The sequence below is a fragment of the Peptoniphilus sp. BV3AC2 genome, assembly GCF_000478945.1.
GTDB lineage: Bacteria > Bacillota > Clostridia > Tissierellales > Peptoniphilaceae > Peptoniphilus_B > Peptoniphilus_B duerdenii.
This window is the reverse complement of the sequence record NZ_AWXD01000026.1, coordinates 1-115,343: the sequence shown is the minus strand read 5'-3', so window position 1 is coordinate 115,343 and position 115,343 is coordinate 1. Positions and strand designations below refer to the sequence as shown.

Below are 115,343 nucleotides of genomic sequence, written 5' to 3'. Positions count from 1 at the left end.
AATTTAGTTGTACATCCGGGAGCTGGAGTTTTTAGTGAAACTCTAGTAAATGGTTTACTAGATTATAATATTAACATCAAAGATATTGGTGAGGAAGATAGACCTGGAATAGTTCATAGGTTAGATAAAGACACTTCCGGACTTATGATAATTGCTAAAGACGCACTAGCATATAAAAAACTGGTGAATATGTTTAAATACGGCGAAATTCATAAAGAGTATTTAGCAATTTTAACAGGGCATTTAGAAAATGAAATTCGTGTAGATGAACCTATAGGTAGAAATCCAAAAGATAGAAAGTCTTTTACCGTTATATATAGTAATTCAAAAAATGCCATAAGTACTTTTGTTCCAATAAAATATATGAATGGTTTTACCTTATGTCGTGTTATAATAGAAACGGGTAGAACCCATCAAATAAGAGTTCATGCTAGGTATTTAAATCATCCTGTGTTAGGAGATTCAATTTATGGATATAAGAATTCTCTGGGCATTAAAACTCAATTGCTACATGCTTATAAGTTGACATTTAATCATCCAATTACAGGTGAGAAACTTAGCTTTGAAGATGATTTCCCTGATAGGTTTACTAAAGCCTTGGAAAAAATAGATAGATTATAAAATTATTTATTAATTTGGAGGATATATGAAGATATTATTTGATACTACTGGTTTAGATCTTGGCGTAAAAGAGGCTATAGAAGGAGCTGTTTTATCTAAAGAAGAATTAAATATAGAACCTACACTTGTTGGTGATGAAGATATTATTAGACCTATTTTAAATGAAATAGGAATGGATATGAACATACTAGATGCAAAAGAAATAATTACCAATGAAGAGGAACCTGCTTTTGCTATTAGAAGAAAGAAAGATTCATCTATTGTTGTTGCATTTAACAATTTAAATGAATACGATGCATTTATTTCATGTGGATCTACCGGTGCACTCCTAGCAGGTGGAATGTTTATGGCAGGAAGAATCAACAATGTAAAAAGAGCTGTACTTCCTACACCAATTCCTACTATAAATGGAAATACACTTCTTATAGATTCTGGAGCAAATATGGATGTTGATGCAGATCTTTTAGTTCAATTTGCAAAATTAGGTACAGTACTTAAACAAGTAACAGAAGGAATAGAAAAACCAAAAGTTGGTTTATTAAATGTTGGTGTTGAAGAAAATAAAGGCAATGCTCTTACAAAAGAAGCTTTCTTAAAATTAAAGGAAGCGGATATAAACTTTATAGGCAACATAGAAGGCAGGGATATCAATAAGCATCTATGTGATGTTCTTGTTTGTGATGGATTTGTTGGAAATATTATTTTGAAGAATACTGAAGGATTAGCAGGATTTATAATGACTCTTTTAAAATCAAAAGTTATATCAAATCTATCAGATAATGCTAAGTTAGAAGTTATGCAATCTTTGTCACCAGTCGTAAAGACTTTAGACTATAGGGAAGTAGGAGGAGTGCTTCTTCTTGGTCTTAAAAAACTTGTAATCAAAGCTCATGGAGCTAGCGATAGAAATGCGATTAAAAATGCGGCTAAATCAGCTTTACTAATGCATGAAAATAAACTTATAGATAAAATAGAAAATTCATTTAGAGGTGAAATATGAAAGAAAGAATTTTAGAAATAATAGCAGCACAATTTACTATGGATGTAGCATCTTTAAATCCTAAGATGGACTTTAGAGATGATTTAAATGCTGATTCAATAGATTTAGTTGAACTAATAATGACAATGGAAGATGAATTTGGAATACAAGTTTCAGATGATGACATAAAGAAGCTAAATACTATTGAAGATGTAATCGATTATGTGGAGGAACTAGAAATAGAAAATTGAAAAATTTAAAATATTTGAATATAAGCTATGAGTTTAAGAATGAGGAACTATTTAGAACTGCTCTTACTCATAGCTCTTATTCAAATGAAAATAAAGAAAAATGTAAATATTCCAACGAAAGATTAGAGTTTTTAGGAGATGCAGTACTTGATTTAGTAGTAGGGGAATATTTTTTTAAACAGTTTAAAGTTAGAGAAGGACAACTCTCTATGATGAGGGCTAAAGTTGTCAAAGAATCTTCTTTAGCAAAAATAGCAAAGAAAATAAACTTAGGAGAGATGATTCTTTTAGGTAAAGGCGAAGAAAAGAATAACGGGAGAGAAAAACTATCTATTTTGGCAGATTCCTTAGAAGCTTTAATTGGTGCTATATACTTAGATAGTTCTTTTGATGTTGTAAAAGAATTTATTCTAGATATTATGTCCGAAGAACTTGAAAAAGCTCATGAATCATCATATCTAGTAGACTATAAATCAAGACTTCAGGAAGTATGCCAAATGGCTCACTTAAACATTGAGTATGTTCTTGAAAAAACCAATGGTCCTTTAAATTCACGAGTTTTTTATTCAAAAGTAATCGTGGATGGAAAAGTATTTGGTAGAGGTGAAGGTAACTCAATAAAAAAATCTGAACAAATGGCAGCTAAAGATGCTTTATCAAAAGGTAATTTTAAATGAAAAGAAATATAATCCCAATATTTATACCGCATTTAGGATGTCCGCACGACTGTGTTTTTTGTAATCAAAATAAAATAGCTTCTACTAGTATTGCTACTAAAGAAACTGTGAAAAATACTATTGATGAGTATTTGGATTATTTTAGAAAAGATTCTATAGTTGAAGTTGCTTTCTATGGAGGTAGTTTCACAGCCATACCAATAGAAGATCAAATAAATTTCTTAAGTGTTGCTAATGAATATAAAAAGAAAAATTTAGTATCTTTCATTAGACTATCAACAAGACCTGACTATATAGATGAAAATATACTTGAAATTTTAAAATCTAATGGTGTTGATACTGTTGAGCTAGGAGTACAATCTAGCAATCAAAATGTACTTAATAAATCTGGAAGAGGGCATGATTTCAACTGTGTGAAGAAATCAGTAAATTTATTAAAAGAATATGGATTTGATGTTGGACTGCAACAAATGGTTGGACTTCCAGAGTCAAATGATGATCTAGAAGTGAAGACTGCTTTGGACTTTATAAATTTAAAGCCAGATTTTGTTAGAATTTATCCAACTTTAGTTGTAAAAGATACAGAGTTGGAAAATAAATATAATAAAAGTGAATATAACGCCTTAAGCTTGACAGAAGCTGTAAACATTTGTGCAGAACTCTTATCATTGTACAACAAAAATAATATTCCTGTTATTAGAATTGGACTACAACCAACAGATGAAATTAACTATGATGGGTCAGTAGTAGCTGGACCTTTTCATCCAGCTTTTAGACAGTTAGTGGAAACTAAAATTTTAATTGATAGTATTATAGATTATTTAAAAAACATAGAAATTAAACATTTATTAATAGAAGCTTCTGGCAGAAATATTTCTATGATTAGCGGACAGAATAAATCTGGATCTAATATGCTGATAGAATCTCTAAATTTAGATTCTTTAAAATTTAAACAAATAAAAGATATAGATGAAATTATTTTAAATGACGAGGATAATGCTTTTAAAATTGTAATTTGAGGAAGAAATATGTATTTAAAATCTCTTACAATGCAAGGATTTAAATCTTTTGCTGACAAAACTAAAATTGAATTTGACAATGAAATCACCGGAGTGGTAGGCCCTAATGGAAGCGGTAAAAGTAATATTTCCGATGCTATAATGTGGGTGCTTGGAGAGACATCTATAAAATCTTTAAGAGGTAAAAAGATGGAAGATGTAATATTTTCAGGTACAAATAAAAGAAAACCTCTAGGCTTTGCAGAAGTAACTATTTTATTTAACAATATAGATAGAGCACTAAATATAGATTTCGATGAAGTTGCAGTATCAAGGAAGATGTATAGATCTCTTGAATCTGAATATAGAATAAATGGTGAAAAGGTTCGTTTAAAAGACGTAAAAGAACTATTTATGGATACTGGTATAGGAAAAGACGGATATTCATTGATAGGCCAAGGTAGAATAGATGAAGTTTTATCAAATAGTCCAGATAAAAGAAGAGCAATCTTTGAAGAGGCATCTGGAATTTCAAAATTTAAATCAAAAAAACAGGAAGCTCTAAATAAACTAAATAGAACAGACCAAAATATAACTAGAATTTCTGATATAATTTCTGAAATAGCTACAAGGGTAGATGAACTTGAAGAAGAGTCTAAAAAAGCTATTAAGTATTTAGAATACGCAGGAGAATTAAAAGAATTAGACCTAACAATATCTAAACGTGACTATTCAAATATTATTAATTATTTAAAAGATAGATCCACTATTTTAAAAGAAAAAACCTCTGAATTTGATAAAACAAATTTGAATTTAGAAGACTTTAGAAATAAGGAAAAAATTTTCAAAGAAGATATTGAGAAGCTACAAATGGATCTTGAAAATTTAAATTTAAAAAATTTTGAAAATTCCAACTCATTAAATGAAATTAATTCTGGTATAAATCTACTTAATCAAAGCATTAAAAACAAAAGAGAACAAATCGAAAATGCTAATAATTCAATAAACGATAGTATTGATAAAAAAGAAAAGACTTCTTTAGAGTTTAATCAAATACAATCTGAAATAGATAAACTAAATGAAGAAAAATCTAACATTGATACTCTGCTTTATGAAAAAAAGAAGAATTTAGAAGATTTTATATTACAAAATGAAGAAAACTTATTACAAAGAGATATACTTCAAAAACAACATTTAGAATATTTAGATAAAAAATCTAACTTATCTTCTCAAATTGAAGTTAAAACTAGACTCATTGAAGATAGGAAGAATCGTAAATTAGAATTGTCTAAAGTAGTAGAAAAGCTTGAATCAGATATAAAAGATTTAGAAAAATCAAATTCAGAAATAAATTACAAAATAGGAATTCAAACTAGAGAAATAGACAAATTAAAAACCGATGAAGCAAAATCTTTAAACAAATTAAATAAGGATAGAGAAGAACTATCTAGGCTTAATAGCGAATATGCTTTAATAGATAACAAAATAATTAATAATGCTACTAAGATAAAGTCACTTGAATCAGTTATTGAAAATTTTGAGGGATATTCTAAATCTACTAAATCTTTTATGTCCTATGCTAAAAATAGAAATATTTTTGTTGGTGAGCTTATTGGACCAGTAGGAGACAATTTAAAAGTTAGAAAAGAATATGAAACAGCTATAAATATTGCTTTAGGGGCTGCAGTTCAAAACATAATAGTGAAAAGACAAAGTGCAGTCTATGATATGATTTCAGTCTTGAAAAAAAATAACTACGGAAGGGTTACTTTTATTCCTATTGATACAGTACTACCAAGCAAATTAAATTTCAATTTAGAGCCTTATAAATCAAAAGGGATTTTGAATTATGCTGATTCACTAATTGAAGTTGATGATGAGCTTAAAAATATATTTTCTTATTTACTTGGAAAAATAGTAATAGCTAAAGATTATGAGAGTGCACTTAATTTTTCTAATAAGACGAACAATAGATTTAGAGTTGTAACACTCGATGGTGAAAGTCTAAATGTTGGCGGTACTATAACAGGAGGGTCAAATAAGAATTTCTATTCAGTGTTATCTAGAAATGTAGAGCTAGATAATCTTAAAAAACTTACAAATGATTTACATCAAGATCTTTCAAAAATTAAAGAATTCATTGAGAAAAATACAAAACAATTTGATATAAAATCCAATGAATTGAAAGAATTAAATACAAAAATAGATGAAAATAATAAAAATCTTGCTCTATTAAATGAACAGTCAGTAAAAATTAAATTATCTCTTGATAATTTAAATCTAACAAAAGACAATTATACTAAAGAATCACAAAGCTTAGAAACTGGAATTAATTCAGGTCTAAAGGATTTAGAAGAATTACAAGATAGATTCGATAAGCTTAATCTAGACTTCAATAATCTTAGTGTTAACAAGGAAGAGAATGAACTTAAATTAAAAGCTGATTCAGAAAAATTGAATGAACTTAAAGATAAACTTTATGAAGTTGAAACTAAAAATAAAATAATCGATGAAAAATTATCTTCAAAGTCAAGAGAAAAAAGTTTGGCATCTATAAAAATGGAAGAAGAAAATAAATTACTTGAAGAAAATAGGCTGTTACTAGATAGACTTAATGCATCTATAATTGAGGATGAGTCTAAAATATCAATTTATAAATCAGATTTATTAAATAAACAAGATTTAAAAACTGATATCTCAAGTAAGTTAGAGGAGTTTAAAAATTCCATTTTTAATAAAAAACAATCTTATGAAAAATTATTATCTGACAATGAAAATCTAAGAAATGATTTATTCTTATTAGAAAAAGAGATTATAAATCTTAAAAATAATATTGAATTTAAAAATAAAGAAAAATCAGATTTATTAACTAAAGTTTTCGAAGAATATGGTGTGGAAGACTTAGATTCAATTAATGAACTTGAAAATTTATCAGTTACAGAAGCAAGAGATAGAATAAAAAAATTAAAAGATTTAATTTCTGGACTAGGTACAGTAAATGTAGCATCCATTGAAGACTACAAAAATACGAAGGAAAGATTAGATTTCAATTTGAATCAAAGGACAGATCTTTTAAACTCTAAGCATGAGCTTAAGAAAGTAATAGAAAAATTAGATTATTCTATGAAGAAAAACTTTAAAGAATCAATTGAAAAAATCGGATTATATTTTAATGAGATATTTAAAATACTTTTTAATGGTGGTCAAGCTTCTATTGAGATTGAAGGCGAAGAAGATTATTTAAACGCTGGTATAGAGATAAAAGCTCAACCACCTGGAAAGAGGTTTCAATCACTTTCTCTTTTATCTGGAGGAGAGAAGGCAATGACAGCGGTAGCGTTACTATTTGCGTTACTTAAGGTTAGACCTGCTCCATTTTGCATACTTGATGAAATAGATGCTGCACTAGATGATGCAAATATCACAAGATATTGCGATTATTTGAAGACGTTAGAAGATATACAATTTATATTAATCACACACAGAAAACTTTCTATGGAAATTGCAGATGTCTTATATGGAGTTACAATGGAAGAGCTTGGAGTTAGTAAAGTCATTTCAACACTTTTAAAGGAGTAATTATTTATGTTAAATTGGTTTAAAGATAAGTTTAAAAAAGAAAAAGAAAAAGAAAATATAGAAGAAGAAAATCATGAAAATATTATTGTTAACGAAGAATTCAAAGATGAAATAGATGATAGTTTATTAAATGAAGACTTACAAGAAATAAGTCAAAATAATAATTGCAATGATAATAGCAACAATGATGGTAATTATTATGACAATGATAATTCTGGTTTAGAAAATTTAGATGAAGAATACAATGAAACTTCTATTGAAATTAATATTGGTGAAGATTTGGTAAATGAAGAACCAGAAAAAGAATTTCAAATTGAAAAAGATTTTATAGAAGAATCATTAGAAAATAGTGAACCAGAGAAAATAGGCTTCTTTGCAAAACTAAAAAAAGGTTTGGATAAAACTAGAAAAGACATGAGCGTAAAATTTAATACCATCATAGGCGCTTATGTTAAAATTGACGATGAAATGCTAGAAGATTTGGAAGATATTCTTATTTCAGCTGATGTTGGAATGGAAACTACAATGAAGCTAGTGGATAATTTGAGAGAAAGCATAATAGAAAATAAGGTTAATGATCCTAATATGGTTGTACCTCTTTTAAAAGAGGAAACATTAAAGCTTTTGGATATAGATAAATCTTCTGAATTAAATCTAGGTGATAAATCCATAATTCTTGTTGTAGGAGTAAATGGTGTAGGCAAGACTACCACAATAGGTAAACTTGCAAATAGATTTAGAAAAGAAGGTAAATCTGTACTTGTTGCTGCTGGAGATACATTTAGAGCGGCAGCTATCGAACAACTAAAAGAGTGGGGAAATAGAGCTAATATAGATGTAATACACCAAAACGAAGGTTCAGATCCTGCTGCAGTTATATTTGATGCAATAGAAGCAGCTAAATCAAGAAATATTGATGTTCTTATTTGCGATACTGCAGGCAGACTTCATAATAAGCAAAACTTGATGAAGGAATTGGAAAAGATATCTAATGTTATTGAAACAAAGTATCCAGAAGCTACTAGAGAAACTCTTCTTGTGCTAGATGCAACTACAGGTCAAAATGCCATCAATCAGGCTAAGACTTTTAAAGAAGCAGCAAATATAACTGGAATGGTTTTAACTAAATTAGATGGAACAGCTAAGGGAGGAGTAGTTTTAGCGCTTCAATCAGAACTAGGAGTACCAATTAAATTGGTTGGAGTTGGCGAAGGAATTGATGATTTACAAAATTTCAATTCTAAAGATTTTGTGGAGGCACTTTTTGAAGAATAAAGAACTTACTCGATCTTGTTTCTTAGAAGTTGATCTAGATAAATTAATCGATAATATTAGAACTATTAAAAGAAATATAAGTCTTAACTCTTCTATTATTGCAGTAGTAAAAGCAAATGCATATGGATTTGGGATTAAAAAGATAGTTGATACTTTGATTTTAGAAGGAATTGATTATTTTGCTGTAGCTACATTACAAGAAGCTCTAGAGATTAGAAAGTATCATTCTGATATTAAAATTATGATTCTTGGTTATACTGATAGAAGCCTATTTAAAAAAGCTATAGAGAATAGAGTTGAGCTTTCTATATATACAAAAGATGATGTCTTAAATTTAGAAAAGATTGCATCAGAAATAAATTCAACTGCTCAAATTAATATTCCTTTAGAAACAGGAATGAATCGTATAGGGTTTGTAGAAGATGATAAATTCATCGAAAATATGGAAACTATTAAGAATGGTAAAAATATTGAAGTATCAGGGACTTTCTCACATTTTGCCGCAGCAGATACTGACCCTTGTTATACGAGAAAACAATTTGATAAATTTATTAGAATGACAAGAATTATAGAAAATATAGGAATTGAAATTCCTTACAAACATATTTCTAACTCTATGGCTATAATGAATTTTAAAGAATTCAATCTAGATGCTGTAAGACCAGGAATCATAATGTATGGATCATCTGAAGGATTGAAAAAAGAAGGTTTTGATTTAAAATATATAGGTTCACTAAAAGCAAAAATTTCTAATATAAAAACAATAAAAAAAGATGAAAAAGTAAGCTATGGGCTTACATATACCTGCGATAGAGATACAAAAGTAGCAACTCTACCTATAGGCTATGCCGATGGAGTTGTTAGAATTCTTTCAAATAAGATAGATGTCATAGTAAATGGTAAAAGGTGTCCTGTTATTGGTAGAATTTGTATGGATCAAATGATGGTTGATGTTACAAATGTCGATTGTGATATGAATACAATATGTACAATAATAGGAAAAGATGGAGATGAAGAGATAACTATTGAAGAAGTCGCAGGACTAGCAGGAGAGATTGCAACTTCTTATTCAACTCACTTTAGTTCTAGAATACCAAGGGTCTATATAAAAAATGGACAAGTTGATGAAATATATGATGAAATAGGTTTGCTATAAAATAAATTTCATTAAAAGTGTTGACAAATTCATAAAATATAAATATAATTAATAGGGTCAAGGAAATAACTTGACCCTATTAATTTGATTACTCCTAAGGTGATAACATGGAAGATATATTCAAAATAAATATGTTGCTTATTTATTATAAGAATCTACTTACAGAAAGACAAAAAAAATGTCTTGAAATGTACTACGAGTATGATTATTCATTAAATGAAATTGCAGACATACTAAAAATATCCAAACAAGGAGTTTCAGATAATATTAAACGAGGTATTGAAAATCTCAGTGAGTATGAAGACAAACTAAAGATGATTAACAATCGCTTCAAAAATGAAAAAAAACTAGAAATCTTAAAAGAATTATTTGATGAATTTGAAAATAATTCAAAGGATTATGACTCAGAAAATTTAAGCAAAATTAAAAATGTACTTTTTAACATGGAGGTTGAAGATGATATTTGAATCACTTTCAGATAAATTACAAAATACTTTGTCTAAACTAAGAGGCAAAGGAAAATTAACTGAAAAAGATATTGATTTGGCCATGAGAGAAGTAAGACTTGCATTACTTGAAGCAGATGTTAACTTTAAAGTAGTTAAAGATTTTACAAAGAAAGTAAAAGAACGCGCACTTGGATCTGAAGTTCTTGAAAGCTTGACTCCAGGACAACAAGTAATAAAGATCGTAAATGAAGAGCTAAAAACGCTAATGGGTGAAGGAGAATCTAAGTTAGATCTTTCTAAAAATCCATCAGTATTTGTCATGGCAGGTCTTCAAGGTGCCGGTAAGACTACTACCTCTGGTAAGCTTGCATTACAAATGAAAAAAAGAGGAAAAAGACCTCTTTTAGTTGCATGTGACGTATACAGACCAGCTGCTATAAAACAGCTTCAAGTTGTTGGAGAAGGTATTGATGTTCCAGTATTTACTATGGGAGATAAGATTAACCCAGTAGATATTGCAAAAGCCTCAGTAGAACATGCAAAAAGAAATGGTAATGATGTAGTAATTATAGATACTGCTGGTCGACTTCATGTAGATGAAAATCTCATGGATGAGCTTTTAAATATAGTAAAATCTGTAGATCCTCAAGAAAAACTTTTAGTTTTAGATGCTATGACTGGACAAGATGCAGTAAATGTTACTGAATCTTTTGCAGAAAAATTGGATCTAACAGGAGTTATTCTTACTAAACTTGATGGAGATGCAAGAGGTGGAGCTGCCTTGTCATTAAGAGCTGTAACCGACGTACCTATTAAGTTCATATCTCTTGGAGAAAAGATGGATTCATTGGAAGTCTTTTATCCAGATCGTATGAGTAATAGAATTCTAGGAATGGGAGATGTTCTTTCCCTAATAGAAAAAGCTCAAGAAGCAGTAGATGAAAAGAAAGCTAAAGAATTTGAAGAAAAGTTAAAGAATCAATCTTTTACTTTTGAAGATTTTTTAGATCAAATGCAACAAGTTAAAAATTTGGGTCCATTAGAAGATATACTTGCGATGATTCCAGGAGTTAACAATAAAATGTTAAAGAACTTAAATGTCGATGAAAAAGAATTCGACAGGGTTGAAGCAATTATAAGATCTATGACTCCAAAAGAAAGAATTAAACCAGAAATTATTGATGTTTCTAGAAAGAAACGTATTTCAAATGGTGCTGGCGTACCAGTAACAGAAGTTAATAAGCTTCTAAAACAATTCAAAGAACTGAAAAAAATGATGAAACAATTTTCGGGAATGGGCAATAAAATGAAAAAAGGAAAGTTTAAACTACCTTTTCCATTTTAATGTATAAATAACAGGAGGTGAATAATTTGGCAGTAAAAATTAGACTTAGAAGAATGGGTTCAAAGAAAAATCCATTTTATAGAATAATAGTAGCTGATTCTAGAGCTCCTAGAAATGGTAGATTTATTGAAGAACTAGGATACTACAATCCACTAACTGAACCAAAAAAAGTGGTGGTTAATCTAGAGTCTGTAAACAAATGGATTGAAAATGGTGCTAAACCAACTGATACAGTTGATAGACTTTTCAAAGAAAATAATGTTTACCAACCAAAATCAAAAGAAGTAACAACTGAAGCTAACCAAGAGGAAGAATAATCCGAATAGGAGGTCTCAAATGGTTGAGTTAGTAGAATTTATTGCAAAATCTCTTTGCGAAGATAAGGACTCTGTAAAGGTTGAATTTAATAATACAGATTCTTCTATCGATATTACTCTTCATGTTGCTGAGGCTGATATGGGGAAGGTAATAGGTAGACAAGGAAGAATTGCAAAATCAATTAGGACCATTTTAAAAGCGATGTCTCTTAAAGAGAATATAAAGGTTAACTTGCAAATTGAAAACTGATCAATTAATAATAGGAAAAATTTTAAATACACATGGTATAAAAGGAACTATAAAAGTACAGCCAATAACTTCTGATATCAATAGATTTAAGAGTCTTAACTATATAATACTAGATGATTTAAAAATTGAAATTTCTAATAGAAGAATTAGTAATAATCTAGTATATTTAGATCTTAAAGGCTATGATGACATTAATAAAGTACTTCCTTTTAAAGGTAAGTATATCTATATTTTAGAAGATGATCGTATAAATCTAAAAGAAGGCGAATATTTTCAATATCAAGTAATTGGACTAAAATGTTACGATACAAAAAATAATTTTTTAGGTACTGTAATATCTATTTTAGAAAATCCAGTTCACGATATTTTAGAAATAGAAGATGAAACTAAAGCTGTTCATTATGTGCCATTTATAGATAATTTTATAGTTAGTGTGGATTTAGAAAATGGAATTATATTAAATCCTATTGAGGGTATGTTTTGATGAAATTTACAACGCTTACTCTTTTTCCTGAATTTATTGAATCAATAAAAGGCTACAGCATTATAAGAAGAGCTATAGAAAATGGCCTTATTTCTGTAGAGAGCATAAATATAAGAGACTTTGCAATTAATAAACATGGTCAAGTTGACGATTACCCTTATGGTGGTGGCCAGGGCATGGTCATGATGGTAGAGCCTGTTTATAAGGCAATAGAAAGTGTCAAAACCGAAAATTCTCATGTGGTGTTTTTATCTCCACAGGGAAAAGTTTTAAATCAGAAACTAATAAAAGACCTTTCTAAAAAAGAACATATAGTCTTACTTTGTGGTCATTATGAAGGGATAGATGAGAGAATAATTGAAAACTATATAGATGAAGAGATATCTATTGGTGATTATGTACTAACGGGTGGAGAGATTCCAGCTATGGTGCTTATAGATTCTGTATCTCGTATGATTGATGGAGTTCTAGCTTCATCTGAAGCTTATGAAGACGAATCTCATATGGATGGTCTTCTAGAATATCCTCAATACACTAGACCTCAAGAATTTGTGGGACTTAAAGTTCCAGATGTACTGCTCAGCGGGAACCATCAAGAAATTGAAAAATATAGACGAGAGATGTCTATTTTACAAACAAAGAAAAAAAGACCAGATCTTTTTAAATTTATTAAGGATAAAAAGGAAGGAGGATCTTAAATGGATTTAATCAGACAAATTGAAAATGAACAAATTACTAAAGAAGTTCCTAGTTTCTCAACTGGAGATACAGTTCAAGTTCATTATAGAATTATCGAAGGTTCTAGAGAAAGAGTTCAAGTTTTCGAAGGAACCGTTATAAAAGTTCAAGGAGAAGGCGTTAGACAAACATTTACTGTAAGAAGACTTTCTTACGGAGTAGGAGTTGAAAGAACTTTCTTAGTACATTCTCCAAGAATAGCTAAACTTGTTGTTACAAGAAAAGGTAAAACTAGACGTGCTAAATTATTCTACATCAGAAATAGACAAGGAAAATCTGCTAAAGTTAAAGAAAAAACTAACTATTAATAAAAAAGATCCTTTAAGCAAAAGGATCTTTTTTTGAATTAATTTTAATTCTGTATTATAATTATCTTATAATTATTAAAGGAGAAATTTATGAAAAAAATACTGTTAGGGCTGTTAGTTTTAATAATTTTAGCAAGTGGGGCTTTTATATATTTATTAAAAGGCAGATCTTCTAAAGTCATATCTACAAAATATAATGAATTCTCATTTATTTGTGAAGCTGATGATGTTGATAAATCTCTTTTTGATAGGATAGACGGTCAATACTATCTAGCATTGGATTTTATTAAAGATAAAATAGATAAAGATGTAGATTATAATGAAAATGAAAAAATCATTACTTTTGCCAACGATAAAGGTACAAAAAGAATTAAAGTTGGTGAAATGAAAATGTTACAAAATGGAAATGAAGTCGCGCTTAGAGACCCAGTCATTGAAAAAGATAATAAAATATTTGTACCTATCGAAGCTTTTATATATGATTATCCTGTAGAGTTAAGATATATAGATGATTTGAAGTTACTTATCATGGATTATACAAATATAAACTATGCAAAAGGAACTCTAAAGGGTCAAGGAACCAATTTAAGAGAAGAAGCTAGCCTTCAATCTCCAATTGTAAAGAACCTACAAGGAAATGAAGAAATATTAGTTTTCGGAGAAGAAGGAGATTTCTATAAAGTTCGTATAAAAGATGGATATAAAGGATATATAAAGAAAGATCTTTTAGAAGTTGATTTCGGATCCGGAAAATTCTCAACAATTAAAGACACAGTAACCACAGAGGCCAAAAGGCCTCTTAATTTAACATGGGACTATACTTATTCAACTCAGTCAGATGCTTCCATAGCTGCTATTTCTCCAATAGAAGGTTTAAAAGTTATATGTCCTACCTGGTTCTCTATCGGCAATGAAAATGGTGATTTAATTGATAGAGGGAAAATGGAGTATGTAACAAAATATAAATCATTAGGAATTGATGTATGGGGTTACTTAGACAATTCATTTGATCCAAATATAACTGAAGCAACTCTTAAATCTCCAACGAAGAGGGAATACATTATAAATCAGGTAATAAGAGCTCTTAATTACTATGGAATGAAAGGTTTAAATATTGACTTTGAACATACTAAAATTGATTCAAGAGATGATATAACTCAGTTCACTAAAGAGATTGCTGCTAGATTAAAACAACATGGTATAAAGGTGTCAATAGATGTAACACCACAGATTTCCAAAGATGTAACTAAGGAGCCATATGATAGGGTTAATCTATCTAAACATGTAGACTATGTAATGTTAATGGCGTATGATCAACACTGGGGAAGTTCTACCAAAGCAGGATCAGTTGCTGAATACAAATGGGTAGAAGGCAATATAAATAATTTAATTAGACAAATACCTAGAGATAAATTCATACTATGTATTCCAACATATACAAGAATTTGGACAGAAAAACCTGATGGATCAGTTAGTTCAACAACGGCATCTATGGCAGCTGTACAAGATATTATAGCTAAGAGAGGTCTTACTCCTAAATTTGATGAAGTTGCTAAACAAAACTATGTTCAGTACCAAGATAATGATGGGCTTAAGAAAATTTGGATTGAAGATAACTCTAGTATAGAACACAAACTTACACTTATTAATAAGTATAATTTAGGTGGCGTGGCAAGTTGGAGAAAGGGATTTGAAACCAGCTCTGTATGGACACTGATAAAAAATACCGTTATTAATTGACAGTAAAGTTCATTACAGATATAATGAATGTAGAAAAGAAGGTGTTTAGAATATTAGCAGAAACTCATACTTTAATCGCAGATAAACTTTTCAATAGAGTTTATTCTGAATATGGAATTAGATTAAATAAAAAGAAATTAAGATGGGGCTCAGTTGCTCCAGACTATCTTCCGTACTATAAATTTAAAAGACATTATCTTGAAGAATCTATAGGATATATTTCTTCGGAAATAGTTAATTTAATATATATATCTAGATATGTAGATTTCTATAATATGAAACCTTTCTTTAAAAGGTTTTTCAGCAAGAGATTAGGTATAATTTCTCATTATCTATGTGATTTTACAACCAAACCTCATGCTATTAGAGAAACTTGCACTAATATTGAAGATCTTAAAAGTCATATTAAATATGAAAAAGACTTAGCAAAGTATTCATTGAAACACGAGTTTAAAGTTTTGGATATAGATAATTCCTTGCTTTATTCAAATCATTTCATAACAATGAGACAAAGTGTTGAACAATTTGTTAGATTTGTTGTAGATAAATACTTAGAAAATGAATCTTCTTTTGAAAATGATTTAGATTATGCTATGAGCTTATCTTTTTCAATATGTGATTTTATATTTGAAACCATATTTATTTACAGTGAAGAAATGGAATTGCAATTTATTTAGTCTTTCACAAATTGTGAGAGACTAATTTTTTAATTTAGGAGGTATTATGAGATATAATTCTGATGCAACAGAACTCAATTTAAAAGAAACTCAGATTGCTATTAAAACGCTTAAAGACTATTTTCAAAGGGATCTTGCTAATACACTTAACTTAGCAAGAGTATCAGCACCACTTATGGTTAGACCTGAAACAGGGCTTAATGACAATTTGTCAGGAGTAGAAAAACCTGTAAATTTTAAAGTTCAAAAAGGATCCATAAATGTTGAAATAGTACAGTCACTTGCTAAATGGAAGAGGAATGCTTTGAAAGAGTATGGATTTAATACTTATGAAGGTTTATACACTGATATGAATGCCATAAGACCTGATGAAACTCTTGATGAGATACATTCAATATATGTTGACCAATGGGACTGGGAAAAAATAATTAAACTTGAAGATAGAAATAAGAATTACCTTAGACAAACTGTGAGTGAGATTTATGAAGTCTTTAAAAATACAGAGGATTATATTAATCACATTTATCCATATATATTAAGTAAAAAACTTCCAGAAGAAATTACTTTTATAACCACTCAAGAACTTGAAGACCTATATCCTAAATATAGTCCAAAAGAAAGAGAAAAAAGAATTGCTAAAGATAAAAAGGCTGTGTTTATTGAAGAAATTGGATATAGATTAAATTCCGGAAATAAGCATGATGATAGAAGTCCTGATTATGATGATTGGAATTTAAATGGAGATATATTGTTCTGGAATGAACCTTTAGAAAATGCTCTAGAGCTATCATCTATGGGTATTAGAGTAAATGCTGATTCATTAGAAAAACAAATTAGAATAGATGAAAAGGAAGAAAGATTATCCCTTCCATACCATCAAAATATTTTAAATAATGTACTTCCATACACCATAGGTGGAGGTATTGGTCAATCTAGACTATGTATGTTCTTTTTAGAAAAGAAACATATTGGAGAGGTACAGGCTGCAATCTGGGATGACGAAATAATTAAACATTCTAAAGAAAATGGAATAATTTTATTATAAAAATTATCGAATTTTAATTTTAAATATAAATTTGACTTATTTAACATTTCAATACATTTTTGTTGTATAATATTAATTACGAGAAAGAGGTGTGAAATGTTACCGGCAAAAAGCAATAATATAATCGGAAAAAGAAAATTAAAAGTATATAAAAATTATTGTTTTGAAGATGTAAAAGACTTTTTGTTAGATAAGTTCTTATTAGATGGAGATGTTGACTCTATGAATATATTGCTTAATTCATACAATATCGAAGATTCCATCAATACAATTACTCCGTCATACATTTCGTTAAAGCACCTAAAGAAAGACTTAGTATCTTTTCTTAAGCATAAAGAAGGAAAAGAATTACTGGCATACAATATTAGTTCAGTTATTCACGATGATATCAATAAATTTGAGCTTGCTATGTACCTAGAAGGTTATAGAGCTGGTTTCAATTCCAAGGTTCATGTAGATATGGTTGAATCTTTAGCTTTTTCTATCTATGATTTAAATAAAATATATACTTGTAAAAAACTTTTTAAAAGTAGTGTCCTTCCTGAGGAAGTGCAAAAGATAAAAGATAGAGTTTTTTTAGATGTAGAAAAGCTACCTTATCCAAAAAAGAAGATAAAGGACATAGTAAAGAAGCTAGACTTCAAACTTTTAAGAAAAAAAATATATATGATGAATTCATTCCTGGATAAACAACTTATGTTTTCAGAAAATCCAGAGGAAGGTTTTATTGAACTTGGAAATGCTTTGACAAGAAATGAACTACTAGGTTTAAATAAAAAAATAATTAAGTTTATGTTGAGAGACGGTCTTAGAGTTTATAAAAATTCATTCTGGGACGGAGTCAATGACAGAGTTTTAAAAAGATATAAATGACTAGGTTTTATAAAACTTAGTCTTTTTCTTTTATATTGGCAAAAATATTTTAAAAAAGAGTGATAATATGATAATATTAGGTATAGACCCCGGTCTAGCTTTGGTAGGCTATGGTGTAATAGAAGTAATAGGAAATAAATATAAATATTTAATGCATGGAGTTATTAAGACTGAGGCTGGTGTACCATTTCAAAATAGATTAAAAAAAATCTACAAGGAAATGACTGATATAGTTATTAAATACAAACCGGAAGACATAGCCTTTGAAGAGTTGTTTTTTAATAAAAACATAAAAACAGCTATAAGCGTGGCTCAGGCTAGGGGAGTAGAGGTTTTAGTTGCTTCGACTTTTACAGATAATGTATACGAGTACACACCTTTACAAGTAAAACAAGCTATAGTTGGATATGGAAGAGCCGATAAGAGACAAGTTCAAGAGATGACAAAGATGATTCTAAATCTTAAAGAAATTCCAAAACCGGATGACGCTGCAGATGCACTAGCGATTGCTATAACTCATGCAAATTCTATAAATTTTAAAGAAAGCTTTTTAATGAAATGATAGATATAGTAAAAGGTATTGCTATTTTAAAAGAAGAAAATTCTGTAACTATAATGGTTGGTGGAATAGGTCTTTTAATTAATGTAAGCAGTAGAGAAAATAAAGAAATAAGATTAAATGAAGAAATAACTTTATTTACAAAAATGGTGGTTAGAGAAGATGATATTTCCATCTACGGATTTATATCTAAAAGGGAAAGATCTATTTTTTCTCTTTTAACAATGGTTTCTGGTATTGGACCTAAGGTTGCTATGGGAATAATGGGAATGTATGGTGAGGAGGAACTTAGAAAATATATACTTTCATCAGATGTTAAATCTCTTACCAAAGCACCAGGTGTAGGTAAAAAAACTGCAGAAAGAATAATTCTCGAACTTAAAGACAGAATTGTTAAAATATTTGGAGATTTTATACCAGATGTTAAAGGAAGTGTACCTTTAGAAAATGACGATGCTATAGAAGCCTTAGTTGGATTGGGCTTTTCTGCTATTGAAGTTAAGAATGCGCTTATGAATGTAGATCCTTCATTAAGTGTAGATGATAAAATAAAGATAGCACTTAAAAATATTGGGAGGTAAGAATGGAAGATAGACTAGTAGAGCCAAATTTTTCACCTTCTGAAGATATATTAGAGTCTGGTATTAGACCTAAGTGGATAAGTGAATACATTGGACAAGATAAGGCAAAAGAAAAGCTAAAGATATTTATTGAAGCTGCTAAAAATAGGAATGAATCATTGGATCATGTTCTTTTAAATGGGCCTCCTGGACTCGGTAAGACTACATTAGCAGGAATTATAGCCAATGAGATGGGAGTAAATATAAAGGTTACTTCAGGACCAGCTATAGAACGTCCTGGCGACTTAGCAAGCATTCTAACTAATCTTCAAGAAGATGATGTATTGTTTATAGACGAAATACATAGAATAAATAAATCTGTGGAAGAAATTCTCTACTCTGCAATGGAAGATTTTGCTCTAGATATAATAGTAGGGAAGGGACCGTCTGCAAGATCAATTAGACTGGATCTTTCTAAGTTCACATTAATAGGAGCTACAACAAGAGCTGGTTCACTTACAAATCCTTTGAGAGACAGATTTGGTGTCATACTAAATTTAGAGCTCTATGATAATGAAGCTCTTGAAAATATAATTCTAAGATCATCTAAAATATTAAATATTCCGATTGAAGAAAATGGGGCTAAAATGATTGCTAAAAGATCTAGAGGTACTCCAAGAATTGCTAATAGACTTCTAAAAAGAGTTCGTGATTATGCAGAAGTTAAAGAAAATGGTATAATTACAGAAGACGTAGCTAATAGAGGACTTGATCTTTTAGAAATTGATGAATATGGATTAGATTCATTAGATAGAAGAATCATAGAAGTAATGATTATAAATTATGGCGGAAGACCGGTAGGAATCGATGCAATAGCGGCTTCAGTTGGAGAAGAAAGAGTAACTATAGAAGATGCATATGAGCCATATTTATTACAAATAGGATTTATAAATAGAACTCCAAGAGGAAGAATGCCTACAAAGCTTGCATATGACCATTTAAATATTCCTTATGGAAATAGTGAGGAGAGTTTTTTATGAAAAATTTTAGATTAATTTTTAGTGTGCTTATAGTTTGTGTTTTACTTACAGTTAGCGCTTATGCACAAAATTTGGATATAAAAATTGGAAAATCTTATTCAAATGGTGAAGCTATCGAATTAAAAAGTAAAAAAATTTTAATATAGTAATAGATAATACTATTTCTATAAAAACAAATACTAAGACTTTAAAAATTAATTTTGATGGAAAAGACATAAAAGTTTTAAATAAAAATAAAGTTGTCGTAGATTCGTTTCAAACCAATGGAGTTATGCTTATTTCTTCAGATGAACCAATATCTGTGAATGGCAAGAGATACAGAGGATCAATTTCTTTTAGGATAAATAATTCTAAACTAGACATTATTAATAATGTTGAGATAGAAGATTACCTAAAGGGCGTAGTCCCTAAAGAGTTATCAGCGTCTTATCCACTTGAAGCTTTAAAGGCTCAAGCTATTGTATCTAGATCTTTTGCTATGGCAAATATAAACAAATATAAAAAGCTTGGATATAATTTAAATGATACTACATCGTCACAAGTTTACTATGGTCTAGATGCTGAGAAGAAGAGATCTAATGAGGCGGTAGATTCAACTAAAGGCTTAATGGTTTATTATGGCGATGATATAGCAAATACCATATTTGGAGCATCTTCTGGTGGAATTGTGGCAGATGCATCTGAAGTTTGGGGAGGAAAATCAATTCCTTATCTTGCTTCTTTTGAAGACAAATATTCTACTTATAATTGGGATATCTCTCTCAAAAATAGCGATCTAAAAAGAATATTTGGAAAAGATATATACTCTTTGGATCTAATCGAAAAAGATAGTTCAGGTAGGGTTAAAAAGATTCTTATAAATGGGATTGAAGAATTAAAAACTTCTACATTTAGATCTAAAATAGGAAATGCAAAATTTAAATCTACACTTTTCGATATAGAAAGGACATCTGATGGATTTAAATTTACAGGAAGAGGATACGGTCACGGTGTTGGTTTTAGTCAATACGGGGCTGTTGAAATGGCGAAACAAGGTTTTAAAACCGAAGATATATTAAAATATTATTTTAAAGGTACAGACATAAGATGAGTTTAAAGACTAGTGATTTTTACTATGACTTACCACATGAATTAATAGCACAGCATCCTCTAAAGGATAGAGCTTCTTCTAGACTTTTAATAGTAAATAGAAACTCTAAAGATTTAGAAGAATGTCATTTTTATAATATTATTGAGTATTTAAATGAAGGGGATGTTCTTGTAGTAAACAATAGCAGGGTTATCCCTGCTCGTTTATTTGGTCATAGAAAAGACAAAGAAGAAAAAATAGAAATTTTACTTTTAAAAAGGGAAGAGGACACCTGGCAATGTTTAGTAAAACCAGGAAAAAAAGCTAAAGTTGGAAGCGAAATTATATTTTCAGACAAATTAAAATGTGAAGTTAAAAGAGTAGATGAAGAAGGTAATAGATATATCAAATTTCATTGCGACGGAATATTTGAAGAGATATTAGACGAACTTGGCAATATGCCACTTCCTCCATATATAACAGAAAAATTAGAAGACAAGGAAAGATATCAAACTGTATATTCCAAAATTGATGGCTCTGCCGCAGCACCAACAGCAGGACTTCACTTTACCGAAGATCTACTTGATAGAATAAAAGAGAAAGGAATTAAAGTAGCGCCAATAACACTTCATGTTGGGCTTGGTACTTTTCGCCCTGTAAAGGTAGATGATGTTGAAAAACATCATATGCATTCAGAGTTTTATATGATGGATAAAGAGACTGCTAAAATTATAAATGATGCTAAGGAAAACGGTAAAAGAATTATAGCAGTGGGCACAACTTCTATGAGAACTCTAGAAACCATAGGTAGAAATGGAAATGTGAAAGAAACTTCAGGATGGACTGATATTTTTATCTATCCTGGTTTCGAATTTAAAATAGTTGATGCTTTAATTACAAATTTCCATTTACCTGAATCGACACTTATGATGTTAGTATCTGCATTTGCAAGCAAAGATATAATATTTAATGCCTATGAATATGCAATAAAAAATAAATTTAGATTCTTTAGCTTTGGAGATGCTATGTTTATAAAGGGGAATTAATGCTAGAATACAAACTAATAAAAAAATCAAAAGATACAAAAGCAAGAGTTGGAGAAATAAAAACAAATCATGGAATAATTAAAACTCCTGTTTTTATGCCGGTTGGTACTCGAGCAACAGTTAAGACTATGACTCCAGAAGAAGTTAAAGACTTGGGTGCACAAATCATACTTTCAAATACCTATCATTTATTTTTAAGACCTGGTCCAGAAATTATAGAAAAAGCTGGAGGTCTTCACAAATTTATGAATTGGCATGGCCCTATTCTTACAGATAGTGGTGGATTTCAGGTTTTTAGTCTTAGTGCGAATAGAAAAATTACTGAAGAAGGAGTTACTTTTAGATCTCATATAGATGGATCTAAACAATTTTTATCTCCAGAAGTTTCAATAGATGTTCAAAATTCATTGGGCTCTGATATAATTATGGCTTTTGATGAATGTGCACCATATCCAGCTACCTATGAATATATTGAGCATTCTATGAACAGAACCACAAGATGGGCTAAGAGATGCAAAGATCATCATAAAAATACTGATAACCAAGCATTATTTGGAATAGTTCAAGGTGGAATGTATAAAGATTTAAGAAAAAAATCTGCAGAAAATTTGGTAGCAATGGATTTTCCTGGATATGCTGTAGGTGGTCTATCTGTAGGTGAACCTAAAGATATAATGGTTGACATACTTGATTATACAACAGATTTTTTACCTGAAGATAAGCCAAGATATTTAATGGGAGTTGGTACTCCTGATTATTTATTTGAGGCAGTAGAGCATGGTATAGATATGGCAGATTGTGTTCTTCCTACTAGAATTGCAAGAAATGGAACTGCTATGACCTCAGTTGGTAGAGTAATTGCTAAGAACGGAAAATATAAAGAAGATTTTACAAGTCTAGATGAAAACTGTGATTGCTACACTTGTAAAAATTATACGAAGGCATATATCAGACATCTTTTCAATGTCAATGAAATATTAGCCTACAGACTTCTATCTATCCACAATATATATTTTCTAACTAAATTAATGGAAAATATTAGAAATGCTATTTTAGAAGATAGATTTTTAGAATATAAAAAAGAATTTTACGAATCCTATGGATATGAAGATTAAATAAAAAGAGAAATCCTTTGACTACTATGTAGCAAAGGATTTTTTATATCTTATTTTCTAATTTATTTAATCTATACTGTACTTGATAAAATTTTAAATTAGAGCCAATCTTATTAAGCTGTTTTGCAATTTGTCTAGCACCAAGACCCATGTTTCTAAATTTTATAATTTGTTTAATTAATTCTTCTTCAGAAAGTTCTTTGTCAGCTAATTGATCATACTTTGTTTCGTGTATTTCTATGAGTCTACCTCGTAATTTGTCTAATATTACTCTTTCATCTTCATTTATATTTTCCAAAAATACTTCAAACAAGGCTGTACACTCATCCTTTGGTCCAGGTAAAGAAAGAATTGTTGTATTATTTTCTATAGCGATAGTAAGAGTGGAGAATAGATGACCATTTCTTCCATAAATATTTCTGGATAATATATTTTCATAATTATTTTTTAAAACCTCGTGAACAATATCTTTGGAAAGAGATTCAGAAAAATTCCTCCCTCCACCAGTTCCTCCAATAATGATTATATAATCCGGATTTTTACTTAAATTTTGATTCAAAATTTCTAAGAAACCTTCACTATTATCTGGAGAAGGTTTAGATCTAATAATTGAAGAACCAGGGAGTTTTCTAATAATCATTCCTGCAATAATAGGGCTGTTTTGATCTTCAACTATCCCTTCTAATATTTCATCTCCAGTAGGAATAATTATAAATTTTTTATATGTAGATGAATTATCTTTATTATTTCTATTCAAAATTTTTATAATATTATTTCTAAGACTTTGTGCGAACTCATCATTTAAAATATTTTTTCTAAAAAATCTTATAGTTATTGAATTTTTAGTAATTCCTAGGATATTGAATTTATAATTTATAATTAGACTTAGTTCTTTTTCAAAATCGGAAATAGAGATTCCTCTTAAATCTATATTTTTTATATTAACAATATCATCTTTTATAAAAAAATCCATACTTACCACCTCAAATATAGTATATCATTTATTTTTTAATTAAAGAACAAAATTGAGAAAAAATATAACAAATGTTATAATTATTTAAGGAGTGAAATATGGATATAAAAGAATTTTTAAATAAATATAAAGAAGGAAAAATTTCTCTTGAAGAAACAGAAAAGTATTTAAAAAATCTACCTTATGAGGATTTAGACTATGCTAAGCTAGATTATCACAGATCAATTAGATCTGGATTTGGCGAAGTTATCTTCTGTGAAGGAAAAGCAGATGAACATCTTCTAGGAATCTATAAGAGTTTTTCGCAAAGGGAAGGCAATGTTTTAGGAACTAGAGCAAATAAAAGACAATATGAACTTATAAAAAAAGAAATTCCTGATGTTTTATTTGACGAAATATCAGGTGTTTTAAAGATAGATAGAAATAAAAAGAACAGAATAGGTAAAATTGTCGTTGCTACAGGAGGTACAGCAGATATTAGATTTGCAGAAGAAGCAGCTCAAACAGCAGAATTCTTCGGAGCCAATGTAGATAGACTATATGATGTAGGCATCTCTGGCCTACATAGGCTTTTAAATAATTTAAATCATTTTAAAGATGCAAATGCCATCATAGCCGTAGCAGGAATGGAAGGAGCGCTACCTGGAGTTATAGCTGGTCTTGTAGATGTTCCTGTGATAGCTCTTCCAACTTCAGTGGGTTATGGAGCTAATTTCAAAGGAGTTTCAGCTCTTTTAACCATGCTCAATTCCTGTGCAGAAGGCATAAATGTTGTAAATATCGACAATGGTTTCGGAGCAGGGTACAATGCTGCTCAAATAAATAGATTGGTAGAAAGACATAATGGATAGAAATATTGAAAAAAAATACAAAAAACTAGAGGATTTATTAAAATCCTACGGTAAGATTGCTGTAGCATTTTCTGGAGGAGTTGACTCTAGTTTTTTAGTAGTAGCAGCAAAAAAGATTTTAGGAAAAGAAAATACACTTGCAATAAACTTAATATCATCAATGCAACCAGAATCCGAAGAAAATTATGCTAAGGAATTTGCAGATAAATACGATATTGATTTAATTAGAATACCTGCAGATGAATATAGCATAGAAGGTTTCGTTGAAAATTCAAAGGACAGATGTTACTATTGCAAACATTCAATCTTTTCAAAAGTTATAGAAATATCTAAAGAAAATGGTTTTAAAGTAGTTGCTGATGGCACCAATGCAGACGATGAGGGCGATTATAGACCAGGGATGAAGGCTCTTAAAGAGCTAAATGTAAAGAGTCCTCTCAAAGAAGTAGGTCTTACTAAAAGTGAAATAAGGACTCTTCTAAAAGAAATGAATGTAGAAACTTATAATAAACCTTCTGCAGCATGTTTAGCATCAAGAGTTCCATATGGAACCGAAATTACTAAAGAAATTTTAAAACAGGTCGAGCTTTCTGAAGAGTATTTAAAGTCTTTAGGATTTGTAAATCATAGAGTTAGATACCACGGAAATTTAGCCAGGATAGAAGTTACAGAGAATCAATTTGAACTTTTAATAGAACACAGATTAGAAATTGTAAAAAATCTAAAATCATTTGGTTTTATTTTTGTAACTTGCGACCTTTTGGGATACACAGTTGGTTCACATAATTTAGTATTAAAGGAGAAATAATTTATGGATTTATTATTAGAATGTTATTCAGGAATTTCTGGAAATATGTTTATAGGAGCTCTTTTAGATTTAGGGGTTCCATTTGAATATTTAAAAAATGAAATTGACAAATTAAATATACATGGATATGAGTTGGTGTATAAGAAGGTTGACAAACTTGGAATAGATTCAACTTATTTTAATGTAAAATTACTAGAAGATGAACATCATACCCATGAACATTGTCACAATCACGAACATAATGATGATTTGAATGAAGATAAACATGATCATGGAGATGAGCATGAGCATAGTCACCATCATGAACATGACCAGGATAATCATGAGCATCACCATAGCCATGTCCACAGAAATTTAAATGATATAAATACAATAATTAATGGTTCTGACCTATCAGATTATGTAAAAGAAAATTCTTTAAAAATATTTGAATACATCGCAAGGGCCGAATCAAAAATTCATGGAAAATCTATTGATGAAGTTCATTTTCATGAAGTTGGTGCAATCGACTCAATAATTGACGCTGTAGGAGCCTCTGTATGCCTCGAATATTTAAAAGTGAACACAATGTATGCCTCAAATATATACAAAGGCCACGGCTTTGTAAACTGCGCACACGGATTATTTCCAGTTCCAGCACCAGCAACCCTTGAAATTTTAAACGAAACATCTTTTGAACTTAAACAATCAGTGGTGGAAAGCGAACTTATAACACCTACAGGAGCTGCACTCTTAGCTACTTTTGCCAAACCATTAATGAGTCCATACAAGAGCATCAAAACTTCTTATGGAGCTGGTACAAAAGATTTTGAAATACCAAATGTACTTAGAATTTCAGAAATTGAGCTTAAAGAGAATAAAAATAAAAAGACCAATGAAATTTTTCTATTAGAAACAAATTTAGATGACATAACTGGCGAAGATCTCGGTTTCTTTATGGAGCTATGCATGAATGAAGGAGCACTAGATGTTTTCTATACGCCTATCTATATGAAGAAGAATAGACCTGCGTACAAACTTTCAGTAATAACAAAGAGAACAAATGTCAAATCAATGGCTAAGCTAATATTCAAACATACCACATCCATAGGCGTAAGATTTACCAAGTACAGAAGATTTGAAATGGATAGAACATTTGAGAACGTAGAAACTAAGTATGGAAAAGTAACGAAAAAGATATTGAAATATGAAGATATAAAAAAAGAAAGCTATGAATACGAAGATTTAAAAAAAATAGCGACTGAAAATAATATATCTATAGAAGAGGTTAGATCAAATTTAAAATAGTAAATATAAACATAAAAAAATCCTGTATAACACAGGATTTTATTTTTTACATTTTTCTATACAGACCAACTATATGACCAAGGATTATAAGTTCTTTGGTGTAAATTGGATCCATAAATTCATTTTCAGGTTGTAATCTAAATCTATCTTCTTCTTTATAATAGGTCTTTATTGTAGCTTCATCACCTATAAGCGCTAGAACTTTATCGCCATTTCTAGCAGAGCTTCTCTTTTCTATAATTACAAAATCTCCATCTAGGATACCAGCATTAATCATTGATTCACCCTTAACTTTTAAAATGAATAAATCTTTATCCTTAGCAAAGTCAAGAGGTAAGGGGAAGGTGTCCTCTATATTGTCAAAAGCCAAAATAGGCATACCCGCTGTTACAGTACCAACTATTGGTATATCTACAGTTTTCTTCTTTGCAAGAAGTAAGTCATCAGAAGGATCTAATATTTCTATAGCTCTAGGTTTAGAAGGATCTTTTCTAATATAATCTAACAATTCGAGTTTTTCCATAGCCGCATGAACAGTAGAGGTACTTTTAATGGAGCAACCATTACATATTTCTCTAACTGATGGCGGATAACCGTTATTTTCAATATATTTCTTTATAAATAAAAGTATGTCAACATCCCTTTGGGATAAATCTTCGTACATAATATCCTCCTAGCTATAATAATCTAATTTAATTATATCAAAACAAAATATTTAAAACAATAAAAAAGAACAAAAATTCGAACAAATATTCTTTTTTCTGTTGACACGAACATATGATCGTGATATTATATGAATATAAAAGAACACTAGTTCAAACATATATTCAAACATGTATTCAGATATATTTTAATTTTAGATTATATAGAGGTGTAAAATGAAAAAGAAATCAATTTATTTAAAGAAAAAAAGAATACTTACATTATTAATATTAATGCTTTTATTCACAACAGGAATTACAACTTACAGCACTGAAAATAAAGACTACATTAAGCCAAGATATCAGGAATACATAGTAAAAGAAAATGATACTATGTGGAAAATATCTGCAGATTTTATAAATAGTAGTACAGATATAAGAAATTTTATTTCAAAAGTTGAAGAAATAAATAATATAGATTCACAAAAGTTAAAGCCAGGAATGGTAATATACATGCCAATAGAGCCTTAAATAGGTCCTTAATAAATTTCACTATGAAAGAAGCAAGTTTAACTTGCTTTTTTTATTTGTCGATATACTTATATTTTTTAAGACTTAGTTTCGCAAAATTATTATTTAGCGAAGTTATATTTAAAGATAAACCATATTCTCTTCTAATAGATTTAAATAAAATATCAAAAAGACCTTCTATTTATGGAAGGTCTAAATTTATTTTTGATGTATTTATAAATTCTTTATTCGTTTTATATTTTTCTAAACTAGATAACATAAACTCTGTTACTTTTAATTTGTCATCATCTGAGGTAGCTCTTCTAATATAATTAGAAAATTCATACTCTTCTTTAGTTAGTAGCAATTCTTCTTTTCTAGTTCCTGATTTAAAGATATCTATAGCTGGGAATATTCTTTTTTCTGAAAGCTTTCTATTTAGATGCACTTCCATATTGCCAGTACCTTTAAACTCTTCAAATATAATGTCATCCATTCTAGAACCTGTATCTACTAAAGCAGTTGCAAGTATCGTAAGAGATCCACCTTCTTCGATATTTCTAGCTGCTCCAAAGAATTTTTTAGGAGCATGTAGAGATAGTGGATCAAGTCCCCCTGTTAAAGTTTTGCCGCTTGGAGGTGTGACTAAATTGTATGCCCTTGCAAGTCTTGTAAGTGAATCTAATAATATTACTACATCCCTTTTATTTTCAACGAGTCTCTTTGCTCTCTCAATGACCATTTCTGCAACCTTTGTATGATTCTTTGCCATCTCATCAAATGTCGAGAATACCACTTCTCCATTAACTGATCTCTTCATATCAGTTACTTCCTCTGGTCTTTCATCAATTAATAAAACTATAAGATGTGTATCTGGATAGTTCTTTTCTATTGATTTAGCTATTTTCTTTAAAAGTGTTGTCTTACCACTCTTAGGTGGAGAAACTATAAGCCCCCTCTGCCCTTTTCCAAGTGGAGATACGATATCTATAAGTCTCATAGCTGTTTCTGTTGTGGTAGTTTCTAGTTTTAATCTTTCATTTGGATATATTGGTGTCAAATTATCAAAGTTAGGTCTTCTTGTGGCTGTTTGAGGAGGTAGGTCATTTACTTCATTTATATATATGAGAGCATTGAAATTTTCACCCTCTTTTGACGGCTTTACAACTCCTTGTACCTTGTCTCCTGTTCTTAATCTAAATCTTCTTATCTGTGAATGGCCTACATATACATCTCCATCTCCGGAAAGATAGTTTTTCATTCTTAAAAAGCCATAACCATCTGGAAGTATTTCTAAAAATCCTGTCACATAGTTAATTTCATCCATTTTTTCAATTATTTTTTCTGCATTATTGGATAGATTTGTAGTATCAATTTTTGAAATATTTGAAGAGTTTTCTGATTTTATTTCTTCTTCGTTTGAAAAATCATCTTCACTTTCGTATTTATAGATATATTCCACAAGCTGATCTTTAGTAAGACTGTTTGGATTATCTAATCCGTATTCAATTGCCAAGGTTTTTAGATTGTCTATTGAAAGATTTTTTATGTCTAGATTATCATTGTTTTCATTATTTAAATTGAAGTTGTCTTGGGTAGATAAGATTTTTAAAATAAGGTCGCTTTTATTATATTTATAAGGGCTTTCAATATTGAAGAATTTTGCAATTTCTTTAATTGAAGTTAGATTTAAACTTTCTAAGTCTTCTTTTGAATAAGTCTTTGTTTTTACATTTCCGGTTTCTATATACTCTATGTAGTCATCTTTATTAAATAAAAAATCATTAGCAAGGCCCATAGACCTTGCTATATTTTTTAAATCATCTAGTGATTTACTATATAGTAAACCATTATTTTTGTTTACCATTATTTCGCATACTCCGGCTTCTTATTTAAATCATGGATACTTTTAATGAATCTAACTGTACCGCTTGGAAGTCTTAATACTAGTGTTTCGGTGGTAGCCTTGTTTCCTTTTAAATACTTAACGCCTTCTAAAAGTTCTCCAAAACTTACACCTGTTGCAGAAAATATTACATCATTTCCTTTAACTAGATCATCAATTTTGTAAATTTTATTTAAATCTGAATGAAGTTCTTTGCATCTTTTCATTTGATGTTCATCTGTTGGAAGTAATCTTCCTTGGAAATCTCCATCTAAACACTTTAATGCTGCTGCTGCTATAACTCCTTCTGGAGCTCCGCCTATACCCATTACCATATCTACGCCTGAGCTTTCAAAACATGTTTCTATAGCAGTAAGTATATCTCCATCAGTAACCATCTTTATTCTGGCTCCTGTAGCTCTTATTTCTTCTACAAGTTTGTCATGTCTTTCTCTTTTTAAGACTGAAACTGTTATATCTTCAACTTTTTTTCCAAGAGCTTTAGCTACTCTATTTATATTGTTTTCTACTGAGTCTGTTAAATCTATACATCCCTTTGCTCCAGGACCGCAAGCAATCTTGTCCATATAAACGTCGGGTGCATTAAGTAAACATCCTTTAGGTGCAGCTGCTAGTACTGAAATTGCATTATTCATACCATTTGCAATTGAGGTTGTACCATCTAGTGGATCAACTGCAATATCAACTTCATCTGCATTAGGTTTTTTTGTACCGATCTTTTCTCCAATATATAGCATTGGAGCTTCGTCAATTTCTCCTTCACCTATTACTACTTCTCCATTGATATCTACTGTATCAAATAATCTTCTCATTGCATCAACGGCAGCACCGTCAGCTTCGTTCTTTTTTCCTTGTCCTAAAAATGATCCAGCAGATAAAGCAGCAGCTTCTGTTGCCCTTGCAAGATTTAGTGCTAAATTTCTGTTCATTATATCTCCTTTGTTTTTACATCTTTAAAGTCTTCTAAAAATTTTATAAGACCACTATCTGTTAGTGGGTGCTTAACCATTTGTTTCATAACTTTTGTTGGAACAGTAGCAATATCTGCTCCAGCAAGCATAGAATCTACTATATGAGTAGTATTTCGAATACTAGCTGCAATTATTTTAGTTTCTATATTATAATTTCTAAAAATTGTTGAAATTTCTTCTATTAAAGCCTTTGATGACACTCCTATATCATCAAGTCTTCCTAAAAAAGGACTTACATATGTTGCTCCAGCTCTTGCTGCTAAAATAGCTTGTGATGCTGAAAAAACAAGTGTTACATTTGTCTTTATGTTCTCTTTTGAAAGTATGCTTGTAGCTTTTAAACCTTCTTCAGTCATAGGGATTTTTATTATAACATTTTCTTTTATTTTAGAAAGTATTCTCCCCTCTTTGACCATGCCATCTGCATCAGTAGATACTACCTCTGCAGAAACTGGACCGTCTATAATCTTAGAAATTTCGTCTATAACTTCTTCAAAGACTCTTCCCTCTTTAGCAATTAGCGAAGGATTTGTAGTAACTCCTTCAATAACTCCCCAGGAATTAATCTCTTTAATTTCTTCGATATTTGCTGTATCTAAAAAGAATTTCACGCTTGATCCACCACCTTTTCTCCTAGTAATACTACCGCTTTAGCCGCTATTCCCTCTCCAGTTCCTGTGAATCCTAAGCCTTCAGTAGTAGTGGCTTTTATAGAAATATTGCCTAGTGAAGTCTCTAAAGTATCTGCTATCTTTTTTCTCATTTCATCTCTATATGGGCTGAACTTAGGCTCATCTGCGATAATTACAGAATCAATATTTACAATATAAAAACCCTTGGTATTTATTATATCACTTACTTCTTTAAGTAAAACCAATGAACTAATATTTTTATATTTTGGGTCAGTATCAGGAAATATATATCCAATGTCGTTATAGCAAATTGCTCCAAGCATAGCATCCATAATAGCATGTACTAATACATCCGCATCAGAATGACCAAGAAGTCCCTTTTTATGCGGAATTTCTACTCCTCCCATTATGAGTTTTCTGCCTTCTACCAATCTGTGGACATCGTATCCTATGCCTATTCTCATAAATCCTCCTTTATTAAATATCTGTACTATTTATTAAAACTTCAGCTATTAGTAAATCTTCTGGTGTAGTTATCTTTATATTTTTATAGCTTCCCATCAAAATTTTAACCTTGCCACCATTTTTTTCAACAAAACTTGCATCGTCAGTGCCTGTGAAGTCTTCTTCCATAAGCCTATTATAAGCTGATACTATAATATCTTTTAAAAATACTTGAGGCGTTTGAATTTGAAATAATTCACTTCTAACAGGTGTAAAATCTACATTCATATTTGATTTTGAAACTTTGATTGTATCTTTTACAGGTACACCTACAACAAGTGATCCTGTTTCATTTACCTTTTCAATTGAAAGATCTATCAGCTCTGTATCTATAAATGGTCTAGCCCCATCATGTGTTAATACAATTTCAGTTTCTTCTGGTAAGTTTTTAAGTGCATTGAAGATTGAATCTGGCCTTGTTGGACCACCATAAACTATTTTGAACTTCTTATTTAGCTTTAATTTCGACAAAACTTCTCCAAGATAGCTGATGTCAGTTTCTTTAATAATTACGATTATATAATCTACGTATTTTGATTTATCAAATTTTCTTAAAGTGTGTTCCAGAACAGGAGTGTTATCTATGGTTAAAAACTGCTTATTCAGTTTCCTTTTCATTCTTGTTCCCATTCCAGCCGCTGCTATAATGGCAGTCACATAATTATCTAAATACATTTTAAATTCCTAAGTCTATGGAGTATTTCATAATATCTCCTGCTATTGGTGCTGCGATACTACTGCCGTAGTCATTTACATCTTCTAATACTACTGCTATAGCTATCTTAGGATCCTTAGCTGGAGCAAATCCAACAAACCACGCGAAGTTTTCTTGACCTTCTTGAGATTTTTGAGCTGTACCAGTCTTACCTGCAATACCATAGCCCCTTCTATAAGCATTTCTACCTGAACCTGATCCTACTACTGCTAGCATATAGTCTTTGATTTCAGCTGCTACTTCGGGAGTAAGAGCTTCGCTTAATACCTCAGGTTCCTTTTTTAAAACTATTTCTCCCTTAGGACTTATAACGGATCCCACTAAATTCGGTTGCATTAACTTGCCATCATTAGCTATAGCCGAAGCAACCATGCACATCTCAAGTGGAGTAGCAGAAACTGTTCCATGTCCTATACCTGAAGAAGCTAGCTCTGTTTTAGAGATATCATTATACTTAAATAATGAACCATGATATGGTAGGTCAAATTTAAAATTCTGGTTAAACATAAATCTATCTGCAGTCTTGCCTAAAGCTTCTGCTCCTAGATCAGTAGTCTTTTTAACAAAATAGGTATTTACAGAATTAACTAACGCTGATTTCAAATCAAGTTTTCCATAAGTTTTTTTTAGAGCATTCTTGAATACTCTACCATCTATTTCCTGGCTACCTTCATCAATATAGTTTTGGTCTATATGATTTTCTAATATAGAAGCCGCTGTTATTATTTTAAATGTAGATCCAGGTGGATACTTAGTCCAAATAGCTCTATTATAAAGAGCACCCTTATTTTGCTCTGATAGCGCCTTATTATCTTTTGCAATTGATTCAGAGTTAAAGTCAGGTAGAGAAACCATAGCAAGTATATCTCCTGTTTTAGGATCCATAGCTACGATTGCTCCTGCGGCTCCAGTTTTGCTTAGAATTTCTCTAGAATAGTTTTGTATATTTGTATTGGTAGTTAAGTAGACATTATTTCCTTTATCTAGCTCAACTTTTTTATTATAAACTGACTTCAAAACCTTAATTGATCTAGGTACTTCTAATCCAAGCAAATAATTATCATAGCTTTTTTCTATTCCAGCTTTACCCATAACTTTGTCTGAATAGCCAATAATATGAGAATATGAAATTGGAAAGTTGTACTTTCTTACAGCTTTTGCTTTATCCCCTTCTGAATAAGCAAGGATATTGCCTTCTCTATCTAAGATAGATCCTCTCTCAATATTTTGCTCTATAATTGTTTCTCTTCTGTTCGCTGGATTGTCAATTATATTTTGTCCAACAAAAACAGTAAAGTAACTTAGGTACAGAATAAGTGAAAGATATAAAACTATTACAGAAACTAGTACAACGAGTATTCTTTTATTATCTTTAAACATACTACCTCACTCATATTTATACGACATATCTTCGCTTGCAACCTGAAGTATTGCCAGACAAATAAAACTACTAAGCATCGAAGAACCTCCGTATGATATAAACGGAAGTGTTATACCAGTCATAGGAATGAATTTTACAACTCCTCCTATGTTTAAAAATGCCTGAATAGCAAATAAAGTGCTGACACATATTGCTAGTATTCTATAAAATAGATATTCTTGACTAAGTGCAATTTTATAACCTCTATATGCAAGAAGCATGAACATCATAATAATTCCTATTCCAATAAATATTCCCATCTCTTCACAAATAAATGGAAATATTGAATCCGATTCTCTAACTGGAACAAGACTTGGAAATCCTCTTCCTATTCCCTTTCCAAAGAATCCACCTTCAGCAATTGCAAAAAGTGACTGTACAATCTGTGCACCATATCTATATGGATCATTCCATGGATTGACCCAAATTGATACTCTAACCTTTACGTGGTCAAATTGTGTGTATCCAAGTACAGATCCAAGTACAATTAAAATGAAATTTATTAGCAAAATTTTTCTATCATTTTCATAAATATATACTGTTACTAAATATAGTGAAAGAAAAATTACAGACATACCTAAATCTCTTTCGATAAATAATATGCCTATAAAGAAATAAGTTATAAAAAGTAGATTATAAGCAGGCTTGTTTTTGTTTACAATGTCCATTTTATATCTATATTTTGTAAAATAAGAAGCTAATAAAAACATCATCAAAATCTTTGCAAACTCTGATGGTTGTACAGAAAATGAACCAATTCTAATCCAATTGTAAGACCCATATTGTCTTCCCGTTTTAAAAACTACTGCAAAAATCAAAGTAGAAACTAAAAGAATAAAAATTCCTAAAGCATAAAGCCTTGAATAATCCTCTAGTTTTCTAAATGCTCTTAACGCAAAATAGCAAACATAAAAAGAAAGAAGACCTAATAGAATCCAAACTAATTGCAAGAATCCTAAATGAGGACTTATTCTATAGATAGTTATAAGCCCAAGCGATAAAAGCATAGAAACTATCATAAATATATAGTTATCCCCTTTTGAAATTCTTCCAAGTAGAAAATTAGATATATATATAATTAAGATTAATCCTACAAATAAAATAGTGATATATATATCTATATGATTATTGTTGTAAAAGAACAATAAAACGAATGCTAAAAGTTCAAATAATAATAGAAGATCTCTAGGTCGTCTAAGTCTAGTAAAAAAGCTTAACATCTATTACCCCCTATTATCAACGAATATAAATTGAATTAAACCTACACCTATGGTGTCACCATTTCTAAGTTCAATAATATCTTCTATTTTATTTCCATTTAAAAATGTACCATTTGCTGAGTTTAAATCCTCGATAAAATAAGAACCCTCATCTTCAAAAATTTGTAGATGAACCTTGCTTACGAAATTATCTTTAATGGGAATTGTACATCTGTTAGATCTTCCCATAGTAATTTTTTTGTCTAGAACATAGTATTCTTGCATTTTAAAACTAAGAGAATCGAGCCTATTTACAACCTTTAAATAACAGGAGTCTATACTCGCTCCTACCTCGCTCATAGATTTAATATCTAAATACATAAGCCTAATAATACTTATTATAAAAATATAAATAATCACAATAAAAACATACTTAAGTACTTGTGAGACTATTTCAAACATATTTCACCTCATTATTACTTACTTTATAATAACATAAAATCATTATTTTTTACATAGAAAGATATAGAATTACTGTTAAAATCAACTTTTCCTCTTGGAATATCAATTGAGAATTAAATAACCATGTGATACAATCGAAATGAGGTAAATATGAATATTTTAAAAATTAGCTTTGATAAAAATACCAGGAAATACATGGTAGAGACTGATAAAGAAACTTTCTATGTATATGAATCAACATTCGTAAAATTTAATCTATATGTTGGTAAAGAAATAGACGAAGAAACTTGCGAAAAGTTTAGCTATTATGATAAATTTCACGAAGCCAAAACAATATCTTTTAAGTTTCTAAAAAATTTAAAGACTGAATTTGAACTTCGAATGAAGTTAAAAAATTCATATATAGATGATGAAATAATAGATGAAACTATTAAATATATATATAGTTTAGACTTACTAGATGATAAAGACTATGCTTATAGTTATGCTCAGGATAAGAGTAAATTTAACAGATGGGGCAAAAATAAAATAAAATTTAAATTAAAAGAAAAAGGAGTTCCTGATAAATATATAGATTTAGCATTAGAAACAATATCCGATGACAATGAACTAAAAAATATTAGAAAAGATAAAGAAGCTAAAGAAAGATCTCTTAAGCCTGATGCTAAGAATAGAAAGGCTAAAATAATGAACTTTTTATACAGACGTGGGTACAGCATAAGTTTAATCAATAAGGTTATCGATGAATAAGTATTATGTTTATATAGTAAAATGTAGGGATAATACCCTTTATACAGGTATAACTACAGACTTAGAGAAGAGGCTTACTAAACACAATCAATGCACAGGCGCAAAATATACTAGAGGTAGGACTCCTGTAGAGTTAGTTTATTATGAGAATGGATATACAAAATCAGAAGCTTTAAAAAGGGAGATATCAATAAAAAAATTAACTAGAATAAAGAAGGAAAAATTAATAAATAGTTTTAATAACACAAAAAAATAAAAGAAGGTAGGTTTATAAAACTTACCTTCTTAATTTTTAATTGCTTACTATTCCAATAATTAGAGCAAATAATATGCTGACTAAACCTGCAGCAACACATGTTATAAATATAAAAATGTTGTTCAAGCTAACAGGATCAAACAGATTGTCTATTACTGAAAAGATCGAGAATAAGCCTACAAATATGAGTACAATACCTGGTAGATACTTAACAAATTTAAGTTTTCTAGCTACAAAATTAAGCACTAGAGTCACAAAAACCGCAACTCCTATCATGACCAATGCAACACCCATGTACTCAGTATTGCCCGGAAAAATTTCTGTTATTTTACTTAATAATTTCCCCATTTGTTCCTCCCAATGTACTAATAAACTTCTGCCATGTATTAGTATAATCTCCTGTACTCCATTCAGTCATAATGGCTACTGGGTTCTTTATATCATCTTTATAAATCTCTTTCTTATCTATCTTTCCTCTATCTAAATTATAAACCATTATCCTATTATTTTCCAAGGTTATAATAAATTTATTATTAGGCGTTGTGAAAGCATCTGTTACAGCAGGAAGTGTCTTTCTAATATTGATTATAGGTATGGACAAACTTTCATATTTAACAATCTTTTTAGGGACAAGTACATTTATATCGAAGTCAGTATACTTATCGTAGTCAACGTATTGCGCCCTGCCAAAGAATTTCCAAAAACCTCTATTTCTTCTAAGCCCAAAATTAAAATCATCTATTATAACATTCTTGTCAGTAGAAATTTTGGATTTGGCACTTTCAGAAAATATTTTATCTCCATCTTCAAATAAGTCTTCAAGAGAAAGGCTTTTATCGGCGTCTTCTCTACCTAATGACCTAAAATTTAAACTAATAAGCTCACCTTTTTGTGATTTTATATCCATTCCATAATAATCTGAACTTAGATAGTTGATTTCTTTCTTAGTTCCAGTGGCTTCATCTTTTGTAAGAGTCTTTTCAGAAACCATAGTTTTGCCTACTACATAATCACCATGATCTGTAGAATGCACTCCTACTTCTACAAATTCATTGTCTTTTGGACAGATAAGTTTATCCAACTTTTGAACTTCTTGAAGATTGTTGCCTTCAAACTTGAAAAAATATGTTGCGTAGGAAACCTTGTTATTTTCATTAAATTTTAGTCCTAAAAGAAAACCATTTAACGAATCCTTTTTAGAACCATCCATATAAACAAGACCACTATCTACATTTCTAAGAACCATTTCTTCAAAATCTTTTTCATCAATATCATCTTTGACTTTAGATAATTTAATAAATGAAGAACCCATTCCATTCATAACAACATATGTGTTTTCAGGGCTTTCTTTAATTATCTCGCAAAAGAAATCACCACTACTATACACATCTATTACTTCCAACATATCACTTTTAATTTCTAATTTTTCTTTGTTAGTGTTATATTTGTTAAGTAAATAATTGAGTGCATTTACATTCTTAACTTTAAAGTTAGGATTTTGAATATAGTACTCCCCGATCAATGCGCCGTTTGTGCTAAATCCAACTTCTTTTCCTATGAAATCTTTTAAACCAAATGAATCTACGATATCTTTATTATCCACGATTATTTTGGAAATAGTATATTGTCCACTAAGTGGTGTGTTTGAAATTGTAGGTTTTTCTATTTCTGTAAACTCTTCTTTAATTATTGTGCAACCTGTGAGCATGAAGATACATGTTATTATTAATAATATTTTTTTCAATTATGCTATTCCTTCTGTAACTATCGGTATCTTAACCTTAACCACAGTCCCAATATTTTCTTCTGAAAAAATATCTAAAGAACCGCCGTGAAGTTTTGCTATTTCCTCTGATATAGATAGGCCCAAGCCAGAATGACTTTTCGAATGTCTACCTTTATAAAACTTTTCTTTTACTAAATTAATTTCTTCTTTACTTATTCCAACGCCATTATCAGATACAATTATGACGAAATTTTCATTCTCAACTTCTGTTTTTATCTTGACCCATCCTTTTTCAGATGTGAATTTAATTGCGTTGTCGAGGAGATTAATTAGTATTTGCTTAATTCTATTTTCATCTCCTACAGTTATAACTATGTCAGGATAAATTTCAGTTATAAACTCCAGTCCATTTAGATTAGCGCGAAGTTTCATCTGTTTTGCAACAGAAATAACTGTGGAGGTAATATTAAATGTATCCTTATCAAGAGTAATCCTTCCAGAAATGAAACGAGAAAAATCTAGTAAATCTTCTACCATTTTAGAAAGTCTATCAGATTCTTTTTCTATAATAGAAAGACCATCCTCCATAAGTTCTTCATTCTCCAATGAATCTTTTAAAACTACTGCCCACCCTTTAATGGATGTAAGTGGAGTTCTAAGTTCATGAGAAATAGATGATATAAAATCATTTTTAATTTTATCTTTATTCACTATTTCGTCAGCAAGCGCGTTCAAAGCATCAGCGAGTGACTCTATTTCATCTCCAGTGTTAATATTTGCCCGTGATTTATATTGACCATCGATGTACAGAGAAGCTATTGTAGTTAACTCTCTAATTGGTTTTACAATAGTGTCTGCTATATAAGTAGCTGCAGTAATTGCAATAATCATAACAACTGCAGAAAATGCAAATATTGCTATTGCAGTATTAATAATTACGCTATTTTGAGATTTCAAACTTGATAAGAATCTCATATACCCAATAGTTTCGTTATTCGAATTTTCTATTTTACTAGTTACAGCAATGACAAACTCATTTCTTATATTATTTTTTCCTATCCAAGTTCCATAATTTTTTGTGTTTGCATCCCTAATATCAGAAGTATTTATTGGATTTTTATCTGTAACTCCTATGTTATCCATCAGAATTACTCCATCTTTATTTAAGATTTGAATTTCTGATGGTACATCTAGAAATAATAAATCAATTTCATCTGAAACAAGGGATTCTAATGATCTATCAGCATAGTTTTTATAATAATAGTCCATTGATATTTCAAGTCTATTTACTAGCTGACTTTCAACTGCCTTGTAGTAGAATTCCTTTATACCAAGTATTAAAAATATATCAGTTAAAAGAACAACTAGAAGCGTAAGAATAGTAAAATTATTTCTTAACCTATTACTTATACTATTTTTCATCATTCCATCTGTATCCTAATCCCCATACGGTTTCAATGTATTTTGGGTCTGCTGAATCTCCTTCAATTTTAGATCTAAGCCTTCTTATATTTACATCAACGATTTTAGAATCACCAATAAACTCTTCTCCCCAAACTTTATTTAAAAGCTCTTCCCTAGTTATAGCTCTTCCTTTATTTTCCAAAAATGTTTTCATAATTAAAAATTCTGTTGGAGTTAAATCTAATTCTTTCCCAGCTTTGTAAAACTTTCTAGAATATGTATCCATCTTGAAAATATCAGATTCAATAATATTTTTCTTGTCATCTTCATCTTCTGGAATAACTCTTCTTTCTAAAGATTTAATCCTAAGAGTAAGTTCTGTTGGATTAAAAGGTTTAGTCATATAGTCGTCTGTTCCATATTGTAGACCCATTATTTTATCATAATCTTCTGCTTTAGCTGTAAGCATTATAATTCCTAAGTCCTTATATTTCTTTCGTAATGTTTCACAAACTTTAAATCCGTCAATTCCAGGTAACATTACATCCAAGACAACTATTTTTATATCTTCTGAATCAGCAATTTCTATGCCTTCTTCTCCTGTTCCAGCTTCGTAAACATCGTATCCTTCTCTTTCTAGATTTATTTTAATAAATTTTCTTATAGCATCTTCGTCTTCAACAAGAAGTATTTTTGTTTTCATTTAATCCTCCAAGTAATCTCATAAGTTTAAAATTTAAGAGATACAGTATCTATTTTATTGGCTAAACTTCAGTATTTAACAAATATATATTACTTTAATATTATCACAAAATAAAGATGTTGTACACTTTGTACACTATGGCAATTTTATAAGTTTTTGCTTATTAGTAAATAATAATTTTTAAAATTCTATTAAAATATATCGTATATTTGTTAGTCACATTATATTATGTTAAAATATTACTTATCGAATAAAGGAAGGTTTTATGAGCAATAATATAAATTTAACAACAAGAGCCGATATAAGAAATAGAATTTGGCAACTTTCTTACCCTGCAATGGTTTCTATGTTACTTCAAACGGTTTATGATTTAGTTGATATGGCTTGGGTTGGACAGATATCAAAACAGGCAATTGCAGCCGTTACTATATTTTCAACAATATTTTGGCTTTTTTTATTTTTTAATGAACTTATCGGTGCTAGTTCAGTATCTATGATTTCTCAAAATTATGGAAAAGGCGACAAAGAAATGACAAGACTTGTTTCAGAGCAAACTATGTCTTTCAAAGTTTTTATGGGATTTATTTCAGGTGTTTTACTGTACTTCACCATTAATCCACTATTAAATTTCTATTTAAAAAATCCATCCACAGTTAAATTAGCTATGGATTATGGATATATAAGAATATTTTTTCTTCCCGCAATGTATGCATCTTATTCTGTAAACACAATATTTAGATGCCAGGGAGATCCAAAAACTCCGATGAAAATTATGATTTTTTCAACAATTTTAAATATTATATTAGATCCAATTCTTATGTTTGAAACCATTCCATTTACAAACATCCCTGGATTTAATATGGGAGTTAAAGGTGCAGGAATGGCTACAGTCATTTCTGTAATGTTTTCATTAATATATGGATTATCTATTTTATTATCAGGAAAAAATGAAATATACGTATCATTAAAAGGATTGTTTAAATTAAACTGGAACATAGACTTAGACTTACTTAAGATTGGTCTTCCAAACGCGCTTAAACAGTTTGCAGGCGGTCTATTTATGGCAATAATGGTAAAATTTGTTTCCCATTACGGCGACTCTGTAATTACTGCTGTTGGAATAATTGCAAAGCTACAAACATTTATATACATGCCAGTAAATGGACTGATGATGGGAGGAAGCATTGTCGTTGGTCATTTCTTAGGTAGAAGAGAAATAGAAAATGCTGAAACTTCAGCATCAATAGCTTCTAGGATAAATTTTTTAATTATGGCATTTTTCTCAATACTATTTGCAATTTTCCCTCAATATCTTTTTAGTATTTTTAATAAAGACCCTGAAATAATTCAAATGGGAAAAGAATTAGTACCTATCGTAACCCTTACCATACCTCTAACAGGATATGCATTCGGACAATCCATAGTGTTTATGGGTTCAGGCTATACAAAACCTTACTTGGTAGGTTCGCTGGTCTCTCAATGGCTACTACAGCTTCCATTCGTTGCCATATGTGTATATGTACTAAAACTATCATATAGATCCATTGCATTTTCATTTCCTCTTGCAGATATAGTATATTTTGTAATTATACTAATATTCTTTAAGTCTGGAAAATGGAAAACTATGGATGTTACTAAAAAAATAAATAGTAATATGTAGTTATAAAATAAATAATTTTCATATAAAACAAAAGATATTTAAACTAAAAAAGAAACCTTCTAAAAGGCTTCTTTTTTTTGTTTTATTATTTACTTATATAGTTTGGTGATTCTCTAGTTATTGTTATATTGTGTGGATGGTTTTCAATAAGGGTTGCAGGAGTTATCTTCATAAATTTAGAATTATTCATTAATTCTTCTATATTTCTTGAACCTGTATAGCCCATTCCTGATCTCAAGCCACCCATAAGTTGGTAAACAACATCTCCAACAGAACCTTTGAATGGTACTCTACCTTCTACTCCTTCAGGTACTAATTTCTTTGTATCATTTTGGAAATATCTGTCTGAAGATCCAGCTTTCATAGCGCCTATTGAACCCATACCTCTGTAAGTTTTATATCTTCTACCTTCAACAAATATTTCTTCTCCCGGTGATTCATCAGTACCAGCAAATAGTGATCCTATCATTATTACGTTTGCTCCAGCAGCTATAGCTTTAGCAACATCTCCTGAATACTTAATACCACCATCTCCTATAATTGGTTTTCCGAATTCTCTTGCAGCTTTTGCAGCTTCAAGAATTGCTGTTATTTGTGGAACACCAACACCAGATACCACTCTAGTTGTACATATTGATCCAGGTCCAATACCAACTTTGACACAGTCTGCTCCAGCTTTGAAAAGATTTTTTGTTCCGACATAAGTTGCAACATTTCCAGCTATAAGTTGTACATTTGGATAATGATGTTTTATATTTCTTATAGCATCTAGTACTCCTTTGGATTCTCCATGAGCAGTATCAACTGTAATAACATCTACCTTTGATTTAACAAGAGCATCTACCCTGTCTAGTATATCTTTAGTTATACCTACAGCAGCTCCAACTAATAATCTTCCTGATGCGTCTCTTGCAGAATCAGGATAATCTTTCATTTTTTCAATATCTTTTATGGTAATAAGTCCCTTTAGATAGTAATTATCGTCTACTAATGGAAGTTTTTCTATTTTATGACTCTTTAATATTTTAAGTGCATCGTCTAAGTTTATATTTTCTGGTGCAGTTATTAGATTTTCAGATGTCATAACTTCACAAATTGGTCTTTCATAATTAGTTTCAAATCTGATATCCCTATTAGTGATTATTCCTTCTAAATGTCCTTTTTCATTTACAATAGGAACACCAGAAATTTTGTAATTAGACATTATATCAAGGGCATCTTTGATTTTATGATCTTTAGTCAAAAAGAAAGGATCAGTAATAACTCCATGTTCAGATCTCTTTACTCTGTCTACTTCTTTTGCTTGTTCTGCTATAGGCATATTTTTGTGAATTATACCTATACCTCCAACTCTTGCCATTGCTATAGCCATCGCTGATTCTGTTACTGTGTCCATACCAGCACTCATTAGTGGTATGTTTAGCTTAATATCATTTGTTAAGTAAGTTGTAAGATCAGCCTCATGTGGCAAAATTTCTGAATATGATGGCATCAAAAGAATATCATCAAATGTTAGTCCGTCTCCTATAAATTCCATATTACCTCCTTAATTATTTGTATTTTCATCAGATGTCAATTTAATTATAAAATTATTTGAAGCATCTACTAAGCTAACGCCTTCTGGAAGATCTAACTGCACATGAATTGGTCCCTTTTCCAAATCTTTTATATTAAATGGAACTGTAGGTATCTCTTTAACTTTGTTGATAACTGCACTATTCCCTTTAATTAAAACAGCATTAGGATCAACAGCCACGTGACTTTGATTTACTATATTTGAATATCCAAAAGGTCTCATTTTAATTGGAACAGTTTCTGTTTTTAAAACAGGAACTCCCACTTCAATTTTTTCAGGATTTAGTGTAACTCCAGATAATTCATCATGATTCTTATCTAAAACTTTAACTTTTTCAGTAAGAATAGTAGTTTCTGAAATTCCTGAAATATTAACTGTACATACTAATTTATCAATGGTATCTACTAATGATTTGGCGCCTGTTACTTCTATTTCAGTTTCAGGTGACATCTTACCAAGGACATAATCTTTAGCAAGACTACCAACCGTATTAATAGATACCTTCATATTTTTACTTATTTTTTCATCAATTTTAAAAATAGCTGAATCAGGTTCAAATCTTTCTGCTCTAATTCCTTTATCTAGTACATTTATAAATATCGGTATTTTCTGTTCACCGGATGTAGCATTTTTAAAATCAACATAGGCTACAATTGCCTCTTTTCTGATATTTCTCATATCAGATGTTTTTCCTTTTAAAGTAACATTAACTGTAAGCTCACTTGGAGACATAAGTACGAGATTATTATCCTTTAGAGAAAGAACATTATCATACCTAACAGGTATCCCCTTTATAGTTTCTATTGTCTCTGGATCCACTTCATTTCTTACATATGAAAAAAGTAAAAGCGCAAATATTATTGAAAATAATTTCATAGTAGTATTTTGACCCAATATATTCTTAAACATATCTTTATTCATTTTCAATATCTTCACCTTTTCCCTTTGATCTAGCAAAAAATTTAGTAAACACTGTATCATCCATTGAATTAGAATACAGAGATGTAAGGATATTTTCAAGAGTTTCTATATCTAAGTATCTGCTTATTTCACCATTTTCAGCTATAGAGATACTTCCATTTTCTTCAGAAACTATAAGAGATAAAGCGTCGGATCTTTCCGTAACACCAATACCCGCTCTATGTCTTGTTCCAAGTTCTTTCGCGATACTATTTGAATCAGATAGTGGTAAAAAACATGCTGCCGCCTTAATTCTATCACCTTTAATTATAACCGCTCCATCGTGAAGAGGTGTATTTGGAATAAATATATTTATTAATAGAGAACTACTTATATAGCTATCTAATCTAGTACCTGTATCAGCTATATCATCTAATCCTGTTTTTCGTTCAAATATTATTAAAGCTCCAATTTTTTGTCTAGAAAGAGAAGCCACTGCATCTACTACTTCTGTTACCTGAGAAGGAACTTTATTATCTTTATTTAATAAAGCATTTTTAATTGAGCTAGTTCTACCTAAAAACTCTAACCCCCTTCTAAGTTCTGGTTGAAATACAATTAAAATTGCAATAAAACCAAAATTCATTATATTAGAAAAGATCCATTTTATAGTATAAAGTCTTAATAAGTCTGAAATTTTTGTAAGTATTAAAATTACCAAAATTCCTTTAAAAAGCTGTTCTGCTCTTGTTCCTTTAATAATCTTTATAACATAATAAAACATGATTGCTACTAAGGCGACATCCACAATGTCTTTAAACCTTATTAGCTCGAAAAATTTTAGTATAAAGTCCACTTTTAATTCTCCTTAGACGACAAAATATATATAAATATTCCTATTGAAATCAATATATCTCCTATACTTATTAATCTTGGATAGATGTAAGGCATTGGAATAGGAATAATATCAGATAAAAATTTAAGTTTAGCATTATCAATAAAACCATGACTTAAAATTTTTCCGCTTTTTATCATTTCATATTTGTCATAATTCATTACTAAATGTGCAAATTTTTCTGAAACAGGCATTTTTTTATTTAAAAAAATAACCAATGAATTAAGTAGTGTTCCTAGTCCACAAATATAGAGCCTCTTCCCATTTAAAAAGAAAAATATTGATAACAAAAATAAAAATATTGAATCAATCAAGTAATAATTATTAGATAAAAATTCAATACTAAAAAAATTTTTAACTAATAATTTCGAGATAACAATTATAAATAAAAAATATACATTTTTTAAATTGAAATTATTAATAAATTTAAAATTTTTATCTTTAAAATATCTAATAATTAAACCCACAAGAGTTAATTCTATTATCATAATTACCTCTTATAATAAATAATATCACAGACTTCTTTTAAACTACAAGTAGTAGCTAAGTATTTCTTTTATAAGTAAACTCTTAGTAATCCTGCCTACACCGCCAGGTACCGGACTAATTGCAGCGACTTTTTCAACAACATCATCGAATAAGACATCCCCTGTTACTTTGCCAGATTTATAATTTGTAGAAATGTCTACTACGATATTTTGAGAATTAAAATAACTAGAATCAAAAAAATCTGCTTTCCCTATTGCAGTAAAAATATACTTATTATTCTTTATTAAAGATTTTAAATCTTTAGATTTAGAATGTGCAATAGTCACTGTAGCATTTTCTTTAAGTAGCATTAGGCTAAGAGGTATTCCAACCACTTGAGACCTATTGACAACAAGACATTTTTCACCAGTTAAATCGTATCCATAGAATTTTAATAGTTCTAATGAAGCTAGAGCTGTTATAGGAACATGTCCAGAAAAATCTAAATCATAAATTTTAGCTTTACTTCTAAAATTAACAGCATCTAGATCCCTTTTATAATCTATTATGTCATCAAGTTTTGATTCTAATTCTTTATTTTTAAATGGTTTTAATAAGAGTATGCCTCCTATGGAATCATCATCTAAATATTTTTTAACTTGACCTATGATTTCATTTTCATTATCATCTTCATTAAAAATTAACTTAATATGTTCCCCACCATAGCTATTTATAGTTTTTTCAAGAGATTTTTCATAAAGAATAGAACCGTAGTCATCACCAACTCGTATGCTTAATAGTTTGACCTTAATATTCTTTTCTTTTAGCTCTTGTAAAATTTCTAAATTTTCTTCGTTTATTTTATTTTCTAAATCTATCGCTTTTAATAACATTTAACACCTTATAAAAAAGCTTCCCTTAACGGGAAGCTAAATTTCTAATTATTCACCTAAATTATCAAGGTCAATGTCGATTAGATCTCCAATTGTTGTATTAAATTCATCTTGTTTTGGTTCGATAATTTCTGGTTTAAATTCTTTCTTTGGTCTTTCTTTTTTAACTCTAGGTTTTTCTTCTTTCTTTTCTGGTTCTGGAAGAAGAGCCTTGATTGAAAGAGATATCTTTTTATTTTCTTCATCTATATCTGTAACTTTAACAGTTACTTCATCGCCGATATTTAGTATATCAGCAGGTTTTTCGATATGATCTCTTGAAATTTGAGATACGTGAAGAAGTCCATCAACACCTGATTCTAATCTTACAAAAGCTCCAAAATCAAGTAGATTTACAACATGTCCTATAACTGTATCTCCAACTTCAACTGATGAAACAAATTCATCCCAAGGTCTTTTAGTAGTTTGTTTTAATCCTAGTGCAATTCTATTTTTTTCTTCATCAAGGTTTAAAATTTGTACTTCAACATTTTCTCCTGGAGCTACTACTTCTGAAGGATGTTTAATTCTATTCCAAGACATTTCTGAAATATGAATTAGTCCATCAACTCCTCCAACATCTACGAATGCTCCAAAGTCAGTAAGTCTTTGTACTGTACCTTCAATTACATCACCTTCGTGAAGTTTTGAAAATACTTCTTTTCTTGTATCTTCAAATTGTTTTTCTTCTATATTTTTTCTAGAAAGAACAATTCTTCTCTTAGCCTTATCGAAATCTATAATTTCACATTCAAGGTCTTGACCAACGAATTTATTTAAATCTCTTTGGAATCTCATAGCTACATGTGAAGCAGGTATAAAAGCTTTTAGACCATCTACATCTGCAGTAAGTCCACCTTTAACTACATTCTTAACATGAGCAACTACATTTTCCTTATTTTCGAATTTTTGTTCAAACTCGTCCCAAACTTTCATAGCTTCAACTCTTTTATGAGATAAAACTACATTACCATCACCATCATCAATTTTAACTACATAAACTTGAATGGTATCTCCTGGTTTAAACAAATCAGATGGTTTTACATCAGGGTTTGAAGATAATTCTTCTCTTGAAACTATTCCATCAGATCTGTATCCGATGTTAACCATAATTTCATTGTCGGTTACATAAAGGACTTCCCCTTCTACTATTTCGCCACGTCTAACTCTTTTAAATGAGTTTTCAATGGCTTCCATCATTTCATTGTTGTCAAAATTTTCCATACTACTAACAGCCTCCTTGATTACTGAATCCGGAGTGGATGCTCCGGCAGTAATACCAATTTTATTAAATTTTTTTAACTCGTCAAGATCTACCTGATGAATATTTTCTACTAAATATACATTATCTAAATATTCTTTGGCAACGATAGCGAGTTTTTTCGTATTTGAAGAATTTACTCCTCCAAGAACGATCATTGCGTCAACTTCTTTTGCAAGATTTTTGACTTCATCTTGCCTAACTTTAGTTGCACTACAAATAGTATTATAAACTAAAACGTCATCTTTTAAAATAGCTTTTATGATATTTGTTACATTTTTAAAGAAATTTTGTTCATTTGTAGTCTGAGAAACAATAATTGATGGTTTTATTTCTATATTTTTAATGTCATCTAAATTTTCAATTATTATACCTTTATCATCACAATAAGAATTAATTCCTATTACTTCTGGATGATCTTTTTTACCTACAATAATTATCTGTCTATCTTCTTTATATTTTTCGACAATTGTATAGACATATTTAACTTTTGGGCAAACACAGTCAATTATTTCATTTTCATCATTTATTAAATCCTTAAGTATATTTTTATGAACTCCATGGGATCTTATAATTATCTTCTTATTTCTTATATTTTTATTATATTGTTTTACACCTTTAGCTGCTAATTCTTGTACAACATCTTTGTTGTGTACCAATTCCCCATAAGCGTAAGTATTATCTGAAGCATTCTCATTGGCCAATTTAACAGCTCTCTTCACTCCGAAACAAAACCCTGCAGAATTTGCTAATAAAATCTCCATTTAATCACCATAATAAACTTTTTCCATTATATTCACTGATAAATCTAAGTAGTCTTCATTAGTAAGTTTAGGGACATCTGCAAAATCTATCGGATCTCTAACTAAAAGTCTCATCTTTCGAAATATTTTATAATCTCCCTCTATATATATTGGTACAACCTTAGATTTTGTCCTTTGAGCTATCATTGATATTCCAGGTTTAACTTTTGATTCATCAAATTTTCTAACTCTTGTGCCTTCTGGAAATATGCCTAGTACAGAGTTATTTCTTAAAATAACCATAGATTTTTTTACTGCGGCAATATCCGCAATGTCTCTATCTACAGGAAATGCTCCAAGTTTATATAAAATCCTTGCCAATAACTTATTTTCAAAGAGTTCTATCTTTGCCATCCAACTAATTTTCCTCTTTATAAGGGAACTTATGAGGAGTGGATCCTGAGCATTTTTATGATTTGCAATAATTATTACAGGTCCATCTAAGGGAATTTTTTCAGATCCAATTATTTCTATATTAAATACAAGCTTATAAATTATAAATGTTATAGTCTTTAAAATTGTATAAAACATTTAATCACCTACATAAGACAAAATTTTATTTACTACATCTTCAACAGTCATTTCACTGGTATCTATATAGTTTGAATCTTTGGTTATTTGGAGCGGCGAATTTTCTCTAGTTTTATCTCTCTTATCTCTTTCTTCAATTTCTGCAATAAGTTCATCTAAAGTTATTTTGCTGTCTTTACCCTTTAAATCATTTAATCTTCTTTTTGCTCTGACCATTGGATTTGCATCTAAATAAAATTTATATTCAGCATCTTTTAATACAACTGAAGTGATATCTCTTCCCTCCATTACACAAGAAACTTTATCAGCAAGTTTTCTCTGTAAATCTACTAACTTTTCCCTAATTTCTTTATCTTTTGAAACTTTTGAAGCCAGACTAGAAATCTCATTTGTTCGAATAAAATCAGAAATATCTTTTCCATTAATAAATGTTCTCTCTTTTTTAAATTCTATATTAATCAAATCCATCCCATTCTTTAATTCTTGAAGAGATAAATTATTTTCATTCATATAGAATGCAAGAGCTCTATACATAGCCCCTGTATCAATATATTCTATACCTAATTTCTTCGCTACTTTTTTTGCAATTGTACTCTTACCTGATCCTGCTGGACCATCTATTGCTATCTTCATATGTCCTCCGAAATGCTCTTGCCGCATAGCGCTCCTGTTGACCACGCTATTTGTAAATTAAATCCACCAGTTACTGCATCTAAATCAAGTACTTCTCCTACAAAATATAATCCCTCTACTAATTTGGATTCCAAAGTAGATGGATTGATCTGTCTTAAGTCAATGCCTCCTTGAGTTATAATTCCAGTTGAAATATCCATAAGAGATTTAAAATCTAATGGATAATTTTTAATGATCTTTACTAGTTCTTGTCTCTTAGATTTTGTCATTTGATTGACAACTGTATTTTGATTTCCACTTTTATTAACAATTATTGGAATTATAGCTTTTGGCAACAATTGGTAAAGAGCATTGACTACTAATTTATTTTTATTTTCCTCAAAGTCTCTAAGTATCCTTGCATCTAATTTTTCTTCATCTAGCCCAGGTTTAAAATCAATAGATAACTTAACTTTATCTTCATCGTCTATAAAGCATGATGCAGAAAGAACTAGTGGTCCAGTTATACCAAAGTGAGAAAACATCATTTCTCCTATATCTTCAAATATAATTTTCTTATTTTTCTTAACTCTAAACTTTACATTTTTTAAACTAAGTCCAGTTAAAGAATCTTCTGGATTGTTTAACATTATCCCGCATAGACTAGCCTTAAGCTTTGTAATTTTATGTCCAAATGATTTTGCAAATTTATAACCGTCCCCTGTCGAACCTGTCATAGGATAAGAGATTCCACCTGTTGCAATTACAAGTTTATCAAACTCTTCTCCATCGATTATAAATTTATCATTTTCTTTTTTTATATTTTTTACGTTATGATTTAAAACTACTTTTACATTATTTTTATTGAGAATTTTTAAAAGTGTAGCTAGAACATCCGAAGATTTATCAGATTTCGGAAAAATCCTGCCTCCTCTTTCAACCTTTGTTGTAAGACCATTCTCATTTAAAAGTTTAATAATATCTTTATTGTCAAAATATTCAAACGCAGAGTAAAGAAACTTTTTATTTTTTACAATATTATCAAAGAACAAATCCTTTTCGCAATCATTAGTAATATTGCATCTACCTTTTCCAGTTATAAATAGCTTCTTTCCAATTTTTTCATTTTTTTCAAATATTGTTACATTGTTATTTTTTGACGCAAATATTGCAGCCATCATTCCAGCAGGTCCAGCGCCTATAATAGCTATATCTTTCATAGTTTCTCCGCCAAATAAACAATCGGAGGATTATTTATTTGATTATAAAATTCATTTTTTAAAACTCTAAACTTCTTTTGACATAAATTTTTAAAAAAAACATCAGTAATCTCACTTTCTTCAAATGATCCCTCATGTCCAATATACTGAGCAAAAAATATTACTCCACCAGGCTTTAAAACTTCCACAGAAATTTCTAAAGCTTTAGTTAAAGTCTGTCCATCAGTAATTATTTTTTTATCAGAGCCTGGTAAATATCCTGTGTTGAACACTATTAAATCAGGACTGTCTTTTAAATATCTATCCATATTGGAATGAGAATCTAAAATGAGATTATACCTATCTCTACTAAAAGTTTTTAATTTTTCCAAAGAAGACTCTATCGCCATTTCTTGAATATCAAAAGCCGTTACATGAGCATCTGTATATTTCAATATACTATATGTGTCGTTTCCATTTCCTAATGTAGCATCAACACCATAAGAAAAATTTTTTTCTTTTAATAGATTCAAAAATATATGTTTAAAATTATAACTAATCATAGAGATTTTAACTCTTTAATTTCTTCATTTGTTAAGTATCTATATGCTCCAATTTCAAGATTTGCAAGTTCTATTGGTCCAAAACTTATTCTTTTTAATTTCTTGACAGGATTTCCAATTCTTTCAAACATCTTTTTAACCTGTCTGTTTCTACCCTCATGAATAGTTACTCGTACTATTGAGTCAGACTCATATGATTTTAAAATTTTAATTTCTGACTTGCTTAATTTGTAACCATCAATGGTAATTCCATTTCTAAGTTTATCTAAACCAGATTTTGACGGAGTTCCTTCCACAGTTGCTATATATACCTTATCAATTTCTTTTCTTGGATGCATTAATTTATTTGCTAATTCTCCATCATTTGTAAGTATTAATAGTCCTGTAGTATCAATATCTAGTCTTCCAATAGGATATATTCTTTCATCATTTGGAACCAAATCTACAACTGTTTTCCTATTTTTTTCATCCTTAGCTGTAGATACAATTCCTATAGGTTTATTAATCATTACATAGGTATATTCTATAACTAATTTTAATTTTTTGTCATCAAAGTAAACTTTATCTTTTAATGGATCTACTTTATATCCTAGTTCAGTGACAACCTCTCCATTTACTTTTACTCTACCATTTAATATTAACTCTTCTGACGTTCTTCTAGATGCTACACCAGCATGAGCTAAATATTTTTGTAATCTCATTTTCCCTCCAAGAAAGTTAGCTCTTCATTTTCTTTAAAATTATCTACTTCTGGTAAATCTTCAATTTTTTCCAGACCAAACTGTTTTAAAAATTCTGAAGTTGTCCCATAAATTATTGGCTTACCTATTCTATCTAACCTTCCAACCTCAGTAATAAGATTTAGATCTGATAGAGTCTTTAAGGTATAGTCACACTTAACTCCTCTAATCTCTTCGATTTCAATCTTAGTTATCGGTTGTTTATAAGCAATAATTGAAAGGGTCTCCATTGAAGCTCCTGAAATATTCTTTTTATTTCTATCTACAACAAAATCATTTATATAATCATATATTTCAGGTTTTGTACCTATTTGCACAGAGTCATCAATTCTTATTATTCGAAGACCTCTAGATGAATTATCCATATCACCTATCATTTCATCTATATATTTATTAGTTTCTTTTTCAGATATCTCTAAAGATTTTGCAATTTCTGAAACTTTAACTTTGTCGCCCCAAGCGAATAAAATCCCTTCAATTATAGCTTTGAAATCCATTCTATCTCCTTAATATTAGGATATCACTTAAATCTTTATTCTGATCTAATGTGATCTTTCCATTCTTTGCTAATTCTAATATTGCTAAAAAATATGTGATTATATTTTCTAGACTTTGATCTTTTACAACTTCAACAAAACTAAGTTGTTTACTAGTTTTTAATTTTTCTTTTATAATATTCATAGCCATTTTGTTAGTGAAAAGCTCTGTTCTAATAGTATAATTCTTTTCTTCGGCTTTCATATTTTTAATAATATTAGAAAAAGCAATAGCTAGTTTATCTGTAGTTAAATTCTTTATAAAATCAACATCATCTATAGATGAAAAATCCTCTTGTAGTTTGTAAATACTTTTGTTTTCAAATTCATGGGAAGTCTTTAAGATACTAGAAACCTCCCTAAATTTTTCATATTCAAGAATTTTTTGAACTAACTCTTGTCTAGGATCCTCAGTCTCCTCTTCTGATTCATCTTCATCTTGATGTTTAGGTAGTAACATTTTAGATTTTATCTCTATAAGGGTCGCAGCCATAAGTATAAAGTCAGATGTAATATCCATGTTTAAAGTCTTACTCAAGTTTAAATATTCTAAAAACTGTTCAGTTATTAAATGAATTGGAATATCATAAATATCAACTTCGTTTTTTTTAATCAAGTCCAAGAGTAGATCCATTGGACCTTCATATGACTTCAAACTAATATTGTAACCCAAATTTTAACTCCTATATTAAAGAAAAAATTGACTATAGACATTATTATCGGACTTATTATTTTACTTACTACTCCTGTCATTACAAGTATAAAAAGTGCAAAGTAAAAATATCTTTCGTATTTATATACTAAATATTTCGTGTCATCTGGCATAAATGATAGTAAAATTTTAGATCCATCAAGAGGTGGAAGAGGAACAAGGTTGAACACACCAAGCATTACATTGTACCATAACACCATCATTACAAACCTATTTAAAAGTTCATAACCAGAATTTTTAACCATTAAATATGCATAGATTATTGCAAATAGAAAAGCAAATACAAAGTTTGTTGCTACTCCTGCTATAGAGATAATAAACATGCCAATATTTTTGTTGCCTTTTATTTTACTCATATTAATCGGTACAGCTTTTGCCCAACCAAATCTGAATATAACCATTGCTAAAATTCCAAGTGGATCAATATGGTTTAAAGGATTTAAAGACAATCTACCATCATCTTTTGCCGTGCTATCTCCTAGCATGTATGATGCATATCCATGAGCTATTTCATGTGGTATTATGACGAACATAAGCGCTATTGCTGTTACTAAAAAATCTTTTATGTCAGGCGTCAAAATATCCATTATTCAATCTCCTTATAAATTAACTTGTAAGGTTCACTATTTTTTTCACCTATTTTATAAGTCTTTTTTAATATTTTTTATGGCATCTTCTACTTCATCATCTTTATTTGTGTAAATAGTTGCAAGCAAATCTCCTTTGGTTACTTCATCATCAATCTTTTTATTTAGAACTATTCCAGAGCCAAGATCAAGAACTGTATCTTTAGTTATTCTACCAGCTCCAAGATCTCTAGCTACCTCTCCAATAAGTAAAGCATCGATTGATTTTACATAGCCATCACATTCTGCATAAACCTCTTGTTTTATACTAGATAATTTAAATTTTGAAGGATCTTTGATATAAGAAGAGTCTCCTCCTTGTTTTTCAACAAGTTCTACTAATTTATCTAATGCTAATCCATTTTTAACATTTTCTTCAAGTAAATTAATGGCTTCTTCTTCACAAGTACATTTTCCGCTCATCACTAGAAGCTTAGATCCAAGTTTTAAACATAGATTATACAAATCCTTAGGACCATGTCCTTTTAGTGTTTCTATAGCTTCTATAACCTCTAATGAGTTTCCAATGGCATATCCAAGTGGTTCTTCCATAGATGTAATTAAAATTTTTGTATGTCTATTAAATTTCTTGCTAACTTCAATCATCATTTTTGAAAGTTCTTCAGCCATTTCTAAATCTTTCATAAATGCGCCAGAACCAACTTTTACATCAAGCACAAGACAGTCAGCTCCCATGGCAAATTTCTTACTTAATATTGATGAAGTAATTAAAGATATATTATCTACTGTAGCAGTGATATCTCTTAAAGCGTATAGCTTTTTATCTGCTGGTGTTATATTAGAAGTTTGCCCAGCTATAGCTATCTTAATTTCATTAGTGTTATCTATTAATTCTTCTGTTGAAAGATCTATATGCATTCCTGGTATTGACTCTAGTTTATCCAAAGTACCACCAGTATGACCTAGCCCTCTACCGCTCATCTTTGCAAAAGGAATACCAAGAGATGCTACCATTGGTCCTAAAACCAGAGTTGTGGTATCTCCTACTCCCCCTGTAGAATGTTTGTCCACTTTTTTGCCTTCAATTTTTGAAAGATCTATTTTATCTCCTGACTCTATCATTGCTTTTGTAAGAGTATATGTTTCAGAAACATTAAGTCCTTTAAAATATATTGCCATGAGAAGTGCAGCCATTTGATAATCGGGAATTTTATCTTCAGTAAAATCATTAACTACATATTTAATTTCCTCATCGGTTAAAATTTGACCGTGTTTTTTCTTTTCAATAATATCATAAATATTCATCTTAGATTTCCTTTAAAATCTCAGTAATAAAATTCTTAAATGTATTTTTAACTCTATTAGATACTTCTATAACCTCTTTGTGATCAAGAGGTTTATCTAACATTCCAGCTGCCATGTTGGTTATGCATGAAATTCCAAGTACTTTTACTCCCCTATGATTAGCTACTATTACTTCTGGAACGGTGCTCATACCTACTGCATCTGCTCCAACTATCCTCGCAAATTTAACTTCAGCTGGTGTTTCATAAGTAGGACCAGAAAACCACATATAGACTCCTTCTTTTAAATCCATATCCAATTTCTTTGCTACAGCTTTTGCAGTATTTCTTAAATCTCTATCATAGGCATAGGATTGATCCAAAAATCTTGGTCCTATAGAGTCATCATTCGGTCCTATTAATGGATTTACTCCAGCAAAGTTAATATGATCAGAAATAAGCATTAAATCTCCAGGATTAAATGTTTCATTGGCTCCACCGGCTGCGTTTGTAACTATAAGTGTCTTTATCCCTAAGTCACACAAAACTTTGGTTGGATAGACAACTTTTTCTATACCAATTCCTTCATAGAAGTGAATTCTTCCTTTCATAGCTACAACTTCTAGATTACCTATATTACCAAAAATAAGTTCTCCACTGTGTCCTTTAACAGTTGATATAGGAAAGTTTTCTAATTCTCCGTATTTAATTACTACTTTATTTTCAATATTATCCGCAAAATCTCCCAAACCAGATCCTAATATTAATCCTACTTCAGGAGTTTTATTAATTTTTGATTTTATATATTCTATTGATTTATCCATTATTTACCTCTACTAAATTTATCATAAAAAAGTATTGATGAAATTGTTTTTCCATCCATTATTTCTCCAGATTCTATCATACTCATAGCTTCTTCTAACGGCATTTCAACTACTTCTAGATTTTCTCCTTCATCTAGATTTTGACCTACAAATTCTAAATCCTTTGCGTAAAAGATAGAAAGTTTCTCTGTACAAAATCCGGGAGTAGAATAAAATTCAGTCAAATATTCAATGTTTTTTGCTCTGTATCCAGTCTCTTCTTCTAATTCTCTTAGTGCTGCATCTTTTGGATTCTCATCATGTTCTATCATTCCTGCAGGAACTTCGTAAATAATTTTGTCCACAGAAATTCTATATTGTTTAACAAGTAATATCTTGTCATCGTGGATTGAAACTACTGCTACTGCATTGTCGTGAAGCACTATTTCCCTTTTGGAATATTTTTGATCAGGTAACTCCACTGTGCTTAACTTAACAGATAAAATTTTTCCTGAATAAACTTTTTCAGACTTTATTGTTCTTTCTATAATCTCCATCTCATTCTCCTCTAAGCATCTCTTTAGCTGCTTTTATTGTATTGTCAGTTATTACTGGACCGCCTATAAGTCTTGCTATTTCATCAATTCTTTCATCATTTTTAAGTTTTAAAATATTTGAAACGGTCTTATCTCCAACTTCTTCTTTATAAATCTTAAAATGTGAGTCTCCTAAAGCTACAATCTGTGGCAAGTGGGAAATCGCAATTATCTGTCTTTTCTTTGAAAGTTCTTTTATCTTTTTACCTACAATATTCGCGGTAAATCCACTCACCCCTGTATCAATCTCATCAAAAATAAGGGTTTCTATTTCATCATAATTTGAAATGATAGACTTAAATGCGAGCATAATTCTGCTCATTTCTCCACCAGATGCTGTCTTTGCTAAACTTAAAAAATTCATTCCCAAATTTGTTTTTATAAAGAATTCAACATTATCAATACCGTTCTTGGTAAGATTTTGCTCTTCAATCTTTATCATAAAGTCAGAATTTTTTATATTTAAATCTCTCATTTCAGATTTTAATTTAAGTTCTAGATCTTTTGCCGTTGACTTTCTCTTGTAGCTTATATTTTTTGCAATTTCATAAGCTTTTTTATATAAATCTTCTTCTTTGTTTTGCAAATTAGATAGAATAGATTCTAAATTTTCAAGTTCATTTAATCTTTCTTTAGTTTTAGAATAGAATTCATCTATATCAGCTAAAGTATTGCCATATTTCTTTTTAAGATTATTCACTAGGTCCAATCTACTCTCTAAGTATCTCAAATTATCTTCATCGACTTCTTCTGTTGAAAGTTTTCTATTTAAATATGATGAAATGTCTTGAATTCTATATTTTATATCTTCTAATTCACTTATTGTATCTTGGTAAGTTTCATCATATTTAGAAATATTTAACATTTCTCCAATTGCAGAATCAATTATGCTAAGAGCATCGTTATTTTCATAATCTGAATTTAAATACTCTTTAGCTATATTAAGATGAGCTATTATCTCAGACATATTATTTTGTTTCTTATAATCTTGTTCTAATTCTTCTTCATCATATGGAGATAAATTAGAAGAATCTATTTCATCAATTTGGTATTTTAGAATATCTAACTCTCTTTCCCTATTTTCGGATTTATCTTTTAGGCTATCTATTTTTTTCTTAAGCAATGAAATTTCATTGATTAAGTTTTCAAGAATACTTAGATTTTCTGATTGTTCTTTGCCACATAAAAAATCAAGTAATTTAAGTTGATTCTTTGTATCCATCAAAGATTGACTCTCCTCTTGGGCAAATATGTCAATAAGATTTTCTGTAATTTCATTTAGAACGTTTAGAGTAACCGCTGTGCCATTAATTCTAGAAATAGAAGGACTATCCAGTTTAATAATTCTGTTAATAACCACCAAATCTTCTATATCTATTCCAAGATTTTTTATTTTATTCTTTATCTTTTCACTAGAAGTATTAAAAACCGCTTCTACATATGCACTTTCACATCCAGCTTTAATCATTTCTTTATAGGCTTTCCCGCCAAGTACCGTAGAAAGAGCATCTATAATTATTGATTTTCCTGAACCAGTCTCCCCAGTAAGTATATTTAATCCATCTGTAAATTCTATGGTAACATCATCTATTATCGCAAAATTTTGAATCTTTAATTCAAGTAACATATATCACTCCAAGTTTTCGCTTCTGTGCAAAACATCATCGATTATATTTTTATCGATTGCTTCTATTTTATTATTTTTTAACAAAACCAGAAATTCAACATTTCCCTTTGCACCTTTAATTGGACTAAAGGTTAAATTTACTGGAGAAAGCCCAATATCTATAGAAAAATTAAATATATCTTCAATTACATCTTTTCGTGCTTTTATATCTCTAACTATTCCATTCTTTCCTACTAGTTCTTTTCCAACTTCAAATTGTGGCTTAATTAGTGCCACGATATATCCATTCTCTTTTAATATTTCTTTTGCTACAGGTAGCACAAGTTTAAGAGAAATAAAAGAAACATCTATAGATATAAAATCAATTTCATTTGTTATTAAAGATTTATCCAGATATCTAATATTTGTTTTTTCCATAACTACAACCCTAGGATCTATCCTAAGTTTGTAGTCAAGTTGGTTATATCCAACATCTATCGCATATACCAATTTAGCACCATTTCTAAGCATAACATCGGTAAATCCTCCAGTAGATGCTCCAATATCAACAGCATATGCATCTTCTAAATCTAAATCGAAATAGTCTATTGCTTTTTCTAACTTTAAACCTCCACGAGAAACATAGTCTACCTTGGATTCTTTGATAGTAATTTTTTCATCTTCATCTATCTGTTCGCCCGGCTTTTCGATTCTCATAGTGCCTAAAAGCGCTCTACCTTCCATTATTATTCTCTTTGCTTTTTCTCTAGATGGTGCAAGTCCTTGTTCAAATATTAAAACATCCGCTCTTTTTTTTGCCATTACTTACTCCTGTTTAAAAGATCTCTAGCAATGTTCTTTAATTCATCGGTATTTCTATCTATCTCTTCCAAATAATTAATTGCTTTATTATATGTCTTCATAAGTAGGCTTTCCAATTCTTCCTTGCTGACAAGCTTAGATAATGTAGCAACATCACTATTTAAATCATCTTCATAATCTAGAATATCATCCTTAATTTGATATTGAAGTCCTAGTTGTTCGGCATATCCTTCTATTGAAATCAGCTCTTCTGGTGTTGCTCCACCCATTATTGCACCTACAGCTAAAGGGGCTTTTATAAGCGCACCTGTCTTAAGTTTGTACATAGTTTCAACTTCTTCTAAACTCATTTCATCTACTGAAAGATCTATGTCTATGGTCTGACCACCAACCATCCCTTGAATTCCAGAGCTTGAAAAAATATATCTAAATGATTTTATAGCTCTTTTTAATTTTATTGGATCAGTTATACTTTCTAATTCTTTAGCTACAACTTCAGCAGCTAAGTTTAATAAACCGTCACCTGCCAATATAGCTATAGCTTCATTATAAACCTTGTGATTAGTTGGCTTTCCTCTACGAATATCGTCATTATCCATTGCTGGAAGATCGTCATGAATTAAACTGTAGGTATGAATATATTCTATAGCTACAGCAAATGGAATAATTTCAGAGAAATCTTTTGAATCATTATTAAAGATACTATAACTCACTAAGGCTAGTATTGGTCTTACTCTCTTGCCTCCAGTTGATAGTGAGTATTTCATAGATTCATATATCTTTTTTTGAAAGTCATCAGTTGTTGGAATATTGGTATATAAATTTTGATCGATTATATTTATAAGTTCTTCATACCTATTTGTTGTCACGACTAAAATCCTCCAGTTTTATTTCTCCGTCTTGATTTTTAGAAAGAATTTCTACTTTATTTTCATATTCTTGCAAAAGTTTACTACAGTTTTTATAAAGCGCTATTCCTTCTTCATATTTTTTTATTGATTCATCTAAACTTAAGTTTTTGCTTTCCAAATCTTCAACAATCTTTTCTAGTCTCTTTACAGATTCTTCATAACTAAGATTTTCCATTTATTTCCTCACTTTTTCTATACTTGTAACCTCTAAGTTAAGTATCCCATCTTCCAATAAAGATTTAATTGTACTTCCTACTTCTACATCATTTACAGATTTAATAAGTTTACCTTCTTTATAAATTCCAAAATTCTTTCTGTATTCCATATCTAATTTTGATTTTAAAATGTTAAGTTTTAACATATTATTCTGTAATATTGAATCAATATTTGACTTTATCTTAGATTCAATAGAATTTATATCAATTCTAAGATGCTTTAATTTAAAATAAAGATCTCTAAAAGATATTTCGTTATAAATCGCTTTGTTATTTTGATAAGCTTTTTTAATTTCAAGGAGTATATATTTATCAAGGCTATTTTTATTGTAAATTAACCGAGTTTTTTTATAGTATAAGTTATTTTGCAAAGATGCACTTATAAATCTATAATTTTTCAAATTAATTTTGTGTCTATTTATATTTTCTGCAATAAGTCTATCTTTAAAATTTTTTAATTTAATAACTTTTAATCTATTGCTAGTTATCCTGTCCCTGGTAGACCAAGTTATCCTATCTCTATATAAACTTAACTTATGTTTATTTTCATTGATTAATAAAGTAGGAGAATGAGAATTTAAACCGTATCTTAATCTTTGTAATTTTGTATCCCTAAGTATTAGCTTGTTAGAAATACTAACATCCATTCTCTTTTTTAAATCAAAAATATTTTCAATCATATCAGACAACTTACATGAGACAAGCTCTGCTGCTGCTGATGGAGTTGGTGCTCTTAAGTCTGCGACATAATCACTAATAGAGAAATCTATTTCATGGCCAACCGCTGAAATAATAGGAGTGTTTAGTTTAAATATTGTCCTAGCAATATTCTCGTCGTTAAAGACGAATAGATCTTCTTTAGATCCACCACCTCGAGCCAAAATTATACAGTCAAGTTTCATTTTATCCAGAGTCTGAAGCCCTTCTATTATAGTTTCTGCTGCCCCTTCTCCTTGCACCAAAGAAGGATAGATTAGTATATCTATATTTTTATTCCTTCTTTTCATTACATTTAAAATATCTGTAATAGCCGCTCCTGTAGGAGAAGTCACAACTCCTATCTTATTTGGAAACTTAGGTATTTGTTTTTTATGAATCGGATCAAATAGTCCTTCTTTGTCTAGTTTTTCTTTTAAAAGTGTAAATCTTCTAAGTAATGATCCTTCTCCGCTTAATTCAAAGCTTCTTACTACAAAGATAATTTTAGAAGTTTTTTCAGAAAGTGTAACTGCCCCAGTTATGATTAATCTATCTCCCTCCTCAGGAAATAACTCAATTTCTGAGGTATCTACGACACTCATAAAGCAATCTATCTTTGAATTATCATCTTTCAATGAAAAAAATAGATTTCCTGAACTGTGTCTATTATAGTTACTTACCTCTCCTTCTACCGAAAGATCATTGATAAAATAATCTAATTTTAAATATTTCGATATGTAGTTGGTTAATTCACTTACTTTTAAAACGCTCATTTAAACACCAAGTACCCAGAGTGCCTCTGAGTACTTAACTTTCTTTTGCAAATTTTCTAAAAATTGTACCTAAAATTCCATTAATAAACTTAGGTGCCTCATTTGAGGAATATTCTCTAGCTATTTCTACAGCTTCATTTATTACAATGTTTGATGCCGTTGAAGTAAAGTATAATTCATAAACAGCAATTCTAAGTATCTGTCTATCAATATTTGAAATTCTTTCTAAGGACCAACCTTCAAGATTTGATTTGATAATTTCATCTATTTCATCAAACTTGTCTATCATTCCCAAAATATGTTCTCGGATAAATTCTACTTCATCTTCTTTTAAATCTGAATTTTCAAAATAAAAATCTACAGCTTCATCAGAATAGTCGTTATTCATATCCATTTGATAGAGAAGTTTCATTAGCCCTCTTCTAGCTACTCTTCTACTCATTAGGCTCTATCTTTTTCTGTGATATGGATGCCACTTACATGGACATTCACTTCTACTACAAACAGTCCAGTCATTGTTTCAACTTTTTCCTTGACCTCATCCTGAACTTTTTTTGCAATTTCTACTATATTGTTTCCAAATTCTACTGTTACATATATGTCGATTAATGCTTCTTTTTCACCAGCAGAAACTTTTACTCCACGATTTATATTTTTAACACCTAGTATGTCTGATACAGAACTTTTAAGGTTAGATTGTAGTCCTACAACTCCCTCAACTTCTGCTGCTGCATAAGATGCTATACTTTCAATAACTTCATCAGAAATTTGAATTGTTCCTTCTGAAATAGTGTCTACTAAATATTTATTTACCATAGCGCACCTCCCTATCGTTTATTATAACAAAAAAAAGGCTGTAAAACAATAAAAATAGCCTCAATTGAGGCTATTCGTATTATTCACAACCTTCACAATTTTCATCATCACAGCATGAATCAAATTCAAAGTCGTCATCATCATAAAAATCAAAATCATCTAGATCATCATAGTCATCATAATCAGAATCTTCGTTATAAACATAATCTTCAAGATCATCTAAATCTTCATCAACCATGGTTATATACTCTTCTAAATCTTCGTTTGATTCTTTCATTACATCTACAATGTCTTCTAAAACATCAACGATTTCGATTAGAAGTTTAGCTTCTTTTGATTCTTCGTCTAATTCAAATCCATCTGTTAGACCTTGTAAATAAGCTACTCTTTTTAATAAATAATCCATATGTCCTCCTTATGCTCTTGACATATATTCACCAGTTCTAGTATCGATTCTTATAACATCTCCTGTGTTAATGAATAGTGGCACGTTTAGTGTAAAACCAGTCTCTACTGTTGCTGGTTTAGATCCACCTGAAGATGTGTCACCTTTTACTCCTGGTTCAGTAAATGTTACTTCAAGCTCAACGAAGTTTTCTGGTGTAACTCTAAATGGTTTACCTTTATAAAAGTTGATAGTCGCTGTATCATTTTCACGAGTGAATTGAAGTGCATCTCCTACCATATCTTTGTCAAATGGAATTTGTTCATAAGTTTCATTGTCCATGAAATAGTATAGTTCTCCATCATTGTAAAGATATTGCATTTCTTTAGTTTCTATAACTGCACGTTCAAATCTTTCACTTGGGTTAAATGTTGTATCTTTTATTCCACCTGTAAGTACAGATTTAATTTTAGCTCTTACAAAAGCTGCTCCTTTTCCAGGTTTAACGTGTTGAAAGTCTATTACTTCATAAACATCATTATCATATTCAAAAGTTAAGCCTTTCCTAAGATCTCCGGCTGAAATCATATTCTACCTCCTATATGTTTATCAAAATAATTATATCAGTAAGTTAAGTTTACTACAAGTTATTTCTAATTTACAAGGTCTGATGTGGTAATTTTTTCAAGCTTAAACTTAAAATATTCAGGCAAATCATAACGGATATTTTTTAACAATTTAAAATTATATATTAATTTTTTTGGCTTTACATAGTAAGCTGCAGTCCCACTTACAGTAACATTTTGCGATTTTTTAGAAAAATCAATAAAGATTCCTTTTATATTAAAATCAAATTCATTTTCTATTTCACCATTATTTATAAATATACCTTTAATATCAATAGAATCTCTAAGTATCATCTTGCCATCATTAATTACAGCAACTAACTTATAAGTTGGAATCCTTGCTATTATATTATCTGTTTCTATATCTTTTAATAATATTTCATTTTTATCCATAGATATTTCGCTGTTGTTTTTAATATGAATCTTTTCTACTTCTCTAGGTTCATAAAACTTAAATACATTTAAATTCTCTGGATCTTCTAATGAAATTCCATCTTTATTTAAATAAATATCATTTATATCAGTGCCCGAAGCAGTACATCTTGTGATAATACCTTTGTATTTAGAAATAACACGGATTAAAAAATTGTTATAGTTAAATGCCGGATCGCTTTGAATAGTAGCTGTTATATCTGCATTATAATATTTAGAAAAATCAAACGGCAAAGTCATTGGTTGACTCATTGAACTATAATTATTTTCATAAAACTTCTGAGTCTCATCAATATATTCACCGAAGATAATATTTATAATTGATTCAGGTATATATTCCGCTTGTGTTTGGTCCTCTATATTTTTTAAAGAATTAACTCTGTTTATGCCTATTTTAATAATACTAGTAGTTAAAACCAATAATATACTCATAAATATTAACGATGTAACCAATACATATCCCTTACGATTCATCTCTACACCTCACAGCTATATACTTCTTATAATTTAATCCTGATGTAGAAACTATTTCTATTGTTACAACTCCATTTTCCAAATAAATATCAAAACTTTTTATGCTATCTGCAATTTTATTAGTGCCTATATTACTAAATTTAGAAATGTTTAAATTTATTTTTTTTGAAGATGTAGTTGAATATCTATATATAGAATTAAATTTCTTTATATAGGAAATATGTTGATATCTATTACTCGATTTAACATTTTCTCCCCTATCAATACCTATTAAAATTTCATCATTATCAACTGATGATACAATGTATGAAGCAGCTCCTACCTCATCTGCTATATAGTTAAGAGCAAACTCACAATCATTGTAACCCTTGCTATATTTTGATAAAACTTTATATGTATTTACACTATTATTAAAAGCACTGAATAAAACCATTAAAATAATAGAAGATATTGCGATAGAAACTATAAGTTCAATCAGTGTAAATCCCTTTTTCTTTGAGATACAAAATAATTTCATAATTATTGCCCCTATCATCTTCTTTTTTTAAAATAATCTTTTTAACTCCACCCATATTTTCTTCATCAAAATTTCCAGTTAGTACACCAGTCTTATAGTAAGTGCCAATTAAATATTCTGCATCATTTCTTAAATCTTCCATTACTTTTTCCTTGGATTTTAAATTATGAATTGATTTTGATATAGAGCTTATCCCGCTCACTAAAGAAATCAAGATAATAGAAATTAAAAATATAGAAATTATAGATTCTAATAAAAAATATCCTTTTCTCATCTTTCCACCTTTAAAGACACATTTCCTGTAACTGGAGCAACAGTAATAGTATATATTTTATTTTTACCACCTAAAATTAAAGTTCCTGGTCCTTCATAACTAGGAGATCCTCTTTTCGTAAATGAAAAACTTTTATTTTCATATGGATATAGTATTACATTTAATACTTCAAACTCATACTCAAATTGTAGCTCTTCTCCTATATACTGCTTGTATCCAATACTACTAAACTCTAATTTTGATTTATCCCTCATCTTCATTGCCAAAGTTCTAGTTGATCTAATGTCATCCACTATCCTTTGCACTTCATGTTTTTCTTTAAAAATTCCTAAATTATTTATTCCATAAAATGCAGTCGATATTAGGATGGAAATAATTGATAAAACTAGGATCAGCTCTATGAGAGTAAACCCTGGTTTTCTATTAACTTTCTTATTCATCTTTATTTTTATTATTTATATTACTTTTCGAATTATTATCTTCATTTAAACTTGTTTTTTCTACTTTTACTTTAGATTTCTTTTTCTTTTTAACTTCTGTAAAATCTCTATCTGAAGGAATTTCTTCTAACTCATCATCATCTTTTAAATAAGTCAACTTAAGTTCTTTTTCATTGTTGAATTCATCTATTACAGATATCTTTACAATATAGAATGTACCTTCCTCTAGCCCCTTATATGTGTTCTCATCAATTTGGTAATAAAAACCATTTATATCTTTCGCGTCAGGAATTATGATTTGATTATTCTTTTCTTGAACATAGCCTGCATAGATAGGATATCTCTTCATATCTTCTATATAACCAAAAGTTCCCCATTGATTTATAGGATAATAAATAATTTTTAAAGATTCGTCATCTTTTAATTTTAAATTCTCAAAGAAAAGATCTATAAATTGCATATCAAAATTATTTTTAAATTCAAGATTTGTATACTTTACTTGAATCATGTTATCTATTGATTTTATAGCAGCATTTTCTGATGAGCTTTCTATGTAGAACTTTCCATTATTTTTAATTAAATCTTCTTTTATATTTGATTTTCCATCTATTTTATCATTCTTAGATTTTTTAACATCATCTTTTTCTACCGAAGATTCAACATTTTTATCTTTCTTTAAAAATATTTCTTTCAAACTTTTTGTACTATCTATTTGATTCGTATTTTCTTCAATAGCTATCTTTTCATCAGTCTTTGCAAATATATTTCCACTATATCCATCTTCTAATAAATCAAATTCATAAGCTCTTCCTTTTACACCCAAAGTGTTTATTGCAGTTATTATGTCGTCATAACTCCCTTTGAAGCTAAAAGTATAAGAATTGTCATCTTCACCATTAATAAAATTTGTGACCTCAGATTTCTTAAGGTTTAGAAAGTTTTGAACTGATCCATTATTTTCTTCTTTTTTATTTTTTGTGTCTGGCTTCTTTTCAATATTTTGTTTTTTTAATTTATTCTCCTCAATTTGATTTTCTAATTTTAAAATACTTAGGTTCGATTCATAAATTTCTCTATCTTGAGGCAATATTAAAAACTTATAAAATATAAACTCTAGTAGAGTAAATAGAAATATTGCAAATAAAATTTTTTCTCTCCTACTTAGTTTTCTATGAAATATTTTTTCTTCCATATTTATCTCCTGAATTATATACAAAACAATTTTTAATAATTAAATTTAACTTAATTATAGAATATCACATTAATCTATTTTTTTGTAAAAAAAAGAATCAATTATCAATTGACTCTTTCCATTAAGAAATAGAATGATACATTTAGTATCTCTATCTTATTATCTTCTTTTGTAAAGCTTAACTCTTTAAATATAATCTTATAATTTAAACCATCTATACTCCCTTTATAGGCCAAATCATTTTGGTTTATTATTGAGTTATCTTTTTTTAATGCTAGATATTTCTTTGCAATATCATTTAAATATATTTCCTTACTAACTTCGCTTCCTTTAGTTTTTTTTGTAATAATTATACTGTTATTTTCACCATATATTTTTATATTATTATCATCATATATGATTTCACCGTTATAGAATTCTTTAGCTATAAAGCTATCATAACCAGTAGTATCTATTGCCTCATCATCCGAAATCTTTGCAACTTCATAACTATTGTCGTAAGCTTCTATATTTTCATTAAAACCAAAGGTCCTTTCAAAATTAGAATCATAGTTTCTGAGTAAATCTATATCTTTCGGCTCAAAGTAATCGTTTAAATAATTAACTATAGAAATTATCTCTTTTTTGTCATCATCAGAAATATTATTATTAGCTACAATTTTACCGCCAACCAACATTTGATTTTTTGTTAGTAGATTTTTAAGTCTTTTATTTTGAGAAATTGCACTGATATTATAAGCTGATACCGGTCCTATGGAGCTAATTAAAACAATTATAGAAAATAAAACAATAATTGTCATGTTTGAGCTGTTCTTAACAAAAATATAGTATAACATTGAAAGTAGAGAGAAAAATCCTAAAGCCACCACCAAGTATCTATTTATGGTGAATCCATATTGGTTTATTCTTAAATATATTGAATAAAACATAAAAAGTATTAATGGTAAACTGAGTACCGGCTGAATTTTTTTAAAGCTTTGACCTATCTTTCCCCTTGTCTTTGCAGAAATAAATATTACAAATGTGGTAAATATAGAAAACCAAAGTACTAAATTTATAATTATTCCTTTTGGCAAGGTCATAGTAAATACTATTTTAAAGAAATATGCGTAAAGTATGAGTGTATATAAGTATATTAAAGGTATAAATATATTGTTTACCAAGATATTAATTTCTTTTGAAACTTCATAATCATTAAATGACTTTTGAATTATTGGAAAATCACTTAAGAAAAAACCTAGATTCAATGGGATAAATACTATTAATTCCAATGAAAGTAAATGTTTATAATCCATATTTAAGTCAAACAATTTATTTAGACTTACAAAAAATATTAATAGCCCTATGCCTATTGTCATAGAATATATAATAGATGCAACAAGCTGAAAATTTACATTAAGTACATAAGGTATAAAGTCTTCAAAATAATTTAATTTTGAAATAAAAAATATAGATATTATTAAAAATGCCATACAACCTATATAAATATATAATGAATTGTATCTAAACTCTTTATTCAAATAAAATATGTTAAGATACATTCCAAAAATTGCGGGCAATGAAAGCAGATAAGATGACGCCTTCAAAAGTCTCACATTTTTAAATGAAAATTTATCTTTTTTACTGAAGATTATACCTTCAAGAAATAATTTTATGTTTAGATATAAAGCTGTTGCAAAAAGAAAGAAGAATCCAAGTTTTGCATTATTTTTTATTCCTTCATTTCTCTGTATAGACAATATGAAAAATACAGTTGAAATTATGGAAAATATCATAGGTAGTGGAAATCTTTCTATTGCTTTTCTGGAGCTTAAGAATTTTTCTTTTAGATGATAAAATGGTTTCATAAAACCTCCTACTGTAATAATAATTTAAAGAGTTTTTCAGTTCAAGAAATTTTTTAAATTGTAATCTCTCTTTTATTATTTTGTAATCATTCTGATTCTAATCCCCAGTCAAAAGATGTTTCAACAGCTTTATGCCATCTCTTTATCTTCTTTTTTCTTAAATCTTCTTCCATGTTCGGAATAAATGTGGCGCTAGATTCAGTTTTATTTTTCAAGTCATCTATATCTTTCCAAAATCCTACCGCTAGTCCCGCAAGATAACATGCACCTAGAGCTGTAGTTTCAGTTACCTTTGGTCTTTTTACTTCACATCCTAATATATCAGATTGAAATTGCATCAAGAAATTATTATTTGATGCTCCTCCGTCAACTTTTAGTAATTTAAGTCCATGCCCTAGATCTTCTTCCATCGCATGAAGCACATCATAAGATAAATACGCTATTGATTCCAAGGTTGCTCTAATCAAATGATATTTAGTTGTACCCCTTGTTATACCTACAACTGTTCCTCTTGCGTATTGGTTCCAATAGGGAGCTCCTAAGCCTGTGAAAGCTGGCACTACATAGCAATCTAGTGTATCGTCAACTTTTCCCGCCATGTATTCAGAATCTTCAGAAGAATCAATTAAACGAAGTTTATCCCTCAACCATTGAATAGATGATCCTGCAACAAATATAGATCCTTCAAGCGCATAATTTACCTTTCCATCTATTGACCAAGCAATAGTGCTTAGAAGTCCATTCTTACTCTTTACAATTTTATCTCCTGTATTCATAAGTAAGAAAGCTCCAGTTCCATATGTGTTTTTAGCTTCAGCTTCATCAATGCAAAGTTGTCCAAATAGTGCAGACTGTTGATCTCCTATTGCAGCTGCAATCGGAATCTCTTGACCAAATATTTTTTCGTTGGTATAACCATATATTTCCATAGAATTTTTAACTTCTGGAAGAATATTCTTAGGAATATTTAAAAGTTCTAAGATTTCATCGTCCCATTTCAATGTATTTATATTGAAAATCATCGTTCTAGATGCATTTGAGTAATCGGTAACATGAACTTTTTTATCGGTGAGCCTATATATTAAGTATGAATCGATAGTCCCAAACATTAGGTCTCCATCTTCTGCTAACTTCCTTGCACCTTTGACATTATCTAGAATCCATTTTATCTTCGTAGCTGAAAAATATGCATCTATAATAAGACCTGTCTTTTCCTTTATCATATCTTCATAGCCATTTGCTTTTAGTTCGTCACAATATGAAGAAGTTCTTCTACATTGCCAAACAATCGCATTATAAATTGGTTCTCCAGTCTTTTTATTCCATAAAACTGTAGTTTCTCTTTGGTTTGTTATACCTATTGAAGCTATTTCGTCTGCTGATATTCCTGCTTTGTACATTGCTTCAATAGCTGTTCCAAGTTGAGTTGACCATATTTCGTTGGCGTCGTGTTCTACATAACCAGGCTTTGGGAAATATTGAGTAAATTCCTTCTGTGCAGAAGAGACAATTTCTCCATTCTTATCAAATATTATTGTTCTACTGCTGGTAGTACCAGCATCAAATGCCATTATATATTTTTTCATTTATTACCTCTAAAATACACATCCATAAGATAAAGACCACAAGCTGGAGCTGTCATGCCTGCAGAAATTCTTTCTTTTCTAACAAGAGCTTCTTTCATTATTTCTGGGCTTTTATTTTTACTGGATATTTGAACGGCAGTTCCCACTATTATCCTAACCATGTTTTTTAAAAAACTCTTTCCATAAAAATCTATATTTATAACATCTCCAACCTTATTAACTTCTATCTTATTAATAATTCTAATAGTATCTTTTACCGTGGCATACCTTCCCATAAAAGATTTGAAGTCATGTTCTCCAACTAAATAAGAAAGAGATTTTTCTAAAATTTCCATGTCAATTTTATGTGGATACTGCCATGCACGATTTTCAAATAATGCATTTCTATATTTATAGTTATAGATAATATAGCGATAGAACTTTCCTTTAGCACTATAACGAGAATGGAAATTATCATCTACATATTTAGCTTCCACCACAGATATGTCTGTTGGTAGATGGTAATTTATTACCTTTGGCAAGTTTCCAATATCAATCGTAGATTCAGTATAAAAATTTGCATACTGACCGAAAGCATGCACTCCACTATCAGTTCTTCCTGAATAAAAAAGTTTTACAGGATGCTTTACAGTGTTTTCAACGGCTTTAGTTAGCACTTTCTCAATGGTTCTACCTCTATCCTGCTTTTGAAATCCGTAGAAATTCGTTCCATCATAAGTTATTTTTATTCTTATATTCATAATTATCTCATTAAAATACTAGCAGCAATAATCGCTGAATAAAATATAAGTGAAATTATAAATAATAAAATATCAGAAGATTTAATTACAGCTTTATTTAATTTAGTTCTACCTTGACCACCATTATAGCATCTAGATTCCATAGCTGTCGCCAAATCATCGGCTCTCCTAAAAGAAGAAATAAATAATGGTACCAAAAGCGGAACTAGATTCTTAGCTCTATTTATAACATTTCCAGATTCAAAGTCCGCACCTCTTGCCTTTTGAGCCTTCATTATCTTATCTGTTTCTTCGATAAGTGTCGGTATAAATCTAAGAGCTATAGTCATCATCATTGATATTTCATGAGCTGGAAACCCAACGACTTTCATAGGCTTTAATAGAGATTCAATACCATCAGTTAGCTGTATTGGAGAAGTTGTAAGGGTAAGGATTGATGATCCCCAAACCAAGAGTACTATTCTTGTAGATGTAGTTGTAGCAAGCACTAGGGATTCTTTTGTCACTGTTATAAATAAAAAACTAAATAAAACAGTTCCACCTACAAAGAGTAAATTAATTACAAATGTAATTAAAATAATCCATCTAAGAGGTCTTAACCCTTTAAATACAGTTTTAAATTTCAAACCACTGGCTACTGTAACTAATGTTAAGAAAATAATTTGAGGAATAAATAGATAAAGATTCTTTACAAAGAATAATTGTACTATAAAAAACATTACAGATAGAATCTTTAATCTAGGATCATATTTATGAATTTTTGAATCTCCTGGATAGTATTGTCCTAAGTTAATATCTTTAAGCATTTTTACCTCCAAGTCTAGATAATAAATCTTTTTTCAAAACATCAATATCCAATGTTGGATCCACATGTATTCCTTTTTTTTCAAGTTCCTTTATAATTTCTAGAACCATCGGAATTCTTAATCCTATTTTTTGAAGATCCTCAGCTTTTTCAAAAATCTTTAAAGTTTCATCATCAAAAGTAAGCTTACCGTGATTCATTACTAACACTCTATTAGCAAACTTTGATATATCCTCCATTGAGTGGGAGACTAGCACTATAGTTATTCCCTCTTTGTGGAGCTCGTTTATTTCGCTTAATATTTCATCTCTACCATAAGGATCAAGGCCGGCAGTAGGTTCATCAAGGACTAATACTTTTGGTTTCATAGCAAGCACACCTGCTATAGCGACTCTTCTTTTTTGCCCTCCAGATATTTCAAAAGGACTTTTTTTAAGCATTCTTTCTTCAAGTCCTACGCATTTTACAGCATACATGACTCTTTCATCTATTTCTTCATTGGATAAGCCTAAGTTTTTTGGACCGAAGGCAATATCTTTATATATTGTTTCTTCAAATAGTTGATATTCCGGATATTGAAACACTAAACCTACCTTTTCGCGAATCTTAATCATGTTTGTCTTTTCCGCAAAGAGTTCTTCTCCATCGACAATGATCTTACCTGAAGTAGGTTTTAAAAGTCCATTTAAATGTTGAACTAATGTTGATTTACCTGAACCTGTATGTCCAATTAATCCGACAAAATCTCCAGAATTTATGCTTAGATTAATGTTTGATAGGGCTTTTTTTTCATAAGGAGTTCCTACCGAATATATATGATTTAAATTTTCTATTTCAATAATTGCCATATTTCATCCACCAAATCATCAACATTTAAAACTTCTTCTATATTGATTCCATTAATCTTTAAAAAATGAGACACATCTGTAGCATGAGGGACATCGAGTCCAATCTTCTTCATCATCTCAACATCTTTAAATATCTCTAAAGGAGTGCCTTCCTTTATTAGTTTTCCTTCTTCGACTAAAAATATTCTATCGGAAAGTTTTGCCTCTTCCATAAAATGGGTAATTAGAATTATTGTTTTTCCTTGTCTATTTAGTTCAAGAAGAGCATTCATTACTTCTTCTCTTCCACCTGGATCAAGCATAGCTGTTGGTTCGTCAAGAATAATATAGTTAGGATGCATTGCAAGAATTCCAGCTATTGCAACCCTTTGTTTCTGTCCTCCAGAAAGAAGGTGCGGTGCAGACTTCCTGTATTCATACATGCCAACAGATTTTAAGGCATTATCCACCCTTTCTCTTAGCTCAGGCATCTCAATTCCTAAATTTTCTGGTCCAAATGCTACATCTTCTTCAACTATTGTAGCTACAATTTGATTGTCAGGATTTTGAAAAACTACTCCAGCCTTTGACCTAATATTAAAAATATTGTCGTCTTCCTTAGTATCCATTCCATCTACTAATATCTGTCCATCAGTAGGAATAAATAGTCCGTTCATAAGTTTTGCAAGGGTTGATTTCCCAGATCCATTGTGTCCTAGAATAGAGACAAACTCCCCACTTTTTATATTTAAAGATACATCTTTAAGAACATACTTACTGTCATCTTCATATTTGAAGCTTACATTTTTTACTTCTATCATTTTTCACCATTTTCATACTGGATAATTAAATAATATTATTTTAAAAAAGCCAAGTTACCTTGGCTTAGTAATTTTTAAATTTTGATAGTAATATTATAGATTTATCCAAGATTCATCTTTTATGTCTTTTTTCCAAGCTTGTAGTTTTTCAAGATCAGAGTGTTCTATATAATCTATTTTAAGAGCTATGTCTAAAAGTTCATCATAGTTTGTAAGTGAATAAAACTTTAGATTATTTTCTTCAAAATTCTTTACACATTCATCTAAATTATATGAAAATATACCACAAACTCCTAACACTTCAAAGCCTGCTTCCATAAGTGCATTTGCAGCTTTTATAGAAGATCCACCAGTTGAGAATAAATCTTCAATTACTACCACTTTAGCTCCTTCTATAATCTTGCCTTCTATTTTATTTCCTTTGCCATGATCCTTATTAGAGCTTCTGACAAAACCCATAGGTAAGTGCATCTTATCAGCAATAATAGCTGCATGAGGAATTCCAGCAGTAGCTGTTCCCATTAAATATTCTACTTCAGGAAACTTATATTCTATTAAATTTTTAAGCTCTTCCTCGATTATATTTCTTTCTTTAGGGAATGAAAGAGTGAGTCTATTGTCACAATATATAGGTGATTTTATTCCAGAAGCCCAAGTATATGGTGACTTCGGAGATAAACTTACAGCTTTTAAATCCAATAATATTTTTGCTATTTCTTTCATAGTCCTAAAAACTCCTCTCTTATTTTTCTATAGCTTGAAACGGGATCTTCTGATCTCGTAATAGGTCTTCCACATACTATATAATCGGAACCTAAATTTCTAGCATCTTCAGGAGTCACAACTCTCTTTTGGTCCCCGGTATCTTCACCTTGAGGTCTAATACCTGGCGTTACTGTTAAAAATTCTGGACCAAGCTCTTCTTTAACTTTTGGAACTTCTTGAGCTGAACATACAATTCCATCAAGTCCAGATTCTTTTCCGAATCTCGCATAACTTAGTACTACTTGCTCAACTGAAAGTCTTGAATTTATAAGAATTTCATCATGCATAGTTTTTTCATCTATTGAAGTAAGCATAGTTACACCTAAAAGAGTCGAATTTGGTAGTTCTTCTTTAGCTCTTTTTATCATTTCAGATCCACCGGCAATGTGAAGATTGAGCATTTCCACATTTAAAGAGCTAAGAGACCTAAATGCACCACCTACAGTATTTGGGATATCATGAAGTTTTAAGTCTAAGAAAATTTTATGTCCTCTCTCTTTTATAAGTTTTATAATTTCTGGACCTTCTTTATAGAAAAGTTCCATACCAACTTTTACAAATATACTTTCATCAAACTTATCTAGAAATTCTAAACACGTTTCTTTATCCTTAAAATCTAGAGCTACTATAACGTCTTTCATTGTTCCTCCTAAATTTTTTAATATAAAAATCTTTACTCTAAAAAAGTTTGAGCTTTACTCAAACTTTTAATACTAAAATTTAAATTCCTTATTGCCATAGATAAGATATGTTAAAGCAATAGTAATTATAAATATTACTCCATTAATTGCTATTCCAATAATATCAAAACTATAACTTACTAATTTATAAGGGTTGAATACTTCAAAAGGTAATTTGCTTGCAACCATCTCATAAGTTCCGCCTAGAACCTTTCCGGTTGTTGCAAATAAAACAATTATAATTATAAATAGTACTGCAACAGTTTCTGAGTAACTAGCAGATCTAGTAAATGAAGAAATAAAGTATCCTATTCCCATAAATACTAATGATGATGCTAGCATTCCCAAATGAATTATTACTAAGTTAACTAAATAGTCGCTACTTTCAATGTCTGGATATTTAAGACCTATTACTTTAATAAATCCTAAACTAAGTACGCATAGTAGAATTAAGAATAAAAATAAAGTAACTAATCCTGAAAGTAATTTTGAACTTACTATTTCAGATCTGCTGATTGGATTAGAGTATAAATATTGGATTGATCCGTTTTCTTCTTCTTTTGCTAGACTTTTCGCGCCTAATTGAAATGCAAATATTCCAATAAGTACTGCTATATATTGAAATACGAATGCTAAGTAAGAAGAAATATTTGAGTAATCTAGTTCTTTGTCAAACCCAAGACCAGCAGCTAAATTGTCACTTAACCCGTTAATAAATGTGTCAAAAATAGATTTCATTCTGTCTTCAAGCATTAGTGGATAGAAAGCCATAAGAAGTCCAGTTAAGACTCCAATAACTAGTAACCAAGCTATCATCTTGCCAAATGTTGATTTAAATTCTTTTGAAAAAATCATTATTTATCCTCCTTGGTTTCCACGATTACTGTATCATCATTTTCTAATTGATTTTCAACTAAATGACTTACATTTACAAATGTATTTTCATCGAAGTTATTATTTTCTTTAATTAGAGCATTGTCTTCAGAGTTTTCTAAATCCGTAGTTTCAGTTTCTTTATTTTCTTCAGATGCAACTTCACTTGCATTAAATAAAATGGTGTCATCTGAATTATCTACTACTTCTGTATTTTCATTAGAAATAACTATTGTTTCGTCATTTGTAGGTTCAACTACAATTTGATCTACTTCATCATATTCTCTATTGGAAATATAATCTGTTTTATAATTATTATCTACAAACTTTGGAAGTGGTCCACCTTGAAGAGCTTTTACCTTGTCGTCTAGAGTTGAATCAAATATTGAGTAATTTCTTAGCTGTTTGTCGTTTATTATCTTAGTAAGCTCAATCATGGATCCATTGTAGTATAATTCGTGTAGCTCTAATTCATCTCTTATAACTCTAGCACCTATTTTTTCAAATTCTTTAATAGAATCTACCGGTCCTTTAATTACAAGTACCTTATCATTTGATATTCTGTCTTTAACAAACTCAATATCTTTTACTTCTCCATCTTTTAAAATAGCTACTCTATCAAAATAACTTTGTGCCATTGGAAGATCATCAGAAAGCATAAATACTGTTAAACCATATTCTTCTTTTAAATTTCTAAGATATGAGAATAATTTTATATTATCATCATTAGTTAAATCTTTCGTTGTATCATCTAGAACTATCAAACGTGGTTTAAAAAGCAAGGCATTAATTATAGAAAATAGTTTTTTTTCACGTTCAGTCATATTTGAGAACTTTTGTCTTTGATCAAAATCAAAATAATCTAATAGATTGTTTAACTCATCCTTATTGCTTAAATTATGTTGACTCAATGTTTTATTGAAAACGAATGATGCCTTTGTATTTTCTTCAAACATTACTTCAGAAGGTACATATGCTACACCTTCCTTTATAGTTTTAGAATCTTTGGTTACATCCATATCATATACAAGCACTTTGCCTTGACTAGGTTTTAAGAAATTAAAAATAATTCTTGCAAGTGTAGTCTTTCCCTTTTTTTCAGGAGCAAGTAGTGCGAAAAATTCTCCATCTAGGACTTCTAAATTCAATGAAGAAAAGATTACTTCTTTTCCAATTTTTTTTAGATAAGTCTTTTATTAAAATTGCACTCAAAATATTACCTCCCATACAATATTACTTTCATTATACAATATTTTTCACTTAAAACCAATACTTAGGCGGTTATAATAGATAACTTAGTAATAAATAATTAATAATTTTTAAAAATTTTTCTATATTTTATTTTAAAATTATTTGTAAAAAAATAACCAGAGATTGTCTCTGGTTAAATTAAAATATAAAATTTTTATTCTGTTAAAAGTTTCTTTGCGAAGTTCAATGCTTCGTCTACTTTAGTTAAATCGCTAGCACCTGCGGTTGCCATAGTTGGTCTTCCACCACCAGATCCACCACATATCTTTGCAACTTCTCTTACGATACTACCCGCATTATATTTCTTTGAAATTTCATTTGATGCTGCAGCTACAAAGTTTAATTTACCTTCGTTTACAGTTGAGAATACTACTACAGCAGATCCAAGTTTATCCTTTACAGTGTCAGCTAAATCTCTAAGTGTTGAAACATCCATATTTTCAAACTTATAAACTAAGCCAAATCCACCATCAATTTCAAACTTAGTATCAAGAACATTATCAATTTCTGATTTTGCCTTGTCCTTCTTAATAATTTCTATTTCTTTTTGAGCTTCTTTAAGTTCGTTTTGAGTAGTTTCTATTTTGTGTTCAATTTCACTCTTGTTTGCTTTTACAAGTTTTGAAATTCTATCTATTTGTTCTAGATTTTCATTTAAATACTTATAAACTGCAGGTCCTGTGATACATTCAACACGTCTAACTCCAGAACTAATTCCACCTTCTTGTAAAATTTTGAACATTCCTATTTCAGAAGTATTCTTTACGTGAGTTCCTCCGCAAAGCTCTATTGAGAAGTCACCCATCTTAACTACCCTAACAATATCTCCATATTTTTCTTCAAAAAGACCAACAGCTCCAAGTTCTGCAGCTTCTTTTGGATTTGTAATTATTGTTTCAACAGGTAGAGCTCTAAATATTTCTTTATTTACAATTTCTTCAATCTTTTTTAAATCTTCTTGTGATATTGCTTCAAAATGAGTGAAGTCAAATCTCATGTAGTCGTCTCTTACAAGTGATCCTGCTTGATTTACATGATTTCCTAAAACTTCTTTTAGAGCCTTGTGAAGTAAATGTGTTACGGAGTGATTTCTTCTAATATTGTTTCTTCTTTTTACATCTATTTCAGTGTGAACATCTGAACCAACTTTTGCTATTCCAGCTGTAACATCACCAATCATTAGAACTATTCCCTTAGAAGTTTTCTTAGTATCTATAATATCTATTTCAAAATTATCTGAAGTTACAGTTCCAATATCTCCTACTTGTCCTCCACCTTCTCCATAGAAAGGTGTCTTATCAAGTACAAATATTGCTCTTTGCCCTTCACAGGCACTATCAACTACTTCTCCATTAAGAACAATTCTAACTATTTTAGAGTCACTTTCATCATCACTATAACCAGTGAATTCAGTATTTAAGTCTTCATAATAATGTTCAGATTCCTTTGAAGTCCAGCCAATTTGGTCATGATCGCGAGATTCTCTAGCGCGTCTTCTTTGTTCTTCCATATTTTCATCGAAGCCTTTTCTATCTACTTCGTATCCAGAATCTTCAAGTATTTCTATAGTTAAGTCTATAGGAAATCCGTATGTGTCATAGAGTTTAAAAGCTTTATCTCCTGGAAGAACTTTTATATTCTCTTTATCAAGTTCTTCTAGATAAGAATTCAATATATTCATTCCTTGATCAATAGTTTCTAGGAATTTTTCTTCTTCAATTCTTATAACTTCTTTTATCTTTTCTCTATTTTCTTTTAGATCATCATATTCAACTGACCATGAGTCTATGATTAAATCAGCAATTTCTGATAGGAATGCTCTCTTTATGCCAAGAAGTCTACCATGTCTTGCAGCACGTCTTATAAGTCTTCTAAGAACGTATCCCCTTCCTTCATTAGAAGGTCTAACTGTATCAGAAATCATGAAAGTCATTGCTCTTGCATGGTCTGTAATAACTCTTACAGATATATCTTTCTTATTATCTGTTTTGTACTTATAATTAGAAAGTTCTTCTATCTTTTCTATAATGTTTTTAATTGCATCTATTTCAAAAATATTATTTGTATTTTGAAGTACTGTTGCAATTCTTTCAAGACCCATACCTGTATCTATGTTTGGATGTGCAAGTGGATGATAAGCTCCAGCTTCATCTTTATCAAATTGTGTAAATACAAGATTCCAAACTTCGATAAACCTATCGCATTCACATCCTGGTTTACAATCTGGATCTCCGCATCCATATTCTTCGCCTCTATCTACATAGATTTCAGAACAAGGACCAGATGGACCAACCTCAAGTTCCCAGAAATTGTCTTCTTTGCCCATCTTTACAATTCTCTCTTCTGGTATATGGATTTCATCTCTCCAAATTTTATAAGCTTCTTCATCTTCATAAAATACAGTAACCCATAATTTATCTTTAGGAAGCTCTAAATGTTCAGTTAAAAATTCCCAAGCCCAAGAGATAGCTTCATGCTTAAAGTAATCACCGAATGAGAAGTTACCTAGCATTTCAAAAAAAGTTGCATGTCTGTCAGTAAGTCCGACATTTTCGATATCTCCAGTTCTAATGCATTTTTGACATGTTGATACTCTCTTGCTAGGCGGAGTAAGTTCGCCTGTAAAATATTTTTTCATTGGGGCCATACCAGCACCAATTAACAATAAAGATTTGTCTTGTTTTGGAATAAGTGGAAAACTTTTTAAAATTAAATGATCTTTTGATTTAAAAAATTCTAAAAATTCTTTTCTTATTTCGTGAAGTCCTAAATTTTTCATATACACCTCTTACTTATTAAAACCTCCCCTTAGGGAGGCTATTATATATTAATTTGAGCTTTCTTTTCGTTATATTTCAACTTAAAGAACTCTATTAAAATCATCATTATAGAAACGACTGGAACACCTAAAATCATTCCAAGTACTCCAAACATTCCACCACCTATAATTATCGATAATAAAATTACAAGTGGGTTTAGTCCAACTCTATCGCCCAAAAGCTTAGGAGCTAGAATATTATTTTCTGCCCATTGAATAGCTAAGAATATAATTCCCGCCCATACTGCTTTCATAGGAGACTCTATAAGTGCAAAAAGTATTGCAGGTACGAACCCTAAGAATGGACCTATATATGGAATTATATCAGCTACACATGTGATAAGACCAATTATAACGGCGAAATCTACACCTATTATAAGTAGTGCGATCATAGTAAGTATACCAACGAATACCGCCATTAAAAGTCTACCCTTAACAAACCCGAGAAGAGCTTCATTTACTCTGACAGATACGAAAAGTACATCCCTTTTATATTTTTCTGGAATCAATTCAACTACTTTTGATTTGATCTTATCTTTATCAACCACGAAGTAGTATGAAAAAACCAAAACTATAAAAAGTTTTACAAATGAATATAGTACTGTTGATATACCCGTAGCAATATTTTTTAAGTTTGAAATCATAAGATCTTGAGATTTCTTAAGTATTTCTAAAAATTTATCTCCAAATGTTTCTACCAAATTCATATCACTAGGATTAAATCCTGTGAACATCTTGCCTTCAAATATTTTCGCAAGTGATTTTGAAATCTCTTCTGCCTTTATAGAAAGTATATCAAGAGTGGCAGGAGCTTGTGCTACAAGTTTTGTAAGTTCCTGTACAGTCTTTGGTATTACTGTAGCTATAAGTACTGTAAGAATTAATAAAAATGCGAAGTATACAATAATTACTCCATATCCTCTTTTGATTCCTTTTCCTTCTAACTTTGTCACCAATGGATTTATTATAAATGCAAGAATCATCGCGATAAAAATAGAGAAAAATGTATCTTTTAAGATTTTATATTTATTAAAAATCATAAGTACTATAAATAAACATATAAATCCAACCAATGTTTTGATAAGTAAAAGTATGTCTATGTTTATTCTTTTGTTTCTCTCAATATATTTATTTCCTATATTTATTAGATAATAGATAAGTAAAAATATTAAAGTAGCTAAAAGAACGAGTACAGTATTTGATAAGAATTTAGGTGTTATTAAAGATTTTGCTATTTCGATTTTATTCATAGCTCACCTCAGTGCTCGAATTAATGTATCTATTTCTTCCTTTGTATTTTCTATGTCTAGACTAATTCTTATTGAAGAGTTTGCTTCTTCTTCACTAAGCCCAATAGCTGTCAAAACATGGGAAGGGCTCATTGCTCCAGCGGTACAAGCAGAACCTGCACTTGCCATTATTCCTTCCATATCTAATCTTAGAAGTGTAATCTCTGAGCTATTTTTTGAAATGAAATTTACATTACAATCCAGTCTATTTTTAAGCGAGCCATTAATTTTTATGCCCATTTCATTCAAATTTTTTATTAAGTAATCCCTTAGTTCTTTGACATAATTATTATGTTCTCTATTATAGTGAATTTTCATGGCTTTTTCAAGACCAACTATTAGAGCAACACTTTCGGTACCAGGGCGTTTACCCCTTTCTTGTGCTCCACCAAATAGAATATTATTTATTTTTGTTCCTTCTTTTACATAAAGTATGCCTATACCCTTTGGTCCATTGAATTTATGTGCAGTTATTGATGCTAAATCACAGTCTTTAAAATCTATTGGAGTTTTAAACATTGCAGCAACAGCATCAGTATGAAATAATATCCCGTTATCTCTTGCTAGCTTACCAATGGACTTTATATCGTTTATAATACCGATTTCATTGTTCGCAGTCATAAGAGATATTAGTTTTGTATTTTCTTTTATGGCTGATTTGATACTATCTAGCTTTATGCTTCCATCTCTTTCTGGTTTTAAATATGTTACTTCTACTCCTATACCTTCTAGATAGTTTGCTGTGTGTAAAATCGCATGATGCTCTATCATAGAGGTTATAAGATGATCACCTTTTTTAAGTGTTCCAATTAAAGCCCAGTTATCTGATTCTGTTCCTCCAGAAGTAAAAAATATTTCCTTAGGATTTACATTTAGCATATTAGCAATGCTAAGTCTCTTCTCTTCTATTATCCCTTTTGATTTCTGTCCTAGGGAATAAATGGATGATGGATTCCCATAATATTTATACGAATCCATCATTGCATCTAGTACATCTTTATTCATTTTTGTTGTCGCTTGATGATCAAAATATATCATTTTCTCATATCCTCAAGGGTCATTGAATCAAGCACATTTTCAATTTTAAATTGAACTACATCTAATATGTCTCTAGTTGGACATTCTTCTGATTTTGGACAAACCACATCTTTTTGGCAACAGGAAAGTTCCATATTACCCTCCAAAGCTTCTATAATCTCACCAATTTTTATTTCTTTAGGATCTTTTGCTAAACTGTATCCACCATTTACACCTCTAGTAGATTTAATAAGTTTTGCTTTTCTTAAAAGTGAGAAAAGTTGTTCCAAGTATGATTCAGATAAGTTTTCTTTCATAGCAATATTACTTATGGATTGAGGTCCATCTCCATAGCTTTCCATAAGTCTATACATTGCCATAAGTCCGTATCTTCCCTTTGTTGATAGTTTCATATCTACACCTAGTGAACTGTAAAAGAGCCTTGTGATTTGCCTTCTTCTAAAATATTTTTAATTGTATACCATGGAAGAACAGCACATTTTACTCTTGCTGGTAAGTTTTTGATACTTTCAAATGCTATTGCATCTCCAAGTTCATCTTTTTCATCTTCCGTAAGCTCTTTTCCTTTTATCATTTCTATAAAATCATTAGCAAGTTTTATAGTTTCTTCTTTTTCTAAACCTTTAATAGTATCTACCATTATTGAAGTTGAGGCTTGTGAAATTGCACATCCCACCCCTGTATAAGATACATCCTTTATCTTGTCACCATCCATTAGTACATAGAGAGTGATTTCATCTCCACAACTTGGATTGTGTCCTAATTCTTTGTAAGTAGGATTTTCTATTTCTCTTCTATTCTTTTTATTTCTAGATTGTTCTAGAATTAATTCTGTATATATATCATTAAGATTCAATTCCCATCACCTCTTTTACATATTCCAAAGATTCTACAAACTTGTCAACTTCTTCAAAGGTATTGTAAAAAGCAAAGGATGCTCTACAAGAAAAGTTACATCCTAGCTTTCTGTGAAGAGGTTGGGCGCAGTGGTGTCCAGATCTTATCGCAACTCCCTTAGTATCAACTATTGATGCGACATCATGGGGATGTGCATCTTTAAAATTAAATGAAATTACAGGACTTCTATGTTCGTTTGAAGTTGTATAAACATCTATATAGTTTAATTTTTTAAGTTTTTCATAGCAGTAGTTGGTTAGATTTTTTTCGTGTTCAAAGATTTTGTCAAATCCAATATTTTCTAAATATTCTATTGCGTACCTAAGAGATACTGCACCACCTACATTTTGAGTTCCTGCTTCAAATCTTTGAGGACTCATTAAGTAGGTACTCTTATCTTCATACACGTATTCGATCATATCTCCACCGTACATAAAAGGTTTAAGAGAATTTAAAAAATCTCTCTTCCCATATAAAACTCCAATACCCATCGGGCTTACCATTTTATGTCCTGAAAATACTAGAGCATCACAGTCAAGATCTTTTACATTTATCTTTTGATGTGGTAGGTATTGAGCTGCATCTACGAATATCTTGACATCTTTATAGTTTTCTCTAATATATGAAATCATTCGTGGAAGATCTGGCATAGTTCCTACGACGTTTGATGCCGCTGTTATAGAAAATATCTTAGTATTTTCATTAATCTTGCTAGTAAATTCTTCCCAAGGTATTTGCATATCATCATCTAAATAGAGATGATTAAGTTTTGCATTCTTTCTCTTAGCCACTTCTTGCCAAGTTACATGGTTTGAATGGTGTTCCATTATTGAGATTAGAATTTCGTCTCCTTCTTTTATCTCTTCCATTCCATAACTATAAGCTAGCAGATTAAGTCCTTCTGTAGCATTCCTAACGAATACTACTTCATCACTTTCAGCTCCTAAGAATTTAGCAATATATTCTCTTGCACCTTCATACGCTTCTGTTGATACCATCGCCAAGTAATGGGCGCCTCTATGTGGATTTCCATTTTCAAATTTATAATAATTTTCTAATGCATCTATAACTTGAATAGGTTTCTGAGTTGTAGCTCCATTGTCTAAATATATGATGTTTTTATCCATGGTTAAATAAGGGAAATCTTCCCTTATTTTTAAAACTTCTTCTCTATTCATGTAAATCCTTTCCTGAATACACAAGTACTCTATTCCATATTTCTTCTTTTAGTTTTTCATCTTCAAGTTCATCTATTGCACTTGCAAACTTGGATTCTATTATTAACTTTTCTGCTTCTGCCATAGAAAATCCACGGCTCATTATATAAAATAGAATATTTTCATCTATTCTACCCGCAGAAGCTGCGTGGTTTCCAAGAACATCATCTTCATGGCATAGAAGAAGTGGAACAGATATACTTTTTACAGTACTATCTAATAGCATACAGAATTCTTCTTCATTACCGACGCTTCCTGTACTTCCTTCTAAGAAGTCTAGATTTGATTTAAACACTTTTCTAGCGTTATCTTTTAAGGCTCCATTAATAATGATATTTGAAGTGCTTTGTTTTCCTTTGTGAATAATATTGTAAATTAAATCAATTTCATGGTCATTATATCCAAAATAAATTGAATTTACTTCTGCGTGGGAAGCTTCTCCAATTAGATTTGCCTTATAATTTGATATAAGTTTAGAAGAACCTACTTCGTATTGATTTACAAATATATTTGCACCTTCTTCTGCATGAACAAGGATAGATTCCAAAACCGTTGATTCTTCTCCTTCTCTTTGTATTATAAATACATTTGTCTTTGAATTTTCATGACCTAGAATTCTTATTATTGAATTTCTAAATTTATCTTTATGACCTTTTGATGCATAGTCTATAATTATTGATTGACTTTCACCTTTTTCTGTAACTATATCAATTGTATCGAAAAGTTCTGTGTGTAGGTCATCTGTTTCTAGTCTTACTATTTCTTTATTATTATCTTTTGAATTTAAATATCTATAGTAATTTCCAAACTCTTCATTTATTTCAAGAGCTTCTTTGGATACTCCATATTCATCATCTTTAAATTCATTTATTTCTACGAATTTATCTGATGGTAAGCTGAAGTCTTGGGTGAATATAGCCGGAATTTTTACTGTAGTCTCATTTACTTTTAAATAATCAAAAGTCTTAAATTTTAATTCATTTGCTTGTATTGTTGACATATTTCCCCCTTAACCTATAGCGCCTTCAAGTTCGAGATTTATAAGATTGTTCATTTCAACCGCATATTCCATAGGTAATTCCTTTGCGACTGGATCAGCAAAACCACGAACAACCATTGCTCTTGCTTCTCCTTCAGGAATACCTCTACTCATCAAGTAGAAGATTACTTCGTCAGAAATTCTACCTATTTTAGCTTCGTGACCGAAGTCAACATCTTTATTTCTGATGTCTATTACCGGAATTGTGTCTGATCTACTTTCAGGATCTAGCATTAAGGATTCACAACTTACTGAAGATTTTGAATGGTGTGCATTTTCTGTAATCTTTACAAGACCTCTGTATACCCCGATTCCTCCACTCTTAGAAATTGATTTTGAATCAACTGTACTAGTTGTATATGGAGCCGCATGAATTACTTGTGCTCCTGTATCTATATTTTGATCAGTACCTGCAAATGAGATACCAGTATATTCAGATGATGCATGTTCTCCTAGTAGAACTGAGCATGGGTATAGCATAGAAACTTTTGAACCGAAAGATCCACTTATCCATTGAATAAGTCCATTCTTTTCAACATGTGCTCTCTTAGTATTTAAGTTGTACATATTTCTAGACCAGTTTTCAATAGTTGAATATCTAAGGGTTGAGTTTTCTCCAACGAATAGTTCAACCGCACCTGCGTGTATATTTAGCACATTGTACTTAGGTGCAGAACATCCTTCAATGAAGTGGCAATACGCATCGTCTTCAATGATTATTAAAGTGTGTTCAAATTGTCCTGCTCCAGGAGCATTGAGTCTGAAATATGATTGTAGAGGTACATCAACCTTTACTCCCTTTGGAACGTAAACGAATGATCCACCACTCCATACTGCGTAATGAAGTGCAGCATACTTGTGAAGAGTTGGATTTATACATTTACCAAAATATTTTCTAACAATATTTGGATACTCTTTAACCGCTGAATCAAAGTCTGTGTATATAACTCCTTGATCAAGTAGGTACTTTTGAATATTGTGGTATACAACTTCTGAGTCATATTGAGCTCCAACACCAGATAGAAGTGCGTCTTTTTCAGCTTCAGGTATACCAAGTTTATCAAAAGTGTCACGAATATCGTCTGGAACATTCTTCCAATCATCAGTCATATCTGCATTTGGACGAATGTAGGTAGTTACCTTGTCCATATCTACTTCCGAAAGATCTGGACCCCATACAGGATTTTCCTTTTCATAGAAAATTTTAAGAGCTTCTAATCTTATTTCAAGCATCCAGTCAGGTTCATTTTTTTCGTATGAAATTTGTCTTACTATTTCTTCAGATAGCCCAGTTTCAGTTTTGGATCTATATTCGAATTTATTTTTAATATCATAAATCCCCCTATCCATATCATCGATTTGGGTCTTCTTTCTTTCCATTTTATCAGTCATTTTTCACCTTATTTCTAATCCAGCCAAAACCTTCTGATTCTATTCTATCTACGATTTCTTCTCCACCTTCAAGAGCCATCTCTCCATCTACAATTACATGCACTTTGTCAGGAGCAATTGATCTTATTAGTTCTCTATGGTGAGTAATAATAATAACCGCATTGTCTTTGTTTCTATATCTGTTTATTCCTTCAGCCACTATTCTTGTTGCGTCTACGTCAAGTCCTGAATCTGTTTCATCTAGTATTGCAAGCTTAGGATTTAGCATTAGAAGTTGAAGAATTTCATTCTTCTTCTTTTCTCCACCAGAAAATCCTACGTTTAGATATCTATCTCCATAGGATTTATCCATGCTAAGTTTATCCATTTCTTCATGAAGTTTCTTTCTAAATTTTATAAATGAAATATTTTCATCTGTCTTTTGTTGAAGAGCCGTTCTTATGAAATTTTCAGTTGAAATTCCATTTACTTCCATAGGTATTTGGAAACTCATAAAGATTCCAGCCCTTGCTCTTTTATCTGTTGAAAGTTCAGTTATATCTTCTCCTTCAAAGAAGATTTTTCCGTTTTCTATAATATATCTTGGATTTCCCATAATAGTATTTGAAAGAGTAGTCTTTCCAGAACCGTTAGGTCCCATTAACACATGGACTTCTCCAGGATTAATTGAAATGTTAATGTTTTTTAATATTTGTTTATCTTCAGTTCCTGCTGAAAGATTTTCAACTTTTAATAATTCTTTATTCATAGTTCCTCCTTAATTCCCACAATTTTACTATGATTTCTTTATAATTATACCATTAAAATCGAATAAATAAACAAAAATCAAGAAATTTACACAAAAAAAGCAGGAAAATTTATTTCCCGCGTGTTAAAACTAAATTAATTAATTTATAAACCAAATAAACTAGAGCCATTACAACCGCCGTTATTAACATAAGAGTCATAATATAGTTAGGCGCATATTTGTAAATTATTTCCAAAGGACTTCCGTGACTTGGTTCATTTATATAGAAAAAGTTAGCGTCAAATCTTGAATTTAAATATTTGATTACCGGTAATATTACAATTATAAATATTAAAGGGTACTTAATATCTAAAAATTTAGGTTTATATTCTCCGTTCAAAATCATATATATAGGAATAAATACGAGTATTGCATGAATTATCCAAGAAATCATCGATACATAGGAATATTTATTTAATAGTCCCCAATCTGGGAATATCAATGCAAGTATCGCTCCTGTCATAAATAGATAGAATAGGCAGCTTTTTATAAACTTACTATCTACAAATACCAAATCCAACACTAAAAAGTACGTTCCCCATATACAAAGATGAAAAGGAAGATAGGATACCATGTAATACTCAGTATTATAAACTAAGGCTAACCTAATAAGTTCTAGTGTTATAGGGACCACATGTAAAATTACCTTAAACTTTTTATTCCTTAAATAAGGCTTATAAAAAAGTACTCCTGCTAATATAATTACAAATAGCATTACAAAGTGAAATGTTGTATAAAATTTAAATCCATAAGGTTTATAACTTAAATCATAGAAGTTTCTTAAAATCGATTTCAATAGTAAATATTTTCTCCTGTACATATATTTTTGAGCTGATATTCATGCTGTCAAGCCTTGTCTTTACTATATAAAGTCCAAGTCCTGTTGAATTTTGCCTAGAAGGATCCAAAACATATGATTTTTCAAAAAGTCTATCATAGTTTCCATCTTCTAAATCTGTAAGATTTTTAAAATAGAGTTTTCCATCTCTGTAAATAATCTTATTTTTACCCAAAGAATATTTTAACATATTGGATAGAATATTGGATACTACTTGTCTAAAAATATTTTCATCTATCTCTAATTCCAACTTATTATTTAAATCAACTTCTGTAGAATCGAATTTTTTTGTAAAATCGTCATAATATTCTAGTACACATTCGTTGGTAATGGATATAACATCATTTAATTCAATATTTAAATGGCTTCCCATCTCTGCGAGGGAAGCTTCATAGAACATATCTATCATATTTTTTAGATAAAGTGATTTATTCTTTATTATATCCAAATATGATATTTCTTTCTCATTTAAATTTTCTTTTTCAAGAAGTTTTATATATCCAAGTATAGATGTGAGCGGAGTTCTAAGATCATGACTCATATCTGCTAAATTTTCTTTGTGAAAATCATCTAGGTTTCTTAACTGAACCCTTTGATCTTTATTTTTCAAAAGCAGTTCTTCAAGTCTACTCGCCACTTCATTTAGTTCTACTCCATAATCACTCTTCATCTTACTTGTGGAGTTGATCATAGTCCTTATATTAAAATCTTTTTTAAATCTTTTTCTTTCTCCTATTAATTTATAATTTAAATGGAGAGAAATCAAAAGTAAGACTGTGATTAAATAGATCATATTCCCTCAACTTTTCTCTTAGAAAATAATGTAATTCCGATTCCTAATAACACCAAAATATAAACTGTACAGATAATATATACTGATGGTATTGCAGCCATTTCTCTACCAAAAAGACTCGTAGTTTCTTTAAAATCAAATACTAGTGGAAGTTTATCCATAAGTTTATTTGGAATGTAGTTTGAAATCAAATGTAAATTTTTGATTCTAGTTATTTTTTCCATAAATAGTAATATCTCATCTATAGGTCCAAGTAAAATAATGTAGGTAATAAGAGATATTACTTCATTTTTAAATACAAATATTAGTAATAAATATAGCGATATCAATGAAAGTATAGGAATAAATTCTATAGAAATTACTTTTAAAATATTTTCTAAAATATTTAAACAATCATTAAAACTATATCCCATGGTCATTGGAATAATTGATATAACTATCGCCATCGCAATTGAATAAATAATTCCTATTATTACTATACTTATGAATTTAGATAAATATATACTTACAGGTCTTATTCCTGATTCCAATGCCTTCTCCATACCATGCTCATTTATCTCTTTGTTTATGCTAGCATATATAGGAATTATTAGTATGAATGGAATCAATGCTTGAAGTGCCTCACCAATTATCATTATAAAATCACTATTTATGGGTTTAGTGGTTGTCCATTCTACATTTCCGCCTCTATATCCAATTACAAAGTTTATTAATATAAATGCCGGTATCAAAAATAAACTTATAAGTGCACTTTTTGATTTTCTAATTCTAAAAAATTCAGCTTTTAAATATCTACTCATTTTGTCCTCCCATTAGATCTACATAGTATTCTTCAAGGCTTTCTTCCTTCTTTGTACTACTCTTTAAATAAATTTCTTTAGATGCTAGTATCTTTTGAATTTCTTTTAAATTTACATCTTCATATATATTTACTATGTTATTTTCAAATACTTTGTAATCTTTTAGTACATTATTTTCTTCAAGGGTAGCTATTCCTTCTTCTAAATCTTCTGGATAAAATTCGAGAACAGTATAGTTTTCACCTTTTTGCTTTAGATCTTCTGCAGAAATTTCTTCTAAAATTTCTCCGTTCTTTATAAATCCATACCTGGTTGCAATCATGTCAAGTTCTGATAGGATATGTGAACTTATTATAATAGCAGCTTCATTTTCTTTTGCATATTTCTTTAAATAGTTTCTAAGTTCTAAGATTCCATCAGGATCAAGTCCATTTACAGGCTCATCGAGCACAAGTATCTTAGGTCTATTTAAAAGTGCAGCCACAAGTTGAACTCTCTGTTTCATCCCTGTAGAATAGGATTTAAATTTTCTCTTCTTAAATGAATCTATTTTGAAGAATTTAAACAGCTCTTCCACATATTTGTCTTTGATATTTAGACCTCTTAGTTTAGCAATATAGACTAAATTGTCATATCCACTTAAGTATGAGTACATTGAGTTCATGTCGATCATAAATCCCATTTCATCGAGACCAATCTTTCTAGACACATCTCCTTCTCTACCAAAGGTTTCAATGTAGCCCGAACTAGGATTTTCATGGTTTGCGATTAATTTTAAAAGTGTGGTTTTACCAGCGCCATTTGGTCCAACTAAACCGTAAATATCACCAGCATTAATAGAGATATTTATATCTTTTAGTTTGAACTTTTTATAATCTTTGGTTAAATTAATGGTTTTTAATAATTCTTTCATTTCTTCCTCCTTGATTATTATTATATTTGGTCTTCCTTAAATATCTCTAAATACTTTCTAAAGAATTTCTAAAGAATTAAATCTTTATTTAATCTATAACCTATTCCCCAAAGTGTTTCTATATATTCTTCTTTAGTTTTGTTCTTAATCTTTCTTCTGATATTTGAAATATGAGCATTTATAATATCTTCATCTGCAGCAAAATAGTCTTCCCATACCGCTTCGTAAATATTTTTCTTTGTAAATATCCTCTTAGGATTTTCTAGAAAAAGTTTGAGAATCTTACTTTCAACCATTGTAAGCTTCAGAGGTTCATTGTATAGATAGAAGCATTCTTCTTCGTAATTATATTTTAGATCTTTTACTTCAAGTTTTTTTATTTCTTTTGTAAAGTCTCTATATCTCCTGATATTTGCCTCTACTCTTGCAAGGACATCGTCAAAATCAAATGGCTTCGTTATGAAATCATCTGCTCCATCTTTAAGCACTCCTATTCTCGTTTCCTTATCTATCTTCGCTGAAAGTACGATGATAGGGATTGACATTTTTCTTTCTCTAACTTCTTTTATAAAATCTTCCCCTGACATAAATGGCATCATAAGATCTAGTAGTATTAAATCAAATTCAGAAATCTCCATTAGCAAAGCTTCTCTTGCCGTGAAACATTGAGTTATTTCATAGCCTTCTTCACTTAGCAACTCTTTTAAAAGGTTGTTAATATCTATATCATCTTCAACAATCATTATTTTCATAATTTCACCTACTAAAAATCCCAGTTAACACTGGGATCTTATACATTTTATTTTTTGTTTTAATTCTTGTACTGCAATATCAGCGTCACTTCTTTGCATTATAGCTCGAACTACGCAAACTCCAGATATATCAAGACCATTTAAAATTTCAATATTGTCTTTATTTAGTCCTCCGATTGCAAATACATCTATATCTACATTTTTAGAAATATCATCCAATGTATCTATGGAGGTTAATTTAGTTATAACTTTTGTCTTCGTTGGTCTTATAGCACCGACCCCAAGATAGTTTGCCCCATCTTTTTCACACTCTTTTGCAACTTCTACAGATTTTGCAGATGAACCTATAATTGCATCTTTTCCTAAAATCCTTCTAGCGATTGTGACAGGAATATCTGAGTTTCCCAAATGAACGCCAACACCTAAGGCATAAGCAATATCCACCCTGTCATCTATAATTAGTGGAATATTAAATTTATCTGTAATCTCTTTTACAGCTTCACCGAGTCTCATAATTTCTCTTGCAGTCTTATCTTTTTCTCTAATCTGAACTATATCTACTCCAGATTTGCAAGCTTTATAAACTCTATTTAGATATTCTTCTTCATCTAAATTTGTAGAATCTGTAACTAAGTAAAGTGCATCTTTAAATTTTCTCATACTCAAGCCTCATTTTATCTTTAACCGTTTCATAATCCAAATTATAAAACACGCTTTGCATATTAATAAATCTCTCGATAGGTGATGAGCCTTTAGATATTTCTCCTGATATGTCGAATAGTAAAACCGAAATTATAGCGGCATTTAGAGGATCTAGTTCTGTTAGATACGCTCCAATTATTGAATTTAAAATACATCCTGTAGCTACAATCTGAGGCATAAAATCACTGCCATTAGAAATAGTTACTACATCTTCTCCGTTTGAGATTATGTCTACTTCTCCAGTTGCTAATACTACTGAATTTAATTTTTTAGAAAGTTCTTTTACAACACTTTTTTTATAAAAAATATCATTTGAATCATTTTCTAATTCATCTATGCCGATGGTTTTATATCCTTTGTATAGACTCTCTATCTCTGTAAAATTGCCCTTTATAACTTCTGGAATCTTTATTTTAAATAATTCATTTAAAATATTTCTTCTAAAATCTGAAATTCCAACTCCAACTATGTCTAATGAGACGGGTTTATTGTTTTGTTTTGCAGATTCAAGAGCAGATTTTTGAGATTCAAACCTAGTCTTATTTATATTTGCAAGCGAAATAGTAAGCGAATCAGCATTTTTTGTTACTTCTTCTACTTCTTCTATTGCGTCAGCGCATATTATTCTAGCACCTGTCGCCAAAGTGAAGTTACAAATTTCAAATACACCGATCTTACTTACTATTGAATGTACAAGTTTTTTGTCTTTTTTTAAATTTTTTCTTATCTCAAATAGTTCTTTTAGATTTTTCATAATCCATCACTCCAAGTTTTCTTTGGATAGTATATAGTGATCCATTTCTTTTTAAAACTTGAAGAAAAATAAATGCTACTGTTGAGCCCATAGTGGTTGCAATTAAAAATGATGGCACATAGAACATCCATGTAAGTCCAGTCTTGCCCCATAGTAGTGACATAACTGGATATGAAACTATTGCTCCGATAATACCGGTACCTATAATTTCTCCTAAGCAACCATAAAATATTGAACCTTTAGATGCTTTGTAAAAAATTCCGCTAAGTACTGCTCCGAATACTTGTCCAGTTATAGCAAGTGGTGGTATTGACATAAGTGTCATCCTTAAAAATGCAATTATACATGCATTTAAAAGTGAATACCAAGGTCCTAAAAACACTGAACAAACAATGTTAACAAAATGTGCTGTTGGACAGAATCCTTCTATCCTAAGTATTGGAGATATAACTACTCCAATAGCAACCATCATGGCCAATGTGACCATCCTCAATAAATGTTTTTCTCTCAATTTTTTCTCCTATTAACGGTAAGGACTAAGTAGTCCACTCTCACCTTGTTATACAAGTTCCCTCGCGAGTATTGAAGTGAAAGGCGCTCCCCTCCCACTTGAGAAATATCCATTTCAATAGTAGTACATTTATAAATTTTTATCAAGGAAAAATTTTATTATTTCTATAAAATGTCTGGTATTTAAATATAAATTTTATTATAATTTTATATTTCAAAATCAATTTATAGTTTAGTTAAGACACAATAAAAAAACCTCCGAAATATATTTTATGTGTTTTTCAAATACATAAATTACAGGAGGTTTTTTAAAAATTTTATTTAATTAGTTTTATAAATCTACTAAGAAATTTATAATTATAATTTTTCTAATTCTTCTCTAATTCTAGATGAAGTTATTCTAAAGTATTCAAACACTTCTGGTCCTGGACCGCTCATTCCAAAACTTTCCATTCCTATAGAAACTCCTTTGAGCCCTACATACTTTGCCCATCCAAATGTTGACGCTGCTTCTACAGAAATTCTCTTTTCAATGTTTGAAGGTAGAACTTCTTCTCTATACTCAGAAGGTTGTGCTTCAAATAGTTCCATTGATGGCATTGATACCACTCTTACACCTTTTAAGCCTTCTGCTGCTTCTAGTGCTATTGAAACTTCAGAACCAGATGCTATAACTACCTTTTCTAGTTCGCCTTCTTCTTTTTTAATTACATATGCACCTTTACAAGCATTTATACTTGAATTTAATCTCTTTAGCTTTTGTCTTGTAAGTATTAAACATACAGGAGTTGATGTTGAATTCATCGCAACTTTCCAAGCTACTGCAGTTTCAAATCCGTCTGCTGGACGAAATACAATCATATTAGGGATTGATCTTAGCATCGGAATTTGGTCTACTGGTTGATGTGTAGGTCCATCTTCTCCCACACCTATAGAATCGTGGGTCAATACAAATATATTTGGAAGCATTTGAAGTGACGCAAGTCTAAGAGCCGGTTTCATATAATCTGAAAATACTAAGAATGTTCCACAGTAGGATCTGAGTCCTCCGTGAAGTAAAATTCCGTTAGTTATAGCTCCCATTGCGTGTTCTCTAATTCCAAAATTAATATTGTTTCCAAGTCTGTCTTCTGCACTAAAATTGCTTGAATTATTCATGTGAGTGTTATTAGATGGAGCAAGGTCAGCTGATCCTCCAAATAGATAGTTAACTTTATTTGCAATTCTATTTATAATTTCTCCAGAATTTGCACGAGTTGCCAAGTCTTTATCAAAAGAATAGAATTCTTCTTCATTTAAAAAGGCTTCCTTCTTCTTATTTTCATAAACATCCATTAGATTTTTATAGTCTTCTGGATATTTTTCCTTATATAACTGTTCTACTCTCTTCCAACCTTCATAGATAATCTTTTTATTTTCAATATGGCTTTTTATATTTTCATATACATCTTCATCTACATGGAATGGTTCTTCGCTGTATCCAAAGTATTCTTTAGTTGCTTTTAGATTGTCTGCTCCAAGAGGAGAACCATGTGCCTTGCTAGAATTTGCTACTGGAGAACCATAACCAATCTTTGTGTTTATCTTAATAAGTGTTGGATGAGGATCTTTTTTAGCTGAGTTGATGGCTTCATTTATTTCCATTAGATTATTTCCATCGGAAACTTCTCTAGTGCACCAGCCACAAGCTTCAAATTTTTTAACTACATCTTCTCTAAATGCTAAGTCAGTAGAGCCTTCAATGGTTATTTTATTTGAATCATAAAGAACGATTAATTTATTTAGATTTAATGTACCAGCTAAAGAAATAGCTTCTAGTGCTACCCCTTCCATGAGATCGCCATCGCCACAAACAGCATAGGTATAATGGTCGATTAATTTTAAATCATCTTTATTATACATTGCTGCTAGATGTTCTTCTGCCATCGCCATACCAACTGCCATAGCTATACCTTGTCCTAGTGGACCAGTGGTACATTCCACCCCATTGGTATGCTTATATTCTGGATGACCAGGAGTAAGTGAATCTACTTGTCTAAATGCCTTTAAATCATCAATAGTAAGTCCAAATCCAAAGAGATGGAGTAATGAATATAACATTGCGCTTCCATGGCCTGCTGAAAGCACAAATCTATCTCTATTTATCCATTTTTGATCATCTGGATTTATTGACAAATGGTTTGCCCATAACTCATAAGTAAAAGCTGCCGCTCCTAATGGTAAACCTGGATGACCTGAGTTTGCCTTTTCTATTGCATCTACTGATAACATTCGAACTGCATTTATTGAACGTTCTTCTAAATTCATATATCCTCCTCTACTTTTACAGAATCTCTATTTTTTAAAATTTCAAAAATAAATTTTGGAATTGCAACCTGCCTCTTAATTCTAGATGGCTCTTTTAGTAATCTATAGAACCATTCCAGATGTAGCTTTATGAATATTTCCGGGGCTCTTTTCATGTTCCCCGCCAAAATATCCATAACTCCACCGTTTCCAATTATAATCTTGGAATTTAATTTATCTTTATATTCATTTATAAACATCTCTTGCTTAGGAAATCCAAGTCCTAGAAATATTATATCAGGCTTAAGAGAATTAATCTCCTCAATAATTTCTAATTCTTCTGGATCGCCTTTCATACTACGGTGTATCCCTTTGAAATATCCGTGATGATGTCCTACAATATTTATATTTTCATAATCTTTTTTGATTTTTTCTTCAGCCTTATCTGTAACACCTGGCTTTCCACCCAACATGTACAGAGAACCGCCACTTTTATTTAAAATCTTTAAAAGTTCCATAGAGACATCATATCCGGTTACCCTTTCTTTAAGAGGATGTCCTCTCATCTTAGATCCATAGATAAGACCAATTCCATCTGGAATTACAAGATCTGCTCCATTTATAATATCTCTTAGTTCTTCATCATCCTTTGCTGCCATTACTATTTCAGTATTTGGAGTTATTATTGAATGATTCTTGTCTTCTTTTAAAAATCTATTCGCTATATTTATGGCTTCTTGGAAATCTATATTAAATATTTTGACTCCAAAAATGTCTACATATTCCATTCTATCACCTAATAAATTCATATAAATTTTCAGCAGATTCTTTAGCTATTTTTCTTAAATGTTCCACGTCTTGTTGAAGTTTTTTATTAAGATTATCTATACTGTCTAAAGAAAATAAAATTTCATTAGCCACTTTTTCTCCTTCAAAATCTTCAACGTAGTATGATTGATTTCTACCTAATTCTTTCATAAACCCATCTATCTTTGGGTCGTATGAAATTCCAATTGGATAAGCACCCATAAGGGTTGCAAATATTAAACCGTGTAACCTCATAGAGAGGTATATATCCATATTACCAACCAGTGAAAGATATCCATCTACATGTAGATATTTATCAACTAAATAAATATTTTTATAATCATCTTTTAGTCTATCATAAATCTTAGTTAAAATATCAAGATCCACATGGTAGTAAAACGGAATTAAAAACACATCTACATCTGGCTGTTCCTCAAGAATTATTTTTAGAAGTTTAACACTTTCTTCAATCGTTCTTTCACCACAGTCTTTCCAATTTATAATAGTAACACCAAGTTTTTTAGAATCTCTTTTAGAATAATTCTCTACTATTCCTAGCCCCTCTTTTAAAGAAGGTTTGTTTATTCCAAAAACAGTATCTGTAGTTACAATAATATCTTTATTTATGCCAATCTTTCTAAGATAATCATAGCTATTGTTATCTCTTACATTTATATAGTCAACTCTGTTTAGAATAAACTTAGTAAGCCTACGATTAAATCTACCTTTAATTGGGCCTATTCCCTGGCTATAGATAATTGTTTTCTTACCCATTATAATCGCCATGAAAAGAATCATTAGATAGTAAATAATTGATTTTGAAGAAGTCACATCTTGCAAGAGACTTCCTCCGCCACTTAGTAGTACATCGCAATTTTTAATTTCTTTTAAAAGTTGAAATATATTTGACCTATTGGCAGAATCTACAGAATACTTCTTAGTGGTCCATTCTGGGTTTTTTGATAGCACTTTTAATTTTAAATTGTAAGTCTGTAATGAATCTATAAGCCCTTTTAAGATAGCTTCATCACCTATGTTGTTATAGCCATAATAGCCCGATAAAAGCACTTTAATTGGCAAATCTATCGTATCCTTTCAATGCGAATTTGTATATTAATACGAATAAAATAGCTACAGGAATGCAGACTATATATTCGATTGCGATTCTTTGGAATGAAACCAAAATTGGTGTTCTAATATGTGAAAAAGTATTTACAATGTCAGCTTGACCGATTGCAATAAGAATAGTCAAGAATATTTCCAAAAATCTTCCACGTTTTTTATATGCCAAGTAGATCAATAAAACTACAGCTGGATATCCTAAGAATATCGCTTTTGTTCTAGGTCTTACTGGAAGAGTATTTTCAAGGAAGTTTCTAAATCTTAATTCAGCTCCTGGAACCTTTACATTTGTATTTCCGCCTCTTAGAAGAAGTAGAGCAAGAACTCCTAGTGCTACAACTCCCATCATCGCATGCCAAAACTTAACATTCATATTTAAGAATTTACCAACTTCATGAATGTCTAGTCTTTCTTCTACCTTATCTCTTGAGACACCAATATAGTATAAAAATACTACTAGTGATAGAAGAATTGGCATTATTTGACTGATCTTAACTCCTCTAAATATTATAAGTTCTAGCATATCTCTAGTTGAAGCTAAGAATGAAACTTCATAAAGAGCACCTACCATAGTTATAATGACAGAAACTAAAAGAATTATCATTCCCTTTATAAATATTTGTGCATCAGAAATTTTATTGGTATCTATATTTTTTCTATTTCTATAGTTATTATAATTTTTAAGCACATAACATGTTGCAAGTGTAGGAAGAATTATTATTGCTCCTAAATTGTAAAGACTTGCACCAAAACCTGTCATCTTACCAAGTCCAAAGAATAGAATTGCCGGCATTATTCCAAGTATAAATAATATTATTTTTAATATAAAACTTATGTTAAATAATATTCCAAGGAAAATAACCGCAGCTGCACTTACTCCAAAAGCAGCAGGAAGTTTCATAAATGATCTAGGTGACCATTCATTCATAGGTACTGCCGTCCCGTGACTAAAACCAATCTTTTCCATTCTATCAACTGTCATCTTTACTACATTTTCATAAGCAGCTACATCTGTTATAGCTCTATCATCTTTTACGAATGGTTTAAGCATTATAGAAGCAATGTTTCTCTCACTAATTGCTCTAAAGTAGACATTTGAAATTTCTTCACCATTTTGATGTCCTGGAATTCCATAGTCAAATTCTCTTTGTATATAATCCCAAGTAGTAAACATTCTAAGTTTTCTTACATCTTCTCTATTGACAATTGGTTCTTGACCAAGTAATTTTAAACTGCCTCTTTGAGTAGATGATTCTATAACTGCTATCCCAAGATTTCTTTTGTTTAGTTCATCTACAAATTTGCCAACTATGCCATCTTCTGTTTCCATGAAGGCTTCTCCACCAGCAAAAGTTAAATAATTTACTCTTTCTTCTACTGATTTATTTTTATAGAGTTCATCGTAAGCTTTAAAGTATCTATCGATTACAAACTTTTGATCTTGGTAAAAATTATTTACCATAGGACGTAGTAAAATTTTTGCGTTAGCAGGAATATTTTCTAAATATGTTTTATAGAATCCTAGACCAATATATTCAATATATGAATGAGGTTCTCCTCTACTGCCAGCTGGATAACCAAAAATATCAATTCCTTTATCTCTAAATTTAACCAAATCCTTAGGTAATGTTTCTATTTTTAAACTGCCATCTTTTGTATATTCAACACTTCTATTATCTTTTAAAGATTTTAGTCCCTCTTTTACAAATTCAATTATATCTTTATCTCCAGAAACATATAAATATCCATTGTCAATTTTAGTTTTTATATTTATCTCTGGATCTTCCTCTAAAGAATTGATAGTGCTTTCGCTAAGAGCGATGACATTTGCTCCTGCATCTACAATTTTTTGTAAAAACTCATCACTATCTCCATATAAATAACCAAGAGTTTTAAATTCATTATAATCAGCTACTATATCAAAATTTTTGTAAGCTTTTTCAATCTCTATTCTCTTCTTTACAAAATAAAATGAGAATAATGCCGCCAAAGCCATTATTATTATAAAAATATTATTATTCTTTTTCATGTCCTCTCCTTTTTTCCTACATTTTATTATACTATGAAAAAAATTTTTTGGGTAGATATGTATTTCACCTAGCTATTGGTAAGATCAAACACAAATATTTTTCCTATAACTAAACGAGGAATTTAAAATATATTGCACAAAATAAAACGTATAATATTATAAGCTTATTATACGTTTAGTAATTTAAATTTTATTTAATTATTTTTATCATTCTTAATTGCGCCTAATTTCCAAAATATTTTAAAATAAAATAAATTGCTAGGAGTAATATTACAGAATAAGCTCCAATTCTAAATTCTTTTTCAGCCTTTTCCTTATCGAACTTAGGCATTTTATTTTTTCCATTTTTTAAATTCTTCTTACTCATCTCTCCTCCTATGTTTTGAATATAAGTCTATTATACATCTTTAAAATTTACTTTGTCTCTAGTGTTTTAAAAATTATATCACCATATGTAAAAAGAGACCCATTAAGGGTCTCTCAAATTTTATTTTATTCAGCAAGCTTAGCTTTAAGTTCTTGAGTGTTCTTAATTGATTCTATTAGTGAGTCAGCTAGCGCTTCCATATCGTTCTTGTTTGCGATATTTAATGAAGTATTGATTGTAACTCTTTCACCTAGAACATCTATAAGCTTCATGTTTTCGTTTAGATAATCTTCAATTTTATCTCCTACTGTACATGCCCAAGTACCGTTTTCAATGATACCAACTGTTCTGTTTTGTAGATTTAGAGCAGCCATGTCAGCAATGAAATTCTTCATTGGAGGATAAATTCCAAGGTTATAAGTTACAGAAGCTAAAACGATGTGTGAATATTGGAAAGCTTTAGCAATTAGGTATGATACGTGAGTTTTTGAAACGTCAAATACTTCTACTTTTGTCATTCCTTTTTGTACTAAGTCGTTTGCTAATTCTTGTGCAGCTCTTTCTGTATTTCCATACATTGAACCGTAAACAATTAGTACACCGTAATCTTCTGGTTCATATTTAGACCATTTGTCATATTTGTCTATAATATATCCGAAATTGTTTCTCCAAACAAGTCCGTGAAGTGAACAGATATATTTAACTTGTGGTAGAAGTGGTCCAGCTTTTTTAAGAACATCTTGGATGAATGGTCCGTACTTACCTACGATATTAGTTAGGTATCTACGTCCTTCATCTAGCCAATCTCTATCCCAATCAACTTCGTCATTGAATAGTTTTCCATCAAGAGCCTTGAATGATCCAAATCCGTCTGCTGTGAATAGAACTCCATTATAAGTGTCAAATGACATTATAACTTCTGGCCAGTGAACCATAGGAGCTTCGATGAATGCTAGTGTATGTTTACCGAAACTTCTAGTATCGCCTTCTTTAACTATTTCTATATTTTCATCTGGAATCTTGTATCCAATTTGTCTCATTATATCAAAAGCTTGTTCGCTTGATATAATCTTACATTTTGGATATCTTAGAAGTACTTCTTCTATAGCTCCACAGTGGTCTGGTTCCATGTGGTGAATTAGAAGGTAATCTAGTGGTCTTCCATTAAGAACTTCTCTTACTCTTTCTAGATAATCTCTAGCTATTGACCAATCTACAGAGTCTACTAATACAGTCTTTTCATCTAATAGAAGATAAGAGTTGTATGATACTCCGTCTGGTATTGGGAACATATTTTCAAATAATTCTATTCTTTTATCGTTACCGCCTACATAGTATAGGTCTTCAGCAACTTCTCTAATTTTGTACATTGACATAGTAAAAAACCTCCTAATTACTTTCTATCAGCTGGGAAATCAGCTTCTATAAATTCAGATTTTTCAGTTTGACAATCTGGGCATACCCAATCATCTGGTAGTCTGTCAAATACTGTACCTGGATCAATTTCACCTTCTGGATCGCCTAGATCAGGATCATATTCATATCCACATCCTGGGCAAACATATACGCCTGCTGTTGGTGCAAGTTTTCTAGGTTTTGATCTTCTAACTTTCTTCATAGGTGGAGCTGGTTTCTTTTCTCCAGTTCCTAGTGCTTCTGCAAGAAGTGGCATGATTTCGAACATATCTCCAACTATACCATAGTCAGCATTTTTAAATATTGGAGCTCCTGCATTTTTATTAATTGCAACTATTGTAGATGCATCTTTAATACCCTTTAAGTGTTGGCTTGCTCCAGATACACCTAGTGCAATATATAGGTTTCCTCTGAATTTTTGTCCTGACATACCAACATATCTTTCAAGTGGTAATAGTTTCATGTTTTCAGCTACTGGTCTTGAAGATCCTAGAGCTGCTCCTGCTGCTTTTGCAACTTTACGAGCTAGTTCTAATCCTTTTTCATTTCCAACACCTTTACCAACTGAAACTACTCTTTCAGCATCTCCAATAGGAGTGTTTATATCTATACCAACTGAGAAGTCGTATCCGTCTTTCTTAAGATTTTTTACTAATATATCAACAGCTTCTTTTGCTGTGTCAGCTTTAATTATTTCTCTTTTTCTTTCTCCAGTTATAGGTCCTTGTTTTTTGCCTGGAGCTACAGCTTTAGATCCACCGCCACGTTTAGGCATTTTCCCTATTATATGAGAAGCTATAACAACTCTTTGAATTTCGTTAGTTCCTTCATAGATTGTAGTGATCTTAGCATCTCTGTACATTCTTTCAACGTCCATGCCCTTTAGGTATCCGTTTCCACCATGGATTTGAAGTGCATCATTTACTACTTCTAGAGCGATATCAGATGCATACATCTTAGCCATTGCAGATTCCATACCATAGTTTTCATGGTTAGTCTTCATTTCTGCTGCAGAGTAAATCAAGAATCTTGCGCAACGTAGTTTAGTTGCCATATCAGCAAGTTTAAATGAAATAGCTTGTTGTTGAGCAATTGGTCTACCAAATTGAATTCTTTCTTTTGCGTATTTAAGAGCAGCTTCATAAGCTCCTTGTGCAATACCTAGTGCTTGAGCAGCGATTCCTATACGTCCACCGTCAAGAGTTTGCATTGCGATTCTAAATCCTTGTCCTTCTTGTCCAAGTAAGTTTTCTTTTGGAACCTTTACATTGTTGAATTGAAGTTCTGCAGTTGATGATGATCTAATACCTAATTTATCGTAATGATCTCCAAATGTGAATCCTTCCCATCCTTTTTCAACAATAAATGCAGATATTCCGTGAGTACCAATTCCAGGAGTAGTTACTGCAAACACTACATAATAGTCAGCTTTTGGAGCGTTTGTGATGAATATTTTATTACCATTAAGAATGTAATAATCTCCATCCAATTCTGCTACTGTTTCAGTTCCACCAGCATCAGATCCTGCTTCTGGTTCAGTAAGACCGAAAGCACCTATTTTTTCACCTTTTGCAAGTGGTACTAAATATTTTTGTTTTTGTTCTTCTGTACCAAATGCTTCGATTGGATAAGAACCTAGTGAAGTATGAGCACTTAGTATAACTCCTACACCACCGTCAACTCTTGAAAGTTCTTCTACAGCTATTGCATAAGAAATAGCATCCAATCCAGCTCCGCCATATTTCTTTTCATATGGTAGACCCATCCATCCGTGTTCACCCATCATTTTAACGATTTCATCTGGGAATTCGTTGTTTTGATCAAGTGAAAATGCTATTGGCTTAACTTCTGCTTCTGCAAATTCTCTTACAGCTTTACGTAAAGCTTCATGTTGTTCTGTTGTTTTAAATAACATTGATTTACCCCCTTCATCTTTATGAGCATTTATACCTTTTTCAGTAGATTTTTCAAAAGTTTTGTTATTTTTATTATCTTTTCTTTCTTTTTCTACATTTTTGATACTGTTATTTTTCCCTTTATTAGTATTTTGAGAATTTTGATGCTCATTTTTTGTCATTTCCTTCTTGTTAGACGCTTGTTTAACATCTGCATTTTTGTCTTTAATGTCGGTCAGTTTCGTTCTTTCGTCTTTATTGTTTTCTTCTTTCGGATGCTCTTCATTTTTAAAATTCTTTTTATTAGGCTTCCTTCTTTTAAAGATACTCAGACTACTCACCTCCAAATAAAATTATAGGAAAGGTTTTCCATTCAAAGAAATAAAAAACTTGTTTCAAACTATACCTTTATAGTATCCTATATCGACTTGTATGTCAATACCTTAAAAGTGGATTAAAGTATTAATTGGTATTTCATTTCTTTTTTATTTATACCCGTAACTTTTGGAAAATATCAGGATTTTTATAAGTTAAAACTTAATTATTAATTGTTAGATTCCTCTATACTATCAGAAATTTTTGAAATTCCATTTCTTATGCTTACAGTTTGAGAACTATCAGAAATTTCTTTTAAATATTCATTATGTGTCACCATTATGATTTGCATATCTAGGCTCCTTGAGAGCTCTCTTAAGAATTCCCCTAGGTTAAAAATATAGTCATTACTTACATGTTTTCCTGGTTCATCCAATATTAGTGGACCTGATGATCTTCTTTTCATCTGGGTGATAAACGATATCCTAAGAGCCATAGAAACTATATCTACTACTCCTCCACCTCTAGAATCCTCTGGTTTTGTCTTTATTTCTAAATCATCATATCTATTTACTACATAAAATTCGCAGGAAGGAACCCCAGATTTTTCTTGTAATTCGATTTTAAATTCCATATCTGTTTCAAATACATATTGTAGAAATCTTGTCACCACTATTTCTATCTGTGATATCGCCTGTTTTCTCGCATATTCAGAAGTATTTTTTAACAAGATTTGTGTTTTATTTACGAGGTCTAAGTATTCTTCTTGAGATTTTAAATCTTTATTTAGTTCAGAAATCCTATCTTCTAGCGACTCTTTCTTTGCCTTTTGAAGTAGAACATAATTTGAGTACTCTCTTATTCTTGTATTTAGATCCATTTTAAATATCCTTAGGAAGTAGGCTGTTAGCTTCTTCTAGTAGCGAATTTATCTCTATTTTAAGTGAATTTATTTCACTTTCTAAATTCTTTGGATCTACTCCCAAGTTTTTTACTTGTTCAAGATATTCTTTTCTGTTATTTTCTATACTTTCTAGAGCTGCTTCAGCTTTTACCTTCATAGTGCTTGCAGTATTTAATTTTTCTTTTAATTTTTTTAGTTCTTCTTCGTAATTCATATTTCACCTCTTAAGTGGTCAAGTATATTCTGTCTGCTTTCATTTCCAATTTTAGAATAGCAGAATGGGCAGTAATCAAGTTTTTTATATATTTCTTCATACTTTAAAAGTATATTTTCTTCTTCCTTATCTATGGATTTTAATTCGGAGTTAATTCTTAAAATTTCATTATTTAAATTTTTTAAATTAATACCTATTTCTTCAAGAATACTTAGTTTTCTATTTAAAGAATCAAGTTTTGTGTATGTTTCTTTTGCTCTTTCAACGTCTTTGAAGTTTTTAATGTATATGTTTCCATTACTAATTCTTTCATCAAAAATTTTGATTTCTTTGTAATATCTATAGAATGTTTGTAATTTTCTAAATTTTTCTTCTAATTCTTTGTATTTTTCTATACTCTTATCTAAATTTACTAAATTATCTATAACTTTCTTATTCTTTTCTAAATCATCTTTACTTTTAACAAGCTTTGAGTGTGCGTTTTTAAGTAAATTTAATTTAAGCCCTATATGTTCTAGTTTTTCAAATATAATTTTTACATTCTCTAATTCTTTAAACTTTTCTATAATAGCTTTTTGCTCTTCTATAGATTTTTTAATCTTAGAAAGACCATCATAAAGGAAAGAAAGTTTATTAAGTTTATCTTCTTTTTCAAAGAGAGCTTTTTGAATTTCTATTAGTCTATTTAACTTATTTTCATCTTCTTCTAAGAATGAAAATCCCTCAAGTTCTTTCTCTAGTTTTTCTTTCTCTTCTTTCTTTTCTCTTAAAATTCCATTTAATTTTAATGTATCTCTTCTAGTATTTGTAATGGCTATATCTAAGATATCTACTCCTATTAATTTACCAATCTCCGCTGCTTTTTGACCAGGACTTAGTGATAATAAAAACGGTCCTTCAAGTTGATCTTGTATATAGAGAATTTGACTGTTTTGACCTATTGAGTCTTTAAATATTTCTGTTTGATCAATTATTTCTTGTGGTACTTCTCCACCAAACCCTTCATACCTTGTAACTTCTCCCAGTAGATTTTTAAATTCATATACATTTTTATTACCGTTTCTAGCTCTTTTAAGTACAGTGTCGTCAGAAAATGTTATTTCAACAGATGTATCCTTTTCTCCGATTCTAACAAAATAATCTCCCCTTGGTTCATTGTATAAAGCCCATTTAATAGCTCTTATTACCGCTGTCTTTCCGCTATCACTTCTACCAAGAATTACATTTAAACCTTCTCCGAAATCTAAAATAGAGTCGGCATGAGATTGGAAATTTATCAAGTGAACTTTTTTTATATATTTCATTTGCTTTCTAACTCAGCCTCCCCTATTCTTTTTATTGCTTCTTCTCTGACTTTTTCCGGAAGATTATTTTCTTTTGCTATTTCGGAAATCATGTCGAATATATTTAATTTATTTAAATTTAAATTTGAACTTACCATATCACTAAAAGCTAAATCTCTACTCCTCTTGGACTTAAAGTTTTCCATTACGCTTCTATCTAAGACTAACTCTCCGTCCAGTGCAGATTTTAAATAGATTTCTTTTAGTTTTATTTCATCTGTCAGTTCTATTATTACAACTTTTGGTTTTCTCTTTATTTCAAGCATAGAATTTGAAAGTCTTACCATGGCTCCTGGATTTATAAAGTATTTCTTATGTCCATCTTCCTCATGACAAACTGTTTTGAAGCCTAGATGGTAATGTCCACAAAGAGTAATGTCTGCATCCGTTGTGTATAAATCTTCAACTGTTGTATAATCTACAGTGTTTACAAATGATTTATCGATTATAAATCCATGGGTCATATGAATTCTATAGTCGTAATCTTTCTCTTCTTCTTTTACCAAGTATCTCTTCATATTTTCTTTAAGATCCATTCCATACTTATATGGAGTCCCGGTAAGTTTAACTACTACATCTTTTTTTAAATAGATATCTTTTCCATTTACTAAATTTAAAACTTTTAAATCGCAAAGAAGTCCCATAACAGTCCTATTTAGCGTATCAGGATTGTGACCATATATGTCATGGTTTCCACTAACAATATATATTGGAGCTGGTGCCTCTTTAAAAATCTTAGCAAAAGTTGATACAACAGATATAGCTATGTCCGGACGGTCAAAGAGATCGCCTCCATGAAAGATATAATCCACATCCTCCATTCTTGCGATCTCCATAACTTCTTCCGTCTTCTTTACTTGTGTTTCTAAAAAGTTATCCAATCTGTTTTGAGGATTGGTACCTCTATAGTGGGTGTCAGTAAAGTAAAGAATTTTCATTATTCTAAGAATCCTTGATCTATATCTTCTTCTTTTACTTCTTTTGAATCCACTTCAGCTTCTTCTTTTGGTTTTAATGTTTCTCTAATTTTAGCTTCTATTTCATCTGCAATATTTTTATTTTGTTCTAGGAAGGCTTTTGCGTTTTCTCTTCCTTGACCTAATTTTTCTTCACCATAGCTATACCATGAACCTGATTTTTCAACAAATCCATAGTCAACCCCCATGTCAATTAATATTCCAGATCTGGAAATTCCTTTTCCGTACATGATATCGAATTCAACTTGTTTAAATGGAGGAGCGACTTTATTTTTAGCAACTTTTACTCTTACTCTGTTACCTATCATGTCGTCCCCTTGTTTTAAGGTCTCAATCTTTCTAATATCAAGCCTTACAGAAGAATAGAATCTAAGCGCACGTCCACCTGTAGTAGTTTCTGGATTTCCAAATACTACACCGATTTTTTCACGAAGTTGGTTAATAAAGATTACAGATGTTTGAGATTTATGAATAGCACCTGTGAATTTTCTAAGTGCCTGAGACATAAGTCTTGCATGTCTTCCGACCATCGCATCTCCCATTTCACCATCGATTTCTGCCTTAGGTGTTAATGCTGCTACTGAGTCTATAATGATTACTGAAACTGCGTTTGATCTAATCAAGTGTTCTGCAATTTCTAAAGCTTGTTCTCCTGAATCTGGTTGTGAAATAATAAGGTTCTTTTCATCAACCCCAAGAGCTCTAGCATATTGTGGATCTAGTGCATGTTCAGCGTCAATAAAAGCTGCTATTCCACCCATTTTTTGAGCTTCAGCTACTATGTGAAGTGCAAGGGTTGTCTTACCAGAACTTTCTGGTCCATATATTTCTATTATTCTTCCCTTTGGTATCCCACCAATTCCAAGTGCTACATCCAGGCTTAGAGATCCTGTTGGAATAGATTCTATATCTAGCTTTGAGTTTTCACCAAGAAGCATTACTGCTCCCTTACCAAATTGCTTTTCAATCTTAGTTACAGCTGTCTCTAAGGCTTTTTGTTTTTCTTTGTTTTCTAAATTTAAATCCATATTAACCTCCAATTATTAAAAGTATACGTGATAATATGCTTGTGGTGGAACTGCTTTGAATATTTTCTCTTGATCCACTGAAATTAAACGACAAATCTTCTATCTCATCTCTGTATTTAATAGAGGAATAAACCGTTCCTACATCTTTTACACTCGGTATAGGACCTGCTTCTCCAGTTACGGAGACTACAATGTCTGCTCCCGTAATCTTTTCTAGTGCTTCGACCATACTTCTTGCAGTTTCCTTACTAACTACAGAGTATTTTTCTATTATATTTTTATCGACGCCAAGTTTTATCTTTGCCTCGTTAGAATATGTTACATAAGATTCTTTTAAGACATTTGAACTACCAGGTACAGATGTAATGCTTGAAGCGAGTCTACCTCCAGTTATACTTTCCATAAAAGAAATCTTTAAACCCTTATCTATAAGCCTTTTAACTATGGCTTCTTCTAATGAGTTTTCTTCAAATGTAAATCCCTTAAATTCATTTTTTATAAGATTCATGCAAGTTTCAAACTTTGTTTTATCTTTTGAATATGAGATTGCATCAATCTCTGTGAATGCGCCTTTCGCATAGGTATTAACTGTTATATCTCCATCTATTCCAAGATTTCTAAGTCTTACCTCTATAGGTGATTCTCCTAAGGCGTGTACATTTATTTTTTCTGAATAAAAAACTTCCCTTTCCAAATATTTATCGAAATATTCATCCACTAAGAAATGAAATTCTCTAGGTGGCCCAGGTAGTAAATAGTATTTTGTACCATTTTCTTCTAATATTTCACCTGGCGCTATGCCGACTAAATTATTTAAAACAGTAGAATTTTCTAGCACCATTATCTGTTTTTTAGAAGATTTAGTAAGTTTTCTATTTCTGCCTTTATAATATTTTTCCAAGTTTAATAGACTCTCTCTATGTTCGGTTAAATTTCTTCCCAAGTATTTTGCAAGTATTTCCTTGGTTAAATCATCTTCTGTAGGCCCAAGACCTCCTATTAAAAATATATGGCTTGCTCTTTTAGATGCTACTTTTATCGCTTCTGTTACATCAAATTCATTATCGCCTATATTTGTTTGGTACTTTATTATATATCCTCTATCAAATAAATATTTCGCTAAATATGCACCATTTGTGTTAACAGTAAATCCTCTTAAGACTTCATCTCCAACGGAAATAATCTCTACTATATTAGATGTTTTCAAGATCGAGTACCCCTTTATTCCTTACAATATAATCTACTCCTGATAGAATCGTAAAGAATACTGAAATATAATAAAGTATTATTCCGATTTTAACTAATGGAGTGTAGTTTAAGAGAATAAGAATGATTCCAACCATTTGAGTTGCTGTCTTTATCTTTCCAAGAGGACCTGCTGCAATTGTTATATTTTCAGATGCAGCTATTACTCTAAATCCTGTAATTGCAAATTCTCTAGCAATTATTACTATTACAGTCCATCCTGGGATGAGTCCAAGTTCTGAAAGAAGTATTATGGCACTTGCCACCAAGATTTTATCTGCTAATGGATCTGCAAACTTGCCAAAAGTAGTTACAAGTCCATTCTTTCTTGCTAAATATCCGTCTAAAAAATCTGTGAAAGATGCAGCTACAAATATAATTGTAGCTATCATTCTGTAATTATCTCCAGGAAGATACATAAATAGTACAAACACCGGTACCAGTATCATTCTCATAAAAGTCAATTTATTTGCTATATTCATTATAAACTCCCAATAATTCGTATTCTTGGCTATCTTCTATAAATACTTTGACAAAACTTCCTATCTCAAGCTCTCTATCCGATGTAAATATGACTTCTGTGTCAATTTCAGGAGCGTCATACTCTGATCTTCCAATATAAGTTTTGTCATCGGCTTTTTCCTCAATTAAAACTTCTAAAACTTTGCCAACTTTTGAATTCAAAAGCTCTTCAGAAATTCCCATCTGTTCCATCATAAGTCTTTCAAACCTATCTTGCTTTATGTCTTCTGAAATCTGTCCTTCTAAGTTAGCTGCCGGAGTTCCTTCTTCTTTTGAATATGTGAATGCTCCAACTCTATCTAATTTTGCAAAATTAATAAATTCCAAAAGCTCCTTGAAATCTTCATCAGTTTCACCTGGAAAACCAACTATAAATGTGGTTCTAATTACCATTCCATCAATTTCTGATCTAAGGGTTTTTATAAGATTTTTGATATCTTCTTTGTTGGTTCTTCTGTTCATCCTCTTTAAAACATTATCTGAAACATGTTGAAGAGGGATATCTGCATATTTTACAAGCTTTTTATTGTTTTTAAATTCATCTACCAATTCTTTTGTGAAATGGTCTGGATAAAGGTACATTACCCTTATCCATTTTAAATTTTCAATCTTTTCCAGTTCATGTAGAAGCTTTGCAAGACTATATTCACCATATAAATCAATTCCATAGTCGGTGGTATTTTGTGCTATTAAAATTACTTCTCTAGTTCCATTTTTAACTAGGTATTTGACTTCGTCTACGATGTTTTCTAGCTTTCTAGATCTATTCTTTCCTTTTAGTTTAGGAATTATACAATAGGTACAGAAATTATCACAGCCTTCAGATATTTTTACATATTCTGTGATATTTATATCTTGTTTTGATTTTAAATTTCCTTCTAAATATTCTGAATTTATATCTCCAATAAAAACAGGCTTCTTGCCTTCTAAAGAAAGATCTATAACTTCATTTATTTTATTTAAATGTCCAGTTCCGATTATCCCATCGATTTCTGGTATCTCTTTCATAAGTTCGTTTGAGTACCTCTCTGCAAGACACCCGGCAAGGATAAGACTTTTTAATTTTTTATTTTCTTTATAAGAAGCTACTTCTAATGTCATATCTATAGATTCTTCTTTTGCAGACTCTATAAATCCGCAGGTGTTAACTATGATTACATCTGCATCGTCAACATTGTTTGTTGCTTCTGATTTCTTGTCATCCAAAATGGTGTTCATAAGATCCGTATCAACGTCATTCTTTGAACATCCAAGGGTGATAAAGTATACTTTATTCATTTCTTTCTCCCAGATATTTCTCTATTTCCTCAGGTGACATAATAATCGTTCTAGGTTTAGAGCCTTCATGCGGCCCGATTATTCCAGCTTCTTCCATTTGATCTACAATTCTTGCCGCTCTAGAATATCCTACCTTAAGTTTTCTTTGTAAGAATGATATAGAAGCCTGTTCATCTGTTAAAATATATCTTACCGCCTCTTCAAAAAGCGGATCTTTGTCTTTTATCTCTTCTGTTTTCTTCTCTATTTCATCAAGTAAGTTTTCTTTCTTCTCAGTCATTTGACTAGCGTTATTGCCTTTTACGAAGTCTATTACTCTTTCCACTTCTTCATCAGAAATAAATGCACCCTGAATCCTCTTTGGTTTAGAATAATAGCCTGGGTAGAACATCATATCTCCCTTTCCTAGAAGTTTTTCAGCTCCACCTATATCAAGTATAGTTCTTGAGTCTACCGATGATGAAACCGCAAATGCAATTCTTGAAGGAATATTTGCTTTTATAGTTCCTGTTATTACATCAACAGATGGTCTTTGTGTTGCAATTATAAGATATATACCTGCCGCCCTTGCCATTTGAGCAAGTCTTGCAATATAATCTTCAACTTCTTGTCCAGATACCATCATAAGGTCTGCAAGTTCGTCTACAATTACAACTATTCTAGGGAATTCTTTTTCTCCCTGACTCTTCATCTTCTTGTTATAACCTTTTATGTCTCTTACAGAATTTTCCGCAAAGGCTTGGTATCTCTTTTCCATTTCTTGAACAGCCCAATTAAGAGCATATTGAGCCTTCTTAGGATTTGTAACTACTGGTATAAGTAGATGCGGAATACCATTATAAATTGAAAGCTCAACTACTTTCGGGTCGATTAGTACAAGCTTTACATCCTCTGGCGAACTCTTATAAATAATTGACGTTATAATCGTATTTATGCATACAGATTTACCAGATCCTGTCGCACCCGCAATTAATAGGTGAGGCATCTTGTCAATGGTACTAATTATATTCTTGCCCATTACGTCCTTCCCTAAAGCTAAAGGAAGATGAGAGTTCAATTCTTTAAATTCATCTGACTCTATAAGTTCTCTAACAGTTACTGCCGCTTTAGTTTTGTTTGGAACTTCGATACCTACTACAGATTTGCCTGGAATTGGTGCTTCTATTCTAATATCAGAACTTGCAAGTGATAATGCCAAGTTGTCAGAAAGAGAAACAATCTTTGAAAGCCTAACTCCAGGAGATGGTTCAAGTTCATAGGAAGTTATAACAGGTCCTTTATTTATAGCTACAATTTTTGATTCAATGCCGAAGTTTTCCATAGTTTCTTCTATTATTTTTTTATTTTTTAGAATCTCACTATTGTCACCACGTTCATTTTCTATATTGTCAAGAAGTTCTATTGGAGGAGCAGTATATACATATTCTTCCTCCATGGACTTTTCTATATCCTTACTTAACTCCTCTTCTTCTTTTTCATCTTCAATAATCTCATCATAGGTTTGAAGTTTAGTCTTTCTAGATTTAGTTTCTACTTTTTCTTTTGATTCTTCTACACAAGATTCATTCTCTTTAATGCAGTTTTCTTTATTAACCGAATTAATAACTTCATTTGTATTTTGATCATATACATTTATAAGTAATTCATCATCTGAATCATCTTCAAAATCATTTTCTATAATTTCTAAAGAAGGTTCGTCTTCATTATCTTTTTCAATTTTTGACTTCTTCTTAGAAATTTTCTTATCCTTAATATCTTTATTCTTTTCCTTTTCTTCCTTAGCTAAAGCTCTTTCGTTTTTCATTTCAACGATTTTTTCTTTTAAATTTACAAAACTTTCTTTTGTATTTTTAGAAAAATCTAAGATAAATTCTTTAGCCTTATGAGGATCAAATCTAATTAAGTATAGTATGGTTCCAATAGCAAGGATACTTATAACAATTGATGTGCCAACCACACCAAGTGCCTTGTAAAGGAAAAACCCTAAAGAAGCACCTATTACTCCTCCACCTTTACCAACTGTTGCATACTCTTTAGAAAAATGAATTCTTTCGATAAGAGTGTAGTCTCCACTTTTATCCGTGTCTAAAAGAATAATAAGACACACAAATAAAATAAGTGAACACACAAAATGTTTTAAAAAATTTTCTCTAAGCGATTTAAAACTTAGACTAGTTCCTAGAAACATAAAAATTAGTGGAACTACTAAATTCGCTCTACCCGCTAAATTTGTATTTAATTTATATAAAAAATTGCCGATAAATCCCATTTTGTCAGAAAAAATACTCACAAATGACATAAGTCCAATGAATATAAGAACTGCTCCTACAATTTCCGGTCTTATAGTTTTTGGTTTAGATTTAGTTTTTGCTCTTCTCTTTTTCAAAATTACACCTCAAGTAAATTATAACATATTTATGGCTTATTTTTCTTATAAATACCTTAGAACAAATCGTGTTTTTATTAAGATATGTATATTTAATTCATTATTATAAATAAGCAAAAAATAAAAAGAGTTTTAAATTACAACTATTTTATATAATATGAAAGTTTAAAAAAATATGAATGTTAATTTATTAAAATTAGATATTAATTTATTAATAATTAAATATTTTTTAATATATTATAGTCTAATTAAATTAAGGTTACATTGTCTATGTAGGAAACTTGTTCATAATAGAATCCGCAACAAATTATGTCTAGGATCACCCCTGCGTGTGCAGGAACATTCTGAATATGGCAATAGTAGACAGTTTATGTAAGGATCACCCCTGCGTGTGCAGGAACATTTTTCATATTTCCTCCTCTACCATGCACTAATGGGGATCACCCCTGCGTGTGCAGGAACATTCTTCTCACTTCCTTTACTTAGATTTGTCTCCAAGGATCACCCCTGCGTGTGCAGGAACATTTACCTGGGTTAAGAGCCGCCATGTCTTCCGCCAGGATCACCCCTGCGTGTGCAGGAACATTGCTGTACATAGTGCCGTCTTTTCTAAGTATTGGGATCACCCCTGCGTGTGCAGGAGCATTAAGTTTTGGTTAAAAATGCAACGGAGTTAAATAGGATCACCCCTGCGTGTGCAGGAACATTGCTGTACATAGTGCCGTCTTTTCTAAGTTTGGGATCACCCCTGCGTGTGCAGGAGCATT

At 30.4% G+C, this 115,343-nt stretch carries 121 protein-coding genes and 1 CRISPR repeat array (1 of these 122 running past the window's edge); of the genes, 33 read left to right on the top strand and 88 right to left on the bottom strand.

Annotated elements, in window-relative coordinates; translation table 11 throughout:
• The 26 genes from HMPREF1252_RS06240 to tgt all read left to right on the top strand — a co-directional run.
• Nucleotides 1-621, top strand: partial view of an RluA family pseudouridine synthase gene (locus tag HMPREF1252_RS06240; RefSeq protein ID WP_036746978.1) — the 3' portion only. Its footprint begins 279 nt before the window's first position; the window shows 621 of its 900 coding nt (coding positions 280-900); the start codon falls outside the window, past its left edge; the stop codon is at nucleotides 619-621.
• A gap of 25 nt (nucleotides 622-646) precedes the next feature.
• The gene (gene plsX / locus HMPREF1252_RS06235; RefSeq protein WP_023059929.1) at nucleotides 647-1,621 is read left to right on the top strand and encodes a phosphate acyltransferase PlsX; all 975 of its coding nucleotides are present in this window, start codon (nucleotides 647-649) and stop codon (nucleotides 1,619-1,621) included.
• Entirely contained in the window at nucleotides 1,618-1,851 is a 234-nt protein-coding gene (locus HMPREF1252_RS06230; protein WP_023059890.1) for an acyl carrier protein, read from the top strand. The genes plsX and HMPREF1252_RS06230 overlap by 4 nt, the downstream gene beginning before the upstream one ends.
• The gene (gene rnc, locus HMPREF1252_RS06225) at nucleotides 1,848-2,528 is read left to right on the top strand and encodes a ribonuclease III (protein WP_023059820.1); all 681 of its coding nucleotides are present in this window, start codon (nucleotides 1,848-1,850) and stop codon (nucleotides 2,526-2,528) included. Before HMPREF1252_RS06230 ends, rnc begins: the two co-directional genes overlap by 4 nt.
• A complete protein-coding gene (locus HMPREF1252_RS06220) occupies nucleotides 2,525-3,547 on the top strand; it encodes an elongator complex protein 3 (protein WP_023059904.1) in 1,023 nt (340 codons plus the stop codon). The genes rnc and HMPREF1252_RS06220 overlap by 4 nt, the downstream gene beginning before the upstream one ends.
• Nucleotides 3,548-3,556: 9 nt before the next feature.
• Nucleotides 3,557-7,105, top strand: coding sequence for a chromosome segregation protein SMC (gene smc / locus HMPREF1252_RS06215; protein ID WP_023059828.1), 3,549 nt, complete (start codon nucleotides 3,557-3,559; stop codon nucleotides 7,103-7,105).
• 6 nt (nucleotides 7,106-7,111) lie between these two features.
• On the top strand, nucleotides 7,112-8,380 hold the full coding sequence (ftsY, locus tag HMPREF1252_RS06210; protein WP_023059770.1) for a signal recognition particle-docking protein FtsY: 1,269 nt from the start codon (nucleotides 7,112-7,114) through the stop codon (nucleotides 8,378-8,380).
• Nucleotides 8,370-9,536 (top strand): alanine racemase, encoded by a 1,167-nt coding sequence (gene alr / locus HMPREF1252_RS06205; protein ID WP_023059930.1) that lies wholly within the window; start codon nucleotides 8,370-8,372, stop codon nucleotides 9,534-9,536. Before ftsY ends, alr begins: the two co-directional genes overlap by 11 nt.
• Before the next feature lie 107 nt (nucleotides 9,537-9,643).
• Nucleotides 9,644-10,003 carry a YlxM family DNA-binding protein gene (gene ylxM / locus HMPREF1252_RS06200; protein WP_023059773.1) on the top strand — a complete coding sequence of 120 codons (360 nt, stop codon included), beginning with the start codon at nucleotides 9,644-9,646 and terminating at the stop codon, nucleotides 10,001-10,003.
• Nucleotides 9,993-11,330 carry a signal recognition particle protein gene (ffh, locus tag HMPREF1252_RS06195; protein WP_023059846.1) on the top strand — a complete coding sequence of 446 codons (1,338 nt, stop codon included), beginning with the start codon at nucleotides 9,993-9,995 and terminating at the stop codon, nucleotides 11,328-11,330. Before ylxM ends, ffh begins: the two co-directional genes overlap by 11 nt.
• A gap of 26 nt (nucleotides 11,331-11,356) precedes the next feature.
• Entirely contained in the window at nucleotides 11,357-11,647 is a 291-nt protein-coding gene (gene rpsP / locus HMPREF1252_RS06190; protein WP_008902247.1) for a 30S ribosomal protein S16, read from the top strand.
• Between the two features lie 19 nt (nucleotides 11,648-11,666).
• A complete protein-coding gene (locus HMPREF1252_RS06185) occupies nucleotides 11,667-11,897 on the top strand; it encodes a KH domain-containing protein (RefSeq protein ID WP_008902248.1) in 231 nt (76 codons plus the stop codon).
• Complete coding sequence (rimM, locus tag HMPREF1252_RS06180) at nucleotides 11,887-12,381, top strand: ribosome maturation factor RimM (RefSeq protein WP_023059824.1); 495 nt, start codon at nucleotides 11,887-11,889, stop codon at nucleotides 12,379-12,381. The genes HMPREF1252_RS06185 and rimM overlap by 11 nt, the downstream gene beginning before the upstream one ends.
• Nucleotides 12,381-13,079, top strand: coding sequence for a tRNA (guanosine(37)-N1)-methyltransferase TrmD (gene trmD, locus HMPREF1252_RS06175; RefSeq protein ID WP_023059840.1), 699 nt, complete (start codon nucleotides 12,381-12,383; stop codon nucleotides 13,077-13,079). The genes rimM and trmD overlap by 1 nt, the downstream gene beginning before the upstream one ends.
• Complete coding sequence (gene rplS, locus HMPREF1252_RS06170; RefSeq protein WP_008902251.1) at nucleotides 13,080-13,427, top strand: 50S ribosomal protein L19; 348 nt, start codon at nucleotides 13,080-13,082, stop codon at nucleotides 13,425-13,427.
• A 90-nt stretch (nucleotides 13,428-13,517) separates the two neighbouring features.
• Nucleotides 13,518-15,167: a glycosyl hydrolase family 18 protein gene (locus HMPREF1252_RS06165; RefSeq protein ID WP_023059895.1), complete on the top strand. Its 1,650-nt coding sequence runs from the start codon at nucleotides 13,518-13,520 to the stop codon at nucleotides 15,165-15,167.
• Nucleotides 15,164-15,844, top strand: coding sequence for a zinc dependent phospholipase C family protein (locus HMPREF1252_RS06160; protein ID WP_238318191.1), 681 nt, complete (start codon nucleotides 15,164-15,166; stop codon nucleotides 15,842-15,844). The genes HMPREF1252_RS06165 and HMPREF1252_RS06160 overlap by 4 nt, the downstream gene beginning before the upstream one ends.
• Nucleotides 15,845-15,890: 46 nt before the next feature.
• On the top strand, nucleotides 15,891-16,889 hold the full coding sequence (gene asnA, locus HMPREF1252_RS06155) for an aspartate--ammonia ligase (RefSeq protein ID WP_023059764.1): 999 nt from the start codon (nucleotides 15,891-15,893) through the stop codon (nucleotides 16,887-16,889).
• Nucleotides 16,890-16,985: 96 nt separating this feature from the next.
• On the top strand, nucleotides 16,986-17,762 hold the full coding sequence (locus HMPREF1252_RS06150; protein WP_008902255.1) for a hypothetical protein: 777 nt from the start codon (nucleotides 16,986-16,988) through the stop codon (nucleotides 17,760-17,762).
• Nucleotides 17,763-17,829: 67 nt separating this feature from the next.
• Nucleotides 17,830-18,324 (top strand): crossover junction endodeoxyribonuclease RuvC, encoded by a 495-nt coding sequence (gene ruvC / locus HMPREF1252_RS06145; protein WP_023059867.1) that lies wholly within the window; start codon nucleotides 17,830-17,832, stop codon nucleotides 18,322-18,324.
• Nucleotides 18,321-18,902, top strand: a complete 582-nt coding sequence (ruvA, locus tag HMPREF1252_RS06140; RefSeq protein ID WP_023059771.1) for a Holliday junction branch migration protein RuvA — start codon at nucleotides 18,321-18,323, stop codon at nucleotides 18,900-18,902. The genes ruvC and ruvA overlap by 4 nt, the downstream gene beginning before the upstream one ends.
• Nucleotides 18,903-18,904: 2 nt before the next feature.
• Nucleotides 18,905-19,921, top strand: a complete 1,017-nt coding sequence (gene ruvB, locus HMPREF1252_RS06135) for a Holliday junction branch migration DNA helicase RuvB (protein ID WP_023059927.1) — start codon at nucleotides 18,905-18,907, stop codon at nucleotides 19,919-19,921.
• Nucleotides 19,918-20,067, top strand: a complete 150-nt coding sequence (locus tag HMPREF1252_RS09915; protein ID WP_023059902.1) for a hypothetical protein — start codon at nucleotides 19,918-19,920, stop codon at nucleotides 20,065-20,067. The genes ruvB and HMPREF1252_RS09915 overlap by 4 nt, the downstream gene beginning before the upstream one ends.
• A gap of 125 nt (nucleotides 20,068-20,192) precedes the next feature.
• Entirely contained in the window at nucleotides 20,193-21,011 is an 819-nt protein-coding gene (locus tag HMPREF1252_RS06130; protein ID WP_023059883.1) for a SpoIID/LytB domain-containing protein, read from the top strand.
• Nucleotides 21,008-22,036, top strand: coding sequence for a tRNA preQ1(34) S-adenosylmethionine ribosyltransferase-isomerase QueA (gene queA, locus HMPREF1252_RS06125; protein ID WP_023059781.1), 1,029 nt, complete (start codon nucleotides 21,008-21,010; stop codon nucleotides 22,034-22,036). The genes HMPREF1252_RS06130 and queA overlap by 4 nt, the downstream gene beginning before the upstream one ends.
• Nucleotides 22,036-23,151, top strand: a complete 1,116-nt coding sequence (tgt, locus tag HMPREF1252_RS06120) for a tRNA guanosine(34) transglycosylase Tgt (protein ID WP_023059800.1) — start codon at nucleotides 22,036-22,038, stop codon at nucleotides 23,149-23,151. Before queA ends, tgt begins: the two co-directional genes overlap by 1 nt.
• Before the next feature lie 43 nt (nucleotides 23,152-23,194).
• On the opposite strand, the gene HMPREF1252_RS06115 is transcribed toward tgt, so the two are convergent.
• Nucleotides 23,195-24,124 (bottom strand): molybdopterin-binding protein, encoded by a 930-nt coding sequence (locus HMPREF1252_RS06115; RefSeq protein ID WP_023059919.1) that lies wholly within the window; start codon nucleotides 24,122-24,124, stop codon nucleotides 23,195-23,197.
• Between the two features lie 98 nt (nucleotides 24,125-24,222).
• On the opposite strand from HMPREF1252_RS06115, the gene larB reads away from it, so the two are divergent.
• Genes larB through larC form a run of 3 tightly spaced genes read left to right on the top strand, consistent with a single transcriptional unit; the run spans nucleotide 24,223 to nucleotide 27,070 of the window.
• Nucleotides 24,223-24,975, top strand: coding sequence for a nickel pincer cofactor biosynthesis protein LarB (gene larB / locus HMPREF1252_RS06110; RefSeq protein ID WP_023059813.1), 753 nt, complete (start codon nucleotides 24,223-24,225; stop codon nucleotides 24,973-24,975).
• On the top strand, nucleotides 24,968-25,783 hold the full coding sequence (gene larE / locus HMPREF1252_RS06105; protein WP_023059835.1) for an ATP-dependent sacrificial sulfur transferase LarE: 816 nt from the start codon (nucleotides 24,968-24,970) through the stop codon (nucleotides 25,781-25,783). The genes larB and larE overlap by 8 nt, the downstream gene beginning before the upstream one ends.
• A gap of 3 nt (nucleotides 25,784-25,786) precedes the next feature.
• On the top strand, nucleotides 25,787-27,070 hold the full coding sequence (gene larC, locus HMPREF1252_RS06100) for a nickel pincer cofactor biosynthesis protein LarC (RefSeq protein ID WP_023059920.1): 1,284 nt from the start codon (nucleotides 25,787-25,789) through the stop codon (nucleotides 27,068-27,070).
• A gap of 46 nt (nucleotides 27,071-27,116) precedes the next feature.
• On the opposite strand, the gene lexA is transcribed toward larC, so the two are convergent.
• Nucleotides 27,117-27,734: a transcriptional repressor LexA gene (gene lexA, locus HMPREF1252_RS06095; protein WP_008902266.1), complete on the bottom strand. Its 618-nt coding sequence runs from the start codon at nucleotides 27,732-27,734 to the stop codon at nucleotides 27,117-27,119.
• A 214-nt stretch (nucleotides 27,735-27,948) separates the two neighbouring features.
• Between lexA and HMPREF1252_RS06090 the strand changes: the two genes are divergently transcribed.
• Nucleotides 27,949-28,242, top strand: coding sequence for a LysM peptidoglycan-binding domain-containing protein (locus HMPREF1252_RS06090; RefSeq protein ID WP_023059830.1), 294 nt, complete (start codon nucleotides 27,949-27,951; stop codon nucleotides 28,240-28,242).
• Between the two features lie 181 nt (nucleotides 28,243-28,423).
• Here HMPREF1252_RS06090 and rho read toward each other — a convergent pair whose 3' ends face one another.
• Genes rho through HMPREF1252_RS06050 form a run of 8 tightly spaced genes read right to left on the bottom strand, consistent with a single transcriptional unit; the run spans nucleotide 28,424 to nucleotide 36,030 of the window.
• Nucleotides 28,424-30,088, bottom strand: coding sequence for a transcription termination factor Rho (rho, locus tag HMPREF1252_RS06085; RefSeq protein ID WP_023059924.1), 1,665 nt, complete (start codon nucleotides 30,086-30,088; stop codon nucleotides 28,424-28,426).
• On the bottom strand, nucleotides 30,088-31,056 hold the full coding sequence (glpX, locus tag HMPREF1252_RS06080; protein ID WP_008902269.1) for a class II fructose-bisphosphatase: 969 nt from the start codon (nucleotides 31,054-31,056) through the stop codon (nucleotides 30,088-30,090). The genes rho and glpX overlap by 1 nt, the downstream gene beginning before the upstream one ends.
• Nucleotides 31,056-31,709, bottom strand: coding sequence for a fructose-6-phosphate aldolase (gene fsa, locus HMPREF1252_RS06075; protein ID WP_023059885.1), 654 nt, complete (start codon nucleotides 31,707-31,709; stop codon nucleotides 31,056-31,058). The genes glpX and fsa overlap by 1 nt, the downstream gene beginning before the upstream one ends.
• A complete protein-coding gene (gene ispF / locus HMPREF1252_RS06070; protein ID WP_023059757.1) occupies nucleotides 31,706-32,194 on the bottom strand; it encodes a 2-C-methyl-D-erythritol 2,4-cyclodiphosphate synthase in 489 nt (162 codons plus the stop codon). The genes fsa and ispF overlap by 4 nt, the downstream gene beginning before the upstream one ends.
• Nucleotides 32,195-32,207: 13 nt before the next feature.
• The gene (gene ispD, locus HMPREF1252_RS06065) at nucleotides 32,208-32,909 is read right to left on the bottom strand and encodes a 2-C-methyl-D-erythritol 4-phosphate cytidylyltransferase (protein ID WP_023059917.1); all 702 of its coding nucleotides are present in this window, start codon (nucleotides 32,907-32,909) and stop codon (nucleotides 32,208-32,210) included.
• Nucleotide 32,910: 1 nt separating this feature from the next.
• Entirely contained in the window at nucleotides 32,911-34,329 is a 1,419-nt protein-coding gene (locus HMPREF1252_RS06060; RefSeq protein ID WP_023059862.1) for a penicillin-binding protein 2, read from the bottom strand.
• A 6-nt stretch (nucleotides 34,330-34,335) separates the two neighbouring features.
• Nucleotides 34,336-35,589 (bottom strand): FtsW/RodA/SpoVE family cell cycle protein, encoded by a 1,254-nt coding sequence (locus HMPREF1252_RS06055; protein ID WP_023059783.1) that lies wholly within the window; start codon nucleotides 35,587-35,589, stop codon nucleotides 34,336-34,338.
• Nucleotides 35,590-35,592: 3 nt separating this feature from the next.
• On the bottom strand, nucleotides 35,593-36,030 hold the full coding sequence (locus HMPREF1252_RS06050) for an FHA domain-containing protein (protein ID WP_008902275.1): 438 nt from the start codon (nucleotides 36,028-36,030) through the stop codon (nucleotides 35,593-35,595).
• Between the two features lie 150 nt (nucleotides 36,031-36,180).
• On the opposite strand from HMPREF1252_RS06050, the gene HMPREF1252_RS09325 reads away from it, so the two are divergent.
• The gene (locus HMPREF1252_RS09325) at nucleotides 36,181-36,780 is read left to right on the top strand and encodes a regulatory protein RecX (RefSeq protein ID WP_023059857.1); all 600 of its coding nucleotides are present in this window, start codon (nucleotides 36,181-36,183) and stop codon (nucleotides 36,778-36,780) included.
• Nucleotides 36,773-37,036: a GIY-YIG nuclease family protein gene (locus tag HMPREF1252_RS06040; protein ID WP_023059926.1), complete on the top strand. Its 264-nt coding sequence runs from the start codon at nucleotides 36,773-36,775 to the stop codon at nucleotides 37,034-37,036. The genes HMPREF1252_RS09325 and HMPREF1252_RS06040 overlap by 8 nt, the downstream gene beginning before the upstream one ends.
• Before the next feature lie 36 nt (nucleotides 37,037-37,072).
• On the opposite strand, the gene HMPREF1252_RS06035 is transcribed toward HMPREF1252_RS06040, so the two are convergent.
• Genes HMPREF1252_RS06035 through HMPREF1252_RS06020 form a run of 4 tightly spaced genes read right to left on the bottom strand, consistent with a single transcriptional unit; the run spans nucleotide 37,073 to nucleotide 40,869 of the window.
• The gene (locus tag HMPREF1252_RS06035) at nucleotides 37,073-37,384 is read right to left on the bottom strand and encodes a cytochrome c biosynthesis protein (RefSeq protein ID WP_036746975.1); all 312 of its coding nucleotides are present in this window, start codon (nucleotides 37,382-37,384) and stop codon (nucleotides 37,073-37,075) included.
• Nucleotides 37,365-38,780, bottom strand: coding sequence for a membrane lipoprotein lipid attachment site-containing protein (locus HMPREF1252_RS06030; RefSeq protein ID WP_023059900.1), 1,416 nt, complete (start codon nucleotides 38,778-38,780; stop codon nucleotides 37,365-37,367). The genes HMPREF1252_RS06035 and HMPREF1252_RS06030 overlap by 20 nt, the downstream gene beginning before the upstream one ends.
• A complete protein-coding gene (locus HMPREF1252_RS06025) occupies nucleotides 38,781-40,184 on the bottom strand; it encodes a HAMP domain-containing sensor histidine kinase (RefSeq protein ID WP_051338891.1) in 1,404 nt (467 codons plus the stop codon).
• Nucleotides 40,174-40,869 carry a response regulator transcription factor gene (locus HMPREF1252_RS06020; protein WP_023059852.1) on the bottom strand — a complete coding sequence of 232 codons (696 nt, stop codon included), beginning with the start codon at nucleotides 40,867-40,869 and terminating at the stop codon, nucleotides 40,174-40,176. The genes HMPREF1252_RS06025 and HMPREF1252_RS06020 overlap by 11 nt, the downstream gene beginning before the upstream one ends.
• A gap of 265 nt (nucleotides 40,870-41,134) precedes the next feature.
• Between HMPREF1252_RS06020 and HMPREF1252_RS06015 the strand changes: the two genes are divergently transcribed.
• A complete protein-coding gene (locus tag HMPREF1252_RS06015) occupies nucleotides 41,135-42,529 on the top strand; it encodes an MATE family efflux transporter (protein ID WP_023059796.1) in 1,395 nt (464 codons plus the stop codon).
• Nucleotides 42,530-42,614: 85 nt separating this feature from the next.
• Here HMPREF1252_RS06015 and guaB read toward each other — a convergent pair whose 3' ends face one another.
• The 74 genes from guaB to HMPREF1252_RS05650 all read right to left on the bottom strand — a co-directional run bounded on the left by guaB (nucleotide 42,615) and on the right by HMPREF1252_RS05650 (nucleotide 114,576).
• Nucleotides 42,615-44,066 carry an IMP dehydrogenase gene (gene guaB / locus HMPREF1252_RS06010; RefSeq protein ID WP_023059865.1) on the bottom strand — a complete coding sequence of 484 codons (1,452 nt, stop codon included), beginning with the start codon at nucleotides 44,064-44,066 and terminating at the stop codon, nucleotides 42,615-42,617.
• 9 nt (nucleotides 44,067-44,075) lie between these two features.
• A complete protein-coding gene (locus HMPREF1252_RS06005) occupies nucleotides 44,076-45,026 on the bottom strand; it encodes a YbbR-like domain-containing protein (RefSeq protein WP_023059818.1) in 951 nt (316 codons plus the stop codon).
• Nucleotides 45,019-45,861 (bottom strand): diadenylate cyclase CdaA, encoded by an 843-nt coding sequence (gene cdaA, locus HMPREF1252_RS06000; RefSeq protein ID WP_023059856.1) that lies wholly within the window; start codon nucleotides 45,859-45,861, stop codon nucleotides 45,019-45,021. Before cdaA ends, HMPREF1252_RS06005 begins: the two co-directional genes overlap by 8 nt.
• A 2-nt stretch (nucleotides 45,862-45,863) precedes the next feature.
• A complete protein-coding gene (locus HMPREF1252_RS09320; RefSeq protein WP_023059784.1) occupies nucleotides 45,864-46,388 on the bottom strand; it encodes a DUF5317 domain-containing protein in 525 nt (174 codons plus the stop codon).
• Nucleotides 46,389-46,430: 42 nt separating this feature from the next.
• Entirely contained in the window at nucleotides 46,431-47,261 is an 831-nt protein-coding gene (locus HMPREF1252_RS05990) for a tetrahydrofolate dehydrogenase/cyclohydrolase catalytic domain-containing protein (RefSeq protein WP_023059794.1), read from the bottom strand.
• 48 nt (nucleotides 47,262-47,309) lie between these two features.
• On the bottom strand, nucleotides 47,310-49,325 hold the full coding sequence (locus HMPREF1252_RS05985) for a bifunctional 4-hydroxy-3-methylbut-2-enyl diphosphate reductase/30S ribosomal protein S1 (protein ID WP_023059882.1): 2,016 nt from the start codon (nucleotides 49,323-49,325) through the stop codon (nucleotides 47,310-47,312).
• Nucleotides 49,326-49,895: a 1-acyl-sn-glycerol-3-phosphate acyltransferase gene (locus HMPREF1252_RS05980; protein WP_023059928.1), complete on the bottom strand. Its 570-nt coding sequence runs from the start codon at nucleotides 49,893-49,895 to the stop codon at nucleotides 49,326-49,328.
• Nucleotides 49,896-50,528 (bottom strand): (d)CMP kinase, encoded by a 633-nt coding sequence (gene cmk, locus HMPREF1252_RS05975; protein WP_023059815.1) that lies wholly within the window; start codon nucleotides 50,526-50,528, stop codon nucleotides 49,896-49,898.
• A complete protein-coding gene (locus HMPREF1252_RS05970; protein ID WP_023059789.1) occupies nucleotides 50,525-51,727 on the bottom strand; it encodes an NAD(P)/FAD-dependent oxidoreductase in 1,203 nt (400 codons plus the stop codon). The genes cmk and HMPREF1252_RS05970 overlap by 4 nt, the downstream gene beginning before the upstream one ends.
• Nucleotides 51,724-52,269: a class I SAM-dependent methyltransferase gene (locus tag HMPREF1252_RS05965; protein ID WP_023059871.1), complete on the bottom strand. Its 546-nt coding sequence runs from the start codon at nucleotides 52,267-52,269 to the stop codon at nucleotides 51,724-51,726. Before HMPREF1252_RS05965 ends, HMPREF1252_RS05970 begins: the two co-directional genes overlap by 4 nt.
• Nucleotides 52,266-52,970: a pseudouridine synthase gene (locus HMPREF1252_RS05960; protein WP_023059907.1), complete on the bottom strand. Its 705-nt coding sequence runs from the start codon at nucleotides 52,968-52,970 to the stop codon at nucleotides 52,266-52,268. Before HMPREF1252_RS05960 ends, HMPREF1252_RS05965 begins: the two co-directional genes overlap by 4 nt.
• Nucleotides 52,967-53,506, bottom strand: a complete 540-nt coding sequence (scpB, locus tag HMPREF1252_RS05955) for an SMC-Scp complex subunit ScpB (RefSeq protein ID WP_008902294.1) — start codon at nucleotides 53,504-53,506, stop codon at nucleotides 52,967-52,969. Before scpB ends, HMPREF1252_RS05960 begins: the two co-directional genes overlap by 4 nt.
• A 1-nt stretch (nucleotide 53,507) precedes the next feature.
• The gene (locus HMPREF1252_RS05950) at nucleotides 53,508-54,218 is read right to left on the bottom strand and encodes a ScpA family protein (RefSeq protein WP_023059838.1); all 711 of its coding nucleotides are present in this window, start codon (nucleotides 54,216-54,218) and stop codon (nucleotides 53,508-53,510) included.
• Nucleotides 54,197-54,844 (bottom strand): site-2 protease family protein, encoded by a 648-nt coding sequence (locus HMPREF1252_RS05945; protein WP_023059787.1) that lies wholly within the window; start codon nucleotides 54,842-54,844, stop codon nucleotides 54,197-54,199. The genes HMPREF1252_RS05950 and HMPREF1252_RS05945 overlap by 22 nt, the downstream gene beginning before the upstream one ends.
• Nucleotides 54,845-54,898: 54 nt before the next feature.
• Nucleotides 54,899-56,149: a thymidine phosphorylase gene (locus HMPREF1252_RS05940; protein ID WP_023059869.1), complete on the bottom strand. Its 1,251-nt coding sequence runs from the start codon at nucleotides 56,147-56,149 to the stop codon at nucleotides 54,899-54,901.
• Between the two features lies 1 nt (nucleotide 56,150).
• Nucleotides 56,151-56,951: a purine-nucleoside phosphorylase gene (locus HMPREF1252_RS05935; protein WP_023059795.1), complete on the bottom strand. Its 801-nt coding sequence runs from the start codon at nucleotides 56,949-56,951 to the stop codon at nucleotides 56,151-56,153.
• Complete coding sequence (locus tag HMPREF1252_RS05930; protein ID WP_023059887.1) at nucleotides 56,951-57,487, bottom strand: NUDIX hydrolase; 537 nt, start codon at nucleotides 57,485-57,487, stop codon at nucleotides 56,951-56,953. The genes HMPREF1252_RS05935 and HMPREF1252_RS05930 overlap by 1 nt, the downstream gene beginning before the upstream one ends.
• Before the next feature lies 1 nt (nucleotide 57,488).
• Nucleotides 57,489-59,153: a DNA repair protein RecN gene (gene recN, locus HMPREF1252_RS05925; RefSeq protein ID WP_023059839.1), complete on the bottom strand. Its 1,665-nt coding sequence runs from the start codon at nucleotides 59,151-59,153 to the stop codon at nucleotides 57,489-57,491.
• Between the two features lie 3 nt (nucleotides 59,154-59,156).
• Nucleotides 59,157-59,954 carry a TlyA family RNA methyltransferase gene (locus tag HMPREF1252_RS05920; protein WP_023059785.1) on the bottom strand — a complete coding sequence of 266 codons (798 nt, stop codon included), beginning with the start codon at nucleotides 59,952-59,954 and terminating at the stop codon, nucleotides 59,157-59,159.
• Nucleotides 59,954-60,823, bottom strand: coding sequence for a polyprenyl synthetase family protein (locus HMPREF1252_RS05915; protein WP_023059873.1), 870 nt, complete (start codon nucleotides 60,821-60,823; stop codon nucleotides 59,954-59,956). The genes HMPREF1252_RS05920 and HMPREF1252_RS05915 overlap by 1 nt, the downstream gene beginning before the upstream one ends.
• Nucleotides 60,810-61,040 carry an exodeoxyribonuclease VII small subunit gene (gene xseB, locus HMPREF1252_RS05910; protein WP_023059766.1) on the bottom strand — a complete coding sequence of 77 codons (231 nt, stop codon included), beginning with the start codon at nucleotides 61,038-61,040 and terminating at the stop codon, nucleotides 60,810-60,812. The genes HMPREF1252_RS05915 and xseB overlap by 14 nt, the downstream gene beginning before the upstream one ends.
• Nucleotides 61,041-62,552, bottom strand: a complete 1,512-nt coding sequence (gene xseA / locus HMPREF1252_RS09315) for an exodeoxyribonuclease VII large subunit (protein ID WP_023059909.1) — start codon at nucleotides 62,550-62,552, stop codon at nucleotides 61,041-61,043.
• 34 nt (nucleotides 62,553-62,586) lie between these two features.
• Entirely contained in the window at nucleotides 62,587-62,994 is a 408-nt protein-coding gene (nusB, locus tag HMPREF1252_RS05900) for a transcription antitermination factor NusB (RefSeq protein WP_023059809.1), read from the bottom strand.
• Entirely contained in the window at nucleotides 62,994-63,368 is a 375-nt protein-coding gene (locus tag HMPREF1252_RS05895; protein WP_008902306.1) for an Asp23/Gls24 family envelope stress response protein, read from the bottom strand. The genes nusB and HMPREF1252_RS05895 overlap by 1 nt, the downstream gene beginning before the upstream one ends.
• Nucleotides 63,369-63,447: 79 nt before the next feature.
• A complete protein-coding gene (locus HMPREF1252_RS05890) occupies nucleotides 63,448-63,774 on the bottom strand; it encodes a CD1247 N-terminal domain-containing protein (protein ID WP_023059808.1) in 327 nt (108 codons plus the stop codon).
• Nucleotides 63,775-63,783: 9 nt separating this feature from the next.
• Complete coding sequence (gene efp / locus HMPREF1252_RS05885; protein ID WP_008902308.1) at nucleotides 63,784-64,341, bottom strand: elongation factor P; 558 nt, start codon at nucleotides 64,339-64,341, stop codon at nucleotides 63,784-63,786.
• Between the two features lie 65 nt (nucleotides 64,342-64,406).
• Nucleotides 64,407-65,285 carry a hypothetical protein gene (locus HMPREF1252_RS05880; protein ID WP_023059896.1) on the bottom strand — a complete coding sequence of 293 codons (879 nt, stop codon included), beginning with the start codon at nucleotides 65,283-65,285 and terminating at the stop codon, nucleotides 64,407-64,409.
• Nucleotides 65,275-65,802 (bottom strand): prepilin-type N-terminal cleavage/methylation domain-containing protein, encoded by a 528-nt coding sequence (locus HMPREF1252_RS05875; RefSeq protein WP_023059774.1) that lies wholly within the window; start codon nucleotides 65,800-65,802, stop codon nucleotides 65,275-65,277. Before HMPREF1252_RS05875 ends, HMPREF1252_RS05880 begins: the two co-directional genes overlap by 11 nt.
• Nucleotides 65,756-66,076 (bottom strand): hypothetical protein, encoded by a 321-nt coding sequence (locus HMPREF1252_RS05870; RefSeq protein ID WP_023059881.1) that lies wholly within the window; start codon nucleotides 66,074-66,076, stop codon nucleotides 65,756-65,758. The genes HMPREF1252_RS05875 and HMPREF1252_RS05870 overlap by 47 nt, the downstream gene beginning before the upstream one ends.
• The gene (locus tag HMPREF1252_RS05865) at nucleotides 66,073-66,516 is read right to left on the bottom strand and encodes a type II secretion system protein (RefSeq protein ID WP_023059861.1); all 444 of its coding nucleotides are present in this window, start codon (nucleotides 66,514-66,516) and stop codon (nucleotides 66,073-66,075) included. The genes HMPREF1252_RS05870 and HMPREF1252_RS05865 overlap by 4 nt, the downstream gene beginning before the upstream one ends.
• Complete coding sequence (locus HMPREF1252_RS05860; RefSeq protein WP_023059778.1) at nucleotides 66,509-67,708, bottom strand: hypothetical protein; 1,200 nt, start codon at nucleotides 67,706-67,708, stop codon at nucleotides 66,509-66,511. The genes HMPREF1252_RS05865 and HMPREF1252_RS05860 overlap by 8 nt, the downstream gene beginning before the upstream one ends.
• A gap of 104 nt (nucleotides 67,709-67,812) precedes the next feature.
• Nucleotides 67,813-69,555, bottom strand: a complete 1,743-nt coding sequence (locus HMPREF1252_RS05855) for a DUF4153 domain-containing protein (protein ID WP_023059864.1) — start codon at nucleotides 69,553-69,555, stop codon at nucleotides 67,813-67,815.
• 86 nt (nucleotides 69,556-69,641) lie between these two features.
• On the bottom strand, nucleotides 69,642-71,141 hold the full coding sequence (gene glpK / locus HMPREF1252_RS05850) for a glycerol kinase GlpK (protein ID WP_023059786.1): 1,500 nt from the start codon (nucleotides 71,139-71,141) through the stop codon (nucleotides 69,642-69,644).
• Complete coding sequence (gene truA, locus HMPREF1252_RS05845; protein WP_023059849.1) at nucleotides 71,138-71,881, bottom strand: tRNA pseudouridine(38-40) synthase TruA; 744 nt, start codon at nucleotides 71,879-71,881, stop codon at nucleotides 71,138-71,140. The genes glpK and truA overlap by 4 nt, the downstream gene beginning before the upstream one ends.
• Before the next feature lie 2 nt (nucleotides 71,882-71,883).
• Entirely contained in the window at nucleotides 71,884-72,687 is an 804-nt protein-coding gene (locus HMPREF1252_RS05840) for an energy-coupling factor transporter transmembrane protein EcfT (protein ID WP_023059823.1), read from the bottom strand.
• Nucleotides 72,680-73,534, bottom strand: coding sequence for an energy-coupling factor transporter ATPase (locus HMPREF1252_RS05835; RefSeq protein WP_023059850.1), 855 nt, complete (start codon nucleotides 73,532-73,534; stop codon nucleotides 72,680-72,682). The genes HMPREF1252_RS05840 and HMPREF1252_RS05835 overlap by 8 nt, the downstream gene beginning before the upstream one ends.
• Complete coding sequence (locus HMPREF1252_RS05830; RefSeq protein WP_023059762.1) at nucleotides 73,516-74,334, bottom strand: energy-coupling factor transporter ATPase; 819 nt, start codon at nucleotides 74,332-74,334, stop codon at nucleotides 73,516-73,518. The genes HMPREF1252_RS05835 and HMPREF1252_RS05830 overlap by 19 nt, the downstream gene beginning before the upstream one ends.
• Nucleotides 74,335-74,427: 93 nt before the next feature.
• Nucleotides 74,428-75,057, bottom strand: coding sequence for an orotate phosphoribosyltransferase (pyrE, locus tag HMPREF1252_RS05825; protein WP_023059811.1), 630 nt, complete (start codon nucleotides 75,055-75,057; stop codon nucleotides 74,428-74,430).
• Entirely contained in the window at nucleotides 75,054-75,740 is a 687-nt protein-coding gene (gene pyrF / locus HMPREF1252_RS05820) for an orotidine-5'-phosphate decarboxylase (protein WP_008902325.1), read from the bottom strand. Before pyrF ends, pyrE begins: the two co-directional genes overlap by 4 nt.
• A gap of 72 nt (nucleotides 75,741-75,812) precedes the next feature.
• Nucleotides 75,813-76,634, bottom strand: a complete 822-nt coding sequence (locus tag HMPREF1252_RS05815) for an ABC transporter permease subunit (RefSeq protein WP_023059814.1) — start codon at nucleotides 76,632-76,634, stop codon at nucleotides 75,813-75,815.
• The gene (locus tag HMPREF1252_RS05810; protein ID WP_023059777.1) at nucleotides 76,634-77,800 is read right to left on the bottom strand and encodes an ATP-binding cassette domain-containing protein; all 1,167 of its coding nucleotides are present in this window, start codon (nucleotides 77,798-77,800) and stop codon (nucleotides 76,634-76,636) included. The genes HMPREF1252_RS05815 and HMPREF1252_RS05810 overlap by 1 nt, the downstream gene beginning before the upstream one ends.
• A gap of 257 nt (nucleotides 77,801-78,057) precedes the next feature.
• Nucleotides 78,058-80,682, bottom strand: coding sequence for an alanine--tRNA ligase (alaS, locus tag HMPREF1252_RS05805; protein WP_023059872.1), 2,625 nt, complete (start codon nucleotides 80,680-80,682; stop codon nucleotides 78,058-78,060).
• Nucleotides 80,683-80,723: 41 nt separating this feature from the next.
• The gene (locus HMPREF1252_RS05800) at nucleotides 80,724-81,971 is read right to left on the bottom strand and encodes an AI-2E family transporter (protein ID WP_008902329.1); all 1,248 of its coding nucleotides are present in this window, start codon (nucleotides 81,969-81,971) and stop codon (nucleotides 80,724-80,726) included.
• Nucleotides 81,972-81,974: 3 nt separating this feature from the next.
• A complete protein-coding gene (locus tag HMPREF1252_RS05795) occupies nucleotides 81,975-83,048 on the bottom strand; it encodes a cysteine desulfurase family protein (RefSeq protein WP_023059897.1) in 1,074 nt (357 codons plus the stop codon).
• A complete protein-coding gene (locus HMPREF1252_RS05790; protein ID WP_023059876.1) occupies nucleotides 83,045-83,440 on the bottom strand; it encodes an Rrf2 family transcriptional regulator in 396 nt (131 codons plus the stop codon). Before HMPREF1252_RS05790 ends, HMPREF1252_RS05795 begins: the two co-directional genes overlap by 4 nt.
• A gap of 8 nt (nucleotides 83,441-83,448) precedes the next feature.
• On the bottom strand, nucleotides 83,449-83,904 hold the full coding sequence (gene sufU, locus HMPREF1252_RS05785; RefSeq protein WP_023059782.1) for a Fe-S cluster assembly sulfur transfer protein SufU: 456 nt from the start codon (nucleotides 83,902-83,904) through the stop codon (nucleotides 83,449-83,451).
• Nucleotides 83,894-85,123, bottom strand: a complete 1,230-nt coding sequence (locus tag HMPREF1252_RS05780) for an aminotransferase class V-fold PLP-dependent enzyme (RefSeq protein ID WP_023059894.1) — start codon at nucleotides 85,121-85,123, stop codon at nucleotides 83,894-83,896. Before HMPREF1252_RS05780 ends, sufU begins: the two co-directional genes overlap by 11 nt.
• The gene (locus tag HMPREF1252_RS05775) at nucleotides 85,116-86,162 is read right to left on the bottom strand and encodes a SufD family Fe-S cluster assembly protein (RefSeq protein ID WP_023059899.1); all 1,047 of its coding nucleotides are present in this window, start codon (nucleotides 86,160-86,162) and stop codon (nucleotides 85,116-85,118) included. The genes HMPREF1252_RS05780 and HMPREF1252_RS05775 overlap by 8 nt, the downstream gene beginning before the upstream one ends.
• 9 nt (nucleotides 86,163-86,171) lie before the next feature.
• Nucleotides 86,172-87,593, bottom strand: a complete 1,422-nt coding sequence (gene sufB, locus HMPREF1252_RS05770; RefSeq protein ID WP_008902335.1) for a Fe-S cluster assembly protein SufB — start codon at nucleotides 87,591-87,593, stop codon at nucleotides 86,172-86,174.
• Entirely contained in the window at nucleotides 87,586-88,341 is a 756-nt protein-coding gene (gene sufC, locus HMPREF1252_RS05765) for a Fe-S cluster assembly ATPase SufC (protein WP_008902336.1), read from the bottom strand. The genes sufB and sufC overlap by 8 nt, the downstream gene beginning before the upstream one ends.
• 109 nt (nucleotides 88,342-88,450) lie before the next feature.
• On the bottom strand, nucleotides 88,451-88,894 hold the full coding sequence (locus tag HMPREF1252_RS10095; RefSeq protein ID WP_369756326.1) for a hypothetical protein: 444 nt from the start codon (nucleotides 88,892-88,894) through the stop codon (nucleotides 88,451-88,453).
• A gap of 253 nt (nucleotides 88,895-89,147) precedes the next feature.
• Complete coding sequence (locus HMPREF1252_RS05755; protein ID WP_023059874.1) at nucleotides 89,148-90,011, bottom strand: sensor histidine kinase KdpD; 864 nt, start codon at nucleotides 90,009-90,011, stop codon at nucleotides 89,148-89,150.
• Complete coding sequence (locus tag HMPREF1252_RS05750; RefSeq protein ID WP_023059908.1) at nucleotides 90,008-90,811, bottom strand: ABC transporter permease; 804 nt, start codon at nucleotides 90,809-90,811, stop codon at nucleotides 90,008-90,010. The genes HMPREF1252_RS05755 and HMPREF1252_RS05750 overlap by 4 nt, the downstream gene beginning before the upstream one ends.
• Nucleotides 90,804-91,724 (bottom strand): ABC transporter ATP-binding protein, encoded by a 921-nt coding sequence (locus tag HMPREF1252_RS05745; RefSeq protein WP_023059884.1) that lies wholly within the window; start codon nucleotides 91,722-91,724, stop codon nucleotides 90,804-90,806. The genes HMPREF1252_RS05750 and HMPREF1252_RS05745 overlap by 8 nt, the downstream gene beginning before the upstream one ends.
• A gap of 68 nt (nucleotides 91,725-91,792) precedes the next feature.
• Nucleotides 91,793-92,476: a response regulator transcription factor gene (locus HMPREF1252_RS05740; protein WP_023059802.1), complete on the bottom strand. Its 684-nt coding sequence runs from the start codon at nucleotides 92,474-92,476 to the stop codon at nucleotides 91,793-91,795.
• Nucleotides 92,477-92,500: 24 nt separating this feature from the next.
• On the bottom strand, nucleotides 92,501-93,136 hold the full coding sequence (thiE, locus tag HMPREF1252_RS05735; RefSeq protein ID WP_023059903.1) for a thiamine phosphate synthase: 636 nt from the start codon (nucleotides 93,134-93,136) through the stop codon (nucleotides 92,501-92,503).
• A complete protein-coding gene (locus HMPREF1252_RS05730) occupies nucleotides 93,123-93,932 on the bottom strand; it encodes a hydroxyethylthiazole kinase (RefSeq protein ID WP_023059832.1) in 810 nt (269 codons plus the stop codon). The genes thiE and HMPREF1252_RS05730 overlap by 14 nt, the downstream gene beginning before the upstream one ends.
• Nucleotides 93,907-94,419: an energy coupling factor transporter S component ThiW gene (gene thiW, locus HMPREF1252_RS05725; protein WP_008902344.1), complete on the bottom strand. Its 513-nt coding sequence runs from the start codon at nucleotides 94,417-94,419 to the stop codon at nucleotides 93,907-93,909. Before thiW ends, HMPREF1252_RS05730 begins: the two co-directional genes overlap by 26 nt.
• Nucleotides 94,420-94,799: 380 nt before the next feature.
• On the bottom strand, nucleotides 94,800-96,749 hold the full coding sequence (gene tkt / locus HMPREF1252_RS05720) for a transketolase (protein ID WP_023059807.1): 1,950 nt from the start codon (nucleotides 96,747-96,749) through the stop codon (nucleotides 94,800-94,802).
• Nucleotides 96,746-97,516: a WecB/TagA/CpsF family glycosyltransferase gene (locus HMPREF1252_RS05715; RefSeq protein WP_023059880.1), complete on the bottom strand. Its 771-nt coding sequence runs from the start codon at nucleotides 97,514-97,516 to the stop codon at nucleotides 96,746-96,748. Before HMPREF1252_RS05715 ends, tkt begins: the two co-directional genes overlap by 4 nt.
• 4 nt (nucleotides 97,517-97,520) lie before the next feature.
• Nucleotides 97,521-98,615: a polysaccharide pyruvyl transferase CsaB gene (csaB, locus tag HMPREF1252_RS05710; protein ID WP_023059923.1), complete on the bottom strand. Its 1,095-nt coding sequence runs from the start codon at nucleotides 98,613-98,615 to the stop codon at nucleotides 97,521-97,523.
• Entirely contained in the window at nucleotides 98,605-100,686 is a 2,082-nt protein-coding gene (locus tag HMPREF1252_RS05705; RefSeq protein ID WP_023059825.1) for a DUF5693 family protein, read from the bottom strand. Before HMPREF1252_RS05705 ends, csaB begins: the two co-directional genes overlap by 11 nt.
• A gap of 223 nt (nucleotides 100,687-100,909) precedes the next feature.
• On the bottom strand, nucleotides 100,910-101,053 hold the full coding sequence (locus HMPREF1252_RS09745; RefSeq protein WP_023059821.1) for a hypothetical protein: 144 nt from the start codon (nucleotides 101,051-101,053) through the stop codon (nucleotides 100,910-100,912).
• Nucleotides 101,054-101,178: 125 nt separating this feature from the next.
• Nucleotides 101,179-102,423 carry an FprA family A-type flavoprotein gene (locus HMPREF1252_RS05700; RefSeq protein WP_036746999.1) on the bottom strand — a complete coding sequence of 415 codons (1,245 nt, stop codon included), beginning with the start codon at nucleotides 102,421-102,423 and terminating at the stop codon, nucleotides 101,179-101,181.
• A 23-nt stretch (nucleotides 102,424-102,446) separates the two neighbouring features.
• Nucleotides 102,447-104,384, bottom strand: a complete 1,938-nt coding sequence (locus HMPREF1252_RS09595; RefSeq protein ID WP_081695940.1) for an acyl-CoA dehydrogenase family protein — start codon at nucleotides 104,382-104,384, stop codon at nucleotides 102,447-102,449.
• A gap of 524 nt (nucleotides 104,385-104,908) precedes the next feature.
• Nucleotides 104,909-105,559, bottom strand: coding sequence for an ATPase AAA (locus tag HMPREF1252_RS05690; RefSeq protein ID WP_023059913.1), 651 nt, complete (start codon nucleotides 105,557-105,559; stop codon nucleotides 104,909-104,911).
• Between the two features lies 1 nt (nucleotide 105,560).
• A complete protein-coding gene (locus tag HMPREF1252_RS05685; protein WP_023059868.1) occupies nucleotides 105,561-105,797 on the bottom strand; it encodes a hypothetical protein in 237 nt (78 codons plus the stop codon).
• Nucleotides 105,794-107,101 carry an AAA family ATPase gene (locus HMPREF1252_RS09310; RefSeq protein WP_023059888.1) on the bottom strand — a complete coding sequence of 436 codons (1,308 nt, stop codon included), beginning with the start codon at nucleotides 107,099-107,101 and terminating at the stop codon, nucleotides 105,794-105,796. Before HMPREF1252_RS09310 ends, HMPREF1252_RS05685 begins: the two co-directional genes overlap by 4 nt.
• Nucleotides 107,098-108,078, bottom strand: a complete 981-nt coding sequence (locus HMPREF1252_RS05675) for a metallophosphoesterase (RefSeq protein ID WP_023059858.1) — start codon at nucleotides 108,076-108,078, stop codon at nucleotides 107,098-107,100. Before HMPREF1252_RS05675 ends, HMPREF1252_RS09310 begins: the two co-directional genes overlap by 4 nt.
• Nucleotides 108,078-109,145 (bottom strand): recombinase RecA, encoded by a 1,068-nt coding sequence (recA, locus tag HMPREF1252_RS05670; protein ID WP_023059790.1) that lies wholly within the window; start codon nucleotides 109,143-109,145, stop codon nucleotides 108,078-108,080. Before recA ends, HMPREF1252_RS05675 begins: the two co-directional genes overlap by 1 nt.
• 1 nt (nucleotide 109,146) lies before the next feature.
• A complete protein-coding gene (locus HMPREF1252_RS05665; RefSeq protein WP_023059769.1) occupies nucleotides 109,147-110,352 on the bottom strand; it encodes a CinA family nicotinamide mononucleotide deamidase-related protein in 1,206 nt (401 codons plus the stop codon).
• The gene (pgsA, locus tag HMPREF1252_RS05660) at nucleotides 110,339-110,872 is read right to left on the bottom strand and encodes a CDP-diacylglycerol--glycerol-3-phosphate 3-phosphatidyltransferase (RefSeq protein WP_023059855.1); all 534 of its coding nucleotides are present in this window, start codon (nucleotides 110,870-110,872) and stop codon (nucleotides 110,339-110,341) included. Before pgsA ends, HMPREF1252_RS05665 begins: the two co-directional genes overlap by 14 nt.
• On the bottom strand, nucleotides 110,856-112,190 hold the full coding sequence (gene rimO, locus HMPREF1252_RS05655; protein WP_023059912.1) for a 30S ribosomal protein S12 methylthiotransferase RimO: 1,335 nt from the start codon (nucleotides 112,188-112,190) through the stop codon (nucleotides 110,856-110,858). The genes pgsA and rimO overlap by 17 nt, the downstream gene beginning before the upstream one ends.
• A complete protein-coding gene (locus HMPREF1252_RS05650; RefSeq protein WP_023059801.1) occupies nucleotides 112,183-114,576 on the bottom strand; it encodes a DNA translocase FtsK 4TM domain-containing protein in 2,394 nt (797 codons plus the stop codon). Before HMPREF1252_RS05650 ends, rimO begins: the two co-directional genes overlap by 8 nt.
• 315 nt (nucleotides 114,577-114,891) lie before the next feature.
• A CRISPR array of direct repeats spans nucleotides 114,892-115,343; the repeat unit is 28 nt; unit sequence GGATCACCCCTGCGTGTGCAGGAACATT.

Coding starts and splice junctions, on each gene's coding strand:
- plsX (WP_023059929.1), top strand. CDS start 647: ATGAAGATATTATTTGATACTACTGGTTTAGATCTTGGCGTAAAAGAG.
- HMPREF1252_RS06230 (WP_023059890.1), top strand. CDS start 1,618: ATGAAAGAAAGAATTTTAGAAATAATAGCAGCACAATTTACTATGGAT.
- HMPREF1252_RS06220 (WP_023059904.1), top strand. CDS start 2,525: ATGAAAAGAAATATAATCCCAATATTTATACCGCATTTAGGATGTCCG.
- smc (WP_023059828.1), top strand. CDS start 3,557: ATGTATTTAAAATCTCTTACAATGCAAGGATTTAAATCTTTTGCTGAC.
- ftsY (WP_023059770.1), top strand. CDS start 7,112: ATGTTAAATTGGTTTAAAGATAAGTTTAAAAAAGAAAAAGAAAAAGAA.
- ylxM (WP_023059773.1), top strand. CDS start 9,644: ATGGAAGATATATTCAAAATAAATATGTTGCTTATTTATTATAAGAAT.
- ffh (WP_023059846.1), top strand. CDS start 9,993: ATGATATTTGAATCACTTTCAGATAAATTACAAAATACTTTGTCTAAA.
- HMPREF1252_RS06185 (WP_008902248.1), top strand. CDS start 11,667: ATGGTTGAGTTAGTAGAATTTATTGCAAAATCTCTTTGCGAAGATAAG.
- trmD (WP_023059840.1), top strand. CDS start 12,381: ATGAAATTTACAACGCTTACTCTTTTTCCTGAATTTATTGAATCAATA.
- rplS (WP_008902251.1), top strand. CDS start 13,080: ATGGATTTAATCAGACAAATTGAAAATGAACAAATTACTAAAGAAGTT.
- HMPREF1252_RS06165 (WP_023059895.1), top strand. CDS start 13,518: ATGAAAAAAATACTGTTAGGGCTGTTAGTTTTAATAATTTTAGCAAGT.
- asnA (WP_023059764.1), top strand. CDS start 15,891: ATGAGATATAATTCTGATGCAACAGAACTCAATTTAAAAGAAACTCAG.
- HMPREF1252_RS06150 (WP_008902255.1), top strand. CDS start 16,986: ATGTTACCGGCAAAAAGCAATAATATAATCGGAAAAAGAAAATTAAAA.
- ruvC (WP_023059867.1), top strand. CDS start 17,830: ATGATAATATTAGGTATAGACCCCGGTCTAGCTTTGGTAGGCTATGGT.
- ruvA (WP_023059771.1), top strand. CDS start 18,321: ATGATAGATATAGTAAAAGGTATTGCTATTTTAAAAGAAGAAAATTCT.
- ruvB (WP_023059927.1), top strand. CDS start 18,905: ATGGAAGATAGACTAGTAGAGCCAAATTTTTCACCTTCTGAAGATATA.
- HMPREF1252_RS09915 (WP_023059902.1), top strand. CDS start 19,918: ATGAAAAATTTTAGATTAATTTTTAGTGTGCTTATAGTTTGTGTTTTA.
- HMPREF1252_RS06130 (WP_023059883.1), top strand. CDS start 20,193: ATGCTTATTTCTTCAGATGAACCAATATCTGTGAATGGCAAGAGATAC.
- queA (WP_023059781.1), top strand. CDS start 21,008: ATGAGTTTAAAGACTAGTGATTTTTACTATGACTTACCACATGAATTA.
- tgt (WP_023059800.1), top strand. CDS start 22,036: ATGCTAGAATACAAACTAATAAAAAAATCAAAAGATACAAAAGCAAGA.
- HMPREF1252_RS06115 (WP_023059919.1), bottom strand. CDS start 24,124: ATGGATTTTTTTATAAAAGATGATATTGTTAATATAAAAAATATAGAT.
- larB (WP_023059813.1), top strand. CDS start 24,223: ATGGATATAAAAGAATTTTTAAATAAATATAAAGAAGGAAAAATTTCT.
- larE (WP_023059835.1), top strand. CDS start 24,968: ATGGATAGAAATATTGAAAAAAAATACAAAAAACTAGAGGATTTATTA.
- larC (WP_023059920.1), top strand. CDS start 25,787: ATGGATTTATTATTAGAATGTTATTCAGGAATTTCTGGAAATATGTTT.
- lexA (WP_008902266.1), bottom strand. CDS start 27,734: ATGTACGAAGATTTATCCCAAAGGGATGTTGACATACTTTTATTTATA.
- HMPREF1252_RS06090 (WP_023059830.1), top strand. CDS start 27,949: ATGAAAAAGAAATCAATTTATTTAAAGAAAAAAAGAATACTTACATTA.
- rho (WP_023059924.1), bottom strand. CDS start 30,088: ATGGTAAACAAAAATAATGGTTTACTATATAGTAAATCACTAGATGAT.
- glpX (WP_008902269.1), bottom strand. CDS start 31,056: ATGAACAGAAATTTAGCACTAAATCTTGCAAGGGCAACAGAAGCTGCT.
- ispF (WP_023059757.1), bottom strand. CDS start 32,194: ATGAGAATAGGCATAGGATACGATGTCCACAGATTGGTAGAAGGCAGA.
- ispD (WP_023059917.1), bottom strand. CDS start 32,909: ATGTATTTAGATAATTATGTGACTGCCATTATAGCAGCGGCTGGAATG.
- HMPREF1252_RS06060 (WP_023059862.1), bottom strand. CDS start 34,329: ATGTTTAAAGATAATAAAAGAATACTCGTTGTACTAGTTTCTGTAATA.
- HMPREF1252_RS06055 (WP_023059783.1), bottom strand. CDS start 35,589: ATGTTAAGCTTTTTTACTAGACTTAGACGACCTAGAGATCTTCTATTA.
- HMPREF1252_RS06050 (WP_008902275.1), bottom strand. CDS start 36,030: ATGTTTGAAATAGTCTCACAAGTACTTAAGTATGTTTTTATTGTGATT.
- HMPREF1252_RS09325 (WP_023059857.1), top strand. CDS start 36,181: ATGAATATTTTAAAAATTAGCTTTGATAAAAATACCAGGAAATACATG.
- HMPREF1252_RS06040 (WP_023059926.1), top strand. CDS start 36,773: ATGAATAAGTATTATGTTTATATAGTAAAATGTAGGGATAATACCCTT.
- HMPREF1252_RS06035 (WP_036746975.1), bottom strand. CDS start 37,384: ATGGGGAAATTATTAAGTAAAATAACAGAAATTTTTCCGGGCAATACT.
- HMPREF1252_RS06025 (WP_051338891.1), bottom strand. CDS start 40,184: ATGAAAAATAGTATAAGTAATAGGTTAAGAAATAATTTTACTATTCTT.
- HMPREF1252_RS06020 (WP_023059852.1), bottom strand. CDS start 40,869: ATGAAAACAAAAATACTTCTTGTTGAAGACGAAGATGCTATAAGAAAA.
- HMPREF1252_RS06015 (WP_023059796.1), top strand. CDS start 41,135: ATGAGCAATAATATAAATTTAACAACAAGAGCCGATATAAGAAATAGA.
- guaB (WP_023059865.1), bottom strand. CDS start 44,066: ATGGAATTTATAGGAGACGGACTAACATTTGATGATATTCTTTTGATG.
- HMPREF1252_RS06005 (WP_023059818.1), bottom strand. CDS start 45,026: ATGAATAAAGATATGTTTAAGAATATATTGGGTCAAAATACTACTATG.
- HMPREF1252_RS09320 (WP_023059784.1), bottom strand. CDS start 46,388: ATGATAATAGAATTAACTCTTGTGGGTTTAATTATTAGATATTTTAAA.
- HMPREF1252_RS05990 (WP_023059794.1), bottom strand. CDS start 47,261: ATGTTATTAAAAGCGATAGATTTAGAAAATAAAATAAACGAAGAAAAT.
- HMPREF1252_RS05985 (WP_023059882.1), bottom strand. CDS start 49,325: ATGGAGATTTTATTAGCAAATTCTGCAGGGTTTTGTTTCGGAGTGAAG.
- HMPREF1252_RS05980 (WP_023059928.1), bottom strand. CDS start 49,895: ATGTTTTATACAATTTTAAAGACTATAACATTTATAATTTATAAGCTT.
- cmk (WP_023059815.1), bottom strand. CDS start 50,528: ATGAAGATAGCAATAGATGGTCCAGCAGGATCAGGTAAGAGTACAATT.
- HMPREF1252_RS05970 (WP_023059789.1), bottom strand. CDS start 51,727: ATGAAAGATATAGCTATTATAGGCGCTGGACCTGCTGGAATGATGGCT.
- HMPREF1252_RS05965 (WP_023059871.1), bottom strand. CDS start 52,269: ATGATTAGTTATAATTTTAAACATATATTTTTGAATCTATTAAAAGAA.
- HMPREF1252_RS05960 (WP_023059907.1), bottom strand. CDS start 52,970: ATGAGATTACAAAAATATTTAGCTCATGCTGGTGTAGCATCTAGAAGA.
- scpB (WP_008902294.1), bottom strand. CDS start 53,506: ATGGATTTCAAAGCTATAATTGAAGGGATTTTATTCGCTTGGGGCGAC.
- HMPREF1252_RS05945 (WP_023059787.1), bottom strand. CDS start 54,844: ATGGATATTTTGACGCCTGACATAAAAGATTTTTTAGTAACAGCAATA.
- HMPREF1252_RS05940 (WP_023059869.1), bottom strand. CDS start 56,149: ATGAATATTTATGATATTATTGAAAAGAAAAAACACGGTCAAATTTTA.
- HMPREF1252_RS05935 (WP_023059795.1), bottom strand. CDS start 56,951: ATGGATAAATCAATAGAATATATAAAATCAAAAATTAATAAAACTCCT.
- HMPREF1252_RS05930 (WP_023059887.1), bottom strand. CDS start 57,487: ATGGAGATTATAGAAAGAACAATAAAGTCTGAAAAAGTTTATTCAGGA.
- recN (WP_023059839.1), bottom strand. CDS start 59,153: ATGTTACTTGAATTAAAGATTCAAAATTTTGCGATAATAGATGATGTT.
- HMPREF1252_RS05920 (WP_023059785.1), bottom strand. CDS start 59,954: ATGGCAAAAAAAAGAGCGGATGTTTTAATATTTGAACAAGGACTTGCA.
- xseB (WP_023059766.1), bottom strand. CDS start 61,040: ATGGAAAATCTTAGTTATGAAGAATCTGTAAAGAGACTAGAAAAGATT.
- xseA (WP_023059909.1), bottom strand. CDS start 62,552: ATGAGCGTTTTAAAAGTAAGTGAATTAACCAACTACATATCGAAATAT.
- nusB (WP_023059809.1), bottom strand. CDS start 62,994: ATGAGTAGAAGAGTAGCTAGAAGAGGGCTAATGAAACTTCTCTATCAA.
- HMPREF1252_RS05895 (WP_008902306.1), bottom strand. CDS start 63,368: ATGGTAAATAAATATTTAGTAGACACTATTTCAGAAGGAACAATTCAA.
- HMPREF1252_RS05890 (WP_023059808.1), bottom strand. CDS start 63,774: ATGGATTATTTATTAAAAAGAGTAGCTTATTTACAAGGTCTAACAGAT.
- efp (WP_008902308.1), bottom strand. CDS start 64,341: ATGATTTCAGCCGGAGATCTTAGGAAAGGCTTAACTTTTGAATATGAT.
- HMPREF1252_RS05880 (WP_023059896.1), bottom strand. CDS start 65,285: ATGAATCGTAAGGGATATGTATTGGTTACATCGTTAATATTTATGAGT.
- HMPREF1252_RS05875 (WP_023059774.1), bottom strand. CDS start 65,802: ATGAAATTATTTTGTATCTCAAAGAAAAAGGGATTTACACTGATTGAA.
- HMPREF1252_RS05870 (WP_023059881.1), bottom strand. CDS start 66,076: ATGAGAAAAGGATATTTTTTATTAGAATCTATAATTTCTATATTTTTA.
- HMPREF1252_RS05865 (WP_023059861.1), bottom strand. CDS start 66,516: ATGAATAAGAAAGTTAATAGAAAACCAGGGTTTACTCTCATAGAGCTG.
- HMPREF1252_RS05860 (WP_023059778.1), bottom strand. CDS start 67,708: ATGGAAGAAAAAATATTTCATAGAAAACTAAGTAGGAGAGAAAAAATT.
- HMPREF1252_RS05855 (WP_023059864.1), bottom strand. CDS start 69,555: ATGAAACCATTTTATCATCTAAAAGAAAAATTCTTAAGCTCCAGAAAA.
- glpK (WP_023059786.1), bottom strand. CDS start 71,141: ATGAAAAAATATATAATGGCATTTGATGCTGGTACTACCAGCAGTAGA.
- truA (WP_023059849.1), bottom strand. CDS start 71,881: ATGAATATAAGAATAAAAATAACTTATGATGGAACGAATTTCTACGGA.
- HMPREF1252_RS05840 (WP_023059823.1), bottom strand. CDS start 72,687: ATGCTTAAAGATATTAACTTAGGACAATACTATCCAGGAGATTCAAAA.
- HMPREF1252_RS05835 (WP_023059850.1), bottom strand. CDS start 73,534: ATGGCAATTATTGAAATAGAAAATTTAAATCATATATATTCGGTAGGA.
- HMPREF1252_RS05830 (WP_023059762.1), bottom strand. CDS start 74,334: ATGATAGAAGTAAAAAATGTAAGCTTCAAATATGAAGATGACAGTAAG.
- pyrE (WP_023059811.1), bottom strand. CDS start 75,057: ATGAAAGAAATAGCAAAAATATTATTGGATTTAAAAGCTGTAAGTTTA.
- pyrF (WP_008902325.1), bottom strand. CDS start 75,740: ATGAAAGACGTTATAGTAGCTCTAGATTTTAAGGATAAAGAAACGTGT.
- HMPREF1252_RS05815 (WP_023059814.1), bottom strand. CDS start 76,634: ATGATTTTTTCAAAAGAATTTAAATCAACATTTGGCAAGATGATAGCT.
- alaS (WP_023059872.1), bottom strand. CDS start 80,682: ATGAAAAATTTAGGACTTCACGAAATAAGAAAAGAATTTTTAGAATTT.
- HMPREF1252_RS05800 (WP_008902329.1), bottom strand. CDS start 81,971: ATGAATAAAATCGAAATAGCAAAATCTTTAATAACACCTAAATTCTTA.
- HMPREF1252_RS05795 (WP_023059897.1), bottom strand. CDS start 83,048: ATGATATATTTTGATCATCAAGCGACAACAAAAATGAATAAAGATGTA.
- HMPREF1252_RS05790 (WP_023059876.1), bottom strand. CDS start 83,440: ATGAAACTATCAACAAAGGGAAGATACGGACTTATGGCAATGTATAGA.
- HMPREF1252_RS05780 (WP_023059894.1), bottom strand. CDS start 85,123: ATGAATAGAGAAGAAGTTTTAAAAATAAGGGAAGATTTCCCTTATTTA.
- HMPREF1252_RS05775 (WP_023059899.1), bottom strand. CDS start 86,162: ATGTCAACAATACAAGCAAATGAATTAAAATTTAAGACTTTTGATTAT.
- sufB (WP_008902335.1), bottom strand. CDS start 87,593: ATGACTGATAAAATGGAAAGAAAGAAGACCCAAATCGATGATATGGAT.
- sufC (WP_008902336.1), bottom strand. CDS start 88,341: ATGAATAAAGAATTATTAAAAGTTGAAAATCTTTCAGCAGGAACTGAA.
- HMPREF1252_RS05755 (WP_023059874.1), bottom strand. CDS start 90,011: ATGATCTATTTAATCACAGTCTTACTTTTGATTTCTCTCCATTTAAAT.
- HMPREF1252_RS05750 (WP_023059908.1), bottom strand. CDS start 90,811: ATGAGTAGATATTTAAAAGCTGAATTTTTTAGAATTAGAAAATCAAAA.
- HMPREF1252_RS05745 (WP_023059884.1), bottom strand. CDS start 91,724: ATGAAAGAATTATTAAAAACCATTAATTTAACCAAAGATTATAAAAAG.
- HMPREF1252_RS05740 (WP_023059802.1), bottom strand. CDS start 92,476: ATGAAAATAATGATTGTTGAAGATGATATAGATATTAACAACCTTTTA.
- thiE (WP_023059903.1), bottom strand. CDS start 93,136: ATGAGAAAATTTAAAGATGCACTTTACTTAGTTACAGATTCTACAAAT.
- HMPREF1252_RS05730 (WP_023059832.1), bottom strand. CDS start 93,932: ATGAAAAATCTAAAAGAACTATTTGAGATAAGAAAAAATTTAAAAAAA.
- thiW (WP_008902344.1), bottom strand. CDS start 94,419: ATGGTCACATTGGCCATGATGGTTGCTATTGGAGTAGTTATATCTCCA.
- tkt (WP_023059807.1), bottom strand. CDS start 96,749: ATGAATTTAGAAGAACGTTCAATAAATGCAGTTCGAATGTTATCAGTA.
- HMPREF1252_RS05715 (WP_023059880.1), bottom strand. CDS start 97,516: ATGGAATATGTAGACATTTTTGGAGTCAAAATATTTAATATAGATTTC.
- HMPREF1252_RS05705 (WP_023059825.1), bottom strand. CDS start 100,686: ATGAAAAAGAATAATAATATTTTTATAATAATAATGGCTTTGGCGGCA.
- HMPREF1252_RS09745 (WP_023059821.1), bottom strand. CDS start 101,053: ATGAGTAAGAAGAATTTAAAAAATGGAAAAAATAAAATGCCTAAGTTC.
- HMPREF1252_RS05700 (WP_036746999.1), bottom strand. CDS start 102,423: ATGTACAAAATTAGAGAAGTTGCTGAAGACCTATACTATGTAGGCGGT.
- HMPREF1252_RS09595 (WP_081695940.1), bottom strand. CDS start 104,384: ATGTTATTTAAAACAACAGAACAACATGAAGCTTTACGTAAAGCTGTA.
- HMPREF1252_RS05690 (WP_023059913.1), bottom strand. CDS start 105,559: ATGGATCTAAATACAAGAATAAGAGAGTACTCAAATTATGTTCTACTT.
- HMPREF1252_RS05685 (WP_023059868.1), bottom strand. CDS start 105,797: ATGAATTACGAAGAAGAACTAAAAAAATTAAAAGAAAAATTAAATACT.
- HMPREF1252_RS09310 (WP_023059888.1), bottom strand. CDS start 107,101: ATGAAATATATAAAAAAAGTTCACTTGATAAATTTCCAATCTCATGCC.
- HMPREF1252_RS05675 (WP_023059858.1), bottom strand. CDS start 108,078: ATGAAAATTCTTTACTTTACTGACACCCACTATAGAGGTACCAATCCT.
- recA (WP_023059790.1), bottom strand. CDS start 109,145: ATGGATTTAAATTTAGAAAACAAAGAAAAACAAAAAGCCTTAGAGACA.
- pgsA (WP_023059855.1), bottom strand. CDS start 110,872: ATGAATATAGCAAATAAATTGACTTTTATGAGAATGATACTGGTACCG.
- rimO (WP_023059912.1), bottom strand. CDS start 112,190: ATGAATAAAGTATACTTTATCACCCTTGGATGTTCAAAGAATGACGTT.